Below are 115,343 nucleotides of genomic sequence, written 5' to 3'. Positions count from 1 at the left end.
CCTGCGATCGATCCGGCCGACGCCGCCTACGTGCTCTTCACGTCCGGTTCGACCGGTGAGCCCAAGGGCGTCACGATGCCGCACCGATCGCTGGCCAACCTGGTCAGGTGGCAGAACCAAAAGAGCTCAGGAATGGTCGGAGGCGTCACGCTGCAGTACGCGCCGCTGTCGTTCGACGTGTCGTTCCAGGAGGTCTTCTCGACACTGTGCGGTGGTGGGACGCTACGACTGGTCGCGGAACCGAATCGTCGAGACCTGCCTGCTCTGGTGCGGCTGGTCGCCGAGGATGCGGTCGAACGAGTCTTTCTGCCGTTCGTAGCACTGCAGGCATTCGTCGAGGCCGCGCTCATCGCCGAACTGCCGATGCCTGCCCTGCGGGTCGTGGTGTCGTCGGGAGAGCAGTTGAGGATCACCCCTGAGATCCGAAAGTGGTGTTGCGCCAACCCGCAGCTGTTGTTGGAGAACCAATACGGCCCCACCGAGACTCACGTCGTGACCAGCTACACGCTGTTCGGGCCACCGCAGGACTATCCAACACTGCCACCGATCGGCCGGCCCATCGATGGCGTAACGGTGCAGCTGCTCGACCAAGACGGCCGTCCGGTCTCAGGGGGCGCCACGGGCGAGATCTGGCTCGGTGGAACATGTCTGGCACACGGCTACGAGCAACGTGCCGACCTGACCGCGGAGCGCTTCAGCACTGTGAACGGGATTCGGATGTACCGCACCGGCGACCTGGGCACACAGCTACCTAGCGGCGAGATCGTATATCTCGGTCGCACGGACCGTCAGGTGAAGGTGCGCGGCTTCCGGGTCGAGTGCGCCGAGGTGGAGAACGCCATTCTGGCGGTGGCAGACAATGTGCTCCGATCGGTCGCAGTGGTCGCACACCGGCTAGCGGAGATCGACAGTGTGCTCGTCTGCTACTTGGTTGGCGAAGAAGGCAAACTGTCGACGGACACTCTGCGGGCGCAGCTTCGCGAGGTGCTGCCTGCCCACATGGTTCCCCACCACTTCGTGTGGCTGTGGGAGATGCCACTGACCCCAAGCGGCAAGCGTGACGACCGGGCGCTGATGGAGCGTCCACTGCCGTTGGCGCCTACGCCGAGCACCGGGTGTTCGGCGGGCAGTCAGGGCGAACAGGCGATCGCGGAAATCATGGCCGAGTACGCGAAAAGTGATGCGGTCACGGCGGGCGCGGACTTCTTCGCCGCGGGCGGGACATCCATCGGTGCGTTGCGAGTCGTGATGGCGATCGAGCGCCGCTGGGGTGTTCAGGTGCCCCTGAGCACGTTCGTCGCCTCACCAGATGCGGCCGCACTGGCCGCGCTGGTGGGCAGCGGTGAGGTCCATGAGTTTGATCCGGTCGTGGTGTTGCGTGCCGACGGCGAGGATCCGCCACTGGTGTTGGTGCACCCGATCGGCGGAAATGTGTTGTGCTACCTCGATCTGGTCAAGCAGTTACAGCCCGGACGGCCGGTCTATGCACTCCAGGCGCCAGGCGCCGAGCCGGGTATTTCACCGCTTCGCACCGTCGACGAGCTCGCCGCGACGTACCTGGCGGCGATTCGACGGGTACATCCCGATGGTCCGTACGTGCTCGCCGGCTGGTCCTTCGGCGGATACGTCGCGGTGGAAATGGCTCGTCAACTCGACGAGGCGGATATCGCAGCGCTCGTCTTGCTGGACACCGTCACGATCGGTGACGGCCCCCGCAAGGCGGCCAGCGAGGAGGAACTCGTCACATGGTTCTTCATGGAACTTATGTGGGGCGTCCACGGAGAGCGAGTGACGGAGCTGACGCTGGTCGGTGAGGGACGAGATGATATGTTCAAAGCTGGTCTGAAACATGCAATTACGGCGGGAATCCTGCCGGCAGGCACATCGCCGCAAGCGATTCGCCGGCTCTACGACATGTTCTTTGCGCACTACGAGGCCACGCTGAATTACCACCATGACCCGCTCGACCGCGACGTAACTCTATTGCGATGCCGGGAAGAGTTGCCTCGGTCGTGGCGGGATGTCCATCTAGCCGTTGGTAGCAACTTCGACAGCAGCACAAACGGCTGGGAGAGAGTTGCGCCACGCAGCCTCATCGTTCTTGACATCGAGGGAAATCACATGACGATGATGGGGCAGCCACACGTTGTTGACGTGGCAGCCAAGCTCGCGTCAGCCATCAATGGGGTGCGGCGATGAGCCGGCCAAGCGTGTTGATCGTCGGGGCGGGAATCGGCGGATTGACCGCCGCAATAGCGTTGCGGGCGAGGGGAATACCGGTTGAGATCTGCGAGGCGGCGCCGGCTGCCCGCATGAGCGGTACAGGCCTGGGAATAGCCAACAACGCCACGCCGGTACTTCGTGCACTCGGCATCGACCTCGGTGACGGACGTTGTGGTCAGGTCACCGAGCGACTCGAAATGCGCACCGCAGCCGGAAAATTGCTGCGCGCGTTGCCAGTCCAGTCCGTCACTACCGACCTCGGCGACCCGATCGTCTGCATCGGTCGTGACGACCTGATGGCCATTCTGAAAGACGCCTGCGGGGACACACCCATTCACTACGGTACGGAGGCCGTCGGCGTGGACGCTGGAGGCGGGCGTCCCGCAATCCGCTGCGCGGACGGCCGAGTGCTATCGGCGGATGTATTGGTCGGCGCAGATGGAATCGGCTCGGCGGTGCGAGCAGCCATCGCCGGCCAGTCCGCGCCGATCGACGGTGGATATGTGTGCTGGCTGGCGACGGTCCCCTTCAGTCATCCCCAAATGGTAAGGGGATACACCGGGCAGTACTGGGGCCACGGCCAGCGGTTCGGGCTTTCCGACATCGGCGGAGGCACGGCCTACTGGTGGGGCACGAAGAACATGGCACCGCGCCAGGATCGCCGCGCCAAGGCTGCCAAGAGCGACATCGTCGAGGCTTACCACGGTTGGGCTCCCGAGGTCGTCGAGGTCATCAGCGCGACGCCCGAGGCAGCGATCGTCACCACCCGGCCACTGGACCGGCCGTTTCTATCGAAATGGGGACGAGGGGCAGTCACGTTGGTTGGAGACGCCGCTCACCCGATGCTCGACGCATTGGGACAGGGCGCAAGCTCGGCGATCGAAGACGGCTACGTGCTCGCCGGAGCCCTGGACAGAGGAAGCGATCCCGTTGCGGCACTCCGGGAGTACGAGGATCTCCGGCGAAAGCGAACGAGGATGCTGGTCCGGACCGCTCGCCGGCTGGCAACGCTCGAGCAGTCCGAGAATCGCGCAGTGCAACGCGCGCGCAACTACGTACTGACACACATGCCGAGCCGAATACTGACCATTCAGGCAAAAGCCCTGCGCTTCGATATGGAGGCGGTTGTATGACGACCAAAGCGAAAGGCATCCAGCGGATCAAGATGTCCATGCCGGACCGGATATTCCTGTCCTCCGATACCGAGGTCGTGCACACCCACATATCGGGTGTGCCCCTGTTACGGATATCGGGCAGCGCATCGGCATTCGTCGAGGATTTGATAGCGTGGGCGCACGCGACCACAACCGTCACCGCGCCGTTCAGCTACCGCGTGCCTGGCCGACGGCCGCGTGGACGATGGGAAGTCATCGACGTCAGCGCCGTCGATTTCTCGCAGCACGTGGTGCGCGCGACGCTGCCGTCGCCCGGCAGCATGCGCGACCTCGAATGCGCGGTCGCGCGTATCCACTCGCGGCCGCTGGACCGAACCAAGCCGTTGTGGGAATTCCACATCATCGACGGGCTGAGCGATGGCCGGATTGCGCTGTGCCTGAAGATCCATCATGCGCTGATGGATGCCGCGACCCTGGTCAAGTTCATGGCGCGTACGTTTTCGTCAGACCCCAATGACCTCGACGCGCAGCTGATCTGGTCCCAACCCCAGCGCTCATCGAGTGGCAAGCCGGGCCGTCGGCGGCTCGGCTTCGCGCGCACGTTGGGCGTGATGCGCGAACTGGCCTGGTCGGTGTGGAGAATCTTCGTCGAGGCGTGGCGGCGGACCGACCCGGCAATCGCCATTCCGCTCCGCTGCGCGTATTCGCGCCTACTGAACGGCCAACTGAGTGGTGACCGGGGCTGGGCGGCACTCGAGTTCGACAGCGCACGGCTGTGGGAGTTGGCGCGCCGTGCTGACGCAACACTCAATGAGCTCATCCTCGCGGCGCTCTCCACGGTGTTGCGCGAGTACCACAGCGAGAAGGGTGAACTGCTTCATCGCAGTCTGACTGCAGGCGTTCCGGTCTCCAACCGGGGACCAGATGTCGATCCTCGCCACGATGCGAGTGGACTGATCTTGGTGAACCTATTCACCGATCTAGCTGACCCAGCCGAACGGCTGGGTAACATCGTCCGCTCCAGCCGCCTGGCCAAAGAGCACCTCGCATCGCTGTCCCAGGAGGCCGCCGATGTGCACACATTGCTGGCAATGGCGCCGACGCTGTTGCAATCGGTGACCGGGTTGAGTGGGCGTGTGCGGCCGTCATTCAACGTCACGGTCTCGAATGTGGCCGGCCCAAGCTCGCCCCAATATCTGCTCGGGGGCGCGCTGGACGGGCTGTTCGCAGCGGCCCCTATCTTTCCCGGACAACTCCTCAACTTGACAGTGGTGTCGACGTGCGGACGCATCGGCGTAGCTTTCACAACCTGCGCAGAGGCGATTGGCGACACGAACCGGCTCACGGAATTGTTCGAGGACGCCATCGCTGAACTCGAATCCGTAATGCGGGTGACAGCGGCATAGCCGGCGCAAATCAACCTCTCGGCCTCCTCTCGCGCCCGCTGTTTTGCGGAGTAGCGGGCTACTGATGAACACGCCGGTGGTCAGAGCGAACGAGCATGCCGCGATGACCAGTTCACGGATCGTCGGCCCGGCGCCGTGGTGAGTCTGACCGAGGTTGAGCGGTATTAATTTCGCAACTGATGGGCTCAGTAACTTCGCGATCGCAGACAAGCTGGACGTGCACATTTCCAGTGCCCGTAAGTGGCAGAGGCGGTTCGGCGTGCAGCGCCTCGCCAGCTTGCTCTACGGGCCCCGGCCCAGCCGTGCGCGCACGGTAGCAGATGAACAACGGTCGAGGCGGTGCTCATTGCACGGCGTCCCGGACCTGACGGCGGTCGGATTGGCTCTGCAAAAGCGGGATTCGTGGAGGTGGCCCTCGAAGCGTTCTTAGTGGCGAAGATGCGTGGCATCGTCTGGTCGTACATGAAGCCCGAGCGCGCCCTAATGCCCTGAGCGGCGGTGAGAAGACTCGGATTCAAGCACTCGACCGGACTCTACCTCGGTGCGTTGTGTCGGCAGGTCGAGGCTTGCGCAGCGGGGGATCACTTGCTCGGCCGTCTCATTCGAGATACCCGTCGGTGGAAGGCTGGCTTCCACGACTTGACCCGATCCCACTCATTGGCAAGAAGCCGGTTGCGCGACACATCGGTTGCAGGAGCGGTTCTCGGCTTCGAAGGCCACCAGTTCGCTCGTCCGACGAGAACGGCCATCGCGGGCACAGTCACGGTGCGCACGATGAAGGTATCGAGCAGGATGCCAACCCCCACGATGAATCCGGCCTGGACCATCGTGCTGACGCTACCGAAGAGCAGTCCGAACATTGACGCGGCGAAGATGAGCCCCGCGGAGGTTATGACGCTCCCGGTCGAGCGAATGGTGCGCATGATCGCCAAGCGGATACCGTCGGAGGACTCGTCGCGGATTCGGGAAACCAGCAGCATGTTGTAATCGGCGCCTACTGCCACCAATACGAGGAAGCTCAGCGCTGGAACACTCCACGAGAGCGGCTGGCCTCCAATGAACTGAAAGGCGATGACACCGATGCCCAGTGCAGCCATATAGGAAATAATAACGGAGGCAACAAGATACAGAGGAGCGACGATAGCACGCAGCAGCAGTATGAGGATGAGCATCACCACCGCGACGGTGATGATGATGATCAAACGGAGATCGTCGTTGAAGTCGGCCCGCATGTCGTGGTACAGAGCGGTTATTCCAGCCGCCGATATCGTGGCGTCAGAAAGTGAGGTGTTTGGTTGTGCCTTGCCGGCGGTGTCGAGTATTGCGTCGAGCTGATCCATTGCAGCTGTCGAGAAGGGGTTGAGCTTTGACTGCACTAGATAGCGAGCGGTGTGTCCGTCTGGTGAAATGAAGAATCCTGCGACCTGTTTGAACTGTTCAATGCCGAAGTATTGTGGGGGCACGAAGAACCCGGCCATCGAGGGCTGAGACGCGCCGTCTCGCATGGACAGGAGGAAGGCTGAAGCCTCAGACAGGCCCGAACCTATGTCCTTTGTCTTGTCGACCAGTGTTTGGACGGCGTCCGTGAGTTGCTTGCTGCCATCGGCGATCTCATTGGCGCCCTGCCGCAGACTGCTCAGTTGCCTGGTGACAGCCTGAGGGCTGGTCAGACCCATACTGCGGAGGCTTTTCATCACGGTGTTCAACGATGCGCGAAGCCGTTCGATCGATTGATCGTCTGCCATGCCCTGGAGTTGACGTGCGAGTTCGGAGAGCTGGTTGAAGGTGCCGTTCGCCCGAGCGGTGTCGACGATCTGCAACTGGGTGCGCGCGGCGGTGCAGGACGGGTCGGCGTCGCAAACTGGGCTGGAGTTCAACGCGTTCATCACCGGTCCTGTCCAGCCGAGTAGCTGGTCGATGTCGAACATGTTGACACCGATGGTTTTACCAGCGGACCGCAAGTTCGACACGAGCCTTGCCAAATCGTCGAGGTGTGCGAGGTTCGCCGTCCCACCATAACGGTTTTCGACATCCGTTAGCGTGCCCACGAGGGTGGTGATGATGGTCGTCGATTGACTGACCGCGCCGCGGACGCGGGCAAGAGTATCCGAAAGTTGCTTGGCTCCGTCCGTGAGCTTGTCGAGATTATGCGAATTGCTGTTGATCTGGGCAGACGTGTCGCCGAGCCTGGTGCCGACTTCTCCGGCTTGGTAAGACAGTGTCGCCTGCTGGAGGGTTTGCCCGGTAGGTCGGGTTATTCCTTGTAGCAAGGCTATGTTTGGTAATTGGCTAACCCGAGAAGCCATCTCTTCGAGGTCGGCGAGCGCTTCGGGGGTGCGCAGATCGTGAGGCGATTGAACGAGCAGATATTGCGGGATGAGGGAGTTGACGGCGAAGTGGCGCTCCATGACGGCGTAACCGACGTTGCTCTGTGCTGATGCCGGCAATGTGGTGCGATCGTCGTAGTTGTAGCGAACCAGAGTTGCACAGCCGGCCAGAATGAGAAGCACGACGAGGCTAAAAACCAAGTGCCGCTGCGGCCGACGTACGATGCGCACGGCGGAGAGCCGCCAGAAGCGGCTCATGAGTTTCTTTCTGGGCGCTATCCATCCACGCCGTCCAGTGATCACGAGAATTGCGGGCAGCAGGGTAATAGCGGCGAGGAACGCGACCGCGATCGCCATGGCGAGTGCCGGACCGATCGTCGAAAGCAGCGGAAGCCTCGTGAAACTCATGCCGAGGAAGGCCAACCCAACCGTACCTGCCGAGGCAGCTATCACCTTTCCGATGGCGGCCAGCGCTCCGACGACAGCATCGTCTGAGGCTGCTCCCCGTTCCATATACTCGTGGTAGCGGCTGATCAGAAACACCGCGTAATCCGTGCCGGCGCCCATCATCATTCCGCTGAGCAAAACGACGGTCTGGCTGGTAACACCCCAGCCTAGGACCCCCAGCAAGACGACCAGGCTCTGGGCGACGACTAGGGCGACCCCGATCATGGCCAGCGGCACCACCATCGTCACCGGCCGTCGATACACAACGAGCAGGATGGCGAGAACCATGAGCCCGGTTGCAATCTCAACCACCCGTACGTCTCGTTCCGACACCACCACCTGATCGATGAACGTAACCTCAGGTCCAGTTACGTGAGCGGTGAGGGATGTGCCCGCCGTACTGTCGGCAACGGTCTTGGTGACCCACTCAGAAGAGTCTTGCCCGGTGGGGGTGCCGAGATCACCGACCAGACTTACAGGCAGTACCCAGGCCTTATGATCTCCGCTCTCGAGGGCTTGACGCAACGGTGGCGTAGTGATGAAGTCTTGAACAGTGCTGACGGCGCCGGGATTTCGCCGCAGATTGTCAGCAACGCCGTGATAGGTGTCTTCGTCCGCTCGCCCGAGCCCCTGCTCATCGGTGAGCACAACCAACAGGGCGTTTTCGCCCTCGTGGAAAGCAGAAGCCATCTGAGTCGCGGCGACGGTTGCAGGATCGTGAGCGGGCAACAAGTTCACGGGCCGATCGCGAACGATCTGAGCTAACGATGGCAGAAGCGCCGGGAGAATCGCTGCCATCGCGACCCAAATCAGGATCACAATGACCGGATGGCGAACCAGAACCCCACCGAGCCAACGAAACCCGCTCTGTCTTGACGGCGCGGCGTTTTCGCTCGGTTCTGACACGATCGCGAGACTACACGCCCGGCCGATGTGTCGAGGCAGAGTCACCTTCGCTCAGGCCCACACTTTGCTCGACACCCGACAACGTCCAGAAGGTGCAACAGCATGTGGCCCGCCGGGGGTCTTAAGGCGACCCTTCGAGACCGCATAAGGCGTGACTTACCTTGCAATGCAACGCGGTTGGCAACCTCTACGTCCGCGGCCACAGAAGTGGCCTTCTGAAATGTTCGGTGAATGAGAACACACTCGAGCTTCCGGCTCGTTCTCGATATCTGGCTTGAGGCGGGATAAACCAAGGGTCGTCGGGGATGGGAATGGGTCGTAGAAGAGGCGGTGAAGAAACTGAATGATTTCCGTTTCCGTGGCGTTGAAGTTGAGGGGGGGTCATTTACCGAGGAGGCGTGCATGGGACAGAAGGCTGGATGCGCCGCAGCGTCGCGTTCATTCGTGCTTGGGGAGTTCGGATCGTCCAAAGACGTTCCGGCCGAACGCCCGCGGTCGAGGGCCAGCTGATCGCCATCGGGCACTGCGGATCGGATGATGGCGATAACCGCATAGGACACCAGTGTGGCACTGCCACCTCGACCGGATGGAGGCCTGATCCGACGACGCGCCATGAAGGTCGATACTTCGTCACCGACCGTCCGACCAACAGGGTGCGCAACGGCAAGGCCGAGACGACCGACCCCGTCGGCGGCCGGATGCTCCGGCGATACATCGAGATACCCGCGCCAGGCCCTCAAAGCATCCGATCGACCTGGCTGGGCACGACCGCCATGACAGCCATCGTCGGGCTGATCACCGCAGCCGTCTGGTGTATCCAACATCCCCTCCGCCCGCCACCAGCCTCGCCCGAGACCGCCTATCTCTCCGATCTGCGCGACTCCAATCTGGCCGGCGCGTTCACCTCCGACGCCGAGGCGCTCGCCCACGGCAGGCAGGTATGCCGACAGCTCAGCGACGGCGGCCCGCAGCAAGGTACAAAGGCCGACAAAATCGCCATGGGCGTTTTCTGTCCGCAGTTTTCCACGGATTTCCGCGTCCTTGAAACTGCCTCGGTGTCGGGCACTTTCGTGCTTACCGACTCGATGGCGAGTATGGGTGTCAGCTCGATCGCCTCGGATGGCACACGGTGCGAGGGAATCAAGGGTTTCTCTGATATCGGCCGCGATACCCAGCTAACCGTGAAGAACGGCACGGGCGAAGTGTTGGCCACCACGGCATTGGGAGAGGGCCGTGGCAACCCCGCGACGTGCACGTTCGCCTTTAGCCTGTCTATCACTGGGGGCCAAGACCGCTATGTCATATCCGTGAACCGGCGCGGCGAACTCAGCTACACCTTCGACCAGCTTCAGCGAGCGGGCAGCATACAGATCCGGCTTGGCCACTGACGTAGGGCACCCGCATGAATCCGGAAGCCGACTTCAGCGTCACACACGACACCAAACAGCAAATCTAGGCACCGTCGCCTCACCGTTCCGTTCGCAAATCGCAAGGAATGCGTTGGCCTTGACCTCGATTCGTGTCAGCAGCACGCTTCACGTGCCGTGATAAAACTTACCGATGAGTCATGTTGTTTGACCGTGAACGACGTCGGATCCATGCGATAGCGGACGGTCCACCGTTGCAGGACCGTTGAGTCAGTACCCGCGCAGGAGGCCGTCGGGTCGGAGGGAAATCTCTGCACCGGGTTGTCCTGCCTTGCGGTGCGCCGGCCAATCGAAAGCTTGGTTGGTGACGTATCAAGCCATTGCGAGGCGGGCGGTCTGCGAGGCGCGCGTGGGAACCACGTAGCCTCGGCCGAGCACCAGGCGCTGCACAGCAGCATCAGCACGATCGCGGCAAGCACCCACAGCCCGTACTGGATGCCCGCCATCGCGCCAGGGGAGATCCAGTGTGATGAGGTGCCGGGGGCAGTCACATAACGCCCGATCGCTGCTGGGGACAGGGCGTGGCCGTACGAGATGCGGGCATGTGCAGGCCCTTTGCCGCGGGCAATCACGCCGGCGAGCTGAAGGTACGACGCCACCAAAAAGAAAGCGCCGGCGCTGGCGAGCAACAGGGCGAACTTGTGCTCCAGTACCGCGCAGCCGGAGTCGTCCACCAGTCGCTGGGACAGCACGGGCCGCAGGACCACTAGATATAAGAAGGTGCCACCGACCACACCGATCAGCCCGATGAAGTAACCAGCCTTGGACAGTACCCGCCACACCCCGGGTGGGATTCGCGATGGCGGCCGGAATCGTTTGTGCCAATGGGGAACCCATGGAACTCCTCCATCGCTGTCGGGATCTCGGTGGTCGGAACCCGCTTCCATAAGGTAATCAACATCAGCGGCGGCCGACTGGTTCACGCGGCGCATGCAAAGAGATGTACGACACATCACCGCGTGTGGCGTCGATGCGCTCGCGATCACAGACCTGCCGGGTCCGCAACACCCGCCAACTCTTCTGCACCGCTGGCCCACGGCGGAGATGCGCCAGCAGTAAACTGCCGCAGGCTAACTCGTTAGTATTGCCAAACGACCCGAACACATGGCGCTTCGCGCGATGCCCCACACCGAACCGCGGTTCTCGACAACGGATTCCGAGACACGACGTCGGCCACTACGTTCTCGGCGCACGGCGCACCAGCGCGATCACCACCGCGGCGGTGGCGCACGGCCCGGCGAAGACTCTGTTGACGATCAGTGTTTACCGGTTTCCGAGAATGGTGACCAGCCGCGTAGCGAGCCCGGCATAGCTACTCACCACCACGATATCTGTTGTGACAAAGGTCAATCCAATCACTGCGTACCGCCTCAACAGTGAAGCCGCTGGGGTGACAAACTGCGGCAGCACAGCCAGATAGAAAACTAGCGCCTGGGGATTGGTTGCGTTGACCATGAATCCGCGCCCATTGAGGTTGCGGCTCGGCACTGGGGTCATCTGCCCCACGCATCGCTACCACCCGGTAGTCATCGCACAGGCGCCCGCGTCCATGAGCATCCTGGTCGACGGCCGGTTCTTCTGGGAATCGGCTCGGGCGACGGCTCAACGAACACATCGTGGGCAACGGTTGGCGCAGTACACCCGTGCGCCACGAGATGCTCCGCTGGAGCAAGGCCAGCGCCGCCGCGACGCGGTCGCCGACCTCGCCGCGTTGTCGCCTCCCCGGCCGGTGTGGACGTTACGGGTCAGCTGGTCGAGGTCGGCGCCGAACGAGCTTGAACGAAAACCAGTCCGAAAAGCGTTTCGATGAAGACGGTGTCGGTGGCGCGCCGTTTGTCACACGATCTTGGGAGGAGTGCGCGGTGCAGGTTGGCTTGACGGTTTTCGCTGAAGCGTATGCACGGCAGGCACAGGCAGGTCGTGCCGGTATAGCGTGGCTGGCTCAACCTGGTGACCTCGGCGTGCGCGCGAGAACCGCACGCCGGACAACGAATACCATTGGGGTAGAATGGCGTCCGTGCGGACGCCATGGTTCGCTCGCGCAGTGGACCCCTATCGGGCAGGCGGAGTCGTTCGGAAGGGGCGGGAGCCGTACCCGGCGCGGGCGTACGAATTACCGTAGCTGAGTACAGCGTTATAAACTCAGGATTCGCAGCATCACCGCTGACGAAAGGCATGAATATGACGACCGAAATCCCCGGTGACGTCGGGACCCTACGCCTGACGGAGCTCTACGCGACCGATTCTCAGCTGCAGGCGGCACGGCCGTCGATGGCCGTCATGGAGGCCGCGCGTCGCCCCGGCATCCGGCTTGCTGAGGTGCTTCGTCGGTTCATGGAGGGCTACGCGGATCGGCCAGCCCTGGGGACGCGCGCCACATCCATCGTCCGTGACCCGGCCACCGGCCGCGCTGAGCAGAAGTTGCTGCCCGCGTTCGACACCATCACCTACGGTCAGCTGTGGTCGAATGTGACGGCGATCGCCGCCGCCTGGACCGCCGACGGCGAGCCGGTTCAGCCGGGGGACTTCGTCGCCAGCATCGGTTTTGCCAGTGCCGATTACCTGACCGTCGATCTGGTCTGCAACTATCTCGGATTGGTCGGCGTTCCGCTGCAGCATAATTCGCCGGCGTCGCGCCTGCAGCCGATCTTCGCCGAGACCGAACCTCGGGTCCTGGCGGTTAGCGCCGACTATCTGGATCTGGCCGTGGAGTGCGCATTGAGCACCTCGTCGGTGCGCCGGATGATGGTCTTCGACTACAACGCCGAAGTCGACTCGCAGCGAGAGGCCCTGGAGGAGGCCCGCATTCGGTTCTCTGACACTCCGGTGAGCATCGAGATCCTCTCCGATGTCATCGCGCAGGGGCGCACGCTGCCGGTGCCGCCCGGCTTCGACGGCGACGACGACCAGCGGCTGGCAATGATCGTGTACACATCGGGTAGCACCGGCCTACCCAAGGGTGCCATGTGGACCGAGCGCATGTTGTGCATGATGTGGACCAGCGACATGGTCACCGGCACCCCGGTCCTCAACGTCAACTTCATGCCGCTGAACCACCTGGGCGGGCGCATCCCGTTGATGGCATCCTTTCAGTCCGGCGGCACAAGCTATTTCGTTCCCGAAAGCGATCTGTCTACTCTGTTCGAGGACTGGGCGCTGGTTCGTCCCACCCAGCTGGTCGTGGTTCCGCGAGTGGTGGACATGCTGTTTCAGCGTTACCAGACCCGCGTTGACCGATTGCGCGGCGCGGGAGAGGGCGCCGAGGCGGCTGACGCCATCGCGAAGGCCGAACTGCGCGAGGATCTGCTCGGTGACCGGGTGCTGGGTGGGTTCGTCGGCACCGCCCCGCTGGCCGAGGAGACGCGGGCATTCCTCGAAAGCTGCGTCCACGCGCAACTGGCGGACATCTACGGGCTGACCGAGGTAGGCGGCGTGACCCGCGATGGCGCAATCATGCGCCCGCCGGTGATGGACTACAAGCTGGTCGACGTTGCCGAGCTGGGCTACTTCAGCACCGACCGTCCTTATCCCCGCGGGGAGCTGCTGGTCAAGACGGCAGCAGCGATGCCGGGCTACTACAAGCGGCCCGATGTCACCGCCGAGGTCTTCGACGCTGAGGGCTACTACCGCACCGGCGACGTGATGGCCGAGGTTGCGCCTGACCAGCTGGTCTACGTCGACCGCCGCAACAACGTGCTCAAGCTCGCGCAGGGAGAGTTCGTCGCAGTGGCCAACCTGGAGGCGGTCTACGCTGGCGCGCCGCTGGTCCGGCAGATCTTCGTCTACGGCAACAGCGGGCGCTCCTCGCTGCTGGCGGTGATCGTGCCGACTGACGAAGCTCTCACGCGCTGTCCCGACCACCATGACCTGAAGAGTGAGTTGCGCGATTCGCTGCGGGCTACCGCGCGCGCCGCCGAGCTGCAGTCCTACGAGGTGCCCGTCGACTTCCTCATCGAAACCGATCCGTTCACCGCCGCCAACGGCCTGCTCTCCGGTGTCGGAAAGCTGCTGCGGCCCAAACTCAAAGAACACTACGGCCAGCGGCTCGAGCTGCTCTACGCCGAGCTGGCGCAGGCCCGCTCCGATGAACTCCGCGCACTACGGGACGTGGCGCACACCCAACCGGTGACCGAGACCGTGATCCAGGCCGCGCAGGCGCTGCTCGGACTGCCGGGTGCCGCGCCCGCACCCGATGCGCACTTCATCGACCTGGGTGGGGATTCGTTGTCGGCGCTGAGCTTTTCCAACTTGCTCGGCGAAGTGTTCGGCGTCGAGGTGCCAGTCGGTGTCATCATCGGCCCGTCGACCGACCTTTCCGCGCTGGCTATCTACGTGGAATCCGAGCGCGCATCCGGCGGCCAGCGTCCCACCGCCACGACTGTGCACGGCGCCGGCGTCACGTCGATCGCAGCAGCAGATCTGACCCTGAACAAGTTCATCGGCCTGACCACCTTGAACGCGGCCAAATCGCTACCGGCTGCGACCGACCACGTCCAGACCGTGCTATTGACCGGCGCCAACGGCTACCTCGGCCGCTTCCTCACCCTGGAGTGGCTGCAGCGGCTGTCGAACACCGGCGGCCGACTGATCACGCTGCTGCGCGGCGATGACGCCGACTCGGCACGACGCCGACTTGAGCGGGTGTTCGACTCCGACCCCGCGATGTCGATCCAGTTCCGCGAGTTGGCCGCCGAGCACCTTGAGGTGATCCCGGGTGACATCGGCGAACCCAACCTCGGCCTCGATGAGGCGACCTGGCAGCGAGTGGCGCGCGACGTCGACCTCGTCGTGCATCCGGCGGCCCTGGTCAACCACGTGCTGCCGTACGGGCAGTTGTTCGGCCCCAACGTCGTTGGCACCGCCGAGGTGATCCGGCTGGCCATCAGCGAGCGGATCAAGCCGGTGACCTACTTGTCTACGGTCGCCGTGGCCATGGGGGTGCCCGACTTCATCGAGGACGGCGACATCCGCACGGTCAGCGCACACCGGCCGATCGACGACAACTACGCCAACGGCTACGCCAACAGCAAGTGGGCCGGAGAAGTGCTGCTGCGTGAGGCGCACGATCTGTGCGGGCTGCCGGTCAGCGTCTTCCGATCCGACATGATCCTCGCGCACAGTCGGTTCGCCGGTCAGCTCAACGTCCCCGACGCGTTCACCCGCCTGCTGATCAGCCTGCTGTCGACGGGGCTTGCGCCGCGCACCTTCTACGCCGAGGACGGTTCCGGCGCGCGCCCGCGAGCACATTACGACGGGCTGCCTGCCGACTTCGTCGCCGAGGCCATCACCACTATCGGTGCTAACGGTCTCGACGGGTTCCGGTCCTACGACGTGATGAACCCGCATGACGACGGCATCTCCTTGGACGTCGTCGTGGACTGGCTCATCGACGAGGGCGCCGCGATCACCCGCGTGGACGATCACGCCGAGTGGATAGCGCGCTTCGAGGGCGCGCTACGGGCCCTGCCCGAACAGCAGCGCCAACGCTCAGCCCTGCTGCTACTCGACGCCTACCGGGTCCCCGAACAGCCGCTGCGCGGCGCACTGGCCCCGACGGCGGTGTTCCGCGAGGCGGTGCAGGCCGCCAAAGTGGGCCCGACACACGACATCCCACATATCAGTGTCGACCTCATCCGCAAGTATCTGGCCGATCTGAAGGAGCTGGACTTGATGTGACGGCGATCCGGCGTCCGGCTCATTCACCTACAACAGGGCACATCGGAGTGCCCTCGTAGGCAGGTCCCATCGCCGCCGCCCGGTTCGGCCTGCAGTGGCTGTGTGGCAGTGGTCGCTGCCTCGGGCACAGGAATAGATCGGGTCGCCGCCGGCGTCTAATACATCGTGGACGAGAAGAATCGAGACCCTCGTCCCGACGGTCGCGCAGTCATCGGAACGGCTTTCGCGCTGCTGGATTACGTGCAAGACCTGGAGCCTGTCCGGCTAGTGGACCTGGCGGCTGCAACCGGGATTCCGCGTCCCACCGTGTACCGGTTACTGCAGCAACTAGTCACTGTGGGCGCTATCCGCCGCGATGGCACACGCTACCGGCTGGGCGCCACACCGTTGGGCCTGGGCGCGCGCGCCATGTCCGAGCGCCGGCTTCGTGTCGTTGCGCGGCGGCCGCTGGCCGAACTGTCCGCGGCTACCGGCGCCGCGGTATGCCTGTCGGCCACGATTGAAGGTGGCGGCGTGTTCCTCGACATGGTCGATGCTCGCGTCCCGCTGGGTTACAGCGTCGAGCCGGGCGATCGTGTGCCGCCCGGAACCGCGCAGGACCTCGCCCACAGCGAAACATCGGACGCCACACCGATAATCGATGCCAGCAAGGTGATCGAAGGCATCAGCTGTGTGGCGGTCCCCATTCCGCTGGGCGGCGGCGCCGTGGCGGCGGTCTCGACAATCGTCGCAGCCATCGAACCGCCATCGGCGCTGTTGTCGGCGACGCGGCTGACCGCAGCACGGATCAGCGGTCTGCTCATGACGGCGAAGAGTTTACTCAGCGGACGATAAATGGGGGGCTATCGCGGGTCCTTCTAGCGTCACACACATGAGCAGGTCATCCGAGTTCGACTTCGTTTTCGTTGGCGCCGGACACAATGCCCTCATCGCAGCCTGCTATCTGGTTAAACAGGGTCGCAGCGTATGCCTGCTCGACCGTGGTCCGACGCCGGGCGGCTGGGTCCGCAGCGAGGAGTTGACGCGTCAAACTCGCACGGCCACAGCAGGTGGTTGTCAACATCATCGGCGACGGAGCATGGCACTACAGCCCGACGCCGGCCGCCCTCGGGTTCTCGCAGGAGTACGGTGTCCCGCTGCTCATCGTGCTGTGCAACAACCGGCAATACGCATCCCAAACGTGGAATGTGCTCAAGTACTTCCCCGACGGCGCCGCGGTAACCACACAGAATATTGCCGGCGACCTCATTGAACCCGCCCCCGACTACGTGAAGCAGGCCGAAGCCTACGGTGGGCGGGGGCAGCGGGTCCAGACACTCAGTGAGCTCACACCAGCGCTGCAGCGAGCCGTAGACGTCGTAGCGTCGGGTCGGACCTTCCTGCTCGACGTGGCTGTCAACCCGTGACGTCGATCACCGGGCAGGCGCGCGCATTGCAGGAAGGACAAAAGCCAGCTCGGTTCGGACGGTTTGGTCGACTGCCATCTCGTGCACTCGGTGCCGTCGCCAGCAAGACCTGTCGCGGCCGTCATTGCCGGCTGAGCGCAAGACTAACCCAGCTGCGTTCTGCAGGCGGGATGCGGTTTTGACGACGCGATGCGCTGACTTCCGATAGCGCTGAACGTGTCGGCAGTTGTTGACCGTTGTGAAGAGCGAACTGCCGTTGTCGCTCAACGCAATTGACACGGGTGGATGTCGGTAGAAGTCGCGCGGTGAGCTCAGTCCTGCCTGTCGCTCAATGTCGTGCACTGGTGAAGTGACGAGAGAAGAGGCCGATATCCATCAATGACGGCACCGACGGTCATGAACCGGCCGGCGAAATGTCGGAGACACGGTACAAGGCGTTTGACAGGTTCGATGAAAACACGCATGCCAAGGCTTGGTTGCTGACCATCATGCGAAATACGTGGATCTCCAGGCACCGCGCCGCAGTGCGCCGGCCAAGTGAGAGCCTGGTTGGTAACGCACAGGCTGTGCGTTGTCCTAGGCGCGCACATCACGGAGTCACGAAACATATAGCAGCACATTGCAACAGCGAACGCTCCGCGCTTTACCGGCAAGACTGCGTATTCGCTTTCGTCGCATTCGCCGCGTCGGTGCGTTTTGACGGGGGAGGTCATTGACACTGTTGCCGGCTCGGGTGTGGCGAACTCTCAGTCGCGCACCCGCCCGGGCCTGCTGCAACACCAATGAGATTGCGCTCGACGGGCCGGAGGGGGTACCGGTGGGTGTATTCGGCGGCTTGATGTGCCGGCATCGGCGTTGGCCCCAACTGACCGAGGTCCGGTCTGTCCCCGGTCACCGAGCTTTCCCCGCCGGGTTGCGTGGCGCGTATCCTCTGTCACCGGAAGCAGGTTCGTGGACGCGACGATCTACAACGCGAATTCGGCGATACCGGACTCGGCTCGGTCCACTGCTGGGACGTGGCCGAACAGGCCGGGCAATCCGCCGGTGTGAAGGAACGTTGTCACCTCGCCGGCGACGATGTCGCCGTCTTCCACTGCTGCGATGAGCCCGGCCATCGCGCGTCCGGTGTAGATCGGGTCAAGAATGATTCCCTCGGTTCGAGCGACCAGCGACATCGCCGCAGCCACCGGTTCGGTCAGATCGCTGTACCCGCTGCCCACGACATCACGGCGACATCGCAGTTCGGATTCGGTGATGGCAGAACCGCCGGCGTCAGTCGCGAAACTCGCCGCCGCGCGGAGCGGGTCGCTCATCGCTCCCGTATCGATACCAAGTACGGCGTGTGGTCCCAGTTCGGCAACCAGGCCCGCCATGGTGGCGCCGGAACCCAGAGCAACCACGACCGTGCTCAGGTCGGGTGTCTGCAGTCGCAATTCTCGGGCACATTCGATGTAACCCTGCGCGGCGATCGCGCTGGATCCCCCGAAGGGAATAGGTGCGGGATGGGCACCCTCATGGCGCAGTTGTTCAACGACTGCATCGACCGTGTCGTTCAGTCCCGCCTCATCGACATCGCCGGCCCAGGCGATTTGGGCGCCAAGTAGACCGTCGAGAACCAGATTTCCTGATCGAGAAGATCCGGGTGAGCCGGGGAAGACCAGGATCACCTTCAGCCCCAATTTGGCACCGGCGGCCGCAGTCAGACGTGCGTGGTTGCTTTGCGGCGCCCCGCTGGTAACGAGGGTGTCCGCTCCGTCAGCGATCGTGGCACCCACGGTCCATTCCAGTTTCCGGATCTTATTACCGCCTCCAGCGAGGCCAGTAAGGTCGTCGCGCTTGATCCATAGATCGTCGGGGCCAAGTCCAAGTGCTTGTGCCAGCCGAGGCGCTGGTTCGATCGGCGTAGGCCAGCTGCCCAAGGACACATGCCGGTTGCGGTGGCCGGGATCTTCGATGCTGGCCATGACGGTTCCTTCCCAATTGATCGTCGAGGTGTGGTCAGAAGAATGCGTAGCGACTCCGGTTCGGCGGTGAAACACCCACTCATCCACGGTGATTCAGGCGGGCCAGAAAGTTTCGGCTCTGGCTGAGCGAATCCGATGTAGCCGGATGGCGTGATAGCCCCCGACCAGGAGTATCGCCCAGAACGGAAGTGCGAAGATGGCGACTCGCTGTCCGTCGTCGAACCAGAGCAGGACGGTGACGAACGGGAGGAAGCCAAGCGACGCCCAACACAGGGGAGTGGCGAACGGCAGCCTGAAGCTGCTGGCGCGCGCCTGCGCGCAGTTCAACGCGGCGCCGGTACACAAGGTGGCAGGACACAAGGTGGCAGGACACGATGACACCCCATGCCCAGATGGCGCCGATCGCCGCCACCGACGTGACGTAGGAGAAGGCCTGCTCGGGCACGAGCGCATTGATCGGCACACCGACGGCCATCCCGGCGGCGGAGGCGATGATCGCCGCAGCAGGGACATGTTCACCGTTTGTCGTGCGGAAGTAGGGGGGAGCCAGACCGTCGTCGGCGAGCTTCTTGAGTAACCGGCCGTTGCTGTACCGCCCGCCGCTACACGATGACAGCGCCGATGCGAGTACAACGAAGTTCATCACGCTGGCGGCAGCCGGGATTCCGATCTGACCAAAGCCCTTCACGAAAGGGCTTTGGCCCGGTCCAAATTGGTCCCACGAGAACAGCGACAGCAACACCACAAGGGTGCCGATGTAGAAGATTGCGATGCGCCAGGGGATCGAGTAATCGCTCGGGGGATGACCTCGCCGCGGTTCTTGGTTTCCGCGGCCGTCATGCCGATCAGTTCGACGCCCCGGTAGGAGAAGATGACGATCTGGAAGGCAAGCAGCACAACGATCATCCCCTGCGGAGCGATGCCACCCTGCTGCCAAAGGTTGGCGATCCCGCCGGTCCTGCCGGCGTTGCCGATTCTGAAGACGAGGACTGCCGTTCCGCCAATGATCAGACTGAGGATAGTGGCGATCTTGATGCATGCGAACCAGACCTTGGCTTCGCGAAAGCATCCGACCTCCGCGAGATTGAGAATGAGGATTGCGGCTAGCGCCTGCGGCCGCCGCAGCAGCGATCAGCACGCCGGTGCCGTAAGTCGTCGCAGCTTCGGCGTTGGCCGGCGTCGGCGGACTCATGTGCAATCCGGTCGCGGTTGCGGTCTCCACCACCGCGATGCTGCCGTCCTCGGACAGGAGAAACGATCCCTCCATCGCCTGACCCAGGGGCCGGTCGTGGGAATCGTCATAATCCTGGCGGCCAAGACTTTAGGGACCACGTCGGCAGTACCCTCGCCGCCGTCCGCGAGTGCCACGATCAATGGATTCCCGCCGGCATCGCGCACACCGGCAGCAAGAGCATCAGCCACAACGTCGGCAGACATCGTGCCCTTGAATGAGTCTGGCGCCCCCACGACCGTCGGCAGGGCGGTCACGGTCGGGTTCGAGTCGTGAGTGGGAACGCCGATGAGTTTGCCATCGGGGCAGGGGCACACGCCGGAAAAGGCCGACTCCGACTTCGTCGAGGCTGCCGCGGCGGCGATCGCAAGCCTTGGGTTCTCGTCTTCGACCAAATTGCCAGTGCTGAAGCGATCAGCGCGGCGATGCCCGCAGCCGTTGCAATGAATTCCCAGCCGTGGCGGATCGCGGTCATGTCGATGCCAGCTTGGTAGATCATGGTCAGGACAGGAGGAATTGTCAAGACCTGTAGATGAGTGGCGCTCGCTGTAGCCGCGTTCACCCCTGCGGCCGTATCCCGACGGCAGCATTCTCTTCGGCTGTGCCCAGCGTGTAGCCGTATCTGGCTGCGGCGGCAACGAATTGGGCGAGCTCGTCAGCCGTTGGCGGCTGCAACGGTGCGCTGGTCGGGCGGCCGACTTCCTGGAAGAACCGTCCGAGCCGAACGGTGGTGATCACCAGCTCGATCGCCGGCTCGCCGGACACATTGCGGTGGGCGTGTGGGGTGCCGCCCGGTATGTGTACGTAATCACCGGCGTGGACGTCACGCCACTGCAGTCCCTGATCATCTTTGATCAGCACCTGCTGCGTGCCGGCAAGGAAGAAGAAGTCCTCGGGGTCGTCGTGGCTGTGCACCGGCACCGTCACCCCGGGCGGGACCACACCCCGCATGACGCAGAAGTGCGCGTCGGGATCGTCTGGTGGGATAAGGAATTCGACCGTTGGACCCAGGACGTCCCACACCTTGCGCGACGTTCCGTCTACGAGGCGGTCAAAAGTGATGCTGTTGTCACCCGCGATCTGCATGTACCCGTCCTTTTCCTTCACATAGGTCTAAACTTCCTTCACATAGGTGTAAACCGATGTGACGCTCGATTCATTCACTCTTTCCTTCACGTAGGTGTAAACCGATGTGACGCGCTGTCGATCTTCCGAGGTCGGACGGGATGCCCATCAATGCCTTAGCGCTCCCCGTAGGTGGTCGCCAGATCGGCCAGTTGCTCGGGGCGGCGAGCGGTCGCAGCGACCGCGTCACCTGTGTCGAGCGCAGCTCGGACCAGTTCGCGGCCCAACCCTCGCGACGACCCTGTGATGAACCAAACCTTGAGATATTGTCAATACTTGTCGATCAGCGATTTTCAGGCGACCTCCGATCCAGCGTTTGACGGCTCGATGTTTGATGTTTCGGGTGTGATGTCGATGGGACGTTCGAGTAGCTTGCCTTTGTGGAACGTCGCGCCGGCACGGACGAGGGCGACGAGGTGGGGTGCGTTGACGGCACGCCAGCGGGCTTGTGCGGCGTCGATCAGCTTGTAGGCCATGGCAATTCCGGCGGCGCGTGAACCCGGACCTTTGGTGACCTTGGTTCTCAAACGAACGGTGGCAAAAGTGCTCTCGATCGGATTTATCGTGCGCAGATGCACCCAATGCTCGGCCGGATACTTGTAGAACTCCAGCAGCACGTCGGCGTCGTCGACGATCTTCGTGACCGCCTTGGGGTACTTCGCACCATAGTCGAGTTCGAACGCCTTGATCGCGATCTGTGCCTTGTCGATGTCCTCGGCGTTGTAGATCTCCCGCATCGCCGCCAGCGCGCCGGGTTGCGCCGACTTCGGTAGCGCAGCAAGCACATTGGATTGCTTGTGCCACCAGCAGCGTTGCTCACGAGTGTTCGGGAACACCTCGCGCAGCGCCTTCCAGAACCCCAGCGCGCCGTCGCCGACTGCCAGCACCGGGGCGGTCATCCCGCGGCGGCGGCAACCGCGCAGCAGATCGGCCCACGACTCCGTGGACTCCCGATACCCATCGGTCAACGCGACCAGCTCCTTGCGGCCGTCGGCGCGGACACCGATCATCACCAGCAAGCAGAGTTTCTCCTGCTCGAGGCGAACCTTCAGGTGGATGCCGTCGACCCACAGGTACACGAAGTCGGTGCCCGAGAGGTCTCGCTCCTGAAATGACTTGGCCTCGTCTTGCCACTGGGCGGTCAGCCGGGTGATCGAGGCCGCCGACAGACCCGCCCCCGAGCCGAGGAACTGCTCCAGCGCCGCATCGAAGTCGCCGGTCGACAGGCCGTGCAGGTACAGCAGCGGCAGCACCTCGGTCATCTGCGGCGACTTACGCGCCCACGCCGGCAGGATCGCCGAGGAGAATCGTTGCCGTTCACCGGAATCCGGATCGACTCGCTTGTCGTTGATCCGCGGCGCCGCCACCCTCACGGCCCCCGCCGCGGTCAACACGTCGCGCTCGTGGTGGTAGCCGTTGGGGACCACCAGCCGCCGCCCGTTCTCGTCGACCTGATCGACGAACTGGTCGATGTAGGCGGCGACCTCGGCATGCAACGCCGCCGCCAACATCTGCCGGGCACCGTCGCGGACGATCTCGTCGAGCAACGACCCACCCGCCGTGCCGTTGTCGTTGGATGATTCCTGATCGTGAACTACCGTGAGCAAGGGCGTACCTTCCCGAACCAGCGCGTCAACGCCGGCTCTTGATCAGACCTACTAGGACTTTCAGATCATTCCCGGGAAGGTGCGCCCACTCACGTCACCTCGCCGAGAACCATCCACAGGTTCTGATCATTGCTCTCAGGACAGTGGTGCCCAAGACCGTGCCCAACTGGCGGGCGGTGTTGATCAGTGCGGATCCTGCGCCCCATTGGTGGGAGGGCAAGGCCAGGCCGGTAACAGCAGAAAGGCTGGGAAAGACCAATCCCACTCCGGCTCCAGTCAACAACTGACCCGGAAGAAAATCAGCGAGGTAGTCGGACTCTGGGCCCATCCGGCATAGCCAGACGACGATACCGACCACAAATAGGGAGGTTCCTGCCGCGGCAACCGCGCCGACACCAACCTTGCCGATCAGTCGACCCGCCACCGTCAGCGAGACAATCACCACGACAACGGGACCCGGCGACAGATGCAACCCGGCGACAGCCGGTGTATCGCCCCACACAGTGGTGAGAAACATGACGTTGCCCAGCAGCATCGCACCAAACGCCGCGGCGAAGAGCAACAGCGCAGCGCAACTGGACCACATCGGCACCACGCGGATAGCGGCGAGGTCGATTGCCGGCGACGGATGCCGCCGTGACCGCCATACCGCCAATGCCATCGCGCCTGCGGCGCTGAGAGCAGCGACGGTGACCCTCGCAGCGCTCCATCCGGCCCCGGGAAGTTCGATCAGTGCCCACACCAACGCTCCGACGCCAACCACAAGGCTCACGGCGCCGAACAGATCGGGAACCCCGGCGCCGACAGAAGTCGTCTTGGTCAGCACCCAAGGGCCGACGGCGAGGGCCAGCAGTCCCACCGGCATGTTGACGAAAAATATCCACCGCCAGGACAATTCGACCAGTAGTCCGCCCAGTGGTGGCCCTAGCGCCGCAGCCATCGCACCCACGGCCGACCAGGTGCCGACGGCCACAGCGCGCCGCGATGCGGGTACCGCGGCCATCAACAGCGCAAGCGAACTCGGCATGAGCATCGCGGCGCCGACTGCCTGAGCCACGCGTGAGGCGACCAACATAGGAAATGAGGTCGAAAGCCCGCAGGCCGCTGACCCGATCGTGAACACCGCCAGACCCCACAGGAACATTCGGCGGTGCCCGTACCGGTCGCCGAGCCGGCCAGCCGGATTGAGGAAGGCCGCGAATACAACGGTGTAGCCGTTGAGAATCCACGACATCGCACTGAGGTCAGCGCCACCGAACGCTCGGCGGATGTCGGGGAAGGCGATGTTGACGATGAACAGGTCCAAGCTGGCTAGAAATGCCGCCGCGGACACGACGAACACCGTCGCCGTCGAGGGCGTCCTCGATTCCTGCGTGGTCGCTACCACTTCATGCCTCGCGGTTGAGTTCGATGACCGGCCGACGGGGACATCACGGTCCGATGCTGAGTATCTCATACTATACTCAGATACATTCAGACGCCGAAGGCGCCAGACATGAGGTCATCGCACCGCGCACATCCCGTTGGCCAGTTTGAGCGCCTGAAATCAGTCCGTAAGCTCTCACGCGGTGAGGGAAGCCGCGAATTCTGGATGGCCGAAAAGGCCGGGTGCTCCGCCCGTGTTGATGAAGACCGTTGGATCGCCCGCGCTGATCAGGCCGTCGCGCACTTCGGCGATCAGGCCGACTAGACATCCCAGGGTCGCAACGTGTCAAGCCGCTGTGGCGGGTGTCGATGCGTTCAGCAAGCGCTCGTTGACCGACACCGACTACGTGTACGTGTGGGTCGACGGGATCCACCTCGAGGTCCATCTGGAGCAGGACAAGGTGTGCCTACTGGGTGATGATCGGGGTGCGCGCCGACGGCCGCAAGGAGCTCGTCGCTCTTGCCGACGGGTTTCGCGAGACATCGCAGTCGTGGGTTGATCTGCTGCAGTCGTGCCGCTGGCGCGACCGGTCGAATGTCCAGGCGAATTCGCCGCGCTGATAAGGCGCGCGCAGACCGCCGATTGAAAGCACCCGATCCACAAGTATTGACAATCGCTCCGAAGGACACCCGGCGGCGATCTGATATGGGAGGAATTTGTCAAGTGGGCAGGGTGAAGCGGCACCGCGGCCGTCGTCGTGGCCGCCGCTTCGTTGTCCGGATGAGTCCTCGGGGGCGTCGAGCGTGTCATGGCGGCGGGTGTCAAATCGGATATGCGCGGGTTGGTTACCGCAGGACGGGACTTCGAGTCGGAGTGGTCCGCTTGTCTAAAGGGCGAGCGTCATCAGTTGTCTAGCAACATGATTGCTCAAAGGTCGCACGCGGGTCACTCCCAGACGCTTGCCGTCACCACCGAGTTCTCATCCGGACAGTCATGGGGTACTACTCATCGAGGATGGCCAACGACCAGCACCAGCCAGCAAGTTCGCGGGCGATGGCCGCGTTGGCCACTCACTGCGCGTTTCTTGCGTACATCGAAACCAGCCCAGCGAGCATTCAAAGGTCGGTTGGCTGCCTGGCCCCGTGCCCGGGCTGCCGGGGACGCCGTCTCCCACCGCTTCCGCAGCTCGCGCCCTGGCCGGTACCGGGGTCGGTGCTGCCAGGCCGCTTCGACCAGCAGGCGACGGCCATTGCTGTTGCCGGCGTTGGTGACCCCGCCCTGGGAACGGGTCGCCCCCGAGGAATTCTCGGTGGGCACCACCCAAGGTAAGCGCCGATCGAGCGCCCGTTGAGGCGCTGCCAGTCTCCGATTTCGACGGCCAACCCGAACGCGGTCAGCGTGGAGACCCCGCGCACGCACCCCAGCCGAGTGACCACCGGGGTGAACGCTGAGTTGGCGGCCATGGCGGTGATCGCGGTATCGAGGCGCTCCCGCCGGTCCATGCATGCCAGCATGGCATCGAACGCGGCGTCGTAGGCTAGCTGCGGCCCGACGTGTCGTTCGTGATTTGTCTCACCGACGACAAAGCAATTGGGCGCGAGATCGGTCACGGGAGCGCAAAGGTGTCCGTGTTGGAACGGCGTGGTTTCGCCATCGTCGTCTCGAATCGCCGGCACGATCTCGATCGTCGCGGCCATATCGGGGTTCTGTGCGAAGTGGATCGTGGCGACCAGTATTTGCGGCCGGTCCAATGGGAACAACGCTACCGCGCACGCGATACTGCGGCCTCGGGGGCGGCTACGATCATCGCCGTGATCAGCCAACGGCCGATGATATCGTCGGAACCATGGCGCGCGTGTCGGCACCGTTGACCACGTCGGAGAAATTGCTCGATGCGGCCGCCGATCTGTTGCGCAAGGGTGGCGTGCACGCGCTCTCGACGCGCGCCGTTGCGGCCGCCGCCGGGATGCAACCGCCGGCACTCTATCGCCAATTCGGCGACAAGGACGGCCTAATCGAAGCCGTCACGCTGCACGTACTGGAGCGATATCTGTCGCAGAAGCGAGCCATACTCCAGCAATCCGACGATCCGGTCGCAGACCTTAGGCGCCTGTGGGACCTGTATGTGGCGTTCGGGTTCACGCACCCCGAATGCTTCGTGTTGATCTACGGGCAGGTGCGTGTTGCCAAGTCGTTGTCGACGGCTACCGACGCGACGATTGCCCTCTTGCAGGATGCGATTGCGCGAGTTGGCGATTACGGCAAGCTGCGGATGAATCTGGAGCGTGCCACCGCCCTCTTCCACTCTTGCGGTGTGGGTTTCGTGCTTACACAGCTCAGCATGCCGAAGGCTCATCGTGATCCTGAACTGTCGGACATCGCCCGAGAGAGCGCGCTGTCTGCCATCCTGATCACCGCCGGTTCGACGCGGCGGCGTTTCGCGGCGGCCCTGTCTGGGCGGGCGTCTGGGCTGCGAGCGGCTCTGCAAGACAACGGTTACGAGCCTTTGACCCCGGCCGAGGGTCAACTGATGGTGGAGTGGCTGAACCGGATAGCGAACAACGCGAAATGACGTCGATTCGGGTAATTGATCGGCTGCGACGTGCTGTCGGGTGAGCTGACGGCTGGCTGGGTCCGAACCAGAACGATATGCGCATCCCCTCGTCTACGGCTATTGGTTAGCCGGTGATGACAGAGGAAGCGTCTGAGGCGAAAACGTAAGGACCGAGCTGTTCTCGTTGGTTGCTCCAACGGCGCAGGCAGATTCGTGCCTTCACCCATTCGGTGATCGTCGGATTGTTGACCCGCCGGCCAACGCCGTCCTGCCGGTGAGGTCAACCAATGGCGGACATTTGGATCCCGTGGGGTCTTCCCAGTCCATCCTGCGGGATAGCTCGGCTGCTGGCACGCGCGGAGGCGGCCTCATGCCATCCTGTGCGGGCTCGGCCTTGGCGTCATCCGGTGAGCCTGATTCGACCGCCTCGGCCGATGTCTCGGGAGGCGAACCTGGGGCTGCGTCGAGCGGAATCGCGTTAGCCTCCCGCAGTAGCAGCTGCGTGATCAACGTCAATATCGCTGTGGCGATCAGATACAGACCCACGTAGGTGATGCCGTGATGGGCTGTGAGCCGCGCCGCGATGGAGAGTGCCACCGCGTGGCGCGGAGAATACCGCCGAGGCCGAAGCAGACCCCTGAGCCGGTCCACCGCCCCCGCCCAACCCCGCCGCGCCACCCACGATCGGGCCGGTCCGCTGACGCCGTAGCGGCTTGGGCTGCGTAACAAGTCGCCGCATTCCAACCATCTCAATTTCCCCGGTCAACCGCGGGTCCGTCCTTGTCGAGTGCGGGGCAATGGGGGAAGGTTGGCGCGCCCGGGTCCTAACGTGGCCGTGCGACCGGTCGGCGAGGCCAGCCAGACCCTGCTGTAGGCCCTCGCGTTGTCCGCGTCGAAATGGAATCGCAGTCGCTGGGTTCACATTGCAAATCCACTAGCCTGTGCATAACCTCGGAGGAATGAGAACGCCGCGGATTCCGGACCCCAGGGTTTGTTCGATCGATGCCGCGCTCAAGGTCATCGGTGAGAAATGGGCGCTGCTCGCGCTACGGGAACTGCTATTCGGAGCAACGAAGTTCGACGAGATCGTCTTCAACACCGGCGCACCCCGCGACGTGCTAGCCACCCGTCTGCGCTCGCTGGAGGAGGCCGGCGTGGTCGACAAGGACCAGTATCAGGAGAAGCCGGTGCGGTACGCCTACCGCCTGACAGAGTCCGGCCGAAAATTGTTCGACCTGCTTCATGTCATTCGAGACTGGGGGGACCAGCACGTGCGCGTCGACCCCGAGAATGTCGTCACATTCCACCATAGTTGCGGCGCGAAATTCACGCCTGAAATGCATTGCGCCGCTTGCGGAAAAGCGGTGGAGCCGGGTTCGATCACCTCCGAGCGCGACGTACACCGCTCCGATATCGCGATCGGCTAGTCCCTCCACGAGATGCCCGCTTGCCATGGCTCGGGCACCGTCGGCCAAGATGTGGGTTGCGTTTTCCAATCCACTATCTTATGCTCGTCTCAGGCGGCACCATCTGCCGCACCGGACAAGGGAGATAGCCATGACCGCATCCGACACTCCTCGAGTCGCACTCGTAACGGGCGCTGGGCAAGGAATCGGACGGGCCGTCGCCCTCCGCTTGGCCGGCGACGGCTTCGATGTCGTAGTCAACGACATCGCAGGTTCCGCAGAAAAGGCGCAGGCAGTTGGCGCGCAAATCGAGGAGTTGGGCCGGCGCAGCGTAGTTGCGCTCGGCGACGTCACCGAAACAGACGACGTCAAGGCACTGGTCGAGACCGCGGCAACGCGTCTGGGACGGCTCGACGTTGCAGTTGCCAACGCGGGGATCGCCCGTGTCGAGTCGCTTCTCGACGCGACTGCCGAATCGTGGGATCAAACGTTTGCCATCAACACGAGAGGCGTTTTCCTCACCTGGCAGGCAGCGGCGCGCCAATTCATCGCCCAGGGCACGGGTGGCAAACTGATTGCTGCTGCGTCCCAGGCGGCCCACCGGGCTTCCGGCGATCTGCCGGCGTACTCGGCCAGCAAGTTTGCGGTACGCGGCCTCACGCAGGCAGCGGCACAAGCGCTAGCACCGCATGGGATCACGGCGAACTCCTATGCGCCCGGGATTGTGCGGACGGCGCTCTGGGACGGTGCACAGGAAGCGTTCGATGCGCTGTCCTCGACGATCCCGCTGGGCAGAGCTCAGGAACCGGAGGACGTCGCGGCACTGGTGTCGTTCTTGGCTTCGCGGGACTCCGACTACATGACCGGGCAAACCGTGATCAGCGACGGCGGCATGATCTTCGCTTAAGTCACGGCCCTGCAACCCTTTTACGATCCCGCGGAGGAGACATGACTTCCCTCGAACACCGTCTGCCGAAGAGGCCGTCATGAGCGGGCAAGCATCGGCATTCAGAGTCGGGACGGTGAGTACCGGTGGCCACGTCACCGCCTATCTGGAGCGGGGCCCACAGGAAGGACAGCCGGTGATCCTGGTGCACGGCTGGCCTGAGACGTCGTGGTCGTGGCGCCATCAGATCACGTCACTCGCGGCACGCGGGTACCGGGTTATCGCCCCCGACCTGCGTGGCACGGGCCAGTCGACCGTTTATACCCGACATCAGGATTACGCGTTGCGCCATCACGTGGGCGACATGATCGCGTTGGCCGACGGGCTCGGGATCGAGCGTGCGAGCTGGATAGGCCACGACTGGGGTGCTCCCATCGTGTGGACGACAGCGCGTCGTCACCCCGAGCGATTTGTTGCCGTCGGCGCGCTCAGCACGCCCTACGACACGCTCGAGCGTGGATTTGAACGGATGGTCTCCTTCGTGCGTCGTGACGTCTATCCCGAGCACACCTACCCGGCCGGACAACTCGACTACTTCTTGTTCTACCGCGACAACTTCCAGGCGGCGCAAGAGCAGTTCGAAGCCGATCTACCGAGTTTCTTCGCCGCGGTCATGCGCTCCGGAGAGCCAGGCGAGCAGAATGAACCGTTCTTCACGGCGAACGTGCGCGCCTTTGGAGGGTGGTTCGGCGGCGGCCGTGCTCCGCGGGTCCCGATCGACGAGCGCGTCATCGACGAGACGGACCTCAAGCACCTCGTGGACGCCTACGGACGGACCGGTTTCTTCGGCATCAACTCGCTATACATGAATGATGCCGACAACCGCGATCTGGTCGAATCCTCGGGCGCGACGCAGATCGATATGCCGACCCTGTTTATCGGTGGCCGATGGGATTACGTCAACGACGCAACATACTCCCGCCTGGCCGACCCCATGCGGGCGCTGTGCACCAACCTCGACTATCGCCTGTTGGACGCGGGGCACTGGATCCACCACGAGTGTCGTGATGACGTCACAGATGCCATCGACGCCTGGCTAGGAGGGGTCCTCCGGCATCAGATGTCAAAAGTACAGCTAGGCAGGAGAAGTCAATGAGCAACCCACTGGACGGCAAGGTGGCCGTCGTCACGGGCGCCGGCAGCGGAATCGGCCGCGAGACCGCAATCACCCTGGCGCGCGCCGGGGCTGCCGTCGTCGTGTCCGATGTATCGGAGCATGCGGGACAGGAGTCGGTCGACATCATCGGCGACACCGCCTGTTTCATCACCACCGACGTCACGGATCGGGCGTCGGTCCAGCATCTGATCGACGAGACACTGCGCCGCTACGGAAAACTCGACGTCGCGCACAACAATGCCGGCATCTCCGGCGACGTGGGGCGCACGGCCGATCTGAACGCCGAGGACTGGGGTCGCGTGATCGCGGTGAACCTGACCGGAGTATTCAACTGCCTTCAGGCTGAGCTTCGCGTGCTGGTGCCCCAAAAATCTGGCTCGGTCATCAACACCGCCTCGGTGCTGGGCCTCGGCGCGATCCCGGAGCAAGCACACTACATCGCCGCCAAACACGGCGTGATCGGACTGACCAAGGCGGCTGCGATCGACTACGCCACATCCGGGGTGCGGATCAATGCCGTTGCGCCCGCACCTGTTCGCACCACGCTGGTCGAGCGCCTCGATGCGGAGAACCCGGGCTACATAGAACGGCTGTCCTCCTACATTCCGGCCGGGCGCATCGCACTTCCCGCCGAAATCGCTCAAGCCGTTCTCTACCTGGCATCAGACGCCTCCGAATTTGTCAACGGCACAGTGTTGCGCGTCGACGGCGCGCTTGCCGCGCTCTAGCGCGTCAGCTCCCGATTAACACCATCGATAGAAGAAAGAAGGCACCGACATGACAACGACCTACCGCGCCGACAGCGCACAACTTCACAAGGTACCCGGCCAGCTCGCCACGTATGGCTACCGGGAATTCGGACCGCACGGCGACATCCCCATCGTTCTGCTGCAACGGTTCCGGGGCACGGTGGACGATTGGGATCCCAAACTACTCGAGCTGCTCTCCGACGAGCGGCGCGTCATCGCCGTGGACAATGTGGGAGTCGGGTCGACGGACGGCGTGGCCCCATCCTCGATCGCCGACATGGCCGAGGGCATCGTGGATTTTCTCGCGGCACGTGGACTGGGCACGGTGGACCTGATCGGCTGGTCGATGGGAGGTTTCGTCGCCCAGCTGCTTGGACTGGACCACCCGGAGCTGTTCCGGCGGATCGTGATCGCGGGCTCGGGCCCCGGCGAGGCGAGCATCCGTCCGGAGGAAAGTGCTCGCTCGCAACAGATTCGCGCCAAGTCGGAACCCGACGTCGACGACATCCTTTACCTGTTCTTCCCGGACACCGAGGACGGCCGCGCCCAGGGTCTGGAGACGCTCGGCCGGTTCTTCCATCACGAGTCCGGTGAGACGCTAACCGTGAGCGAGGAGTCCTGGCAACGGCAGGGGCAGGCCATCGCCGACTGGAACAACGGACATGGATCCGCCTGGGATCGTCTAGCGACGTTCACGGTGCCGCTGCTGGTGACCGCCGGCGCGTTCGACGTGATGGAAGACGCTGCGCAGGCGTTCGAGACCTCGCGACGCGTGGGTGGCGAGTCGACCACCGCGATCTTCAGTAACTCGGGTCATGCTTTTCTCTTCCAATACCCGGAAAGATTCAGCCGACTGGCTCTGGGCTTTCTAACGCAGACCACATAGCTGGACGCCTGCCCACGATCGGAAGGCTCAATGATGTCGATATTAGCGGACCGAATCGCCCACCGTCTGGCACCGTTGCAGGTCGATGAGGGCTTTGCCAAGAGCGGGGACAACCTGATTCACTACCGCTGCTATGGCAGCGGTAGTGCAATCCTGTTTCAGCACGGCTTCCCGGACAATGAGCTCACGTTCGTACATCAGGTTGAGGAACTCGCCAAGGATCACTTGATCATCACTCCGACCCTGCGCGGCTACCCTCCTAGCTCCATCCCGTCGGGGTTGGACCACTACACCATTCCCGCGCTGGCAGAGGACATCGGGGCCGTCCTGGATCATCTCGCCATCGGCGCTGCTGTATTGGCGGGGCATGACTGGGGTGGCGTACTCTGCCAAGCTTTCGCCTCGGCCTACCCGGACCGTGTCGACGGTCTGATCATCCTCAATTCACCGATCCTGGGGCCGTTTCTGCACCTGGTGAATCACGATGCCGAGCAGCAGAAGCTCTCCGAATACACGCTTGACTACCTCGCCCATGAGGAGGGCGATGTCCTCGACATCGCCTTCGTCACCCGGACGATCCGCGACGACCGGTGGCGCGCGGCGATCAATGAGTACCTTCAATCCGCACCGATTGACGGCATGCTCAACTACTACAAGATGGGCTATCCCGCGCCGCCCTACGGCGCACCGGATCCGCCGGACCGCTCTCCGTTCATCTGTCCGGCGCCGGCGCTGATCGTGTGGGGACTCGAGGACGAATACTTCTCGCTCAAGGTTCTCAACAACCTGTGGGACTGGTTCACCGAGTCCTATCGCCTCGTGACCGTTCCTGGGGCGGGTCATTGGGTGTTTCGCGACGAACCCGAGAAGATCAACGCTGAAATTCGATCGTGGCTCGCCGCTGAGGCAAGAGGGCTAGGTCTCATCCCAGACGAATGATCCGGCGGGGCAGAGGTTTCGGAAGCGAACTCACAGCGTGACGCGACCCGTGTCGGGCGTCGAACGTGCAGCTAGCCTCTTGCTCAGCCTTCTGGTCGAGCTGGCCCTGAACTGACGCGTATTAAACCGGAGCGGCCGGGCGGCGATCACATGTAACCCTCGACCACAACCGCTAAGCCGGCCCACGTCTCGTGTCCGACCAGCCACGCAAGCATCGCCAACAAGGCCGCCAGCGTCACCAGACGAAACCAAATCTTGGCCACAGCATCACCTTCCACACTTGGCGTCTTGTCGACACGCCGACGGCCCAACCTAGACAACAGCAACGCCTGGGTGACTCGTATACAGCCCATCGTTGTTCATCCCTGCCGACGTCGACACCGAGGGCAAGCGATGACCGATAACGGCTGCACCGCCCTGCAAACTCTGCGTACGAATAGGGATCGTCCTGGAAAGCCCTGGCCCGCCCTCCGCTCGCGCGAAGACCCGGCCTCACTGTTCTCGAGGCAGCGCGACTTGACTAGGCGCCGTCCGGTGACGGATTGCCCGATTCCGGTTTGGTTGGCGGCTCCGCGACGACGTTGGTTGGCGTCGCATCGAAGCCCATCAATCGAGTAATCGGGGCGCAATCTGGATTGCGCCACAACGGAACTGGTGTGCGAACGAGCCGATCATCCATGTCAGCAATCATCAACGTCGTAACCAAAAGCAACAAGGCGGCAGTCCTACTGGGACTGGCAGTCCCAGTATCGGTTCGTGTGCAGCGAGTCGACAGGGCGCACAACAGCGACCGCATGCACGACGGCCTCAGCACCTGCGCTCGACTTGAGTGGGTCACGGGCCGAACACTCTCCTGGTTGACGAAGTCAACAGCGCTGAAGCACTCGTGACGGCAGCCGAGCCGACCGGTCTTGCGGCTCGAGGTCCTCGGTAGGTCAGGTGCGCGACGAGAGGGCACGCTCGACGAAGCCGGCGGCCTGGTCGGTCATGCCGTTGACGGGGTATGCGCCGTGCGCTGCTTGGTCATCGCCAGTGGGGGAGCAGATCGGATCTTGGGGGACGCACAACTCGATGGTCTTGGTTCCATACCGCTGCCCGATGGTGATCTGAGGTGCGTCGCGGTCGATCATGCTCAAGAACCCGCTCGATGGCTTGCCGAACAGCACGACGGCGGCGACGTGTTTCGCGGCATCGGCGGGCATCGGGCCCGAGATGCCTGCAGGCAATACGAATTCGGCGGGCACGGTGTCGGTTGTCGTGTAGGCGGCCACCGCCGCGCCCTGCGAGTAGCCGCCGAGCACGATCTTCGTGCTGGGACAACTCGAGGACATCGTGACAACCTTGGTGCTGGCGTCGGCCACCCCGTCGGCTGCTCTCGCGAAGTCCAGCGATGCTGGGTAGTTCACCGGATATACTTCGACGGACTCGCTGGCCAAACGATCGCGCAGAGCATCGATGAAGGCCTGCCCGGTTACTCCGACACCTGGCGCCTCGAATGTGCCTCGGGCGAAGACCACTTCGACATCCGGACACGGAGCGGCGGCCGCATCGGGAACAACCACCTGGGAGACGATGAGTATCACCGCGATGGCGGGTGCAGTTGCGGACCGCGCGAGCCAGCCGATCGTGCCGATCAGCAGCAATGCCACGCGAGATCTCAAGACATTCATGGGCGGACCCTTTTCGTGATGGCACACCTTCGACGTGTGCGGTGATGCGATAACGCGATCGTTGACCGAGGGCCGACGGGTGCTCACTCAGTCTTCGAACACTGAGAGTCGGCCCTACATTCCCGTTATCGCTTTGCGGGACTTGGTGATCGCGGTAGTTAGACTACAACGGCAAAGTCCCGTGCGATCGACCGAAGGACCTACGTCACACCCCAGCCACGCCACGTCCGAAGACATTACTCGTGCAGGTCCCCACTTCGCCTGGCAACACAGGCGTTTCACACGCACATACGGCCGACGGCATGACGGCTGAATACGCTCTATCGTGGTGGGGTCCATGGAAGCTAGGCGTCGAGATCGATGAGAGACGGGGCGGGGAGATGACAAGCGAAGCCAACACACCAGCCCTATTGATCCGAGCGGCACGAGCTGACGATGTCGACGACTGCGGACGCATCTGCCATGACGCATTTGCGGCGATCGCTCATCGCCATCGGTTTGTGCGCGACTTCCCTTCGGTCGCAGCGGCGACCGACGCGGTTTCGGCCCTGATCGGTCATCCGCAGTTCTTCGGCGTCGTCGCAGAACGGGACGGTCGTGTCGTAGGCAGTAACTACCTCGACGAGCGATCGACGATCGCTTCGGTCGGCCCACTCACTGTCGAGCCGGACAGCCAAGATCGTCGAGTCGGAACAGCGCTGCTGGAAACGGTTCTCGATCGGGCCAAGCTACAGGGTGTACCCGGTGTCCGCCTGGTCCAGGCCGCCTACCACAACCGCTCGTTGAGCCTTTACGCCAAATTCGGATTCGAGGTTCGTGAACCGCTGGTCACACTTCAAGGTAATCACCTCGGCGTTGAGGTGGAAGGTTGCGTCGTTCGGCCAGCGACCGAGGACGATATCGGGGCATGCGATGCGTTGTGCGTCATGGCGCACGGACACGATCGGGGTGGTGAACTACGCGAATCGGTCACCCAGCAAGTGGCGAGCGTGGTGGAACACAATGGCCGAATTACGGGTTATACGACGGGCATCGGATTCTTTGCCCACTCAGTAGCTGAAACCAACGATGATCTGTGCGCCCTAATCGGAGCCGCTCCATCCATCGGCGGCCCGGGATTGATTCTGCCGATGCGCAACACGGAGATGTTTCGCTGGTGCCTGGCGCGCGGGCTGAGGGTGGTGCACACGTTGAACCTCATGACCATCGGGCTCTATCATGAACCGCGCGGCGCCTACCTGCCGTCGATCGGGTACTGAGCTTGATCGGTGCAACCTCTAACCGAATAATGTGCCGCAGGAGATTCCGCGGCAATGTCGGCAACATGGTCGCCGTCGTCGTAGCACACCTGCGAGATCGCCGTTTGGCAGCTGATCGGCAGGATGCGTCTCGGCATCAGGCCGATACGGCAGCCGCTCAGGAAGACACGCCGTGTGCCGTGCACGTTGTGAGCATGGAGAAGGGCCTCGGCCTTGCGAATCAGGACTGCGCCGACCACCACCGGTAGAGATCCTCGAGTGTCGAACCATGTTGTGCTGCCTCGGCAACGCTGACGAGCTGCTCGTCATCCCTGGTCCACGCCACCGTCGGCATCCCACCGCGTAGACCGCATACCAGAGTACCGGTGCTGCGGTCTGGGGTCGCGTTCGTGTGCCAGGGGCCTGGCGACTGGACGTTGCCTGGGCAGTTCACGATGCGCAGGCTTTGCACAACCTGATCAAAAGCGGCCGCAAGGGTCGTGCCGTCGCGAAGGGGTGTGAAGGAGGCCGATGTCGGTCCGCCTGCATCAATGCTTTGACCGCAGGCTACCTGCACGAAAGCACCGTCGGGCGTCGCGGCCGGCGCGCAGGTGCTCCCCGCGTAACCAGAGGGGAGGAGAGGCATGAGCCGGTGTTCGGCGCCTCGATCGGCAGTAGGCGCCAGCGATATTGCGCTAGAGCGTGTTTCATGGCCGGTCGGATCGGACACGAGCCAGAGTACGAGGTATGCAACGACGAGGGCGATGACAACAATGACCGTCATGCCGATCGAGTAGCCGACGCGCCCGCGGTTGCGCATGGGCTGCTGCGCACCAGCGAATAGGTTCCACCATTCGCCCTCCGATGACGGCGGTCGCGGAGCCGACCATCGCGGCCGTGCGGTCAGGGTTGCCGAGTCACCGCGACTCGGCGCGCCGTTGGGCAATGGATGTGTAGTCGTATCGGCGGAATCAAATCTGGGTTCGCCGTCGATACCACCGCCGCGCGGGGCGGCGGTGACGCATTCGGATCGGGCCACTTCGGGGGAGTCACGGTTCCACATTATTACCTGCGCGCGTCGAGTTATGCTTGGCATCTTGCGTATTCGCCCGCGCGGTGTGGGATGACGGGCTCTGCCGAATGCTTCCGAGCAGGTGGCAACCCGCCCGGTCGGTCATGGGATGGGAAATGCGGGAATGGGCCCGATGATCGCCGCGCGGCCTCGATCACGCTCGCGCTGACGCAGTCATGGCCGTGAAATGTTCCACACCAAGACTTTTCGAGACTCGGAGCGGATGGGTGGCGCAGATGGGCCTCCACGAGACGCCAAATGTGGTGTGCTCATTGGTCTCCGACGAATCGTGCTGTTTGATCAGTGAGTGAGGTTCAAGTGCGCTGCCAAGCTCTCGGCGGTGGCCACCAGCGTCTCTTCGGCAGATCTGGGTGCAAAGCCCAAGGTCGACTTCGCCTTCTGGTTCGACGGGCGCGGGCTTTCGCCGACGACCGGCGCTTCGGCGGGCTCGGTTGAACCCGTCCACTTCCGTAACATGTATGCGATCTCGCGCATGGTCAGCGGCGGATCGTCACAACTGGCAATGAAGCGTTCCCCGGCAGCTGCGGGGTGCGTCATCGCACGCACGTGGAGATCGGCGACGTCTCGGACGTCGACGATCGGTGATGCCAAGTTCGGGGCCGCCTCAGCACCGTCCTTCATCATCATCGCAATCAACTGGACAGAAGCGGAGAAGTCCTCGCCCAGGACGGGACCGAAGATACCGACCGGGTTGATCACGGTGAGTTCGGTGTCGCCGCCCTCGCGGCCGATGAACTCCCATGCGGCGCGTTCGGCGATGGGCTTTGACCTGATGTAGGTGGTAAGGCCGGTCGCGTCGACGTTGGTCCAGTCGTCCTCGGTGAACTCACGCCCGGTATCAGTGTGGCCGAATCCGACCGCGGCGAACGATGACGTCATGACCACCCTGCGCACCCCAGCATCGCGGGCGGCGCGCACTACCCGTAGCGCGCCGTCCCGCGCGGGAGCGATCACCTCATCGGGGGTCGCCGGTTCATCGCGAGGGAAGGGGGAGGCGGTATGCAAGACGTAGTCGCAACCGTCGACGGCTTCAGCCCATCCGCCGTCGGAGGTCAGATCGGCCTGCACGTTGAGCAGCCGACCGTAGGTCTCGGCCCCACCGGCGGCCACCATTTCTCGAACGTCCTTGTCACGGTGCGGTGATCTGACCGTTGAACGCACGCGGTATCCGGCGTTCAGGAGGGCAACGATGCAATGTGCTCCCAGAAACCCGGAGCCGCCCGTCACCAGGACGCGTTCATTCGTCATGCATTTGACGATCGCACGAACGGCACCGGTGCGCCAGGTACCCGCAGTACTGGGACCGGCAGGGCTACCTTGGCCGAACGAGTCGGCGCTATCGTCGGTTCAAGCCTGATCGCGTCGGACTGGTGACGGTTTTTCGTGCGTCAGGCCAGGTTCAGTTGCGCGGAACGATGCCACCGTCGAGTGTTATCGCCTTGTTGGTCAGATAGCCGTTCCGCAGCATTGCCACTGCCATATCGGCGATCTCGTCGGGACGACCGACGCGGCCAACCGGGATCTGGACTCCAGGCATGCCCGTCTCTGGGTCGGCGGGAAACATCGTCGTGTCCAGATCAACGGGGAACATCATCGTCGCACCGACGAGCGCGGGCGCCAGGCTGTTGACGGTGACGCCGTCGGCCGCCACGCGCGGCGCGAGGTGATGCATCAGGCCGTGCAGGCCTGCCTTGCTTGCCGCGTAATGGGCGCCCACCACGCCCCCGGTGATGGCAGCCACCGATGAGATGAACAGGATGCGGCCGAATTTCTGCTCGATCATGCCGGGAAGTACCTGCTGCGCCAGCAGGAACGGCGCAGTCAAGTTGATCGCGAGGGTGGCATCCCAAGACGCGAGATCGGTGTTCTGCCAGGTTCTTATGTCGGCAGTGCCCGCGTTGGGGATGAGAATGTCGACGTGACCGTGCTCCTCGAGAGCGCGCGCTACCAGTCCCGCGGGCGCCTGTGGATCCGACATGTCGGCAGCGACGACGGTGACCCGCCTGCCCAGTTTGCGGGCGTAGCCCCCGACCGACTGGGCGGCGTCGGCGTGGCGGCCGTAGGACAGGCACAGATCCGTGCCCTCCTCGGCGAGCCGGCGCGCGATCGCGGTGCCGATGCCACCGGATGCACCCGAGAGCAGGGCGACCCGACCCTTGAGATCGTGCTTCGAGGACGAATCGGTTGTCATCTGGATGTCCCTCCGTCAGAACTGGTCTCGCTGAGTTCGATGGCATTGCTTTTGGGAACTTCTCGGATCGTGTGATGCCGCGAGCCCGAAACTCGAAGCCGCCGCCGGACCGCTTCCAGGCCAGCCGCCCGTGCACCTCTTGGCCCGATCGCGGCGCGGAGGTCGGATGTTTCGGGGGGGAGCTACGCGGATGTGAGAGCGTGGATCGGGTCCAGTAGACACTCGCCGGCGAAGGCGACGAATTCATCCATGTTCGGCCCGGCGTTCAACAGCGACAGTCCCGTTACCCCGGCAGCGGCGTACTTCGCGGCGAGAGCCAGGTACGGCTCGGGATCAGGACCGACCGCCACCGACGGGGCCAGGTCTGCGGGCCTGACGAAACGTGACGCTCGGTCGAAGAGTGCGGGACGGGGTATTTCGGCGTCGGTCGCCACGCCCAAACCGCTCCAACGGAACGTCCGCGCCACTGCCTCGAGTCCGGCTCGGGTCGACTCGTCGAAGCCGACTGACATCTCGCCAAGGACCGTCGCGGCGCCACCCGCGCTGCGGAATGTGTCGATGAGCGCGCCGTCGGGCGTTGTCACGAACATGCCATCGCCGTGATCGGCGGCGATTCGGGCTGCCTTGGGACCTGAAGCGGCGATGATGATCTCGGGAAGAGTCTCGGGCAGATCGTAGATGCGGGCATCCTCGAGCCGCAGGTGGTTGCCTTCGAAGGAGTGAAACCCGCCGATCCACAAACGTCGGATGATCTGCAGTGCCTCCCGCAACATCTCGTGACGAACCCGCACGCTGCGCCAGCCGCCGCCGACGATGTGCTCATTCAGACGTTCACCTGATCCAATGCCGAGAAAGAACCGGTCCTCGGAGAGGATGGCCATCGTGGCCGCTGCCTGAGCGATGATCGCCGGGTGATACCGCACCGTGGGGCACGTGACACCGGTGCCCAAACGTATCCGCTCCGTTCGCGCCGCGATCGTGCCGAGGATCGACCAGGCGAACCCGGCGTGCCCTTGCACCGCGCCCCCTTCCGGCGCATCGAGCCACGGATGGAAGTGGTCGCTGATCTCAACGAAGTCGAACCCCGCCTGCTCGGCGAGCACCGCCTGTCGCACCAATTCGCCCGGCGCGAATCCCTCTGCGAAAAGCTTCAACCCCAGTTCCATGTCCGCCTCCCAAGTCTGTCGTGAGTCAATCTGTCGTCAGTTAAGACGATCAGGAGCAGCCGATCATCCGACGTTGTTGCCCTTGTCACACGTCGCGCCGGTGAAATGCATTGGCCAAACCCACCCCTCCTGGCTCGTCATCGCCGCGTGACGGGTTTTACGGAGGCCACTTTCGTGGCGCAACGCAACGACGTTCGGCGATTGGCCGTGGCGTTCTGTCCACAACCGAGGATCGACATTCAAATTTGCGTCTCACCGGCCACGCCGAACCCGAATGATTCGGCGGCCTGACGTCGTGGGTGATGTGGCCATCGGGCTGCACCTAGGCCAGGCGGTCACCGCTGTAAAGCGGTGAGTTTGTCCGCCGACTCGGTCCCGGGCTCAGCATGGTAGGTCTGCAGATACTGACCTGGGGAGTCCGGGATGCTGAATCTGTTTCGCCGCAAAATCAGTTGCCCGACTTGCGGATGACGCAAGTGACTTGAACCTGCCGGCCGGAACCCGACGTCGGCGCGCGACCACAGAATCCGGAACCGCTCGCTCTCGGTTGAGAGTTGATTCACGATCGCGGTGAGGCGCGGGTCCTCCGGGTCAGAACCGGCGCCTTGCCGAAGTCCGCCGACGACTCCCGCCGTGGCGGCATCCCAGTCGACGTGAAGTCGGTGTTCGGCGGGATCGAGGAACAACTGGTACAACAGGTTGTGGCCGATCGTGAAGGTCGGCGAAAGTGCTCGGGCGAGCTCGTTGGCCGCCAGCACGTCCAGGTATCGCCCGGCCACGAATGCCGGAATGGTCAGCTGGTCGACGAGTGTGACGATCCCTTCGCCGACGCGCTCGGGCGCGCTGTGCTGGCGATACTTCCGCCGTGCCAATTCGTGCAGATGCGCGGTCGCCGCCGCATCGAGCCGCAATGCCTTCGCCAGGGCGTCCAGCACCCGAGGGGACGGATTGTCGTTGCGGCCCTGCTCGATACGCAGATAATAGTGGGAGCTGATGCCGGCGAGCGTGGCGAGCTCCTCGCGGCGCAGCCCCGGAACACGGCGCCGCGCGCCGAGCGGCAGTCCAACGTCTTCGGGACGTACCGCGTTTCGCCGCGCCTTGAGATACTCACCGACGGCATTACCGCGGGGCAGGCGTTGTGCCCGCCTCCCGAGGGGTTGCCCACCGCGGGGATCGAGCATGCCATCGCCTTTCCACTCGACCGCGCACGCACCGGGTGCACGAGCGTCGCGTCGATACTCGATGGCGTCGACCTCGATGTGTCGGTGAAGCCCAGCCGGAAAGTCGACGGCCGCAGCGTTCGATCGGTTCACCCGCCTCAGTGACGGTCCGAACGCGCGTTCTCGGGAATCCCAAATGGAATTGAAGGCGCACTGATCCGGGTCACACGAAGCATTGCGACACAACGGTGTTCGGACCGGCAGCCTGCTAGCCAGTCAGGGCCCTCAGTCGGCGTGGCTATCGGGCTGTCATCGGCGGCGGACGGGCCACATCGCAGGTCCGCTGGTTGGTCAGCCTCGCCAGTCGGTGCAGACGTTCTTCAGAACACGTGCCGGCTTCAGCGTCATGAGCGACAAGCACTTGCCCGGTTTCGGGAACGGTGAGTGTCCGATAGATCAGGCTTAGTCGCCCCACCTGAGGGTGGCAGAACACTATCGTGCCGGTTGTCTTTTGTTTTACCTCGTGTCGAGACCAGAGAGTGCGGAACCGCGCACTCGCACTGCACAGTTCGTCGACGATGTCGAGTAGCTCGGGGTCGGCAGTCCCTTCGGCACCGAGGAAGAAGCGCAGCCACGCCACCTGAGCGGCAGTGATGGTCTCCCAATTCTGGATGATCTGTCGCATTTCGGGCTCCAGGAAAGTGGCCCGCGGTAGGTTCACTCCCCGGCTAAAGAAGGGTGTGAGAGCGCGAGCCAACGGGTTAGCGGCGATCACACTCAGCATGGAGCCCTGGACGTATGCCGGTGTCAACGACCATCGGTCGATCATGCTTTGCAGAATGGGTTCCACGTGTTGCGAGGGAATTTGGCGCCGCTGAGACTCCGGCCGGGCCAGATCGCATATGTATTGGGCGGCATCGCCGTTGAGTTGCAACGCGCGTGCCAGACTGCCAAGCACCCGCTCCGATGGCCGACGCTCTCTGCCCTGCTCGAGCCGAAGGTAATACTCGGTACTGATGCCGGAAAGCATGGCGACCTCCTCGCGGCGTAGCCCAGGGACGCGCCGGTTGTTCCCGTCGCGGATGCCGACATCCGCGGGCCGCACGAGACTGCGACGGACGCGAAGGAACTCGCCCAAAGCATTTGAATCCTCTGGCATCACTGGAAGGTAGCGCTGAAACCTCAATCCCGGGTGGGTGCGGCACTCCTAGTAGTGATACTCCAAGGCGCCTGACCGCGGTGCGCGCGTGCCGGTCGGCGTGTGTTCAAGTTCGTACCCCGGTGGGGAAATGTGTCACCGATCCTGGACGTCAACCCGGCTGCGCCACAGCCACATATCGCGGCGCGGTGGGTGCGGTCAGGAATGCTGCAGTCCCGCGTGTGGGTCCTCGCACCTTCTGGTTCACCCGCGCAGAGTCTCAGAACGGGAAGCGGGCCCGCGTGGCGTATCGGCCGGCTCCCTGTGGGCATGCACCGCGGGGTTATCGGAATGGGCCGGGGTCGGTGATGGAGTGCCTGCCATGCGCCGTGTGGCGGTCGCGATCGGCTTCGTTTGAGTGACGATTACGTTGCTAGATCTCGCGCTCAGCCTGTGTCTGGCAATGCCACCATATGCAGAGCCGTCGAGAAGAGCGGTCTGGGGCCATTGAATAGCAACAGAACGCGCCGCCGTCCCGCGGTGTGAGGTGCGATACTGACGTTGTGCGACAACGGGTTTGATGCGATATAAATGAAACGCGATACCGCCCGACATGGAGGTGTACGAGATGGTTCTGTCAGTCGATCCGCCTGGGCTCGGCGCGTTTTCGTCCGCCAACGCTGCCGCGGCAGAGCTGATCTCGTCGGCGGGTTCGGCGGATTCGGCCGGCATGCTGGGTGCCGCGGCGGCGGCTCTGGGACCGATCGGGGCGTCTTATCTGGCCGCCTACGGCCCGGCGCAGGACGGAAACCTGACCGGCACGCTGCTGGTGTCCGGTGTGCATTCGGCGATCGCTGGGGCGACCGAGGTTTCACGCACGTCCTTCATCGCCGCCGACAACGGATGACGTCGGGCGACGACGGTGGTACTAACGCAGACCGGCACCGCGGGTCCAATGACCCCCACATCCTCGACCGGACCCGTCAGTCCTGCGGGCCAGTCGGCACATGGTCTGAATGGATCCGAAGCGACGTCGGTGCTCGACGCGCAAGAGGCAAATCTCGCCGACTACCTCAATAGGCCGGTCCACGAGATCCTTTCACGGTTGGGAGTGCCGTCTGCCGGGCAGGCCGCATCTCCTGCATCGGGTCCGGGCGGCGAAACACCGTCCGGACCAGTCAATCCGATGGATCCTACGCAACTGATCCGGCCGGTGACCGATGCGCTGGGAACGTTGGGCCCCGGTCAGTTCGGGAATACCGACCCCACGCAGATATTCAGCGGAATCTCGCAGGCGCTGGAGTCGGCGGGCCAGTCGGTGAGCCAAGCGGTGTCCTCGCTGGGTGGTGTGTGGCAGGGGCTGGCCGCGACGTCGGCGGGTGCCAAGACCAGCGCCACGTTGGCTGATGGGGCGCAGCTAGCCGGTCAGGCCACTGACTTGGGTCAGAGTCTGACCACGGCGGCCGCCAGCGTCGCGCAGGCTCAGACGCGACTGATCGCGATCGTCGACGAGTTCGCGGCGATGATCGCGGCCATCGGCCCCAACATCGTCTTTCCGTGGGGTATCGCGGCGGTCATCGAAGCCGCCAACGAGGCCGTCACCGAGGCCACCGAGGCCATCACCGAGACGCAAACCACGCTGGCCGCTCAGGCCGCCCACGTCAGCGCGGTCGGCGCCCCGGTCGATGTGACATCTGCACCCGAACTTAGCGGTGGCGCCGCAGCATTCAGTGCTCCGGTGGCCGCGACGCCTCTTGCGGGACTCGGTGCGCAGGCGATCGGCCCGCTGGTGCAACTGGCGTCGAGCGTTGCGTCGCCGGTGATGGAGGGCGTAAGTGCGGTGACTGGCGCGGTGCAGGCCGGAGCGACCCGCCAACCTCCTGCCTCTGATGGTTCTGGCCCCAATGATCAACCGGCGGGTGCCGCGGGCCCCACCAAGGGGGCGCTCGCCGGGGCAGGGAGCAAACCGGCTGGCGGCGGGCTCAATGCAGGAACTCAGACACGCTTGGCTGCGACGTCGACGGCTCCGGCAACAGATCCGGCTTCCGCGAGCGCGCGCGGTGTTGTCGGCGAGGGCGCACCCGTCGCGATGAGCGCAGGACCGATGACCGGCGGTGCCCCTATGGGGGCCGGCGCGAGGGCTGGTGCCGACCGCGGTCACAACGCCGCAGCGTTCCTGCACACCTCCGACCACGGTGATGAGGTGCTCGGCGATCTCGGCACGGTCGCCCCGCCGGTGATCGGCGAGCGGGACACCGCCGACGCCTCAGACCTCGAATTGGGAATCTAGAAAAGGGAGTTTCGGCGTGACACGCAATGATGGTTACCGGATTGAGCCGCTCGCGGTAGCGGATGCGACCAACCAACTCGACGAGTTGGCCAGTCGCATCGAACGGCTGATGCAAACCGAGGCGCCCAACCTCACGGTCGCTGCCCCCGCTCGCGACGAAGTCTCCCAGCGGGTCGCCTCGACCCTCAACGACGTACAGGCCGGGTTCGCAAGGTCCACCGATCAAGGCACCCACGAGATGCGTGCGGTCGCTGCGACGTTACGGGCGCACACCAACAATGTCGCGGCGGCCGAGCAGGACTTCACCGTCTGATCCGTCAACACCGCTGACCCCGCAGGCCCTCTAACGGAAAGGAGGTCAGGGCATGAGCTTTACCAACGTGGCATGGGAGTCGCGCAGCACCGAGCAGCTTGCCGGTGACCTCACCGACGGGCCAGGGCCGATGTCGGTCGGCCAGGCGGGCGCCGCCTGGGTACGCATGGCCAACGAATTGGCCAGCGTATCCGAGGAATACGACAAAGTCGTCGACAGGATCAAGAGTGCGTTCGCCAGCCAGGGCGCGGACGCAGCGGTGCGCAAACTCGACGAGTTCGGCCGGTGGCTGCAGAATGTCAGCCTCAACGCGGTCGGCAACGGCCAGCGCGCCGAGGAGGTCGCCGTCGCCTACAGCGTCGCCGTGCTGGCGATGCCGAGTGTGTCCGAGGCCATCGAGGCCCGCGCGGCCCACGACGTGATGGCATCGCTGGCGGCCTACAACGGTGCGATCCTGCACGGGCAGTTCGCCGAATTCGACGAGGCAGCTACCGCCGATCAGGCCAACGCGGCGGCAGTGATGTATCAATACGAACAAGCATGCGACGGGGTCGCCCTACCGTGGGATCAGCCCCCGCCGCCTGAGGTGTCCAACGGTGCAGCACTGGCCGCGGAGCGAACCGCGATCACCGCGAAGCAGGAAGCAGCTGCAGGTGGCGGTCATGACCGCGGCGGTGCGGTAGGCATGCCGCCCGCTCCGCTGGCACCGTTTCGGGCTCGCGAGGTCAGCTCCAGCCGCGCCTCCAAACAGTTGCAGACGGCCGGGTCTGCCGGCGGCGGATCGGCTGCTGCCGGTGCGGGTCCCACCGGCAGCGGGTACGGCCCGATGGCCGCGTTGGGCCGTGCGGGCGCCAGCCGCGAACACCAATCGTCCATGCAGCCGGCAACCCTCGACGGTGGCGGTGAGCCGGGGGCATACCCGTCCCCGTCCGGTGGGTCGTGGTTACCGGCGGCGGGGCCCGGCGATGCGCCGTTCGTGGTGTCCGATGTCAGTTGGGGCCCGAGTACCTCGGTCTTCGATGACCTCGTCGGGCCCGACCAGCCCGAAGCGGCTCCATATGCCGAGGACCCGGAACGCACCCTGCAGCAGGTGTCTGATCGGTGGGTGTCCCCGCCGGTGATCGGCGCCGACAAGGGCCTGACGCTGTGACGGCCGCGCTGACCGACCAGTTCGCCCTCACCGTCGAGCAGTTGCGGGCGGCGGCGTTGCGTGTGGGTGTTGTTGACTTTCCGATCGTTTTGGCGGTGCGCTCGGCGCACGCCACCATCGGCGGGCGTGAGGCGGGGTTGGCCGCCGCGACCCGAGAGTTGGTGTCTGCCAACCTGATCGTCGATGGCGTTGTGCATCCGGATCTGGTGGCGATATTGCAGGGACTGGCGCGTCCCGATCGTGAGCTGGCCATGCGGTTGGTCACGCCGCAGGGCATGGCGCGGGTCGCGGTGATGCGCTGCGGGCAGCTGTGCGTGCTCGCCCGCCGGGTGGGCGATGACGTCCTGTTGCGAATCATCGGGCAGAGCGTCGAATTACGGAGCGTGGCTTCGGTGTTGATGGCTGAACTCCCGCGCTGTCGGCCCGCTGATATCACGCCAGTCGGAGCCCCGCTGCACGAGATCGTCGACAGCCTGTGCGGCACCCATGACGCCACCGGCCTGGCCGATCGTGTTCGGGCCCTGGGAGCCGAACCCCGCGCAGCGATGCTGCTCGGCACTGCGCTGGCGTCGCGGCAGGCTTTCGCCGAGATCGTCTACTACCGGCTTTCCGCCGGAGAGGGCAGGATCTGGCGCGGTCCGGGCGCGACCGCGGTGTTCTACACCGGTCGTGGGCGCATCATCGGGGTGCCCAGTGTGTCGCCGTCGGGGCAGCTATGGACCACCCTGAAGGCGGGCTCCGATCACGCCCTAGGCCAGGCGATCGGTCAGCTCGTCGAGATCTCCAACCAAAGATGGGAGAACTCCTAGCAGATATCGCAGTCATGAGCCGAATAACCCTGTCCTGCAACACCAGATAACTCGTCTCAACAACTCGTCTAGATAGTCAATGAATCAGAAAGGGAAACGGTGCGAGTCCAATGACACTGTCACTGACCAAGGATCAGGCCGATGCCAAGATCGCGCAGATCAATGCCGCCCGCGATGCTGCGGTCGCCAAGCTGACCCAAATCCGCGACAGCCAGGACGCCATGCTGGCGTCGTCCTGGCACGGCCAGAGCGCCACCACCTACGCCAAGACCTCTGCGCAACAGCACGAGGACTTCGATCAGATCATCAGCACGTTGAACAACATCGTCGAAACGGGCTCCGAGCACGTCCGCTCGGTGGCCAACCTCGACAACGGCTAAAGGGAGCACGACCCATGAGCGAAATTCTGTACAACTTCGGTGCCAACCACGCCTCGATCGGTGACGTGCAGGGAGCCCTTAACGGGATTCAGGAGGCACGGGCCGACATCGACAACGTGTTCAAAGCGCTGATGACCGTTTACGAAGGTCAAGGCGCACAGGCATTGGATGCCGCGCACGCCAAGTTGAGCGCGATGCTCGACGACGCAGTCAACAACGCCGCCAACACTCAGCGGTCGGCCGCCGATCAACAAGAAGCCATGCAAGCCATGGACCGGGCGAACGCCTCAGCGTTCTGATGACCGGGGTGGAGCCCGGGCACTGTCGAGACCGCAGGCCCGGGCCCCACCCACCGAAAGCCACACAGATGGGAAATAGATGGCGATCTCTGATTTGACGGACAACATGAACACGATCAAGGACAACGGAAAAGCCGATCTCAAGTTGTCCGAGGCCACACGCGACAAATACCTCCAACTCATCAACGACCACCGCGCCGACATGGATTTCGCGGTTCGCGAGATCCGCCAGACGCTGGAGTCGTTCGGCAATGTCGGCTCATTCCAATCCGCGCACCAAGTCAAGGACAATCTGATACTCGACGTCAAGGGTCCCCTGGGTGTTGAGGCCACGATCGACAACTACAACAACTACCTCGACACCCTCGCGGAAACCGTGAAAAAAGCCGCCAATCGCCTGATCAACTCCGGATAACACGAAACCCTCCTAGTCATGACGGAGATATATCAGGCCCCTCAGGACCCCCAGGTCCCAGATGCTCCTGCATACAAAAACCCTCTGGATAATGGGGGCGTCAAGTCGCCCAATACCGACGGGCAGCTCCTCAACAGCAACACCGAGGTGAAGGGCCCGTTTTCCATTACTCTTGAAGATTTGCGCAACGTGTCCTATAACGATGCCCTTGCGGCCATGCAGGGTGCGGACGACGATGCTCTTCCCGGCCATCGCGACGGGTGGCGGAACATCGCCGGTACGATCACCGCCAACCTGAACAAATTCCAGCTAGCGCTCGCCGCGCAGGAACAACTCGGCGATTGGCAGGGCAAGACCCACGATGCCGTCATGGAGAATGTCAATAAGTCATTCATCGAGCCGCAAACGGTGGCCAATGGCGCATTGATCATGTCCTACCTGAGCGACGTGTTCGCCAAGACCCTGTCCGCGACCAAGCACTACCTCACCGACGTCGAGGACACGTACCGCAACAACCTGAATACATACCCGGAATTGGCCGACCAAATCCACCACGACTTCGATTCCTACGCACAAGCGGTGCTGAACAATGTTTACGGCGGAGGCGTCAAATACGTCAGCGAGAACAACCCGGCGTTCAGTTCCGGACAAACAACGAACCTCAAAGACGTCCCCGCCCCTCCACCGGCGCCGCCCGACCTGTCGAAGGCAAGTGGGCCCGGTACCCCGCCGGGGGGACCCAACGATCCAACGGGTCCCCCCTCCAATTTGCTGGAAGGGCCTAGTGGGGGACCGTTCAGCCCTGGCGCGGGGCCATCGGGTGCATCGCTGTTCAACAATCCCGGCATCTCGCCGTCAGGGGGTCCCGGCCTGGCGCCGTTGAATGACACGCTGAACGCGCCCGGGGCCGGCGGGCTCGATCCAAACCTTGGGACCCAACCACTTTCGGCTCCACCCGGTGCGCCCGGTGACCCGTTCACCGGCCCCGGCAGTTCCTTGACCACGCCAGCTGGATCGCCCAATGACCCCAGCAGCCTGCTCAATAATCCGGGCAGCCTGCTCAATGATCCCAGCAGCTTGTTGAATAATCCGGGTGGTCTGTTGAACACGCCTGCTGGGGGCTTGGGTGGGTCCACCGGCCCCGCCTCGGGGCTGAGCAATCTGGCCGCCACACCGAACTCTGGTGGTGGTCCCGCTGCTGCGGCCGCGGCCCTGGGTCCCGCGTTGCAAAGCGCACAAAGCGCGCTGGGTCCCGCTGGTGAGGCGCTGCAACGGGCAGCCGGCGCTGCGCAAAATCGCCCGGCCGGTGCGATGCCGCCCGAGGGGGCGCTCGGCCTCGGCCCAAAGGGGCTCAACGCCCTGACGCCAGCTGGGGGCCCCCACGGCGGGGGCGGCGGGGGCGGCGCCGGGCTCGGTCCGCGCGGGGGGGACCTGTCGGCACCACCGGGCTCAGGGGTCGCGCCCTCCAGGGGATTTGACACCCCTGCTGCCGGCCAGTCAGCCACGGGTGCTCCGTTGGGGGGGATGCCCGGCGGCGGGGGGCCCGGTGCCGGCGCAGGTCCGGGCGGCGGCGGTCCCAGCGGCGGGCAGCGGGGAGCACCGGGTAAGGAACACAAGCCGAACAAGGAGTTGCGCCGCAAGAAGAACGGGAGGGTTGTCTTGGGCGACGTCGACGCGGTGGTCGCCGTGATCGGCGACGATGGTCACAACAACACCCAGCGCCCAAGCGCCGAGCGCGCAGGTTCGCAGCGCCCAAGCTCTGAGCGCGCAGGTGCTGAGCGGCCCGACACCGAGCAGCCCAGCACCAATCCGCTGCGACCGGCGCCGTGGACTCTGGAGCTATGACCGCGCAGCGGTGGTCGCCGCCCCCAGCCTCAACGCCGGTGCTGATCGCCGCCGGTCAATCCGCACGGGATCGCCATCGGCGGCGGGGCTTTTCGGGGGCAGCCCCAATGGTGATGGTGCAGAGGTGAACTCGGTGTCGCTCAGAAGTGTCGGGGCCATCGATCTGGTGGACTTCGACGCCATCTGCGAGTATTACGGTCGCGACGTTTTGCCGTATCCGTTCCGGTTCACCCAGCCCACGCGTTTCGCCAGTGACGACGCGGCGCGCGCCTACCGCACGACGGTGCCGGATCGGCTCCATCACGGGGACCTGAGCGTCTTCGGTGAGTGTGTGGCCGCGTACTTCGGCGCCGATATCCGGGTCGAGTACCACGTCCAGCACATTCCGTCCGACACTGCCAGCGGACGTGTGATCGCTTGTCGTCAAGGGCAATTCGGGTTTGTGCTGGAGCAGCGGCCCGATTCCGACGTGATCGATGTCTCGGCGGTTTCACCGTTCGATTTGGGTGCGGCGGTCAGTGACGCAGTCCCGCTGACCCAACCCGGCCGCTACCAGCGGATCGTCGTTCCGAAATACCGGCCGCGGCCGCAGCCGGACTTCGACACCAACGACATCCAAATCTTTCAGCCGATGGACACACCGTCGGAGGTCATGATCACCGAACAGGAGGTATCGGCCTACGCAACGGTGCAAAGTCATTGGCGCCCAGCGCGCAACTGGGGGCTGGAGCGGACCAAACAATCGGTATTGTGGATCCGCGTCATCGACGACGGTGAGTACGTCTTCACACCAGATGCCCCCTACGCCGTACCGATGACCCAGCCGGCGCTACGTGAACGCATCGACCGACTCATCTGCGATGACATCGCGGTCCTGCGGCAGCTGCGTAGTGACCGAATCATTCAATTCTGCGCGTCGCGATGACTGGAGACATCCGCGCATGGGCGCACACAGCGCAGGCATGAGAACACACGGTGGGGAGATGGGTAGAGGAGGTAGTGGTGGATAACGACGCTTTGCGCCACGAAGTCGAGGACCTGGGGGCGCTCGTCGCCGACCAGATGCGAGAACTGGCGAAGTTCAACGAGAAACGGTCCGCGCTGGCGGCAAAGGCGGCGGTGGCCGATGGCATGGTCGAGGTCAGCGTCGACGCGCAGCATGTCCTCACCGGGGTTGTCATCAACGACTCCTACCTCAACGACTTCGAATTGGCCGATCTGGCCGACTACATCACCCGCGCGGCACAGGCCGCCGCCCACGAGGTCGACCGCCGGTCGGCGGCGCTGGTGATGCCGGTGACTCAACGGCGCGAAACGATTACCCGGCTATCCGCAGCTCTGGTAGACGTGCCCGAGTTCGGGGACATCCTCGCTGGGCTGAGTGCGTTCACCGGACCCCCGGGTGAGTCGCGGTCCAGCGATGCGCTCGACGATCCCCGGGAGCCAGCTGTGGTGTATCCGATTGTGAAGGAGAGAACTGATGACTGAACCGTTTCACGTCACACCCGACGAACTGCGTTCCACCGCTACAGACCTCGCGAACGTCAGTTCACGGATCAGCCAGGTGATGTCGACACTGCGCGCCAGTCTCGACGGTGAGGGTGCGCCGTGGGGTGATGATTCGGTGGGTCATAACTTCGCCAACGGTGGTGGTGGATACCTTGCGCAGATGGCGTGGGTGAATGATTCGGTGAACGCCAAGATTGGTTTGTTGACTAGTTATTCGGAGTCGTTGCGGACTGCGGCGGACACTTTGGAATCCCAGGATCACCATTAGCCCAGTGGTGGGTGTGGTGGGTGTGGTGTTGAGCCTCGTGGGTAGTCGTCTGTGAGTATTGAGTTGCCGGCGGGTTTGCGCTGGGTGGCGGTGTTGACCGGCACCAAGTGGCCCGATGGCGATGAGGACGCGATGTTTCGCATCGCAGAGTACTGGTATCGCGCGGCCAAGAACGTGCAGGGCACCATCGCCGATATGGCCAGGGTGCGCGCGGAGACGATGGCGGTGCTCTCGGGGGATACCGCGGTGGCCGCCGAGCAGCAGCTCCGCATGCTTTTCGATGGCGATTACTCGATGGACAAACTCGCCGATGCGATGCACGCGTTGGGTGATCTGGTGCATGCCGCGGGTGCGCAGTTGGAGAACACCAAACTGCAGATCGTGTCCACGCTGGCGATCACCGGGGCCGAGATTGCGTGGGCGTTGGTGTCGGCGTCGTGGACTCTTGGGGCGACGCTGAGTTGGGTGGCGTTCTTCGAAGCGTTGGCCAACCTCTCGGTGAGGAAGCTCTTGGAGATCTTGGCGGAGCGGCTGCGCACGGCGCTGGCCTCGGTGTCCACCCGCACCGGAGTCAAGCAGTTGATCAAGCACGGGGGCCAGGAGGCGATCGAGGAGGCCCTCACCTCGCTGGGCCAGGAGCTGGGCATCGAGAAATATCAGGCCGGCCAACACCACATCACCGGGGTCAACGCGAAACAAGTCATCATCAGCGGTGGTAGCGGCGCGTTGGGCGGGGGGGCGGCCGGCGGCGCGCACCGACCCGTGTCCGAAGTGCTGGGCGAGTCCAACACCCTCGTGGGTAAGGCCCTCAAGGGGGCGTTGAGCCATTACGGGCTGGGGGTGATCGGCAACCTGGCCGGCTCGGTGACCGGCGGGCAGATCACCGGTCTGTCGCTGTTCGGGGGTGCCTCCAGCGGTGCGATCAGCGGATCGATCCACGGCACCGGCGGGCACGGCGCAACCCATCCCGCAGACCATCCCGCCACCGCCGGCACCGCACCCGACATCCACCCGACCGGGCCATCGACAGCACCCGACAGCGACATCAAAACCACCGGCCCCGACCCCACCACCGGCACACCCGGCGGCCCACCACCACCACACACCACCAACACGCCACCACCATCACCGGCACCATCACCGGCACCATCACCGGCACCGGCACCGGTGATCAACGGTGCAGCGCCGAGACCGCACCCACCCGGCGGACACACCGATACCGCGGTGATCACCACCCCCAGCCCCACCCCCGCCGGGCCGGCAACAACCACCACCACCACCAACACCACACCCACCAACACCACACCCACCACCACCGCACCCACCGGCACCGGCAACCGCCCGGCCACCACCCACCAAGCCGACCCCAACAACCCCACCGCAACCCCGGCTTCATCGGTCACCCACGATGGCCCACAGGCACACCCGCCAGCCACGACACCGTCGACCACCACCAAGGCCTCGCCCACCCAGTCCAGCGCAGCGGGTACCCACGGCACCGCCACCGCCGACAACCAGCCCACACCAGTCGACCAGCCAACCGCAGCATCACCAACGCCCACCGCGCCGACAACGCCCACGGCATCGGCAGGTAGTGGGCCGCACGGTGATACGGTCACCAGCCCGCCCACCCACACGTCTGGGACCCAGACCACCCACCCGACATCGGCGCCGCAGCCGCCGACCGGTACCCCGGGCACCGATACCGCCGACGCCGCGCCCCAGTGGGCCACCGATACCGCGGCGGTCCCGCCGGGATCACCCGAAACCGCCGTGAGCGCCCCAGCCCAGCACGACGGTGCCGAATGGTCGAACTGGCCGCCGCCGATCTACACAGAGACCGACCCGATGCTGCCCCCTACCAATGGTTCAAACCCGTCGCCCACCCTGTCGCCGGACCAGCGGTTTAAGCCACCCCCGCCCTACGCCCCACGCCCGCTGGACAATTCAGCGAAAACGTTCTCCTGGCGTGAGCAGCCCCCGCCCTACCCCGCACCCGATACCCGCGGCTCACAAGAATCCGGTGATGACAACCACGCCCCGGCGCCACAACCGGGCGCGGAGCTCTCGTCGCAGCCTGTCCGCAGAGTGGTGCGTGGTGTGCCGGTCGCTGCGCCGGCCGGCCCGCCGCCCAGCGGGGAAGACCGACTGTCACCAGCCGAGGATCGGGTGCAGGCGCTCGATGGTGACCTAGGCCCATCGGGTCCGTCCCCCACGCCGGGGGTAACTCGACCACTACCCACACCACCTACCGACAAGCCGGTGCTGGCCGCTATACCGCACGCCCACACCACCATCGAACAGATCAATACCTGGATCGGCGATATCAACCACGACGGCGACCCCACCACACCTGTGCGCGGTCAGCGGCTGGTCAACTGCGGACCCACCACCATGGCGGTGTTTCACCGACTGTCGGGCACCCCCACCACCACCAGAGCCCACCTGGGCGAGATGACGCCCGACGACCTCGGCGAAGCCACCGGCCTGGCCCTGACGCCCACCACCTCCAACGGCATTCAGGCACGCCTCAAAGACGAGGGACTCGGCGCCCACACCATCGTCGTGGCCCGCTACCGCGATGGCACCCAACACGCCTTCAACGCCTACTACGACCGCCACCACGACCAGGTCTACGCCCTCGACGGACAACTCGGAAAAGCCACGGACTGGCCACCCACCATCGACCGCCCCGACAACCCCGTCGACACCTGGTTCATGGGCACCCCAATCCACGCCGACCCCACCATCTTCCAGCGCGCCCACCCCACCCCCACCCCGCAACGCTCACAACTACACGCATCGCCGACATCGCCAGAGTCTGATGACGACACCACCCCACCATCCGTGCACGCACACGACCACGCCTCCCGATCGCCGGACTCGCTGAATTCACTGCGGGCGTTGCCAGGCAGTCCGGTCACGCCTCTCGGTGAAATCGACGGTTCTGGCGCTTTCCCGTCGACACTTGGGGAACGCGGGCCGCAGTCACCGCCGATTCACGATGACCGCGACCACGTCTCGGTCATCGCCCCGATCGACCGGCCTGCACCCGACCCAAATACCTTCGGGGCCACAGGACGTATCGTCGACCCCCACGACGTCCACGTTCATCAGACCTCGGTTGTCTCGCAGCCGGACGCGTCGTCCCATGGCGACGGCGACGGCGACGGCCATGTAAAGGCCGATGACGGCGCCGTGTACTGGGGTCGGTACGGCGCGGCCGGATTGTTGCTGCGCGCGCCGGGACCCGACGGTCGCCCAACGGTGCTGCTGCAGCTCCGGGCGGAGTGGACTGATGACGGTGGCACGTGGGGGCTTCCCGGCGGTGCACGCAACAGCCATGAAACCGCCGAGGAGGCGGCCGCTCGTGAGGCGCGCGAGGAGACTGGGCTGCACGCGGATCAGTTCACCGTCCGCGACGCCGCCGTGACCGCCACCGCCAGCGGCATTGACTGGACTTACACCACCGTGATCGCCGATGCGCCGTGGCTTCTGCCGACGGTTAGCAATGACGAGAGTTCGCAGTTGCGCTGGGTCGCGTTGGACGAGGTGGTCGACCTGCCTCTGCACCCGGGGTTGGCCGCGAGCTGGGACCGGTTACGGGAAGTGATGGACAGGACCCCGCTCCCGCCGACGCGGCCGAGCGCCCAACTCGACCCCAGCGTCGATCTCGCCGACGTCATCGACGTCTATCCCAGCGGTAGTCCTACCGGCGGTCCAATCTTCCGCAGTGACAATGATGTCCTCTACCGCGATGACACTCGTCCGCCGGAGATCATCTTCGAGCAGGGATTCGCTCCGGTGGAGCCAGCTGGACTTCTCAACCCGGAGAGCGCTTTCGTCTCCACCACCCGCAAACCCGATCTGAATTTCCTTGGGCCGTCTGAACCCGGTGCGCCGGTTTACCGCTACACCATCGATGCGCCCGGTGGCGTGGATGTCAACGCGACGGGAGGACTTGGCCGCCTTGATTACCAGCAGGAGATTGCGTTCCCGGGTGGGATCAGGCGGGAGAACATCGTCGCAGCTGAAGAGGTTCTGCCCCCGCAGGGCGAACTCGACGGAGATGGTCAGCCCGCTCCGCTTACTTTCGGAGACTTCCATGAGAACCCGAATTTCGACCCGCAAATGCCCAATGCCGCCCGGGGTCCGTCGCGGCCTCCCGTCGATGACTCGGGTGCTTCCTCGTGGCGGCCTGGCAGCCCCATCACGTTCTCGCCGCTTGGCGGCGGTGGTTCGCGGCCTGCCGATGGTGAGTCAAGTCGGTCTGAGCCTGGGCGTGGTGGCGGTCAGCCGAAGGGTTCGGAGAGTAACGACCGTTTCGGATCGCCATCAACCGCCGCGCTATCTTCTGCAGCAGAGTCTGGGGCGCTTGGGTTCCGGAGTCCTGGCGGCGGGGCCGGTGGAACCGAGCCGGCTCCGGTGGTGGCGCCGGCCAGTGGTCGCGCTACCACGGGTGACGACGATGGTCATCATTTCCCGCCCCGGGCGGCACATGCCGAGGTGTCACGGACGGTGGGTCTTGCGCATACCCATATCGCCGTCAACCCCGTGACTCAGGACTCAGGGCCGACCACGAACGACCGACAGTCGATGGACGCCGCCGAAGACATTGCTGCACAGGGTTTGTCGGTCGGTGATGGGTCTGTTCGGCTCGGTGCTGGGTTGAATGTCGTTGCGACACCGAAGGCTTTGGCTGGGGTTATCGATGAGATCGCGGGTCTGCGGCAGGTGGTGGCTGGTGAGGATGTGGGTCTTGATCCGGCTGCGTGCACGGTGCTGCTCGGTAAGGCGGTGCGGGCGTTGCATCCGGGTCGGTTCGCCGCGATGGCGGGCGCTAGTGGCACGGTGGATGATTCGGTGCTCGATGGGCGTGCGGTCAGTGCGCTGATCGGTGGCGCCACGCCGGTGGGGGTGACGTCGTGGGCGGAGGTGCAGCATCGGTTGCATGAGGCGGCCGCCAAGCCCGAGGCCGCCGGGTCGCAGCGGGGTCATACCGCGTTGGTGTTGGTTCATCGGGCCAACGGGTTGGGGCATGCTCTGGGGGCGCATCGTTTCACCAGTGGGGAGATCGCCTACTTCGATTTGCATGCTGCGCCGGAGCAGCGAGTGCTCACCCGGCCGCCGGACGTGAACCTGGCGCGGGCGTCGGTGGTCATCGTCGACGGCGCTGGTCGCGAAGTGGTCCAACCCCCGGCGGCGGGAACGTCGATAGTGGATGCGCTCATCGACCCACCCGAGGATCGGCGCTACGGTCGAGGCGGCCTTGAAGCCGAATACCACGGCGGCTACCTACAATTCCCTCCACACCTATTCGATCCGGACCGGGGCGACTCGCCGGAGGTCCTTGGTCAACGCGTGCCGTGGGTGGCGAAAAATGAGGGGTATGGGCTCACGGTGGTGCTCGACCACGGGCCCTTCCATCTGCAACACGACGGCCGTGTGGCGACGTTGGGGCAGGCGACCGGCCCCGTCAAGCAGAGGATTGGCCGCCCGATCCTGGAGTTCAAGACCGAACAGCCGGTGGCAGAGTTGCGCAACGACCCGCGCACGAACACTACCGAGGCGTTAAACGTCATTCAGCGCACCACCAGTGCCCTTGACAGGATCGACCGCCTAGTGGGCGGTGGCGGAAGTTTCACTCAGGGTCGCAAGCTCGCAGAAATCCTCCCAGCAGCCGACGGATGGACACTGCACCCCAACGCAACTGACGTGTGGTTCGTTCCGGCCATGTTTGGGGAGTCCGGGACGTTGTCGCTGCATCACACCAAGGGGGTACCACTCGGGGCAGTCGCGCAGTTCATGCGCGATATCGACGCGCGCATCTGGGTTCCCTCGCACCAGGGATCTCACCGCGACGGCCAGGAATTCGCGGAGCAGGTCGTTAGTCGGTTCAGATCCAGCGGAGGGAGCGCCCATGACCCGGTACACCCAGACGAGCCACCCTCCGAAGCTGAGCTACGTGATCTGTTGGGAGCGATGTGGTTGACCTATATGCATGTCGCCGGGCTGGCGATGGCCACAACGGAGGCGATCTCGGTCGGCGGTAAGAAGTACAGCGCGGTGGCGATGCGACAGAGTCTGCGCAGCCTGCGCGGCGAGTTGTCGCCGCGGACCCGGGACTTCCTGCACAGCAATGCCGAGTGGATCCGGGGAGCTTTCGAAGATCGCTATCTGTCCCAGGCCATTTTTTTCAGCGCGTCTTACGTCGAAGCGCGCAACTTCGCCGCTGCAATCCATGAGTCGACGGCGCCGTTTTACTCCATGCCGCCACGGCTGCCCGAGGACGACGAGATCCGGCCGTTGCAGGCAGTGCGTTACGCGGCCCGGAATGAGTCCCACGGCCGCCACACTCTCAAGGTCGGGGACTACCTGGACACGATGCTGCTGAACGAACCCGCGGTCACCGTCAATCAGCAGGAGGCGTTCGGTGTGCGCACGTATTTCGACGATTTGGATCGTGACCGGGGGCCCGATGAGCGGGGCCTGCTGTTGTTGGAGCTGCGCACCGTCGGGCAGCGTCTCATCCCGCCCGAGCAGATCGGACCGCAGTACGCCGAGCTGACCAGCGTCGTACAGGCGGCGGTGACCGAGGTCGAGCCGGCTACGGTGTCGGGATCGGGTGGGCCGTCGGGCAATCGGGTGTTCGTGGCCGATGGGCGAATGTCGGCGCCGCCGGTGGATCCAACGTCGGCCGCTGGTATTGATCGTGACGCGGAGAGATCGACGGGTGACAGATCGCGTTCTGATTCCGATGTGAACCATGGTCTGTGGCGACCGGGTGAGGCCGGGTCACCGTTGTCGGCTTCGCAAAGTGTTCCAACGGGATCGCGGTCGTCGGCCGATGAGGTCACCCAGTTTGGGGCCGATGGGGTGCCGAGTCCTGGCGGCGGGGCCGGTGCAACCGAGGCTCGACGCGGTGGCGAGGGGCAGCCGGGTCAAGGCACGGTGGTGGTGGAGGCTGTGGCGCAGCATTCGGCGCCCGGTGTGGGGTTGTTGCCGCCGCCGCACGGTCTTATGCAGTTTCTTGCTGGATTGCGCGGTGCGGGTGCGGGGCCGGTGCGCGCCGGGTCGGGTCAGGTGCCGGTTGGGGAATCGTCTGGTCGGCACCCTGCGGTTTCGGGGCCGCCCCGGATAGAGATCGACAGGTCTGAAGTGCCGATCACCCAGACCACGATCGCCGAGATCAAGGGCTGGATCAAGGGGGTCAACCGCGGCCACGACACACACCGTCAATGGTTGAGGGCCTTGACTGGATCACGATCGTCGGACCAGGCCGATGAGCGGTCCGCCAACTGTTTGTACTGCACGTTGGCGGTGTTTGACCGGTTGTCGGGTCGGGCGACGTTCCGGGTGGCCCCACCGTTGGCGGTGACAGACGGCGGTCAGCCGGCCGACATCTCGCAGGCGCTGGGTCTGTCGTTTTACGACCTCTCCGCGAAGGACATTGAGAATGTTTTGATCCAGCAGGGGCGGGGTGCCTTCACGGTGGTCGCCGGTTATCGTCGCGCCGATGCATCCGACCCGCATGGGTTCACGTCGGGCCATGTTCTGGTCGTGTTCTACGACGACACGGGGGTGCACTCCCTGGACGGGCAAGAAGGAACGGTGTCGCCCTGGCCGCCCATCGGCCGTGATGACGGTTCAGTGGTCTGGACCATGTTCGGGGTGTCCCCGCAGACACCGGCACTGCCGTCCCCCAACATCGGCCACGCACAAAACCAGCAGAACCCAAATGACTTGTGGCCGCCGCTGAATCGGTTTGTTTTTCCGGCGCCGGGTCCATATCCCGGTGCCGCGTCGAGCGGTGCAGCAGCCGGGCCGTCTGCTGCACCGCCCGCGGATCAGAGCGGGTCAGCGTCGTCGGCTCGGTCTTCGCGGGCCCAAAGTGGGTTGCCGGTGAGTACGGCTAGTCGGTCTGGTGATGTGGGATCGCCGCACGACGATGGTGAGTCCGACCGGACCGAGCGTGGGCCGGGTCACGAGCAGCGGGATGCAGACTCATTGTGGGTAGAGGCAGTACCGCAGTATTCAGCGTCCCAGCTCACACCACCGACCGGTCTGAAGAACCTGAGGGAACCGCTCAGCGATGTCGGCCACAGCGCTGCCGATCAGGCACCGACCGCATCATCCGGCAGGTCGGCCGTTGCCCCGCCGGTCATGCTCGGCGATTCGAATAGCGCGTCCGATATGTCGGCCCACAACCGTGCTGTCGCAGATTGGTTGGACGACATCGGTCATGAAGAGCGTCCGAATGTCTCACGCGGTCATGCGATTCCACTCAACGAAGCTCTGGACGAGGAACACTGGTGGAGGCTCTACATCGACCCGCGTCATCACGCTGATGCGATCGCGCGGAGCCAATGGGGCGCCTTGTACGACACTCAGAGATCTCCTGGGTACCAGCAGGACATGCTCAACGCGTTTCAGTCGGTGTTGAATGATCCAGCTGCGCTGCGCAAGCCAGTGGACTGGAACGAGTACCTCCGCATGCATGAGTTGGTGACGGACATCGCGCGTCAGTCACCGGGAGAGAGCGATTTCGCCATTTCTGGCACCGCGGGAACACACACCGGTCATGAACTAGCCAGTATGTGGCCAGCACATGACCTACTGGCTGAAGACGTCAACGGGCATCCGCTAGTGACGGAGCGTCAGCTCGAAGATGTTCCAGCCGACCTTCGTGACAACGCAATCGTGACGCTACCCCCGCCAGGGTCTCACCAAATATTGAGAACTGAGTACAGCGCCGACCGCGTACCGGCCATGGTGGGTGCGGCATTTGCTCGGTACTACGACGAGCAAAACCAGGCACAAAACGAGCGCGCGCGGCTACGAGCAATCGCCCGAGTCGTGCGCACGCTACACGTGATGCACCCGTTCGTCGACGGAAATCAACGCCGCAACGTTTGGTTGCTTCTGCCGAGACTATTGCTGGCCAACGGATTCAAACCGGTCCTCGTGCCGGCGATGTCCCACATGTTCTCTGGTGGCTTCTCGCTCGACCAGATTGCGACGGCATTGCGATGGGGTCAGGACCGTGACCCGACGATCGGGTTGGACGATGCTCAGGAACACGGCGGCGGCCTCACGGACTCTGACGACTCCGACTACGGCGAAATGTTGGCCTTTGCGCGCCCGGATTCAGACGACGACGCGGAAACACAGGCGGCCCGGTTAAGCGAGGAATCGAACTCCGGTGGTACGCCTGACCGGGCGGTACATGAGCCGTTACATGATGCCGAGGGCGGCCCGAGCCAGCCGGGTCGGCTTGACGGGTCGAAACCGGACACATTGGTGGTGGACGCTATAGCGCAGCACTCGACGTCCCAACTCCCCGCGCCGACCGGCCCGAAGAAATCGCTCAGCGATGTCGGCCAGAGCGCCACCGATCACACACCGACCGCATCGCGGCCGAGGCGCGGGGGAATGGGCAGCGATGCACTGCTCCAAAGGCTGACAAACCAAGCACAAATGATCCAGCACGCTCGTGAGCAGTCCGGTCGGCACGCGGTGGCCGAGGAGCGGTTTGGTCCAGATCCGTTCGGGCTACGGGATCTCGCTCCGGCTCCGACTCTTCTGCGTGACGTGCGCCTAGCCGAGCTTCCCACCGAGCTGCTCGGGAGCTACTTCCGTGCGCTGGACCTGGCCGGGACGGAGGCGAACGCAGCCCACGCGACGGAGGAGATTTGGGCCGAGCTGGCACCCTCTCAACGGGACTGGTGGTGGCCAGGCAGCCGACCCAGCGGTTCTCAGCCTCTGCCGGCTCTGCCGACGCGGTTCGAGATGCCGAAGATCTTCCACACCATCTGGCTGGGCGGCCCCATAACCGATCACCGGCCGGAGACCGACCTGGTTCGCCGCAACCTGGAGGCGCTCAGCAGGAAAGCGCAAGCGGAACGGATGCGGGTAGTCCTCTGGACCGACGTCCCCCGCGACCAGTTCCGGCAGACCACCGGTGATGCCGCCGAAATGCGCGCATGGGCGCGCGAGCACAGCATCATCCTGCTCAATCCCGATGAGGTGTTTCACGCCGATGAACCGATGAGCCTGGCCGTGGAGTACCGGTTGGAGACTTCCAAAGGAAATGCCGTCGGCTACACCGCGGCCAGCGACATCCTGCGCTTGGAGGTTCTGCACCGCTTCGGTGGCATCTACACCGATCATGACAACATGGTGCACAGCCTGGATGGCTTGCGGGATCTGCTGCGCGCGCCTGGTTTCGCCGTGCACGCCGATCTTCCCGACCTGGCCAATTCCGGTCTGCTTGGGGCGCGAAACCACCCCTTCATCAAGCAGTACCTCGAAACAATTGCGTCCAACTACCTGCTCCGGCAGGACCAGCTCGACCCCAGCACCCACATTGTCGGCAATTCACTGGAAGAGCACCACGCCCATTACATCCAGGACGGTGAACGGTCCTACCGGCGTCGTTCGATCATGGAGCGCAGCGGCCCGGTCAACCTCGGTTCGGTTGCCGAGGCGCTGGGTCTGCCTAACCAGCTGATACCACGTATCCCATCGGATCGACTGGGAGTGGGAACCGCAGGCACCTGGCTGAGTACCACGCCTCGGCGATACGCGCCGGAGCAGACGATAAGTGTGCTGCAGCATGCCATCAGCGGCCTGATCCGGGACCTGCGCAACCGACACGGTGATCTCAATCTGGCTGCAGTGGCGCCGCTCATCGAGGGCCTGCCCGATCCCGCCGCCGGCTGGGAAGCCGTGGTCCGCTACATCCACAGCGTGCCGGCGCTTCGCCTGCAGGTGCAGACGGTTACCTATTCGTACCTGCAGCGCCCCGATGAACCGGGTCTGTTCGCTCCCGTCCAGCTCCATGAGGTTGTGCTGCCCCAATCCGTGCTGGACGTGTTCGGACTTCCGCCCCACGGACATGCGCAGGAGGTGCCGGGGGTCTGGCGCCGGGCATCGTTCGGCGCACAAGTTCAATCCGGCAACTGGTCGTATTTGACCGTCGACTTCGACTCCCGCCAGCGCAGCCTGGCTTCTGTAACGCCGGGCCTGAAAGCGGTAGCCGAGCACCTTTCCGGCCTCGGAAACGCCTGGAGCCACGTCGAAGTGTGGGTAGAGGGTGGTGGCGCCCGGCCTTGGAGCAGCGCCGGCAGGGACAGGGCCGCCTCGGTGCGGCAGCACCTCATCAACCTGACCCGTGATTCTACGGTGACATGGAATGAGCCGACCAACCGTCGGACCGGTGCGACCGCCGCGCCCGTGCCGGGGGGAAACGAGCGACCTCAGCAGGTCATGATCTGGTGGAGAGCCACGCCGACGCCCGCAGCGTTGGAAGACACTGTGTCCGAGATGTCATTCGGCGCGAACCCCGATGTGCACAGTGTGGTACCTGCGCAGCTCGAGGCGGTGGATCAGGGCCCTGAGCGGGGGGAGCGACGGCCGGGACTGGCTAGGTCGGCGCGTGGTTATTCCGGTGAGTCGTCCGTGGCTACTGGTAGCTCGATCGACGAGTTGTCGGCGGCCGGCCTCGGAAATCAGGGATCGGAACCGTCGGCGGAGTCCGGGTCGCCCGAACCGGAGTCACAGTCGGACCCGACCGGATCGCGGGGGTCGGAACACATCGTCGCCGACAGTGGACGGACCTTCCCAACCGAGCCGCTGCCGCCGCGTGCGGTGCCGGAACATGTCTCCCCCGGCATGGATCCCAGCGCGGGGAAGTCGACGGGTGCGCAGACGCTCCCTACGGATGAGCCGGTCAGCCAGCTGGTTTCGGATGGCGACGCTGACGGGCCGACGCCAGCACCGCGGTCTCAGCCGATCCCCGACGATGCGGCGTCCGCACCGCCCGAGCCGCACCACTCGGAGGACTCGGCTCCGACTCGGTCTGATGGCACGGTGCCTCTTCGGGTGCCCGCCGATGGGTGGTGCTTGTTGTATTCGGTTTTGGCGAGTACCCCACCGGATCATTGGCCTGCCGGCCTGGGCGAACCGGTGGTGGACGCGCGCGCCACGCACACCGCGGTCCTGGAGCAGCTCCGGCAGCCTCGTGAACCTGGTCCCATCGATGAGGAAACCCCGCTGTATCGGTCTGCGGATGCGCTGCGTCGGATGGTCCTGCGGATGGTGAGCGACGCCGCGCCCGAGGCCCTGCCCTTGGGTGTGAGGGAGCACTACCGGCGCAGCGCAGGCCGGATGCGGCGGCTGCTGGGCACTGACCTGGACCGAGCGTCTGACGATGAGCTGCGTGTGCGGCTGAGCAGTCTCGGGGTCGAAACCGTGCAGTCGTCGCATTGGCTGCAACCGGAGGTGTTACGCGCGCAGTACATCCAGGCACGTACCCGACACCTCGTGAATCCGCCGGATGGGCCGGGCATCTCCGAGGTGGCCGCGCGGGCACGGGCGGTATCCGAGGTGGAACAGAGAGTCAATGAACGAACGGGCGCCCTGGTGCTCACGGACGACGCACTCGGGATACAGGGGCAGTTCGATTACTTGCGTGGCCGTGACGTGAACCTGCCACTGAACCTCATCGAGACCCAGGGCCTGCGGGACGCCTACGCCGAGACGATGGCTGAGCGAGAGCTGGACTGGGACGAATGCCGGGAGCTGGCTGATGGGCTGGCCGAGCGGCTGAGCACGTGGCGGCCGGGCACCGCCGCCTGGAACACCGAGGAGGGGGAGATGTTCCCTGCCTTGGTGGCACACGCCCTGGACTTGGAGCTGCGGCTGCGGAGCCCCAATTTTGACGCTGCCACTGTCGTCGGACCGGCGGGCACCGGCCGCTCGGTCGATGTGCTCTACAACGGTAACGACCACTACGACGCCATTCAGGTGCGGGAACAAGAACACCAGCATGGCCAACCGGTCGGGTTGGATGCTGGGCAGTTGGATGACAGGTTCGGCGATGCGGTCGCGCCGAAGACCGTGAAGACGACCGAAAAAGACGACCAAGACCAGGTGCGGCTGGCCTTGCACCCCTCCGATGCCAGTGTCGCCCTAACAACGCCCCACACAGGCGACGCGCGACACAGGGTTGACAACGAAAGTGTCTCGCACACAACAGATGCCGATGGCAGCCGACCCGAGCCGGAACACGTGGATCTCGGCTCGGCGAGCCGCCAATCTATAGACCAAGATTCCAGACGTGTCGACGGTGGCGACATCAATGTCCGTGACATCTCAGATCGTGTTGCGGTGGAGTCTGTGCGGGCGAATGTCTCGACTGATTCGTTCGAGACCGGTGACTTTCACTCCGTTGAGAGCGGGCATTCCGGCCGTGGGGCTGACAACACGCGACCTGAGACTCCAGACCAGACAACGCAGGTGGCACCAGCATCGGCTTCTGATCTCGGGCGCGCCGAGGCCCAGGCGCCGGAATCGATTGCGCGGTTCCCGGGCACTCTCGCCGGAATGGCCGAGGTGGCCAAGGTGTCGCGTGAACGCAAAATCGACACGGCGGCTATCGCGGCGCTGGTCAATAAGCGCCGCTATGGGCCCCGTGCTGTGCAAGCCGGTCAGGGAGCCACCAGTCACGCCGAGGTGGTCAAGGCCTTCAACGACGACGACCTCACGAGCTTTATGCGGGCTGCGGGTCTAAACCAACACGACATCGACCAATTGGAATCGACCAGCTACAAGTCCGGCTCGGTCTACCCGAGCGCAACGTTGCTGGGTACCGTCCTGCAATACCTCGCCGCGCCCCTCATCGGTCTCACGCACGGTTCGTCTGCCACGTTTTGGGCCAGCCTGGGATTCGTGAGCGCCCAGATCGCCAGCGCCGCAGGACTTCAGCCGGCGGTGATCACACTCTCGGAGCACCTCGCCAAAGGTAACGGCCCGTTCATCGAGGTCGACAAGGGCAAGATCAACTACAAGGTGCGGTTGACCCAGGCCACGCAGGAAGCGCGCGAGGCCAGCACGAGCTACACCGAGCGCGTGGAGGCCTTCAAGCAACTAACCGACGGGTTCGCGGGCCTGACTGCAGACCAGCTGAAGGCTGTCTTGGCGGACATGCAGGCGCCGCAGCGTGATCATCTGCGGCAGGCCAGTACCGCTGTCACTGACGGCAGAGCAATAGTCCACGCCAAGCAGGAGGTGCTCTTCACCGCACAAGGCGGGCTGCAGCGACAGCAGGAAGGCGCATTCTGGCAGATGCCGGTACGAGTGCTCCGATCCCCGATCTCCACGCTGCTGGGTTTACTGTCTGGCGTTTCGCCACAGCTGGCGTCCGCTGCCGGGATGCGGGCACAGACTTTGACGCCCCCTCAGCTGTTCGGGCTGCAAGCCGGGGTCAACATGGCACTGCAGGGCCTCGGTCACGGTGGGGCGGCGCGCGACGAATACAACAAGGTGAAGTTCAAGGCTCAGCTGAACATCATGTATGCCGACCTGCTCAACGAAGCCGGCCACCGGCAATGGTCCAACGGTGAGGAGGTGACCGCTGCCGGTATCGACGAGTCCAAGGTGCGCAAGTTGTTCTCCTCGCCGCCGGAGGCCATCGGCAAGGTGGTGTCCAATCTCTACCGATCCGACCTTAAAAATCTGCGCGGTCCGGAGGCTGACGCCTTGCAGACGGACTTGAACCTGCTCAATGACGGCGCGTTCGACCAGCTGGACCCGAGTCGGCCCATAGCGCAGACCATGCTCGGCGCCAGCGGCCCCTGGGGATGGCTGGACCTGGTCAGGCGCGAAGCGATCAGCAAGTATCAGTGGCCCGAGTTGAAGGCACAATTCGTGCAGCGCTTCAACCAGACTTTTCATGGCGGGGCTTTGGGATCGGGGGTGGCCACCGTGCTGCCCCGCGGGGTGGGCGCCCTCTTCGGCGGAAGCTCGCATCTCGCCAGTCCTGCGATTGGTGGGCTGGCCGCCGCGTCAACAGTCATGGCCGCCGTTGGCGCAGTCTCCCAAGCCAAGAGCACTGTGCAAAAGAACAACAACAAAGAAGTCGAGCCTCCCTATAGCATGAGCAAACAGATCATCGAGGGCACCAGCGCGGGGTACCTCCTGATCAAAGAGAACTTCGAGGCGGCACACGCAGGCCACTCCGCCGCCACAGCCTTGGCCGATCATCAGGGAACAGCCCAACGGGCCCAAAACCTGCTCGACACCCTCAACCAAATCGAGGAAACCAGCCAGCTGTCCCAGCGGCCTCCCCACGAAAATGCCGAGCAGCTCGCCACTCCCACCCCGCCTGCGGAACCGACCGACCCACCGCTATCGAGCGCCGAGCCGCCCACGCACCAGCCCGAACAGACCACCATCGGACAGCACCACGACACGACGTCACCACATACCCCTGCCCAGCCCGACCCGTCCAACGTTGGCACTCCGCCGCCCACGCCAACACCCACCAACGTCCAACCGACCGCCCATGTCGAAGCGGACGTCATCGAACCCTCGCCAACACACCCTGAGCCACCACACGATCAGCCCGCAAAGTCGATAACCACCGCCCCGACATCCGAGCCCACCCAGGACCACCAGCCCCAACGAACCGACACAACACCCCAGCCATCTCCGCAACAATCACCCACCCCGGGCAGCGCCCCGATATCGGTGCAAGACAACATCACGAATGCGGCACCGCCAGGACACCACCCTGCCCTACCCGACCAGCGATCCGACCTATCAACCAGCAACCACAACCCCGACAGAGTCTTCACCAACCTGTCGATGAAGTATGGGACTTCGCAGACGCTCCCGTCGCGCACCGCCCAGGTACTGCCGGAGCCGACACCGCTGACCCCCAGTGATTCTCTTGGTGCGCGACCGTCCGGACCGCAGCCGCGTGGAGACGAACCGGGTTCGGTGCCGTCGGTGTCGTCGCGACCGAATTCGGCTTCGCACCCGTCGGATTCGGGTGTCTCCTCAACGGCGCCTCACGCTGACGATGTGGGTGCTGGGCAGTTGGACCAGGCCGCGCACGCCGTGACGTCGGCGACGACAGCACCGGATGCAGACGCTGATGCCACACCCCGCGCCAGGCAACCGCATGGAGACCAGTCCGTATACGGGAGGGAAGACAACGCCACAGCCCAGGAGGCTGGCCAGCCCCAAGACGACCACCGCGTCGCTGCTGAGGCGGTAGCGCAGATCAACGCTCTCGAACCACCGGCGCCGACCACGCTTGCGGATAGGGGGGAGTCGGAGTCCGGTTTCGGGGCGGATCGACCGTTGCCGCGACGGCTTGACAGTGCACTGGCGGGCGGGACGGTGTTGGGCGACGGAAACCGGACACAGGAGGAACCGCACCCGGCTGCGCCGCCCCGGGGAGTGCAGGCGCAGCGGTCGCGGGAACACCAGGCTGGTCCCGAAGCCGCGGAGACGGCGGCGGTTGGCGTTGCGTTCAACCTCGGCCACGCGGAGTCCAGCTTCGGCTCACGGCACCTTCTGCCCTTCGATGAAGGCGCAAAGTCACTCAATGAGCAGCAGAACGCGCAGGTCTCACGGGTCGCGGCCGACGTCGCCGAACACGCAGCTACCCTCTACCGGCAAGGGCGGCGCAGCGGCCTGGTCCTCCACGCCGAGGGCGGCGGTAACGGCGGGTTGTTCAGCAGAGGGCCGGACGCCGTCGGCGTGTTACGCGCCAATGCCGTCCTGGCCGCCTTAGGCCCGCAGATCAACCGCCAACTTGAGGCACGCGGGATATCCGAGGAGATGGTGACGATCTCCGCGCCAACTTCGCGGGGTTCCAGACTCACGAACGGAATTCCCCAGTCGGGCAAAGCGGCGCGACGCGTCGTCGTGGTCCACATCGAGGACCCGCTCCCAGCCGAGACCTCTCAGCCACTGGACGATGACCCCACCCCAACCGCACCGCCCGTGGTGGAGTCCGAGCCGGTCGATCCGGTGCAGAGGCCCGAGCATGCCACCACTTTCCGCCACGCTGAAGCAGGGCCGCCGGGACCATCTTTGACGGCTCCAAGACGAAATACCGGTACGGCCGGTCTACCCGTCGCGCGGAGCCAGCTCAGTCGGCCGCCCGGCCATGCAGCACAAAGTGAGCAGTTGCGGGAGGCCTTCCGGCACCTCGGCCGCAACGAAACCGCAAGCGTTTTGCCCGAGCCGGGTGCCCATCACGTCGAGGAGATGACCGCTGAACAACTGCACGACCAGTGGGATGACCTCGATCCAGGGCAGCTGAACTCCATGTTGAGCCAGCGGCAGGCACTGCCGCACGGGCCGACGCCAGCACCGCGGTCTCAGCCGATCCCCGACGATGCGGCGTCCGCACCGCCCGAGCCGCACCACTCGGAGGACTCGGCTCCGACTCGGTCTGATGGCACGGTGCCTCTTCGGGTGCCCGCCGATGGGTGGTGCTTGTTGTATTCGGTTTTGGCGAGTACCCCACCGGATCATTGGCCTGCCGGCCTGGGCGAACCGGTGGTGGACGCGCGCGCCACGCACACCGCGGTCCTGGAGCAGCTCCGGCAGCCTCGTGAACCTGGTCCCATCGATGAGGAAACCCCGCTGTATCGGTCTGCGGATGCGCTGCGTCGGATGGTCCTGCGGATGGTGAGCGACGCCGCGCCCGAGGCCCTGCCCTTGGGTGTGAGGGAGCACTACCGGCGCAGCGCAGGCCGGATGCGGCGGCTGCTGGGCACTGACCTGGACCGAGCGTCTGACGATGAGCTGCGTGTGCGGCTGAGCAGTCTCGGGGTCGAAACCGTGCAGTCGTCGCATTGGCTGCAACCGGAGGTGTTACGCGCGCAGTACATCCAGGCACGTACCCGACACCTCGTGAATCCGCCGGATGGGCCGGGCATCTCCGAGGTGGCCGCGCGGGCACGGGCGGTATCCGAGGTGGAACAGAGAGTCAATGAACGAACGGGCGCCCTGGTGCTCACGGACGACGCACTCGGGATACAGGGGCAGTTCGATTACTTGCGTGGCCGTGACGTGAACCTGCCACTGAACCTCATCGAGACCCAGGGCCTGCGGGACGCCTACGCCGAGACGATGGCTGAGCGAGAGCTGGACTGGGACGAATGCCGGGAGCTGGCTGATGGGCTGGCCGAGCGGCTGAGCACGTGGCGGCCGGGCACCGCCGCCTGGAACACCGAGGAGGGGGAGATGTTCCCTGCCTTGGTGGCACACGCCCTGGACTTGGAGCTGCGGCTGCGGAGCCCCAATTTTGACGCTGCCACTGTCGTCGGACCGGCGGGCACCGGCCGCTCGGTCGATGTGCTCTACAACGGTAACGACCACTACGACGCCATTCAGGTGCGGGAACAAGAACACCAGCATGGCCAACCGGTCGGGTTGGATGCTGGGCAGTTGGATGACAGGTTCGGCGATGCGGTCGCGCCGAAGACCGTGAAGACGACCGAAAAAGACGACCAAGACCAGGTGCGGCTCAATCCGCTGTGGTATCGGCTGGAGGATTTCAAGCTGGCCCTACTGGAACGCGAAGGTGTGTGGCTCTACGCGATCGACGAGCGAGGTCAGATCTTCATTGGTAGTGAAGGTGTCTGGTCCCTTGCCGATGCAGGAGAGCGTGATGCCCTCCTCGGGGGGATGCGGCAGCACGACCCCGAACTGACGATGGAGAAGTTGAAGGCCGCGATCAACGATCAGGGCGTTCCCACGGTGGCGGCCGGGTTCGACGAGCGTGGGGCGACCCTGATCGCCCAGGCTCGAGTCGGCGGGGAACTGTTCAAGGATCCGGTGACCGGCCGGTGGACCATCGATGCCTCCAGCCGCTACACCGGACCCGTCGTGCGCCCCGGGGTGGAACCGGCAAAGGTCACCGGGTGGGTGACCAACGCCGCCCAGCAGATGAGCGCGGTGCTCGGGATCGGCATCGACGCTCACGACGCCGAGCATCCCCGGGTAGCCCACGGCGCGTTCGTTGCGGGCACCGCTCACCCGACAACCGATCAGGAATTCGGTCCGCTCGCAGGTCCCAAGAAGGTCAGGGATCAAGAGTTCGACGACACCAACCAGGTACGGCTGAACCCGCTGTGGTACCGGTTGGAGGATTTCAAGCGGGCCCTGCTGCAACACACCGACGCGGTCTGGCATTACACCGTCGACGAGGACGGCCAGATCCTGCTGGGCAGCGACCAGCTCCTGACCATCGCAAAAGAAGACGAACTGCAGAACCTCTTGGCAAACATGCAGGGCAAGCACCGCGGGTTGACCATGGACCAACTCAAGGGATACCTCGACAACCAGGGCCACCCCACGGTCGCGGCCGGATTCGACCAGACCGGGGCCACCCGTCTGCGCCCCGCACGAATCAGCGGGGATCTGTCCTACCGGAACGGCCGCTGGCAGGTCACCGACAAATCCGGCCGCTACATGAGCAACAAGGTCCGCCCCGGCCTCAAGCCCGAGGACGCGCAACGCTGGCTCACCCGGGTAGCCCAGGACATGAGCCGCCAGTTCGGAGTGGACGTCGCGGCCGTGCTCTTCAAGAACGCCGCAACACCCCACCCCGCACCCTCACCCGCCGAACCCCAAGCACCCCAACCACACCAGACCCTCGAGGACAACCCCGCCACTACAGCGGCCCACCAGCATGGCCAACCGGTCGAAGCCGCGCCACGCGAGAACACCACCCGTGCCGGGCGCCGACGACCCGAGGACGGAGTCCGATCCATCCCTCGAGCAGTTGCACCACGCCGGCGCACACCGTGACGCGGGAGCAGATTGGGAGGGTGGCGGATCGATCGTTGCCGGGACGGCTTGACAGTGCACTTGCCGGTGAAAGGGTGTTGGGCGGGGGGCACTGGGCGCAGGACGGTCCACACCCGGCCGCACCAGCCGGGGCAGGGCAGGCGCAGCAGTCGCTGGAACAACGGGCGGGCGCCGGGGCCGCGGGGGCGGCGGCGGACGATGTTGCGTTCAGCCTCGGCCGTGCGGAGCCCAGCTTCGGCTCACCGCTATACCTGCCGCCTTTCGATGAAGGCGCCAAGTCACTCAATGACCGGCAGACTGCACGGGTCTCACGCATCGCGGCCGATGTCGTCGAACACGCAGCCTCCCGGTACGCGCAAGGGCGCAGCGGCCTGGTTCTGCACGCCGAGGGCGGCGGCAACGGCGGGGTGTTCAGCAAGGGGCGGAGGCCGTCGGCCTGATGCGCGCCGACGCCGTCCTCGCCGCCTTGGGGCAGGAGATCAAGCGCCAACTTCGGGCGGGCCAGATACCCGAGGAGATGGTGACGTTCTCCGCACCAACCTCGCGGGGTACCAGGCTCACCAACGGCATTCCCCAGTGGGGCAAGCAGGCCCGACGCGTCGTCGTGTTCACATCGAGGACCCAGCCTCCAGCTGAGACCTCCCAGCCGCTGGACGATGACCCAACTCGCACCTCCCGTGGTGGAGTCCGAGCCGATCGGTCGGGCGTTGGGGGATGACGCGGCGTCGGTCGACCCACCCGATGACAGGCTGCTCGGGCAGGGCGGGGCGATCACATCATCGGTTGGTGATGACGACGTCGAGATGCGCGAAAGACGCCCTAAGCGCGGACGTCCCGTGGTGAGCTGAATCGCCCGAACTTCTCAGACACCGCGCCGGCCAGCTCGAGGTAGGCCTGGACGGTTGCCGGCTTGAGCAAACCGAAGTCGAAATCTGCGCCGGCGGCGAGGTGCCGTTCGTAGGGAATCACGTGAATCGACGCACAGCGCGCCTCGAAGTGTTGGAGGACCTTGTCCAGATTTAGCGTGGCCGAGCCGGGTTGTGCTCCGCTGAGTACCACGTGTGCTTCCCGCGCCAAGTCGGCGCGGCCGTGTCGCACGAGCCAGTCCAGCGTGGCCGAGGCGCTGCGGGCGGCGTCGATGGCCGGTGAGCTCACCAGCACGATCGCGTGAGCCAAATCCAGTACGCCGGCCATTGCCGAGTGCATGATCCCGGTGCCGCAGTCAGTAAGGATGATGTTGTAGTAGTGGTGGAGGATGTCGATGGTGCGCCGATAGTCGGCTTCACCGAAAACCTCCGCCACCGCAGGGTCCTGTTCGCTTGCAATCACTTCCAGCCGGCTGGACGCCATGCGGGTGTGGTTGCGGACATCTGCGTATCGCGCGATGTGCGGATCCCGCAGCAGGTCACGCACGGTAGATGTGGTCGACGTGTCCGGCACGCGTTCGGCGAGGGTGCCTCGGTCCGGATTTGCGTCGACGGCGATTACGCGGTCGGTACGCACCGTCGCGAGTGCGGCGCCCAACCCCAGTGTGGTAGTGGTCTTTCCAACACCGCCCTTGATGGACAGTACCGCGATCCGGAAATCGCCGACGATGGGTCGGCGGATCCGTTCAACCAGCTCGCGGCGTTCACGCTCTTTGCGTGAGACACCTGGGTTAACCCGGCCGCCGGTGACTTTGTACACCATGCGCCGCCATCCGGACTGGGGCGCATGTCGATCGCGGCTCAAGACTTCCGCTTCGTCCAGAGATGGCGTTCCAGGTGTGCGCGGCGCGCTGTAACCGGTCGGCGGTGCTGCCTGCGCCGGCGACCGTGATGACGGTATGAGGTCGCCGCGAGCGAGCTGTTGCGTGGCAACGTGTTCGGGCGGGTGCAGCCACGGCGCGTGGCCCTGCCAGCCCGGCGGTGGCGGCATTCCGGGCGGCCACACCGGAGGCGGCGGTGGGCCTTGCCAACCTGGCATCGGCAGGGGTAACCCGGGCGAGAATCCCGGCGGTGGCCCCGGCGACGGGTCCGCGGGCGGCTCTGCCGGATGGCTTTGTGGTGCTTCATGGTTGGCGGGTGCCGATGCGATGGCCGTCCCCGACTGTTCGGGAACATCCGGCTCCCCGCTGAACACCGTACCCATCGGGGAGGACGGAGCCTGCCACGGCGGCAACGCCATGCGCTGCGCGAAGCGGTGCCGCCCGCCTTTATTGGGTGCTGGATGTTCGTCCGACGCCGCGGGCAGCTGGGGGGCGACGAGCGGTTCCGGGATCTCATCAACGCTGTTCTGGACGGGTTCGCCCCATTGCATCGCAGTGAACTCGATGGTCGCATCGTCGGACGGCCCGTCTGTCTCCGACGTGGATCTCTCATCGCCCGGCGGTGACTGCTGCGCCGGTCGTTGGAACCGTTGCTCAGCCATTAGGGCCATCAGGCGCGCGGCTCTGCCTTCCACCTCGTCGAAGTCGTCGTCCTCATCGAAGTGCGGTGCGCTATGCCGATCTGGACTGTCGATGTCCTCGTCATCCCGCTGTGACGTGAACCGTTGCGTGTTCGACGGATCGGAGGCAGGCCCAGCAGGGAATACCGCCGGAGTCGAATCTTCCCAGAGTCGGTCACTGCCCGTCACGATTGCACCTCAATCTTTCTTGCAGAATGTCGCATTTCGAGCTGCGGTCAACCCGTTCGGGGCGTGCCCGGAGACGCCGGACGCACTGTGCGACGGCTGATCGTGCGCATCCGAGCCTCTGAGGCACGAATTGCACTGCCGCAGTTGGCTTCACTCTCGTTTTCCAGCGGGCTTCTTGGCCAGCACGAGGGCAACAGCCGCCAGCGAAACGCACACACCCACGATGATCAGCACGATATTGCGTGTCCGCGGTCCACCTGGATCCTGCTCGGGCGGGCGGGCAACAGCTTGGCCGCCCACCGAACTCGGCAGCACGTCGGTCGGCGGCAAGTCGTAAGTTAACGCGGCGAGTGGGTCGACGACGCCGAAGCCGGTTGCCGCGTTGGGGCCGGCCTCCGGCGTCCGTGCGGTGCGCATTATCCGTTCCATCACCTCGGCGGCAGACATCTCGGGAAAGCGTGCCCGGACCAGAGCGACGACACCGGAGACGAGGGCGGCGGCAAAGCTGGTGCCGCTGATCGGCACCAAGCCGCGCTGCTGATCCAGCCAGGCGTTGATCAGACCAGGCCCTGTAGAGCTCAGCGAGGTCAGGTCCTCGCCGGGTGCGGCCAGATCCACCCACGGTCCGTGTAGCGAGAAATCAGAGGGCAGCCCGTCGGGCCTCACCGCGCCCACGGTGAGGACATAGTCGGTGAACCACGCGGGGCTGGCGACGGTGCGCACCGAGCTCCAGGCGTCGGCGAGAGGAAGGTTCGGGTCGCGTACGCCGTTCTGGGTGCTGCACAGCCCGCCCGAGCTGATGTTTCCGGCGGCGGCGACGACCACCACATTTCGTTCGAATGCGTAACGTACGGCGTAGCCGACTGCGGCGTCGTCGATGTCGGCGCCCACCGGCGCGCATGCTGCCTCGGAGAGATTGATCACCGTCGCGCCCAGATCGACGGCGTGAACGATGGCCAGCGCCAGGGTCTGAGTGTTGCCGTAACCTGGCGACAAGGCGTTTGGGTCGTTCTGCGGGGGACTGGCTCCTTGTGCCGAGTACGAGCCGCTGTTCTGGCGGATCGACAGGATCGTCGCGTCGGGTGCCACGCCTGCAAAGGCGTCGTCGGGGCTGGAAGTCGCTGCGATCAGACCCGCGACTAGGGTTCCGTGGGCGTCGCAGTCGACCAAGCCGTCCGTCGTTGAGACGTAGTCTCCGCCGCCTTGCAGCGCCAGGAATCTGGGACTGGGCGTCACACCCGTGTCGATCACTGCGACCTTTTGCCCGGCGCCGCGTGAAAACGTCCATGCGCCAGTGTAGTTGAGCATTGCGTCGGCTCCCGGCTGCAACCGGAACTGACTGTTGGGCAACGTCGCACCTACGCCGCAGGCGGATTTCTGTTCGGTTGGGGTGGGCGGGGCGACCGGCCCGGTCGGGGGCGGCCCGGGTGGCACCACGGGCGGCGTGATGGCCACCGCCGGGGCAGGTGCCAGTCCGGCGGCTGCTATGAATGCCAGCACCGTCAGGACCGAGACCCAGCGCATCACTGGACGCCCAATCGCCCGTAGGCGCCGCTCACCCACAGTGCCAACGGAATCACCGCCGCGGTACTGAGGTAGCTCAGATAGGCGAGCCCGGTCCGCACTCGCGCGGGCGGCGGGTCGGCCCAACCGCTTGACCCGATCACCGCGAACAAGACGGTGATCACCAGCAGCGCACCGAAGGCTGCCAAACGTATCGGTTGGACGGCGTCGTACGCTTGCGCGCAACTTGCCGCCCCCACGACGGCAGCCGGCACCCCCAACGCTGCGCGCTCCACTGCGGTGGCGGGCCGCAGCGTGTAGAGACCCAGCGTCGCCGCGCACACAGACGCGAAAGCCAGTTCACTCCACTGCACTTGGGCTGATGAGTGCAGGACGAGCGCCGTCCCCAGCCCGGCGCTGACTGTCAAGCCTGCGTACACACCCGAGCGGGTCACGGTGGCACGTCGCACGCCGGCCCAAACATCATTCGCGGCGGACGGTGAGGAGCTGGGGTCGACCTGTTTGGGCCGAGCGGATCGGACCGGCAGGCAGGGCACGGCCAGACATCCCAAGGTGGCCATCACCGCCAGTCCCGCGCCGACCATGTCGGCGCGGACACCCGCGGTGCGTAGCACTACCGCAATTCCGCTGAGGCCAAAGAACACTCCAGCGGCCAGGTAGCCCCAGTGCCCTGTTCCGATGGCACGGAACAGCGCCGTAGCGACCACCACCATTGCCGCGCACCCGACGGCCAACCCACGGCCGCCCAGACCCGACAGCGCCACCCAGCCGGTCGCGGCAACTATCGGAAGAACCGCCCACCCCAGCGCGGCGCCGATATCGGACTGCCCGTACGAGCGCTGGGCCAGCGCTGCGGCGCCCACGAGAGTCAGCACCACGACCACCGACACCGCCACGAATGTGGCACGATTCGGCGTGAACGCGTCGGCCAACAGGAAGTACGCCCAGGCCGCCGACACCATGGCGACGCCAGCGAATGTCATCCAGCGGGCCGCAGTGGCGTCCCAGCCGGCGAAGCCCGCCTTGTTCAGACGTGCTGCCGCATCGACCACGTCGTCGTAGAGGGTCGGCGCGGACAACGTGCGCTGCGCAGACAGCCGCAACAGCTCGCCATCGACGACACCGGCGTCGCGCAGCGTGATGTCCGGCGGCAACGGCGTGTCGGGGTCAAGGCGGCTCAGCACCCAGATGGCGTGCCTGGCCTCCTTGGTGAACGAGTCGTCGACGGTGCCGGACTCGGCGATCTCGCGCGACCCGACGACCTTGATCAACTGCGGAACCAGACTGGCGATGGGCACGTCGAGCGGCAATGCCAGATCCACCTGAGTTCGCTTGCCCAAGAACGACAATCGCACACGATCAGCCGCGGGCGAATGAGTGGCTGGTTGGGCCGCCCCTGGCCTGGTGGTCACAGGTCGGGCATCCGCGACAGTTGAATCACGTCACTTTTCATGGTGCGGGAGATGAACATGCCACGTCCCGCGGGCATCGGTTGGGCCTTGTACCCGAACAGCGCCCCCTCGTCCTTGGTGCCGCTCATCACCAGCCCGTTGCACGACAGGTCCTTGAGGCGGCCGATGATCGGATCCATCATGGCCCGCGCCGCGCCTCCCATCCGCCGGGCGACGACGACCCGCAGACCGATATCCCGTGCTTGCGGCAGGTATTCGACCAGCGCCGCGAGCGGGTGACTGAGCGAACCGCCCGCAATCAGGTCGTAGTCGTCGATCAGCACGTACAGATCCGGACCATGCCACCACGAGCGTTCCTTGAGCTGCTGTTGCGTGATATCGGCCGGTGGGAGGCGTTCCTGCAGGGCTGCCGCCAACGAGGCCATCAGTTCCGCACAGGACTGCGCGGCCGTGGCGTAGCCGCCGAGATAGTCGTTGTCGACAACACCCAGAAGGGTGCGCCGGAAGTCGACCAGGATGATCTTGGTGTCTTGCGACGATGTGTTTTCCATCAGTCCCTCAGCGACATTGCGCAGGAGGCCGGTCTTGCCGCATTGAGTGTCCCCGAGGACGACCATGTGCGGTTGCTCGTCGAAATCGACGACGACGGGCGCCAACTCGGCCTCGTCGATGCCGATGGCGATCTTCCCCTTGCCCAGCGCACCCACTTGGCGGGCAGCATCGACGATCGCGGCGCGGTCGATACTGTGCGGCAGCATCCGTACCCGCGGGGCTTGCCGGTCGCCATAGAACTGGCGGACCGCCTCACAGGCATCGGCGACCCCGGTGGGCAGGTCCTCGAGATCAGAACTGGAATCCAGCCGCGGCAACCCGATCAGGATGTGCAGCCGCTCTGCGCTCATTCCGCGGCCGGGCCGGCTCACCGGGACGAGCTCGGCCCATTTGCGGCCGATGTCGCTGTCGACCGGGTCGCCCATGCGTAACTCGACGCGGGTACCCAGCATGTCTTTGACCGCCGGGCGGATCTCCATCCAGCGGCTGGCGGTGATCGCCAAGTGGATGCCGTAGGAAAGACCGCCGATTGCGATGGTCTGCAACGCCTGTTCAAGCGTGTCGAAGTCGCTTCGGATGGTCGCCCACCCGTCGACTACCAGCACCACGTCGCCGAACTTGTCGTTGCTGAGGGGGTCTCGCGCCGCGGCTTCCGGCGCCATCTCGGCCAATCGCGCTTTGCGTTGCCGGAAGTCGCGCATCGACTCGATTCCGAGATCTCGGAATCGCAACTCGCGCTCACGCATGAGCCCGGTGATCTCGGCGACGGTACGGCGAATGCGGTCGGAGTCCATGCGCCCGGCCACGCTGCCGACATGGGGCAGATTCGTCAGGCTGCCCAGGGTGCCGCCGCCGAAGTCCAGGCAAAGGAACTGCAGTTGCTCGGGGGTGTGGGTGGCCGCCGCCGCCATGATCAGGGTGCGGATGGCGGTGGACTTGCCCGACTGTGGACCACCGACCACTGCGATGTTGCCTCGGGCTCCAGACAGGTCGATCACCAGTGCGTCTCGACGCTGGTCGTAGGGTCTGTCGACCACGCCGACCGGCAACAGCAACCGCGCGTTGAGGTTGTGCGGGGCGTTCCACGTCGCGTCGGGCAGCAGGTCGTTGACGGCGGGGCTGGCGTCCAGCGGAGGTAGCCACACTTCGTGGGCGGGGCGGCCGTGTCCGCGCAGCCTGCCGACCACGACATCGAGGAGGGTGGCCGTGGTCGGCGACGAGTCGGGTTGGGGCTCGTCGGCCGCGGCGTCCGCCGGGGTCAGGGGAGCGGGGTCTCTCTCGGCCGGAGTGGCGGTGAACAGCTTGGGGGCGCGCGGGCCGAGTTGTGAGATCCGGCCCCGGGGTGAGGACATCCTGGGTTTGACGTACTCGCCGGAGACGTAGCACGTGTTGAAGCGAAGGGGCTCGTCGGCATCGCACTTCAAGAAGGCAGAGCCCGGGACGCTGGGCAGGTGGTAGGCATCCGGGACGCCCAGCACACTGCGCGACTCGCCGGCCGAGAACGTCTTGAGTCCGATCCGGTAGGACAGGTGCGAGTCCAGGCCGCGTAGCTTGCCTTCCTCCAGTCGTTGGGAGGCCAGCAGAAGATGGATGTGCAGCGAACGGCCGAGCCGACCGATCATCACGAACAACTCGGCGAAATCCGGTTTTTGCGAGAGCAATTCGGAGAATTCGTCGACCACGATGAATAGCGCCGGCAGCGGATCCAACGGCGCGCCGTTGGCACGGGCGCGTTCGTACTCGCTGACGTTGGGGAAGTTGCCAGCCGAGCGCAGCAACTCCTGACGGCGGTTCATCTCCCCGGCGAGGGCATCACGCATCCGGTCGACCATCGTCAGTTCGTCTTCGAGGTTGGTGATGACTGCTGCGATGTGCGGCGCGCCGTCGAGGCCCAGAAACGTTGCCCCACCCTTGAAGTCCACCAGGACCAGGTTCAGCGCTTCCGGCGAGTGCGACGTGATCATCGCCAACACCAACGTGCGCAGGAACTCGGACTTACCGGAGCCAGTCGCGCCAATGCACAACCCGTGCGGGCCCATGCCACCTTCGGCGGACTCCTTGATGTCCAACTCCATCGGTCGACCCGACGGGGTGAAGCCGACCGGCACCCGAAGACGCTCGCGTGGCGTGCGCGGCCGCCATACTTCCTCGGCCACGATCTCGGCGGCATCTGGAATCTTCAGCAACGCCATCAGGCCAGGATCGGTGGCGCGGGATGCCGCCTCGAGGTTGACGAGATGTACGGCGCCGCCGGGCCGGTACGGACTGAAGGCGCGCGCGGTGGCCTCGGCTTCGGTAAGCGTGAGTCGATCGGGGGTGGCGAAGCGTTCGGTGCCTGCCGCGGTGCGAGCGGCAACGTCGTCGCCTTCCACCACGAGTTGCAGACCGCCTCGGGATTCGGGGCCCTCCCGGGGGCCGTTGAGATCGAGCACCGTGACACTGTCCAGTCCGGCATCGGTGACGAGTCGTTCGTCGCCGTTGACGTAGCCATCATCGATCACGACGACCAGCTGTTTGACGCCCTCTGTCGGCTGGGCGGTGCGACTGAACCGACCGCGCTCTGCGAGTTCGGATTCCAGCGAATTCTCCAGGAGTTGAAGCGACGGGAAGAGCATCCGCATCGTGCCGCAGCCGTCGCGAGCCGACGCGTGTTGTGTCTGCGGCAGCCATTTCACCCAGGACCACTTCTGGTTGTCCGGATTTGCCGTCACCAGTGCGATCTGCAGGTTGTCGGGCCCGTGAAATGCGCACAGCTCCAGTATCATCGAGCGAACCAACTGTTCGACGAGTTCCCGGTCGCCGTCGAAGGTGATGTTCGGGAAGGCGCGTAGCGACACCGCTGTGGGCAATGCGTGCACCACGGAATGCGTGGTAACGAACCGGCGTAGCGCAATGGTGGACACCGGTTCCAGGTCCTCTGGTGGTCCCGTTTCCGGTGCCGTCAGCCGGGTGGCCAGCCGGTGGGTGCCCACGCCGACCCGAACGTGGCAGTAGTCGCTGTCAGTCGGGCGACGTTCCCACATCCGGCGGGTACCAGCCACGTCGATCAGAGTCCGCGGGTCGGGGTGGCTCCATTCCAGCGCGGCGCGTTGCCCATCGCCCGTGTCTTCGGTGTCATCGCGCAGATTGGCAAGGTAACTGAAGAAATCCTTGCGTTCCTCGTTGAGTTCTGCCGCCGCCTTGCCCGGTTTGCCGGCCCCACCCATGAACATGCCCGCCATGGACATCAACATCATCACCGGAAAGATCAGGAACATCGGGTTGCTGGTGAGGTCGCGACCGCCCAGGGTGACCATTAGAGCGATGATGCCGATGACTGCGACGAGCATCACGATGGGCATCAGTTTCATCAGCAGGTTGCCCGAAATGATCCGCGGTACCTCCGGAGGCGCCTGTAGGCTGACCTCTCCGCCGGGCATGCGCGGCGGCGCGACCCGCAACCGACGGACAAATCCCTGTCTAGCCAAGGCGCCGTCTCCTGTACTGACTCATGTCGGCAACCACCGTCGCCTCCTCGCGTCGTAACCCACGAACGCGTCGGTAGTACCCGTCGGGGATACCGACGACGTCGCGCATTGCACGAGATGACGACGGATGCGAAGGGGCTCGCCCAGAGCATCCGAATCCGCCGGCACCACTGGAAAATAGCGCCGTATCTCGAATCTCGGGTAGGTGTCGTACTCCTAGTAGTGATGGTCCCAGGTGCCGGGCGGCGCTGCGCGTGCCGCACCGCGTCTGCATCGCCATCGCGCTGGCAACGCCGCCAACCGAACTGCGCTAGCGTCCAAAGGTATTGTCACACCGGGGATCGCGAAACAGGAGGGCTCCATCCGATGGCTTCACCAGTACCTCTGGCGGAACTGGGCCCCGAATCCGAGGAGGATCAAGAGCTGAGTCGGATGGTGATTCTGGTCGGCAGGTCGCTGATCGACGTCGGATTGCCAGCGCGCGTGAGCATCTCGGTACTCATCCACGATGTCATCGAACTAGCCAACGAGCAGGTTCGGATGCGCAACCTCGGCCCCGGCGAGTTCGACAACACCGAAGGCAGGTGGACCTTCGCGCGGTTGACGGGCGGCGCCATCGATGCGGACCGCTCACTGGCCGATGTAGGCGTCCGAGACGGCGACATTCTGGTCGTCTCGAAGATCGGGGCGCCCGCGTCCTCGCTGTTGGTGGACGACATCGAAGGCGCCGACCAATCCCTGGACAATCGCAAGCTCTGGTTCGCCGAGCACGGTTGGCGGGCAACATGGTTCACGGTCGCCATTGCACTCTCGGCTGCTACGTCACTGGTGCTTCCTTCACTGGCCAGCACCCCCGTAGTCGCCGGCGTGCCGATCGCGGCGATCGCCGCGTTGGTGTCTGGAGTCGGATGTGCCGCCGTCGCGAGTCTGATATCGTTGCGGTCCGCAGACCCTGGCAAGTCTGCGTGGCTCGCCGGAGTGGCCCTGCCCTTGATCTTCGGTGGGTCGTTACACGTAGTGCCGGGAGTAACTGGTTGGGCCGCATCACCGATCGCACTGGCGCTGACGGCACTGATCGCCTTGCTTCAGCTGCTGGTGTCTGGGCGCGGCATTGCGCTCTACACGTCCGTGATCGCGCTGGCCCTGTTCGGCGCTCCGGCGGCGATGGCGCAGCCACTGCTCAATCCCGATCCGCGAACTGTGGGAACGATATTGGCGACGGTGGCGGTCATCGTCGTGTACCTCGCGCCCAGGGTGACGATCGTGCTGTCTCGGCTGCCCGTGCCGCGGGTGCCGACTGCGGGTGAACCCCTCGACGACATCGAAACGCACGGCGGTACCGCGGTGGAGGGCGTCAACGCGATCGGTAAGCAGGTGATCCCCACGGAGGAGAGCATGCTCGGCAAGGTTCGACGTGCGACGCAGTATCTGACTGGGATCGTCGCGGCGGCCGCAATCGTCGCTATCGCTGGTTGCTACCCCGCCGTCGACGGCGGCAATGGATTCTTCTGGCAGGGTGCGGCTTTCGCCACAGCCATAGCAACCGTGTTGTGTTTGCGCGGACGCAGCCACCATGACCTCGTCCAATCGGCCGTGTTGATCGGCGCAGGCCTCGTGATCGCGCTGATCGTCATCGTGAAGACAGCCACGTTCGTCGCGAGCTGGCAGGCAAATGCTGCTGTTGCTCTCGTTGTGCTGACCGCGCTGTTGTTGCTCTGTGGGCTAGTGGCGCCAAAGCTGGAGTTCTCTCCGGTGATGCGCCGTTGGGTCGAGATCGCCGAATACGTCGCAATCGGGCTAGTGTTCCCATTGGCGTGCTGGATCATTCGCCTCTATGCGTTCTTTCGCGAGTTGCGGATCTGATCTCAGCTCTTCGGCGGGGCGATGTTCACCCCGGCGGTGTCTGCGGCGAGCCCGTCATGGGCGATCAACGCTGCCTGCTGGGACAATCCGGGCCCGGCCGGGAGCAGTGACAGCACCGGCCACGGTGCACGCTGTGGAAGCGGGGCGGTGCTGCCCGTCTGCTGAACGCCGACGACACCGAGCGCCATCGCCGTCGCAACGTCGTTGATGTGGTAGCGCACCCCCATGTCGCTGACGTAGTACAACTGACCCATCGCGCGACTGGTGGGTTCAGCGCCGGTGTCTTGTACGTATTCGCCGGTGCCCGGCCGGAGGTACACGCTGTCGAGGCGGGGTCCGCTGCCGTCCGCGGTGGCCAGACGCACGGGCTGTGCACCATTGGGCACCGGCAGTCGATTTCCGACGAGTAGGTGAGTCGTCGCCTCGGCAGCGGAGTTGTCGCGCTGCCAGGCCATGCACACCACCCGGTCCGGGTCGGACCGGACGAACCGCGGCGACGTCGCCGGGTAGTGATCTACCTGCAACGCGTGCACGGCGGGGGCAGTGCTGGCCAGTGCGGGTGCGACGCTGATCGGGTCGGACGATGACGGCGACAGCGGGTTGCCGTACCGGATGATGTCGGCAGTCGCCGGCGAGATGGGTTGCAGGCCTTCGCGAAGCACCACGAGCAGTTGGTCCCCCCGTGAGTCGACGATCTTGAGGATCGACCCCACCCGGTAGCTCGACGGGAGATAGTTGGTTGGCTCGCCCGCGCCGGAGATGACAATCGGCACAATCGGGTCGACTAGTGGGAATGCGTTGAGAAGACCGGGGGAGACTTCCCGAATCTCGCTGTTGCGCAGCCGCAATGCTTGGGACAATATCGGATCGTGCGGATCGATTGCGGCCCGCACGCCGTTATAGATCAGGAACGTGGTGTCACCATCAGTGGTGAGGATCATCTGGTCCGGCGATGCTTGGCGGACGTCGTTTCCGAGTACGGGGTCGTTGGCAAGCACCGTGGTTTCAGCCACGGCCGTCCCGACCTGTTCTGTGATCGAAGGGAGTTGCGTGGTGTCGCAAACCGTCCACGACGACGTGGTCATGTCGTCGCCGCCGTTGATACGGGTTGGGGCGCCCACGATGCCGACCGACGGGCCCAATGCGACGCTGTTGAGGAATTTGTCGTCCACTTGCTTGGGGGGGTCGCTCTTGCCTGAGATCAACCGCGCTGACGCGAGGTTCAGCGCGGGGTGCAGTCGATCACCGATCCGTACGAACATCGTGCCATTCGAATTGCTGATCATGATGGTTGAACCACCGAAGTTCGGTGTCGGCCTGATGAAAGCGAGGATGCCGGCGGCACCCGTTATCACGACTGCGGCGACAACCCCGACCAGCAATGCTCGCATCTGTCCCCGCATGGGGTCGTGGATCATTCGCGAATCGCCGCGAATCAGGGCGTGCTCCAAGCGCCGGATGAGAAACCGATATCCGTTCACCTGTGAGCGCGTGGTGACTTGCGCTGGCATAGTGGCCCCTATCAACGTTGCGTCGGAATCCCGAGATCCAGATCAGGAACACGATCAGGCTACCGACTCCAATGCCATCGCGGGCGACGGCCGACCGTCCCGGCGCCGAGAGGCCCACCGTTGATGTCGCGCCGTGGAGCTCGGCACCAGGCGGCGCACCCGCTCTCGCCCACAACGCTTTTCACCGCAGCTGGCATTGCCCCGCAACGCGCATTACCGCTGTCGAACCTGTTACTGATGCAGGCGTTGATAGCCGCGGGGTTTGGCTTGGGCCTGCTACTCGACGGGCCCGCCTGGCGCGGGGCCGTAGCGGGTTTGGTATTGGCATTGGTGCTCGTAGTGCGAAGGCGCGGATTGTCGATACCGGGAGTGATCGCGCGGCGGCTCGGATTCTGGTGGGGTACACGCCCGTGGGTGAACACCCACAACGCACAACTCTGTGAACCGTTCGACACGGACCTGCCCGACGGATCACAGATCGGCCTGGTCTGCGACGGCAGAATCGTGACTTCGGTTTTGCGCATTGAAGTAGATCCACAGGCGATGATCATCATGGAACCCGCGATGACGGTCACCGGTCAGACGGTCTCTGTTCAGATGCTGGCGGATTGCCTGCAGCAGTTCGACATCAGACTGACCTCCATCGATGTGATCAGCCAGGGTGCGCGGTGCCACGGCCACCGCGACCTCGCGGCGATATACGACGCAGTGCTGGGGCCATTGCCGGCGATCGCCAAACGCTCAGTCTGGGTGGTGGTCCGCCTGGATCCCACCATGTGCACGGACGCGGTGCGCCATCGCGGCGGCGGATGGGACGGGACCCTGCGGACGACGGCGACTGCGACCCGGCGGGTCGCCAACCGGCTCGCCGATGCCGGACTGCGACCGCACATCCTGACGGCGGCCGAAATCACGCACGCCACACACGAACTGTCGGCGGGGCCGGACCTTTCCGGCATCGACGATACCTGGCTCGCGTGCCGCCGCGGCCCGCTCTGGCTGCGAAGCTTCTCCATCAAACCGTCGATGTTCACCACCGCCGGCCTCGAACTGCTGTGGACAGTACCGACTCATTCGACGACGGTTTGCGTTTCGCTGCGCCGCGACGAACGCGCCGACGTGCTCAAGGTTCGTGCACTGGCGCGGTTCAACGGCTACGGACGCAAAAGTGGCCCTCTGCGCGGTCTTTCAGATCTGCGCGGCCGGCAGTACGCGGCATTGCTGTGCAGTGTCCCGTCGGCTCGGATCCGGCAGAACATCCGGGCGTGGCTATTCGCCAACGGTGATGACGCAGTGCGGAATCTCACGCTGCCCGCGTCCGGATGTGGCCAAGTGGTCGGGGCTGACCAACGTGGGCGAGCGGTCGCACTGCCCCTGTTCGGGCCAAACATCGCGCGAGTGGAGATCTGCGGCACATTACATCTCGCGCAACAAGTAGTGCTGCGCTCCCTCGCGCTGGGTGCTCGGGTTCTCATCCACACCACGCGGGCCGGTGCGTGGCGGGCGATGGTCGAACAAGTCGGCGATCCGGATGTGTTGCAGGTCAGCAATCCACACCGAGGCACGATGCAGGCGACGTCGGGTCGAAACTACTCAGTCGAGGTGTTGGACGGTGAAATCGAGCCGATGTTTCGGGGGGGCGTGACCACGATGGTCGTGAGGCCCTCACATGCCACGCCGTCTCCCGACGCCGACGCGGCGTTGCAACTTCTCGACCACGATCGTGACATCGTGCGTGTGAGCACCCGGGCCGGATCGGCGGTGGTGACGATGGTGGCCAGCCCCGACGAGATGCGTTACATCAAGTCATCGTTCGACACTGCAGGGCAGTAGTCTGGTTGCAGACCGGTCATCGAGGCGATGCCTATCCACCACCATCAGGAGCGGCCATGACTAACACACCTGCGTACTCCGGGTACGGCGTTCCCGCCGGTGGTGTTGTCCAGGATTCATTGGCAGCCAACGAATCCAATGTCGAAGCACGCTGGCTACGTCGTTCGCTGTGGACGGTCGTCGCTGTCCTCGGCGTGGCGATCTTCGCGGTGAGCTTCGGTTCGCCCGATGTGCCCGCGTTCCCGGCGCGGCTCGCCGTGCTTGCAGCCATCGTCGCCGCGGTGTGCCTGCTACCCGGACAGGGTCGACGCGGTTGGATAATCGTCACGCTGACGCTTGCAGGCTTCCTGGATGCGCTGAGCGCCTGGATCAGGGCCGCCGATCCCAGTTGGGCGCTGACGGTCATCATGGTGTTGAGTGCGCTGCAGTCCGTCGCCGCGATTGGCGCACTGTTGCACGAGGCCAGGATGCTAAGACCGGCTGATTCCAGTGATTCGCAAGGCTATTCGCCGTACCTTCAGATGGCGGAGGCCTACCAGGCAGCGTATCGGGCATATGCCGCCCACTACCAGCAAACCGTACCATCGCAGCACTACGCAACCGGGCAGGGCACGGCGCAAGCAGGGGTTGGGGCAACAGCTTCGGCGCACACCGTGGATGGAGGCACGGCCGCGGGGCAGGAATCGTTTGCCGTGCTGCAGGCGAGATACGAAAGGTTTAGCGAGAACCCCTCGCCACCTCAGCAGCCGCCCGGCTCGACCGAGGGACTGTCACCAGTCCCAGTAGCCGATACCGCGCCCGGCGTGAATCGCGTTGTCCAGCAATGTCAACCATATCGGGCCGAACCCGGGAGCTCCGCGGGGGCATCGGGCTGAGGGGATGGTGCGCTCGTCGCGCGCTGACGCGCCTGGCCGCAGATGACCCGTATCTCAAGCTTTGGTGCGATTCGGGCGACCGAATGCATCTGCCATCGAAGCAGCCAGATTCATGTACTGCCGGCGCGTCAGGGGGTTCATCAGCTCCAGCGCTACCTCACCGCCTTCGGCGAGGTGACGATCGTAGGAGATGGTGAAGACCGACCGCACTCGAGACCGAAAGTGGTGGGTCAGCTGGTCGAGGTTGATTGGCATGTCCCCTGGCCGAGGCGAACTCAACACCACAGTCGCGTCGGGTACCAACCCGGAGTAGCCGTGGTGCAACAGCCAGTCGAGCGTCGCCAACGCGCTGCGGGCCGAGTCGACCGCTGGCGAGGCAACGACGACCAGGGCGTCGGTCGTCTCGAGAACGCCTTGCATCGCCGAATGCGTCAAACCGGTGCCACAGTCGGCGAGGATGATGTTGTAGAAACGGTCCAGAATCTTGTGCACGGCACGATAGTCGCGCTCCGAGAACGCCTCCGATACCTCGGGATCTCGTTCGGAGGACAGGAATTCCAAACGGCTGGAACTCTGCGAGGTATGCCTGCGGATGTCGGAGTAGCGCAGGATATCTCCGTCGGAAAGAAGATCGCGCACCGTCGAACGGGTTTGATTGGGACCGCGCTGGGCCAACGTTCCGAAGTCGGGATTGGCATCGACGGCGATGACTCGATCGCCCCTCAGCGACGCGAACGTCGTGCCCAAACCGACGGTGGTCGTGGTCTTTCCGACGCCGCCCTTGATCGACAAGACTGCGATGCTGTAAGACCCTCGCACGGGTTGGTTGACGCGGTCGGCCAACGCCTGCGCGCTCGCTTCAGCCGCCGAGACACCCGGATTCACCGACCCGCCCGTCGCGCGGTGTACCAACTTTCGCCAGCCTCGCTGGGGAGTTGCCTTCACCGGTGGCACTAGGCCGAGTTGGCTCGCGGTCGGTGCCGAAGAGTGTTGCTGCCCGGCCGGCACGTCGGGCTGGTTGGCGGTGAAGTTCGTGCCGATGGGGCCGGCGATCTCACCCGTCGAGTTGGCGCCGCCGAGTCGGTCACGGTAGGTCATGGTTTCTCCCGGGGACGGGAATGAATTGAGGCGCCACGGGACTCAATCCAGACTCAGGGTTTGCAGGATGCTGTTCAAGGCTGCCTTCATATCGTTGAGCTCGATGTTCATCAAGGCTGCCTCGTCGAGGCCTTGCAAGGTGGCTCCCTGCTCCTCGGTGAGACGGTAGGCGCGTTCCTCCTCCGCGGCTTCGATGACGTTGCGCACGAAGCGGCCGTTACCGGCTAGATCGATGACCTTGCGGACCTGGCCGTCGTTGTCGGCGGATTCCATGGCGCACAGTCTGGTACACACGGAGACCAACTCCTCGTGAGCGGCCGAGGACAATTCGGAGTCCCGTGATTTGGCCATCATCCTGCCGATGTCGCCCAGCTCGGTGGGGGTGTAGGACGGAAATCGGATGCGTTTGGTGAACCGCGACGACAGCCCATCGTTGGAGGCCAGGAAACGGTCGATCTCCGCGTCGTACCCGGCGATGATCACCACCAGGCGGTCACGGTCGTTTTCCATCCGCGCGAGCAACGTGTCGACAGCCTCGCGTCCGAACGCGTCGCCGCCGGAAAGACCAGTCTGGACCAGCGTGTATGCCTCATCGATGAACAGCACCCCCCCCATGGCGGTATCGATCAGTGCGCTGGTCTTGATGGCCGTGCTTCCGAGATGCTGGCCGACGAAATCTTGCCGCTTGGCCTCGACGACCTTCAGGGATTCCAAAAGCCCAAGGCCACAATAGGTCTGCGCCACGACTCGTGCGATCGTCGTCTTGCCCGTTCCGGGTGGACCGGTGAACGCTAGGTGGAGGCTTCGCGGCGCCGTGCTCAGCCCCTTGTCCTCACGCAATTTCGACAATCGCACCCCAGAGCGGAGTTTGGTCACCTGCATTTTGACGCCAGCCAACCCGACCTGGCGGTCCAATTGCTCTTGCGCGGCACGCAGGTGCGTGTTGCTGCGTTCAGTCATGCTTTCCGCGTCGAGGTCGGCCATCGTCGGAGCGCTGGCCGGATCCCACTTATTGGTGCGGGAGTCGATCACTTCCTTGGTGGTGACGACGAGCCGGAACTTGGGGTCCTGCAGGGCGGCGTAGTTGGCCTCGAATCCGGGTTCTTCGCTGTAGGTGCGCTCAAAGATCTTGCGGGCTTCCGGCTCATTGCCCATCTCCCGCAGGGTGAGGCCCTTGCAGAATTCAGCGGCCCGGCGAGCGGCCGGTATTGGACCTTGAATCGCCTGGTCGAGACGGCGAATTCCTTCGCCGAACAGTCCCATCTGCGCGCACGCCGAGCCGACCATGAGGTGGGCTCCCGCCGACAGATATTCGTCGGCAAACGATGCCGAAGTAGCCAGTGCAGTAAGCACATCCGGCCAGCGTTGGGTATTGAAATGCAGGACGCCCAGCACGTAGGCGCAGATCTCATCGCTAGCTTCGTCGCCGCGCGCGGCCACTCGCATCGCCGCGAGTCCATCCAGTGTCAGCCAGGCCTCGTCGTAGTCTTTGCCCTGAATCATGCTAGAGGCATACGCCAGCTTGATCTCGGTCAGAGTACTTAGTGTGTAGTCGAGGTAGAGTCCAGTCTCGAAGCGGGCAGTCAGTGCGCGCGCTGGCAGACCCAACCGTCGCTGCTCACGACCTAATGACTTGCTCGTGCGGTGCAGGTGGTGAATGACCTCGGCCGTGCTCTCGCCTGCAACTGCGCGACCAAGCCACGCGTCGCACATGTCAGGGTCGTGCTCGGTTGCTCGCCTGAATGCCAGTGCTGCGTACTCGATGTCGCGGTCAACTTCCAGGCCGTCGACTGGAATGCCTAGCGACAGCACGCCGGCATCGAAGACACGCTGCGCATCCCTGCTTCCATCACTCATCTGCGGCCACCAAACTTCCTATCACTTCGACCCGTTTTCGCAAATAGCTGACACGGGTATCGCCGGCGTCCGGACAGTGACTGATTCCGGGTCTCCCACGATTATACTAAGTTGTTGGAGCACAGATCATTTCGGTGCCCTGGGTGGGAGGAGGACTACCATGGACGGGTCATTGCGCTCGCCAGAGCGCGGGATCGAGGTCCGGGCTTCCGAACGTGGGCTACCGATCGCGTTGAAGTTGGAGCGGCGTGCGCTATCCACCGCGCCAACGCAGTTGGCCCGCGACATCCTGCTGTTGTGTCAGCTGTGCGCCAAGCGCATGCAGGTTGCGCGACGTCGCGATCTAGTTGCTCGCGGTTTCAGTCCCGCTGAGTTCCGCGGGATGAACCTGAGCACTGAGGAAGAGCTCGCCGGCGCCGAGGCAGTGTTATCCGGCAACGATTCGGACGCCGCGCCCGAGACCTGGATGAAGCCAATATGACCGGTGGGCTGGCGGATTCGCTGATCACGCGCATCGTTGCCCAGCGTGACCTGGTTCAGGCGATGAACGAGCATTGCAAATCGATATCGGCCCGCGTGACGAGTCCGGACGGATCGGTGAGTGTCGAAGTGGACGGGCTCGGGGCGATGACGGGTCTGTGGTTGGGCGAGTTCGCCTACCGCAACGGTGTTGACGCACTTGCCAAACTGATCGTCGAAACCGCCCAAGCGGCGGCGAAGGTAGCGCTGGAACGCCAGAACTACCTGCTCAAGGAGTTCACCGAGCGGCTGGGGCGGCTTCAGACCGCACCGCTGTCCCGCCGCGACGGCAGCACCTTCCACCCGGATCAATAGGTCTGGCCCACGACAACTGATGGACCACATTCCACACCGGGCGCGACATGGCGCGGCGAGACATCTGCAGCGCCATGACCTCCCGCGCCGTCGGCTACCCGATGGGTCCAGTCACGCCGGGGACCCCAGTCGGACCGGGCGGGTGCGCCAACCCCTGGCGACGATGGCTTCGGTCTTGCGGACGGCCGGCTGGGCGCCCGCGGTCAAGCCGGGGTAACGCTGGAGAAGCTTGGAGAAGACGATCTCGCCTTCCATGCGTGCCAGCGGTGCGCCGAGACAGAAATGGATGCCGTGGACGAAGCTGAGATGCGGGTTGGTATCCCGATTGATTCGGAAGGTGCCCGCATTCGGGAAGATGCGGGGATCGCGGTTGGCGGAGCTGAGGAGTCCCCAGCACAGTTGGCCCGGTTCGAGTTGATGGCCTCCCATGGTGGTCGATTTGGTCACTCTGCGGGGTACCAGATGAAACGGCGGGTCGAGGCGCAGCATCTCTTCAATCGCTGCGCCTACTAGCCCTGGGTCCTCGCGCAGGCGTTGCTGCGCCCGCGGGTTCTCGATGAGCATCGTCATGCCGCTGCCGATGAGGTTGGCCATAGTCTCGTTGCCAGCAGCCAGTAGCAACGCCAGTTGGGCGACTGCCTTCGAGACCGTCAGTGGCCCATCGTCTTCTACTGACGCGGTGGCCACCAGCGTGATGAGGTCGCCAGCGGGGTGCACTCTGCGGTGCTCGACTAGGTCCTCGAGGTATTCGAATAGTGCGAGGCTCTCCGAGACGATCCGATCGCGCTCGTCGCCGGCGATGCGGGGGTTGAAGGTACCGACGAAAGCGTCAGTCCAGACGCGGAAGCGTGCCGTGTCCTCGGGCGGTATGCCGAGCATCGCCGCGATCACCTGAATCGGTACGCGAGGGGCGAAGTCGGCCATGACGTCTATGTCGGCGCCCGGGTTGACTTCCTCGAGCAGTTCGTCGGTGATCTGGGCGATCATCTGCGGCCAGCGCGTCAGCGCGCGGGGAGTGAAAGCGCCCCGCAGGAGCGAGCGGATCTGCGTATGAGCCGGGGGATCGGTCAGCATGAACTGCTGTAGGAAAATGGCCATGAACCGCTCGTGTTCGCCTTCGGGTACCCCGTGCACGTTCTCGATGAGACTCGAATAGAAATCGCTGGAAAAGACTTCGGGATCGGTGTAGATCGAGCGGACATCGTCGTAACGCGTGCACAGCCAGCCGCCGAGTTCCTCGGCCCAGTGCACGCCGTCATTGACTTCGCGCAGCTCGTCATATAGTGGATACGGGTCCTGGACGTTCCCGTGGGTGAGAGCCGAGATCAGTTCGGCCGGAGTACCGGTGCGGTGGATTTCGGCAGTCAATTCGTCGGTTCCTTCTAGTTTTCGTGCGTGGTTCGGCGGTTCGTTGCTGGCTGGGTCAGCAGGCGCACCTGATCGCGAAGTCGCGCTCGTTGCCGACGAGATTGTCGCGGTGTAGGGCGTTGTTTGTTAGTACGGTGCCCTGGATCTCGTTATCGATGCGGTAGATGTCGACGACTAAGTCTTCCCAGTCGCGAAGGCCGCTTTCATCCCAGGTGAAGGGCAGCCGCGGCAACTGCCACGCCGCGTTTTTGGTTGTGCGAGCACCTGTTTGGATTGCCTCGCGAATGACATCCCGCTGCTCGTCGGTAACGTTGGGTCGTCCTCCGGGGCAGCCGAGGGGGAAGTCGAGGAATGTCGCGCGTGGCGGCTTGACCGATCGAGCCTGCTTGTACAGCGTCGTCAGGCTGGTCGTGGGCAGGCCCCGCCGCTCGATCGCCCGGGCGACCACACCGGCCGCCACATGGCATTGAGGACAGTACGGTAGCACCAGCAGCAGGTCCACGCCGAGCTGCCGGCATTCGTCGACGATGGCCGGCGCCATGATGGTGGCCAGTTCGTCGAACATGCTGATGGAGCCGACAATGGAGATCGCCCTGTCTGCGTATCGACCGATCACACCGGCCCGCTCGAGGTCAATCATGGTGTCCCGCGGGTACGCGACATTCGGATCGGCGAGTGCGAAGGCGCGAATTGGAGTCCGGTGTGCAAATAACACTTCAGACAGGTCACGCTCGCGTGGCAGCATCCGGACGGACAGATCGTTGTGACGCCCCATAGGCGGTTGATCGGGATAGTAGGCGCCGCTGGTCACGAGCAATCCGACGGTCGCATTCTCAGGTGCGACGGTCAACTCGGCGAGTTGCGGGTCGTCGAAGACAGGGATGTCGGGTTCACCGATGTTCAAAACCGCTGCTGCAACCCTGCTTTCCCAGTCGAAGTACGGTTCATGATGCGATTCGGAGGCGGTGTTCATCTCGCTAGCTTTCGGTCGTCGTGCGTGTCATCGCCCACGCTAGGGCGCGATTTGGTTTGCAGCCAGATGCCGTGGTCGATGGGTCTCATCGATGCGATCGATGATGATCGGTCAGACGGTGGCAGCGAGGGAGGCGATGCGGTCTCGCAGCCAGCGGTGCGCTGGATCGCGGTGCAAGGCGGGGTGCCAGTACATCTGTTGAAGGATTGGCTCAATGGAGAGGGTCGTGCGCAGGGGCCGCAGTTCCCGTCGAAGATGCGGCTGCTGCAGGAGGCGTTGCTGTACAAAGCCAAAGGACTGTGTGCCGGGGAGAAGTAGTGGGACCAGCGCAATACTGCGTGTCGTCAACATAACCCGCGGGGTGATACCCAACCTGGCCAGTGTTCGGTCGATGAGTGCGGGTCCGCAGCTCTCGTCGCAAGACGCGATGTACGAAAGCCGCTGCAGTGCAGATTCATCCAGTGTGTCCCCGACCTCGTGGTTGTTGGTCCATACCACTGGGACGTAGTGTTCGGTGAACAATTCGAGACGCTGGAGGTGTGAGGTTCGCGAGGTCATGGTCCGCTGTGGAACGATGGCCATGTCGATCTGAATCCGATCCACCGCGGTCGGCGTCGACACCGTGTCGACCGGCACTACGTCGACAGCGATGCCGGGAGAGTCCCGCTCGAGTTGCTCCAGGAGCGGGCGCAGTAGGACGAGCGTGACGTAATCGCTAGCGGCGATGGTGAATGACCGGCTATCTAGCTTGGGATCGAAAGCCGGTGCGACCGTGAGCAACTGCTCGAGGCCGGCAAGAACGTTGTGCACCGGGTCGAGCAGTGCACGACCCATCGGAGTCAACTCCATGACGCGACCGTTGCGCACCAGCAGCGGGTCGTCGAACAGTCGCCGGAGTCGCGCCAGCGCCGAGCTCATCGCTGGCTGGCCGATCCCGAGAGTTTCGGCGGCGCGTGTCACATGCCGTTGGTCCAGCAACGCGGCTAGCGCGGGTACGAGGTTGAGGTCGGCGCGACGCAGAATGGTGGAGGCGTCCATGTCAGCTTCAACCAGTGGTAAGCCTGACGAATTCTGTCTCGGTGGGCGCGCGGGCCGAGGCAGAATTCGGGCCACCAAGGCCAACGACAGTGAACCGAGGCTCCTCTTTCTGGCAACTGCTCGATGATGCTCTTGACGGCATACGCTCACCGACGATCATCTTGGCCCCTGCTTTGGCAACACCACACGAACATCAACGCTCCTGGCTTGCGATAGCCGCAAGATCGGGGTCGTGACCTTCGCCACGCGGCGATCGCGTTGCAACCGCGGTCACCGCCTGGCATGACCGGACATCGGCTCGAATCGTCCGCACCCCGTGGTGGTCGCTAACACGACCACTCGCCAGCCCGGACGTGGCGAACGGTACTGTGCGGTCGCAACTGTCGAGTCGCACCGTTGCGGGGGAGCCGGCTAGAAGGTGGCGGAGACGGCGGGTTTCGGATTTGGCATTTGTGCCTGTTGTGTTCGGTAGTGGGGGTGGCTGCCGTTGAGGGCGGCTTTGATTTGGATGGCGAAGTGGCGGGAGTAGGGGCGGCAGCAGGCGAAGCGGCGCGAAACGCTACGCCGATGGCTGCGCGAGGCTAGAGAGCAGCCGCAGACTTTCTTCCGATGCAGATCCAGGTTCGGCCACGTAGGTGACGAGCATCTGGCGTCTACTGGGAAGGATGAAGGTGTGGTACTGCAACACCAGCCGGCCTACCTGCGGGTGGTCGAACAGCGCAGGACCGCTGGTCTTCTGCTGAACGTCCTGACGTGCCCATAGAGTGCGGAACCGCGGGCTGGCGATGCTCAGCTCGCCGACCAGCGCCTGCATATCGGGATCGTTATTACTGTCCTCGGCAAGCAGAAACCGCGCCCAAGACACCAGTGTCGCGGTGACCGCGTCCCAGTTTCCCACCCACTCACGCAGTTTGGGCTCCAGGAACACCGCCCGCAAGATGTTCACCTGTGGAGCAAAGTACGGCATCATGGCCTGGGCCAATGGGTTGGCAGCCAGAATCGTCATTCGGCGCCCCTGGACATACGCCGGAGTCAGCGGCCAACCTTCGATCAGCGTCAAGATGCCGGGATCGAGCCGGTCAGCAGTAACGCGCTTGCGGCGACCGGGCACGGGCCGCGCCACATTGCGCATGTACTGCACCGCATCGTCGTCGAGTTGCAGGGCCCGGGCGAGGCCTTCGAGTACCTGATCTGATGGTTGGCGTTCGCGGCCTTGTTCTAACCGCAGGTAGTACTCGGTGCTGATGCCGGCCAACATCGCGACTTCTTCGCGGCGCAGGCCGGCAACTCGCCGATATTCGCTCTGAGGCAAGCCGATATCAGCGGGCTTAACGAGGTCGCGCCGACTGCGAAGGAACGTCGCCAAACCATCTGGACTAGCCATAATGCCACGGTAACGCGGTCTCGTCGGATGAAGGTAGCCCTGCTGCTACTAGGACGAGACGCATGTGGCCCTATGAACTGATCCGCAACACCTTCTCGGCGTTGCGGTGGGCGATCGCGTTTCGTTGGTCATCGGTGAGTTCGGCCTGCTTGAGGAAGTCGGAGACGTTGTCACGGACGATGTAGGGGAAGTCCTCGGAGTAGATGATCCGCTCGGCGCCGATTTCGGCCAGAATGAACTTCAGTTGATTTTGGCTGTACATGCCCGACGGCGTCGCCCACACTTGCTCGCGGTAGTACTCGCTTGGTGTGCGGCCAAGGCGCGCGTTCCCGCCGATCAGCTCGTCGAGTCGGTCGAGCCAGCCCGCGACGAACTCGCCCCAATGACCGCTGAGGAGTTTCAGGCCCGGGTGACGATCCAACGCCCCCGACAGAATGATGCGCACAACGTGGATGCCGGCCTCGGCGTGCCAGCCGATCGCGGGTCCCGAGAACAGGAAATGCACCGCTGCCGGCCAATTGCCCGCGTAATAGGCCCTCGACACCGGGGCTTCCGGGGGTCCCGGGTGAACGTAGATGGGCAAGTCAACCGCTTCGGCTGCGGCCAGAACCGGATCGAACCGCTCGTCGTCGAGAAACAACCCACCGCAGCTTCCCATGATGAGGGTTCCCACGAAGCCCAGTTCGTTGACGCATCGCCTCATTTCGTCCGCTGCCGCGGCAGGGTCGTGCAATGGGATGGTCGCGAATCCCCGGAACCGGGTGGGATGTTCCGCAATCTGTTGTGCAAGAGAGTCGTTCACCCTTCGGCACAGCTCGATGGCTTCTGGGTGGTTCAGTCTGCTGGGACTGTTTGCGCCGTGTGACACCACCTGGATGTCGATTCCGACCCGATCCATGTGCGCCAATCGGTCTCCGCCTAGCCGCTCGGCAGAATCCTTGTCCGGCATGAAGTCCTGAAGGAATCTGTCGAAGCCTTCGTCGGGAACGACGGGCGCCCTGGCCAGTTCCAGGACCCGGGCAACGACCTCGGGTTGATGAAAATGCTCTTCAACGGTAATGACTCGCAACGAAATCCCTTCACGTCTCGGACAAATGTCAGACGCTCCCCGATGGTGCCCGCCGTTCTTACTACCCCGGGAGTGCCGTGCACGACAATGGTGGCGCCGCGACCAGGCGCTGACGGGCTCGCGATCCACCCGGCCAGCTCCCCCCATCGCGGCGGACGGGTGGGCCTGGCTACGTGACGACGGTATCGGAGGGCGTCGTCAAAACCGGAATCGCTGATCGAGCAACCCCGCACGTCGACGTCAACGAACTGATCGCCCGTCCGGGACGCCAAAGCACAGGCGCCGATGTCGGCACTCACGCGCGCTGAGCCCCACCCCCTCGGAAGTAGAATCGACGAAGTCAATGACCGCTTCGGCCCAATAGGCCATCTTCGCGCCGATGCGATAGCGATCCTCGTCGCGTTCCAGGAATCCCTCGGCGACCAGATTGGCCACCAACCGCTGCACTGTCGACGTCGGAAAGCCAGTGGCGTAGCGTAATTCGCTCAACGTCAGCACCGGCCTGGCCAGTGAGAAGGCATCGAGGATCCCGGAAATCTTGCTCAATACCAGCAGCGGTTTGATACCCGGTGAAAGCTGACGCGGGCGAGGTGAGGACGCCGCGGCGCCGACGTTGGTCGTCGCGGTTTCCTCAGAAGCATCCGCCATGATGCCGTCATCCTAGTCGCCGCACGGGTAGCGCGGCGCGGGCTTCGAGTAGGCCGTCTTCATCGCCGAACCAACGGTAGATCGTCCGTGGGTGAACGCCCGCAGCCGCGGCCACCGCCCCAGCATCCGAACCGCGGGCGGCGCTGTCCGTTCGGGAGTCTCAGCGATGTTTCCAATGATAACAATGTCACAGTACCGACGGAAGCGCTTGGTGTTTGCGTTTAAGTAGCTGTCACTAGAAGTATTGAGGAGTAACCGCATGTCAAGAGACTCGTATGACGTCATCGTCGTTGGCGCCGGAACCGCCGGTTCCGTGTTGGCAGCGAGGCTGTCCGTGGATGCCGACGTCCGTGTACTGGTGGTCGAGGCCGGGGCCGCGACGCAACCGCTGGCCAGCGCGAATCCACCGGAGTGGCAGACGCTGCTCCGCAGCCCGGCTGACCTAGGCCACCTCACCACCGTGCAGGCGGGTACGGGAACCGCCATCCATCTGGCCCGCGGTCGCGGTGTCGGAGGATCCTCGGCGATCAACGCGATGATGTTCGCGCGCGGGCATCGGGACAGTTATGCCGACTGGGACCAGTTCGGCGCGAAGGGATGGGCATTCGACGACCTTCTGCCGTACTTCAAACGCAGCGAGACGGCCGCTCACGGCGAACCCGCACTCCGAGGTGCGGACGGTCCGTTGGTGGTCGCACCGGCGAATCCGGTCAACGAAGTGCTCGCCGCCGCGCTGGTTGCTGCCGTTCAGTTGGGCCACCGCCGCGCCAAGGATGTCAGCGGCGGACTCGAGACCGGGTTCGCGCCTGCGGATCTGACCATCGCCGACGGAAAGCGTCAGAGCGCCGCGGACGCCTATCTGTTGCCTGCGCTGCTACGGCCCAACCTCGACTTGGTCGCCGATGCGGTGGTACATCGCGTCCTCGTCGACGCTGGACGCTGCACCGGGATCGAATACCACACCGGTGGTGGGGAAGTGGTCACCGCACGCGCGAGTGAAGTCATCGTCGCCGCTGGCGGCATCGGATCGCCGCATCTGCTGATGCTGTCGGGCATCGGACCCGGAGCAGAGCTTCACGCGGCCGGGGTCAGCGTCGTGCACGACTTGCCCGCGGTCGGGTCGAATCTGCAGGATCACCCGATGACCGGGGTCATCTACCGCGCCGCGAGGTCGGTCCCTGCGGCCCGGAACAACCACGGCGAGGTGATGGGAGTCCTCCGCACAGCCGCCAACAGCGGTGCACCAGACCTGCAGATCCTGTTCGTCGATTCCGCTGCGGTCATCGGACTCGACGTGCCGGACACCTATTTGATCGGCGTCTGCGCGCTGCAGCCACACAGCCGCGGCACCGTCCGGCTCGCCGGGCGCGGCCCCGAGTTGGCGCCGATCGTCGACCCGAACTTTCTCGGCGACGACCGCGACATGCACACCATGCTCGAGGGATTCAGGATCGCCCGCGAGATCGGCAATGCACCCGCGCTCGACTCGTGGCGAGCCGAGGAGTTCGCTCCGGGTCCTTCGGTCAACGACGAACAGTCGCTTCGCGGCTTCGTGCGCGCGACGACGGCGTCGTATTACCATCCGGTGGGGACTTGCGCGATGGGTGAGACCGACGAGTCCGTGGTGGACAGTGCGCTGCGTGTGCACGGCCTCGACGGGCTGCGGGTGGTGGACGCGTCGGTGATGCCCTCGCTGCCGTCGAACAACACGGTGGCCACCGTGTATGCCATCGCCGAACGCGGCGCCGAGCTGATCCGCCGAGGGTAACGGGCTTCCCGCCAGCGACCGCATCTGTACGTACGTGCACGGCGTGCCGGTGGACAGAGGCGGTCGCTTTCGGGGGTGCAACTAGCGCCAGGTACAGCGGCTGTCGGTCGGCGCTACCGTAGTCGGTCCCCGCCGCGACACCCTTGGGCGCCGCGGATCTGTCTGAGCCGACACGTAATTCGGTCAGCACGCGGTCGACCTCGGTCTGGCTGGCCGCGTCGGTCCGAGCCGGCAGCGCCTGCCGGTAGCGGCGACCAGTGCTCGGGCCGGTCCCGGAACGCCGCGAAGGTGAACGGCTTGAGGAGATATACACCATCTCCAGTTCACGTTCGGAGGTGACCGCATGATGTCGGGGCCGTCCGCAGTCCCCGGCAGGTCCGCCGCCGGCGCCATACCGTTCGCGTCGGGCAGCCCGGTGTCGAGCACCACTGGGTCGGCCGGCGCGTCACCTGCCTCCGCATCCGATGCGGCACGCATCGCGTCGCGGGCGATGTGCGCGACGGCTGCCACCGAAGCGCCCCGCAGCCGGCCGCGATATGTGCCGTGCGCCTCGGCGATCAGCGGCTCGTCCTCGGTGATCGGCACACTGATCACGATTTCACCGCCACCACCGACCCATAGGTCACATCAGCGGTCAACGTGCCCCGTGCCCCTTCACCACCTGGCCCACCACGCCAACCCCAGCCCGAAGTGGCCAGGGTCACCCTTCGTCGAATAACCCTGCCGCATAACCTTTACCGAACGTCGTCCCGGTGATCGTGGACACCACGGTCACGTTGTCGCTGGAATGCTCACGACATCGAAAGATGCAAGGCCAAACCGGAGCGATCCGGCCGGTCCGCTCATTGTCCGATACCACGAAAAAGGTTGTCCACCAATGCATCAACGAAGTCACGCGTCAGCGGCTGATCAGGCAGCAGCAGCCGGTGGTAGCAGGCGCCCCACAACTGATCCACCACCGTCTCTGGGTCCAGGCTCTCGCGCAGCTGCCCGCGTTCCTTCGCCCTTTCGATGGCAGCACAGGCCAATGCGCGGCGCGGCGACGAATACCGTTGCAGATATGCAGCCTTCAGCTCGGGATCGGACTGAGCCTGTCCGATCAGCTCGGCGATCAGCTGGCCCGCTGGGCTGTCACAGATCACGCGCAGGAAGGTGTTCATCTGCGCGCGCAGGTAGGCCTCGATGTCGCCAGAGTCCGCAAACGCGAGCTCGGGTGCGACTTTGTGGAAATAGCTGTCGAGCGCCAGTGCGCCCCTGGACGGCCACCACTTGTAGATCGTCATCTTGCTGGCACCGGAGCGGTTCGCGACCTTCTCGATCGTGAATGCACCCATTCCCTCGGCGAACAGCAGTTCGGCCGCGGCCTCGAGGATCTCCTCGCGCACCTCGGGGGCAGGCCGCCGCCCACGCCCGCGCCGGGGCCGATCTGTGGTCATGCACGTCCTCTCCGGGGAATATATGGACGAATCGTACATTTAGTGGTTATATGGACGCAACATACGCAATCAAGGAGACTGAGATGACTGACCGTGTTGCCATCGTCACCGGAGCCTCGGGCGGCATCGGCCACGCCGTCGCCGCCCGCCTAGCCCACGCGGGCATGGCCGTGGCCGTGCACTACGCGGATAACCGGGACCGAGCCAGGGCGGTCGCCGACGAGATCGTCGCCGCAGGGGGCCGCGCCATGGTGGTCGGCGCCGATGTCGCGGATGAAACCCAGGTCGCCGCCCTGTTCGATCAGGTCGAAGCGGAGTTCGGTGGTGTCGACGTGGTGGTCAACACCGCAGGCATCATGCTTCTCTCGCCGCTGGCCGAATTGAACCTCGACGACTTCGATCGGATGCACCGCACCAATGTGCGGGGCACGTTCGTCGTCAGCCAGCAGGCCGCAAAGCGGGTCCGAAGAGGCGGGGCCATCATTAACTTCTCGAGCTCGGTCACCAAGCTGGCGTTGACGACATATACGGCCTATGCGGCGACGAAGGGCGCCGTCGACGCGATGACCCTGATCCTGGCAAAGGAGTTGCGGGGCCGCGATGTGACCGTCAACGCCGTCGCGCCAGGGCCGACCGCTACACCGCTGTTCCTCGACGGAAAGCCGCAGCAGGCCATCGACAACCTGCGCAGCATGTCCCCGCTGGAGCGCCTGGGCGAGCCGGCCGACGTCGCCGAAACCGTCGCCTTTATCGCCGGACCCGCGCGCTGGATCAACGGCCAAGTCATCTATGCCAACGGAGGAGTGATCTGAGATGAGCACACCGAACGTCATTCGCCTGGATACCTGCCCTGCGCTGGCTCTGCTCAAGCCTCTGACCTCGCCTGACGGTGATGCGTGAAAGTCGCCAACGCGACTTGTATACGACCAGCGGGCCGCCTCAGCGTTGTTGGCAAGCGCCCCAAGGAAAACGCGCGTAGCCGGCAGGCGCGGATCGACTTGAGAGGTGATGCCACGATGGCGCAGGCAAACGCTCCGTCTTGGGCGTCCGTGCGACTTCCTCATCGACGGGCCGTCATGAGAATGCGGCACCCCCTTCTTACGGTCGCTACGATTGGAGGGACCCGTGTTCTCGTCAGGGTCCTTCGGCTGAAAATCGTTTCCGCAACTCGGTTTTCAATACCTTGCCACTGGGGTTGCGCGGTAGTGCTGCGACGATCTCCAACCCTTTCGGGTGCTTGTAGCTGGCGAGTCGTGCGGTCAGGAGCTCGTCGAGGTCGGCGAGTTGCAGAGAATGGTTCACCACTGCGACGACCGCTATCGGAACCTCGCCCCATTTCTCGTGGGGACGACCGATGACCGCTACTTCGGCGATAGCGGGATGGCTGGCGAGGACGTTCTCCACCTCGGCGCAGTAGATGTTCTCACCGCCCGAGATGATCATGTCCTTCTTGCGGTCGACGACCCAGACGTAGCCTTCGTCGTCGAGCCGTACCAGGTCGCCGGAGTGGAACCAGCCGCCGGCGAGCGCCTCTGCGGTGGCCTGTGGATCGTTCCAGTACCCGGCCATCAGCGTGGGAGCCCGGTAGACGATCTCACCGACGTCGCCGATCGGGACGTCGTTCATGTTCTCGTCCACCACTCTCGCGGCGACGGTGGGTATCACCTTGCCCACGGAACCGCGTTTCCGCAGCGCGTCCTGGCCCAGTAGGACGCAGGTGACGGCTGACATCTCGGTTTGACCGAACATCGCCAGGATCTGGGCTCCGGGGAACCTCTCCGACATCTGCCTCAGCAGAGTGTCCGATGCCGGCGCCGCACCCCACAAGAGCGCGCGAAGGCTGACGTTCCGCGGTCCGGCCCGTTGTACCGCACACACCGCCTGCCACTGTGCGGGCACCAGGAAGATCACGGTGACCTTCTCGGCCGCGAGCACGTCCAACAGGTGACCCGGGTCGAACGCGCCGAGTGGATAGATCACCGTCGGGGTGCCCAACATCAGACCGCCCAGCGTGGCGCCGATGCCGGCGATGTGAAACAGGGGTACGCCGACGAACCCGACGTCGCCGTTGATGTCCGCCCCGATGGCATACATCGCCGTCATTGCCTGCCCGGTGAGATTCGTGTGAGTCAGCACCGCGCCCTTGGGAGACCCGGTGGTCCCCGAGGTGTACATGATCAACGCCGCGCTGTCATTGGGAACGTCCACGACGACATGGGCTTTCCCATGCTCGGCGATCAAATCCTCGTACCCGATCACCTCGTCTCCCGTGGCCGACCCCACCACGACGACGGTCGTCAGTGCCGGCACGGCGGAACGCACATCGGTGGCCACCGAGGCGAGCGAAGGCTCCGTGACGACGACCTGCGCGCCGCAATCTCGTGCCAGAAACGTGATTTCCGGCGAGGTTAGCCGGAAGTTGACGGGCACGGCGATCGCCCCGAGCGTATTGGCCGCCAGCATGGATTCGACGAATTCTGGGCGGTTCAGCATCAGGATCATCACCCGGTCTCCGAAACCCACCCCGCGCCGGCTCAGGGCGTCGGCGAGCGCATTCACCCGACGATCCAGCTCGGCCCAGGTCGACGTGTGCCCGAGGTATCGCAGCGCCGTAGCGTTCGGCTGCATCAGTGCGTGCCGAACGAGTTGATTCGCCCAGTTCTGGCTGCGCGCAAAATCTGGTCGTTCAGAGTCGATTTGGTGACGGCCCATCACCGACGAACCGCCCGGCCGGGTTGCCATTTCATGAGATGCCCCGTTTCCCGTGGTGATGATTCGGAGTGGTTGCCGACTTTGGGCGGTCTTATGTCCAGTGTCAGTTAGGGGGCGCGGTTCCAAACAGTCCCCAGGACTCCTAGTACGAGTACTACCATTCACGCCGCCCAGTCCAATCAATGAAGGTGCGCCGCCCCGCGCCCGGCTCTCTCACCCACGCGCCCGGGCGTGTATGCGACAGCGGACTCTTAGCCAAGAATTCCTCCGTTGCAGTGCTTCCGGCGATGCGTCCCACGGACGCCGATGCCGGTCGTTGTCTTGCCGTTGTCAACGGCAACCGAAAACTGATCAGTTGTCGCCGCGCAGTGGTCAGTATTCAGTTGCCGCCCACAGCCGTTGAACTTGTCGAGGTCGTGATCAGCTCACCACAGCCCAGCCCACCAGGTATCTGCGTTGGTTGTTGGTTGTTGGTGTTGGTGGGTTGGGTGGGGTTGTGGTGCTACTAGGAGTGTTTGGGAGTGGTTGGTGTTGTTGTGCGGGTGCAGGGTTGTAGGGGATCACCGGATGTGGTGGTCGTCAATGTGTTGGTGTTGTGCCTGTTTGACTGGTGTCCCTGGTGGGCGCGGTTGGGGGGCTTTTCGAGTGAGGTGATTGAGATGGTCGGGATGCGTTCGGTGGAGCCGTCGACGGTTGTTGCCCGGTGGTTGGGTGTATTCAACGAGGCGTTGGCCGCCCAGGATGTGCAGGCGGTCGCGGCGTTGTTCACCCAAGACTGCTATTGGCGTGACATCGTGGCGTTGTCCTGGGATGTGGGCTGGGTTCATGGTCGCACCGAGGTGGCAGAGGTGATGTTGAGCGATGTCGCCGATATCGACCCGAAGAATTTCACGGTGTCGGGCAACAACAGTGCCCCGGTGCGTGTCGAGCGTCTGGGTCGCGAGGTCATCGAGGCGTTTCACACCTTTTCCACCGAGTATGGGTTGGGCAAGGGTGTGGTGCGGCTGGTCGCCGATGACTCCAGTCCGGTGGGGGTGTCGGCCTGGACGATGCTGACGACGCTGTCCTGCCTGCACGGCGATCAGCCCGCACCGGCCGGTGTGCGCCCAGCCGGTATCGGCTTCGACCGCACCGCCACCACCCAGACCTGGGCGCAACGACGCGCGCAGCGTTTCGCGTTCGCCGACCGCGACCCCGACGTGTTGGTGGTCGGTGGCGGGCATTCCGGTGTGATGGTCGCTGCTGAGCTGGGCCAGATGGGGGTCGACACCTTGGTCATCGACCGCCATCCCCGGGTGGGCGACAACTGGCGGCGACGCTATGACTTTCTGGCCCTGCACAACAAGACCGACGTGGTGCACTTCCCGGTGCTGCCATTTCCCGACGTGTTTCCCGAATACCTGCCCAAGGACAGACTGGCCGCCTGGTTCGAGCATTACGTCGAGGCACTGGACATCCCGTTTTGGACCAGCACCGAGTTCGTCTCGGCCCGCTACGACGACCACGACCGGCGCTGGGCGGTCACGGTGCGCGTGGACGGTGCGGAAAAGCAGCTGCGGCCCCGACACATCGTGCAGGCCACCGGCGCCGACGCCGGCACCCCCAACCGGCCCGCCCTACCTGGGCTGGACAGCTTCACCGGGCCGGTGCTGCACACCTCGCAGTTCCGCACCGGCACCGACTTCACCGGCCAACGCGTGCTGATCATCGGGGTGGGCACCAGCGCCCACGACGTGGCCTACGACATGCACCGCCACGGCGCCGAGGTGACCATGGCGCAGCGCGATTCGACCACGATCGTCAACCTCGACAGCGCCAACATCCCGTTCGCCGAATACAGCAACGGGCGCCCGATCGAGGAATGCGACCTGCTCTCCGCCCAGGACTTCACCAACCCGCTGCTGATCCAACTGTGCATGAACCTGACCAAGAAGACCAACGAGCTCGACGGCGAGCTGCTCCAGCAGCTACGCGCAGCCGGCATGCAGATCGACTCCGGGGAAGACGAAACCGGCTACGTCATGAAACTGCACCGCTACCGCGGCGGCTACTACATCAACGTCGGTGCCTCCGAACTGATCGCCAACCACCACATCGGGCTCATGCAATACGACGACATCGACACCTTCGTGCCCTCCGGGCTCAAACTGCACGACGGCACCCTGATCGACTTCGACGCGGTCATCCTGGCCACCGGCTACCTCAACCAACAAGCCAACGTAGCCAACTACTTCGGACCCGACACCGCCGCCAAGATCGGCGGCATCATCGGACTCGACGAACGCGGCGAATACGCCAACACCTTCCGCCCCACCGCCCAACGAGCACTCTGGTTCAGCGGCGGCGGCTTCGCCTCCTGCCGCCCCTACTCCCGCCACCTCGCCATCCAAATCAAAGCCGCCCTCAACGGCACCCACCCCCACTACCGAACACAACAGGCACAAATGCCAAACCCGAAACCCGCCGTCTCCGCCACCTTCTGATGAGACGAGACCGCATCCACTGAGTCCGGTCATCACGGAAAGGAAGTCCATTGGTACGAAGGTTCGCCCGACACGATGCCTTGTACTTCGTTGTAGCGGACTTGTGGCACTGGCCGGCATCAGCCAAGGGCGAACGGTTTCGCACGCTGTGGTCACGCCGAGACACGGGACTTCGGCCAGCGAGCTCGAGTCACATGCCGCATCGGCAAGCCGAGGTGCCGGTGTTGCGGCCACGGATTCGACATCCGCGACCACGGAGAAGTCCATAAGGACGCTCACGGGTGCCCAGCTCGAAAATCGGTCGGCCGAATGGCTTTTGGGGGCCGTACGTTCCGGAGCTGCGGTTGGGCAAGCGGGAGCCCGGTTGCGGCCATCCTGGTAATAGCACACCTACTTATCGTGGGTCGTTCGGCGCTACCATCCGATTATCGGCGGTCGTCAATGTCGGCAACATTCCTTCGGCCCGCCGCGGGCTGACCGGTTTAGGCAGGCGCTCGGGAACGGTCGATGACCGGACCGAGTGTCGGGGTGGCGATTGGCAATCCCAGTAGAACGCCGTTCTGAATGGGGTCAGCCGTCGCCGGAATTGTGGGCGGCTGAAGGACAGTCGCCATTACCCGAAGGAAGGAACCCGACGGTGCCCCAATTCCTGGGTCGTACGGCACTTGTCACTGGAGCGGCGCGAGGTGAAGGCCGATCGCACGCCGTCCGGCTGCCGGCGGAGGGCGCAGATGTGGCGGTTCTCGACATCTGCCGCCATCTCGACAGCGCAACCTATCCCGGTCCGTCAGAGACGGATCTGGGTGACACCGTTGCGGCGATCGAACAAGAAGACCGCGCAGCGTTCGCCCGTACCGTCGACGTTCGTGATGAGCAGTCGGTTCAGTGTTACGTCGACGACGCGGTAGCTGCATTGGGGTCGGTCGACATCGTATCGGTGAACGCCGGGATCTTCGGACCCGGTTCTCCCACTTGGGATGTGGAGATCAACCAGTGGCGCGAGGTCATCGACATCAACCTCACCGGGGCGTTCACCACCGCCCGAGCGGTACTGCCGCAGATGATCCGCGCAGGCAACGGCGGCGCGATCGTCTTCACCAGTTCGGCGGTTGCCATCCGGGCGGTCGAGAATTGCGCAGACTACGTCGCTTCCAAGGCTGGAGTGATCGGCCTGATGAAGGCGATGGCTCTCGAATTGGGCCGGCACGAGATCCGCGTCGACGCGTTGTGCCCAACCCTGGTTGATACCCACATGATTCTCAATGAGCCCCTATACCGATTGTTTCGCCCCGATCTGGAACGGCCCGGTCTGGCCGACGTGGAGCCTCTCTTTCGGGCGAACAACGTCCTCGATACGCCGTGGGTCGAGCCGCGCGACGTCAGCGAAGCGGTCGTGTGGCTGGCATCGGAAGCCGCGCGCTACGTGACGGGGGTCGCTTTACCCGTTGACGCGGGCATGAGCCTCAAATGAGTAGGCGTACTGGGGTTGGCGTTCAACCTTTCCCAGCTCGACGCCGAATTGCCGGCTCTGACGCGCAGCGATTCTTCCCACCCAAGACATGGGTGCCGAGACCATCGATTGACGACCCCTACTTTCATCGCCCAGAGCTGAAGGCGATCATGAACGCAGACGCCCATATTGAAGCTCGATCGGCTCGATGGGACCCGAGGCGGCCGCGTCCCGATGGCGGCTCCGGTCGCGGTGTGGGCCATCTGGAATGCCCCGAAAGGTGGTGCACGTCGGGTACGCACTGCTGCCGCGACTAGGTGCGTGTCCAAGCGTTCTTCGACCGTTGGCGCGTCGAAGAACTGGCCTTCAGGGGGCTGTGGTCGACCCGCAGGTGGTTTTGGTTTACGCGAACTATTGAGCGGCAGGGCAATTGAACGCATTACCCATGATGCCTCGTTGACGAAGTCAGACGACGTTTGCACGGCCAACCCCATCGGCGCGGATGATTCCGCAGGGGCGTCGCACTGCGACCACAGTCGCGATTGGCGCTCAACGTCGCGCGCCGGTGAACAGACGAGAGAACAGGATCACGATCGATGTACCATCGCGAAGATGATCACACGCACGCCGCCCAGGAATCTGCGTCACGAAGTGATTCGTACCGAAGTTTCGAGCGAGATGTGCTGCCGCTAACGGCTGATATTCGCCGGGTTGCGTTGCGTTACACCAACAATCGGCACGATGCCGAGGATCTCGTTCAGGAGACGTTACTCAAGGCATTCAAGGCGTTCGACGGGTTGGCTGAGAATTCGTATTACAGGGCGTGGCTGCTGACCATCATGCGCTATACGTGGATCAGCGATTACCGCGCCGCGGCGCGTCGGCCGAGCGAGAGCCTCGTGGCAAACGTTGCAGACCACGAATCGACGATCCCTGCGCGGAGCGCGAGAGACGACTCCGCCTCAGCCGAGCATCAGGTGTTGCGTCACCTGATGGACGACGATGTGCGTGAGGCCGTGCTCGCGCTGTCAGCAGAGATGCGCGAAACGGTGTATCTCGTTGCCATCGAAGGCATGAAACATCGCGAAGCGGCTGAGGTCATGGGCATCTCACCAAGTACCGTGATGTCCCGGATGCATCGCATCAGACATGTTATGCGGCAACGATTGGCTGACATTTGACGACAGCGACGACGGATAGCCGAATAGCGGAAGATCGACGCGGCCTCAGGTACACGACTCACCGATTGTGACGTCGGCGAAGACCATCGGCGATGCGCCCGGCAACATCAGCAGATTGCGTCCACCATCATGGAGCACATCACCACTGAGAGTCGCTCGGTGCAGCGCGCGTTCAACTGACAAGTTTCTCCGGTCCCGGCGTTGGCTTGCCCGGTCGAACCGATCCAGGTAAGCGGCACGCGAAGAGTTCATCACCACAGTCTGCAGACCAACGCCGGGTCGGAACCACGATGAGCGCGCACACGGATAGCCACGGAACCGCCACAGCGCAGCGGGAATCGCGGCAAGACGGCGCCGCCGATGCACGTGCCTGCCCACGATCAGCACACCGTTCGCGAGACGGCAGGCAGCGCCAACGGGCGACCACCACGTGCTGACGTCAGACTGCGGCCCTACGCACTAGCGCGAGCACCACTGCCGCGGTCACGAAGAGGCCCGAGAAGAATCGGTTCAGCACGAGTTGCCGACGCGGGCCCAGCACTCTGTGCAGTCGCGTTGCCAGCGCCGCGTAGATGCTCATCACCACGACGTCCACGGCGACGAAAGTCGAACCGATGATCACATACTGTCGCAGCAACGGGACGGTCGGCTCGACGAACTGCGGTAGCACGGCGAGATAGAAGACCAATGCCTTCGGATTCGTCGCGTTGACTAGGAAGCCGCGGGCCAGAAGCGGCAGCCCGCCTTTCACCGGCGAGGCGCTCAGCTGCTCGCGCAGGTCCCCACCGGAGGCACGCAACTGACGCGCGGCAAGGTAGAAGAGGTACGCCACGCCAATGAACTTGATGATGGTGAAAGCCGCGACGGACTTAGCAACGACCGCACCCAAACCCACAGCGACAAGGATCAACTGGAACATCAGGCCGACCTCTTGGCCAGCGATGCTCCAGTACGACCGCAACAGACCATGAGTCAATCCCGAAGCCATGGACTGGATCGCTCCGGCTCCCGGAAAGAAGGCGATGGCGAACGATGCACCAAGGAAGCCCAGCCACAGGTGCCAATCAGTCGCAACGGTATGTTCCGCTCCGGTCATCTCAGACTCCGCCATCCATGGGTTGAAGACACGTCAAGGGCTTCAGAAATCAGTCATGCATTTCGGTTGTGCGCGTGCCCGTCACTGACGGTGGCCGCCGCGCAACGAGTTCCGGCCATGCTTGTCAAAACGCCGGGACGCGGGAAATCGTGCAACGTCCAAGCGGGCAGCGCACAAATGTGATCAGTGACATCTTCAGTCCGCAGCCGTGGATGCGACCCGAACTTCTCCGAACCGATGGGTCGATCCACTACGGGTGAGTGCGCGCGGCAGCGCAGCCAGTCGACTGCCTGATAACTACGCATTTGCCGTGGGCTTCAATGACGCGCGATTCGGCTACGTGCGTCGAGGTGATTGGTCGGAAAGCATGATCCGGTGGTAGCGCGGTTGCTGATACCGGTTGCTGATACCGGTTGCGGCACCAGCGGTCTGCCAGACGGCCTGGGCCAATGCCGCCTGGAGCCACTCCCTGAAATCGGCTTGGACAGTGGGCCGCAAGCAGCGCCTCCAAGTCGCGACGCTCGACGTAGAAGCAGGGATCGATCAAGGGTGGTCTGCCGGATCGGCGCTACGCAACCGTACCGAGATGCGGCTGGCCGGATCGACGAGTGTCACGACGCCCCGCGTGCACGGTACTTGCGCGTATCCAGTCCCGTCATCCCAGTACGAAGTACCGCCGGCGTCGATCTGATTGTTCGGCGGTTTGCTGGCTCCCGAGGTCGAGAAGAACATCGCGGCTTCACGACATCGGTCCCCGCCCGGTCGCCTTCTGGCACGCTGTAGGTATGAATCGCGGTGAATCGGTCGCATGCGCAAGAGCACCGTACGGCCTCCGCGAATCTCGTCGGACACGTCCTTGAGCACGTTCGTCACCTGGATGGGCACCCAGGCATCTCGGCGTCTCCGGATGCCAGTGCCCCGCCATTCACTAGTCGCGTCCGGCCTCGAGGATCTTGTCGGCCAGACGGACGGGGTTGGTAAACAACAGTTCGTGGCTGCCGGGCATGTACACCAGCCGGTGCACGCCAAGGCGTTTGCGCATCACCGAGGCAATTTCGAACGTCGGTACCGCCGAGTCTTCGGTGCCAGCGAGGTAGCTGCGGGGGATCTGTAGTGTGTAGAACTTCTTCAGATCAAGCTGCTCGACCAGCTGACCGTACGGCGCGGGCGTGAGCTGTTCATAAGAGCGACGGGCCAGTTCGAGATCGGCATCGTTGATGAACGTCTCTCGCCAGATCTCGAAGGGCACCATGAACGTGTTGTCCGGCGACTCGGCGGCCAGGCGGGTGGCCAACTCGCGCAGCGCCGGTGAGCCCGCGTCTGCCATCGATTCGCCGTCGTTGAGGACGAATGCGCTCCAAAACACCAGCCGCCGTATCCGGTCCGGGATCGCTTCGGCGACCTTGCTGATGATCGTGCCGCCATAGCTGTGTCCGACGAGCACAATGTCGGTGAGATCCCGTTCGACGATGAAATCGACAATCGACTGGGTTGATTGGGCATGGTCGACGTGTTTAGTAGCGGCCTTGCCGTGCCCAGCTATGGTGGGCCCGAAGACGGTATGCCCAAGTTCTTCCAAGCGTTCGATGACCCGATCCCACATCGACCCGTCGTGAAACATCCCATGAACCAATACGAACGTCGACATGTTCGACACATCCACACCTTCGGCTGCAGCGTGCACGTCGTTGATTGCCGTCATCGCGGTGGATCCCGCGAGAGCCGTGCTGGGCTGCGGCTGTCGTACAGACATGGAAGATGTCCTCCTGGGTTAAAAGCCAGTCACGTACCGACGCGCCTGGGCCTGCAGGATCATCGTCGCCCCCGACGGCAGCATCGCACCAGGCCGCAGTTCTACCGGGAACGCTGCCCCCCATGCTCGGCCGGATCCATCGCTGACTTGCGCAGCGCTCGTGACGATCGACCAACCGCTCCTGGCCGCGACGGTCACCATCGGCGTGGGCCAGGCCGTGAGCCGACTTCTGGGCCGATCTGGTCGGCGATTTTGGTGTCGTCAGTCTTATCCTCATCGAGTGCGTGCCGTCGCAGTTGGACGCTGAGAAGGTCAACAGCAGACTGTTTTTCACAACGAAGAGGCTTTACCGCGCCGAACGGGTGCGCGTCGCGGGACAGACCGGGAATCTGGTGGCCGGGCCGGATCGCATGGAAGTGGTTGACGGGGTCGCTGGGATCACCAGGCATCAGGTCGACCGACAACAGCACCGCCCCTGTGCTGCCCCGATAGAAGCATGCGGCGTCCCCCACCCGATAGCGCGGATCGCCGTCGAGCGAGAACCGGTGGTGGGCGTCGTCGAACAGTGCTTCAACAACACCAAACGGTGGCGCGGCGAGGTCACCCGCTCCGACAAACTCTCCTGCTCGACCGCGGCGGCGCAGCTACGAGCCATGTCCCTCTGGCTCAAACACTTCGGAGACATGCTCTAGTCCGAACACGAGAGAGCCGAGAGGCCGACTCGGGTCATGGATGAGTCTGGACCGTTCATGTGATTGGTCGAGGGGTTCGTGATGGGCTCTACCGGAGGCGGCGCGCTGGATCGCATGCGATTGGGTTGTGCCAGAGACTCCGCTTGTTCCAGGTGCGGTCGTAGAACGTCGAACGGCACGTTGGGTTACGGCACTGTTTGAGACGTTGCCAGGTGCCGGCGCGCTGGCTCAACAGGACTTCGCCCCATACGGCTGATGCGAGCCACCGCCATCCCGATCCAGTCGGAGTCCAAGCGAGCTCACCCATGACCGAAACGGTCAACACAGCAGAACCGACTGAGCGGTCGTGAGAATCGAAGGGAAAGCCCGCGACCACGGCGTCCAGCGAATCGCGCAAACCCCGCAGTTGTGCCGCGTCGTGGTCCGTCATTGTCGGCGCCAAGCCGTCGGCTCCGCGCTGTGCGCTCCACGCTCGCACCGCTGCGTCGACCCACCGCTGAGCCTGCACGGCATCGAAGAGCATGTCCGGACCGTGATCCGCGTTGTAGCGAGTGTTGAGAAGGTCCTCCACCAACGCAAGTCCGGCTGGCGCCGGACGGACACCGTAGCGTGCGGACGCCATCCAAGTCGGTAGTGGTTCGGACACTGGTAACGCTCGTTCGACGCCGAAGTTCGGACGCCCTTGGATGACTGATACTGGCTCGGTGACCTCCCCGTCCGATCGCGAGGCGATGGCGTGGTGGCGTTGCGCCGCTTCAGCTGTCATTGGTTGGCGGTCCTTACACTCGGGGGCTTTCTACCAGCCTCCCGTGCGCGACCAGCGCCATCCAGGTCGCAGTCATCCTGGTAGGTGCAGGGCCAGGATACGGTGGTCGCGGTGCGCTGAATGATGGTGGCGATACGAGCCGGCAAACCGCAATGCCGATCGGTTCGGTGTTTGCCCTCGCTGCCGCCCGAGTCGAAGCATCCGACTGCGACATCCGGGTGGGATCGTCTCGACTAGTGGACCTTCGGCCTGGGCAGCACCGAAAACCGCTGTGACGCTGGATGTGTGAGCATGTCCATCCGCGGTTCGTGGCTCACCCGATAGCAGCCGATTTCGACACTGGCAGAACACGGCCATGGGATTGCGCCCACGTCGCTGCAGGAAAGTCGGCGCTGGTGACCGGGGGCAGAGGGCTCGGTGTCGCGATCGCCGTTGAACTGTCGAGGGCCGGAGCGAACCTGGCCCTAGTTGGTCGCACCGATGAGACCCTGCGTGCTGCCGCATCTTCCCTGACGGGAGAGGCCAGCGCGGGCCCGCGAGCGGTCAGCGGGATCATGGTCGGGCGGTGGCTGAATCGGTCGTATCCGTCGACGAAGGCGTTCATGAGGAGTCACCTGGGTGCGGGTTTCGATCCGAACCTGTGTCCCGTCAGCGGTCGCGCATGTGCAGGACCCGAATAACCTCCAAGTGTGAGGCGGTACAGCGCTCGACCGAAAAGCCGGTCGCACAAAGCCCGTGGCAGACGCCCGGGCGGATTCTCGTGCTGCTGGAATGATCAGTGCGTGCCGGTCGCGCCGGCTGATCCGTCGGCGCGGGTGCCCCGCGTCTACTCCGACACCGTCTACTCCGACACCGTTGGCCCCGTGTCGTCGTCGAGGCTAGTGGCGGTGGCTTGGCGGGCATTCTGACCCGTAGCTCACTCCAGGATATTCGTACCCACGCGATGCTCGGCGATGAACACGTCTTCACTGCTTGCGAACGGCATTGAGTCGTCCCTGTGCAGAGTCTGCACCTACCGATGGAGCGAAGCGGCCCGTTGCGACAGTTCGACTTCTTGTGCGGCCTATAGAAGCGCACTCCGAGCTGCCGAGCGGAGACCGCCAGGCCCAGCTAGAAGGCGAGGAGCACGATTGCCACGGCGACGAGGAAGGCACGACGCTGCGGGCGGCGGCCTGGGCGCTGATGCCGAACGCCGCTGTGCGGTCGCCGATCCGGGAGCGCGGAGCCGAGCAGGAAGGGCGGCCCAGCGGCATCACTTCGACTGACGACCGGTGCGGGTGTCGCGCGTAGTGACCGTCCAACCACGCCGGGACTCTGGCGTCCACCCGACACCGGGCGATCCCACGGTGCGCACAAGCGCTGCGCCGGGCATCCGCCCGGCCAAGTGGGTGCGCTACCGCTGGCGGCAGTGTCGTGCTCGCAGAACGCCGATTCGAGTGGACCACTGATGCCGACGGCCTGCTCAGCGTCACGCGCGCCGACGCAACCGGGCCGACCCTGGTTCGACCGTATGCGTTGTGGTCGGCGCACTCCTGACCACTGCCCAGCCAGCTGGCATACCTCGCCAGGTCGCGCCGGCCGGCCTCCAAGTTGAGTCAGGAGCAGTCGGTGCAGATGAGCCGACCGTTCAACTCCCTGGCCAGTCGATGGCGATGTTGCACAAGGAAACAGCTCGAGCACGTGAACTCGTTGGCCTGCTTGGGCAGCACCCGCACGGTGAATTCCTGACCGGACAGGTCAGCGCCGGGCAGCTCGAAGGCCTCGAGATCCTCGCCGTCGTCGACGTCGAGCACCGCGTTCGCCGCATCGCTGCGTCGACCGGCGAGTCGCTCGAGCGATTCGCCAACGTCGATGTCGATGTCGGCCTCCGTCCTGCGGGGCGCGTCGTAGTCGATGGCCATCTGCATCCTCTCGGGTTCGGGAATTTGGCATAGCGACAAACGCCGCCGGCCGGACGCAACGTTCCCGATGCGATGGGTTTCACATGTGTTGAATTCGCCGGGAATGGCGCTCCACCGAGGCTACGAAGCCTTTCAGTGGTTCAGTCCTGCATCGCCGCGTTGCAGGTTGACGTAGCCGGAGGAGGGGACTGGCATGAGCGACGCCGACGAGGACGTCACCATCGCCCCGTCAGTTCCGTCGGCTCAGACCCCTGACCGTCGCAGTGAAGCGATTGGTTCAAAGCGGTCGTTGATTGGCAACGTGGGGTCAGGTGGGGTGCAAGTCGCTGTGGTGGTTCGTCTCGTCGTATGGCGCAGGGCGGGGGCTGAAGATCGTGGTAGAACTGCGGTCTGGTTGCTTCTGCTCGCGACAGTGATAATGGCCAGTACGTGCACCTGGCTTGTTCGTGAGGCAGTTCCGTTATGGCGCAATCCCGTTGGGCCCGCTGAGAGAACCTAGTGCTAGCCCTGCTCTTGAACCTGCTTCTCGAAGCGTGCAACACTGATCACCGTATCGGCCCGTGGACAGCACCGCTCACGGGGCGAGTCCCCGGTGACTGAGTTCGCCAGGTCTATGCCCGTGTTGTTGGTTCAGGTTGTAAGAGTTGAGGACGCAGTGATCATCAGGAGGATTCTCAATGACGTTGTCAAGCGGCCGTGACTGTAGTTGCGGGTTGGTTAGACATCCCAGGTTCGTAAGGTGTCAAGCGGCTTTGGCGGGTTGGCGGTGTGCCCAGGCGGTGTGTTCGTCGTAGGTGCTGTGGTGGCGG

74 protein-coding genes and 9 pseudogenes (1 of these 83 running past the window's edge) are annotated in these 115,343 nt (G+C 64.3%); 46 read left to right on the top strand and 37 right to left on the bottom strand.

Translation table 11 applies throughout. From position 1 onward, the window contains the following. The 3 genes in view from HNP02_RS37240 to HNP02_RS37230 are tightly spaced (each overlapping or abutting the next) and all read left to right on the top strand, a layout consistent with a single transcriptional unit that may run on beyond the window. On the top strand, positions 1-2,199 hold the 3' portion of the coding sequence (locus tag HNP02_RS37240) for a non-ribosomal peptide synthetase/type I polyketide synthase (RefSeq protein ID WP_309241831.1). 10,971 nt of this gene lie to the left of the window's left edge; the window shows 2,199 of its 13,170 coding nt (coding positions 10,972-13,170); its start codon lies off the left edge, out of view; the stop codon is at positions 2,197-2,199. Continuing rightward, a complete protein-coding gene (locus tag HNP02_RS37235) occupies positions 2,196-3,356 on the top strand; it encodes an FAD-dependent monooxygenase (protein ID WP_184445672.1) in 1,161 nt (386 codons plus the stop codon). The genes HNP02_RS37240 and HNP02_RS37235 overlap by 4 nt, the downstream gene beginning before the upstream one ends. Next, entirely contained in the window at positions 3,353-4,744 is a 1,392-nt protein-coding gene (locus tag HNP02_RS37230; RefSeq protein ID WP_184445671.1) for a wax ester/triacylglycerol synthase domain-containing protein, read from the top strand. Before HNP02_RS37235 ends, HNP02_RS37230 begins: the two co-directional genes overlap by 4 nt. A 581-nt stretch (positions 4,745-5,325) precedes the next feature. Here HNP02_RS37230 and HNP02_RS37225 read toward each other — a convergent pair. Further along, positions 5,326-8,424 (bottom strand): RND family transporter, encoded by a 3,099-nt coding sequence (locus HNP02_RS37225; RefSeq protein WP_309241830.1) that lies wholly within the window; start codon positions 8,422-8,424, stop codon positions 5,326-5,328. A 419-nt stretch (positions 8,425-8,843) separates the two neighbouring features. On the opposite strand from HNP02_RS37225, the gene HNP02_RS37220 reads away from it, so the two are divergent. Beyond that, on the top strand, positions 8,844-9,812 hold the full coding sequence (locus HNP02_RS37220; RefSeq protein WP_221318441.1) for a DUF732 domain-containing protein: 969 nt from the start codon (positions 8,844-8,846) through the stop codon (positions 9,810-9,812). Positions 9,813-9,946: 134 nt separating this feature from the next. On the opposite strand, the gene HNP02_RS37215 is transcribed toward HNP02_RS37220, so the two are convergent. Next, complete coding sequence (locus HNP02_RS37215) at positions 9,947-10,774, bottom strand: hypothetical protein (protein WP_184445670.1); 828 nt, start codon at positions 10,772-10,774, stop codon at positions 9,947-9,949. A gap of 340 nt (positions 10,775-11,114) precedes the next feature. Continuing rightward, on the bottom strand, positions 11,115-11,306 hold the full coding sequence (locus HNP02_RS43335) for a LysE family transporter (protein ID WP_255507425.1): 192 nt from the start codon (positions 11,304-11,306) through the stop codon (positions 11,115-11,117). A 726-nt stretch (positions 11,307-12,032) separates the two neighbouring features. On the opposite strand from HNP02_RS43335, the gene car reads away from it, so the two are divergent. The 5 genes and pseudogenes from car (at position 12,033) to HNP02_RS37180 (ending at position 17,649) form a co-directional block, all read left to right on the top strand. After that, positions 12,033-15,527, top strand: coding sequence for a carboxylic acid reductase (car, locus tag HNP02_RS37200; RefSeq protein ID WP_184445688.1), 3,495 nt, complete (start codon positions 12,033-12,035; stop codon positions 15,525-15,527). A 165-nt stretch (positions 15,528-15,692) separates the two neighbouring features. After that, positions 15,693-16,361 (top strand): helix-turn-helix domain-containing protein, encoded by a 669-nt coding sequence (locus HNP02_RS37195; RefSeq protein WP_184445669.1) that lies wholly within the window; start codon positions 15,693-15,695, stop codon positions 16,359-16,361. Between the two features lie 37 nt (positions 16,362-16,398). Beyond that, positions 16,399-16,539, top strand: a pseudogene (locus tag HNP02_RS37190) (NAD(P)-binding protein); the annotation flags it as partial. Between the two features lie 25 nt (positions 16,540-16,564). After that, positions 16,565-16,933, top strand: a pseudogene (locus HNP02_RS37185) (thiamine pyrophosphate-dependent enzyme); the annotation flags it as partial. Between the two features lie 413 nt (positions 16,934-17,346). After that, the gene (locus tag HNP02_RS37180) at positions 17,347-17,649 is read left to right on the top strand and encodes a sigma factor (RefSeq protein WP_184445667.1); all 303 of its coding nucleotides are present in this window, start codon (positions 17,347-17,349) and stop codon (positions 17,647-17,649) included. A gap of 249 nt (positions 17,650-17,898) precedes the next feature. Here the strand turns inward: HNP02_RS37180 and HNP02_RS37175 are convergent, their stop codons facing one another. The 7 genes and pseudogenes from HNP02_RS37175 to HNP02_RS37145 all read right to left on the bottom strand — a co-directional run bounded on the left by HNP02_RS37175 (position 17,899) and on the right by HNP02_RS37145 (position 24,247). Continuing rightward, positions 17,899-18,897 carry a D-cysteine desulfhydrase family protein gene (locus HNP02_RS37175; RefSeq protein WP_184445666.1) on the bottom strand — a complete coding sequence of 333 codons (999 nt, stop codon included), beginning with the start codon at positions 18,895-18,897 and terminating at the stop codon, positions 17,899-17,901. Between the two features lie 79 nt (positions 18,898-18,976). Then, positions 18,977-19,989, bottom strand: a pseudogene (locus tag HNP02_RS37170) (hypothetical protein). 70 nt (positions 19,990-20,059) lie between these two features. Then, positions 20,060-20,334: pseudogene (locus tag HNP02_RS43330) on the bottom strand (glycerate kinase); the annotation flags it as partial. A 352-nt stretch (positions 20,335-20,686) separates the two neighbouring features. Further along, positions 20,687-21,214 (bottom strand): cupin domain-containing protein, encoded by a 528-nt coding sequence (locus HNP02_RS37160; protein WP_184445664.1) that lies wholly within the window; start codon positions 21,212-21,214, stop codon positions 20,687-20,689. A gap of 158 nt (positions 21,215-21,372) precedes the next feature. After that, positions 21,373-21,501 (bottom strand): annotated as a pseudogene (locus HNP02_RS37155) (short-chain dehydrogenase/reductase); the annotation flags it as partial. Between the two features lie 45 nt (positions 21,502-21,546). After that, a complete protein-coding gene (locus HNP02_RS37150; RefSeq protein ID WP_184445663.1) occupies positions 21,547-22,860 on the bottom strand; it encodes an IS256 family transposase in 1,314 nt (437 codons plus the stop codon). Positions 22,861-22,954: 94 nt separating this feature from the next. Next, positions 22,955-24,247 (bottom strand): MFS transporter, encoded by a 1,293-nt coding sequence (locus HNP02_RS37145; protein WP_309241829.1) that lies wholly within the window; start codon positions 24,245-24,247, stop codon positions 22,955-22,957. Positions 24,248-24,596: 349 nt separating this feature from the next. Between HNP02_RS37145 and HNP02_RS37140 the strand changes: the two are divergent. Next, a pseudogene (locus tag HNP02_RS37140) lies at positions 24,597-24,810 on the top strand (transposase); the annotation flags it as partial. A gap of 417 nt (positions 24,811-25,227) precedes the next feature. Here the strand turns inward: HNP02_RS37140 and HNP02_RS42335 are convergent. Beyond that, positions 25,228-25,776: pseudogene (locus tag HNP02_RS42335) on the bottom strand (transposase); the annotation flags it as partial. A 317-nt stretch (positions 25,777-26,093) separates the two neighbouring features. On the opposite strand from HNP02_RS42335, the gene HNP02_RS37130 reads away from it, so the two are divergent. The 7 genes from HNP02_RS37130 to HNP02_RS37100 all read left to right on the top strand — a co-directional run bounded on the left by HNP02_RS37130 (position 26,094) and on the right by HNP02_RS37100 (position 32,823). Then, positions 26,094-26,798, top strand: coding sequence for a TetR/AcrR family transcriptional regulator (locus HNP02_RS37130; protein ID WP_221318439.1), 705 nt, complete (start codon positions 26,094-26,096; stop codon positions 26,796-26,798). A 941-nt stretch (positions 26,799-27,739) separates the two neighbouring features. Next, positions 27,740-28,207 carry a helix-turn-helix domain-containing protein gene (locus HNP02_RS37125; RefSeq protein ID WP_184445660.1) on the top strand — a complete coding sequence of 156 codons (468 nt, stop codon included), beginning with the start codon at positions 27,740-27,742 and terminating at the stop codon, positions 28,205-28,207. A 130-nt stretch (positions 28,208-28,337) separates the two neighbouring features. Further along, positions 28,338-29,093, top strand: a complete 756-nt coding sequence (locus HNP02_RS37120) for an SDR family oxidoreductase (RefSeq protein WP_184445686.1) — start codon at positions 28,338-28,340, stop codon at positions 29,091-29,093. Positions 29,094-29,268: 175 nt separating this feature from the next. After that, a complete protein-coding gene (locus HNP02_RS37115) occupies positions 29,269-30,228 on the top strand; it encodes an alpha/beta fold hydrolase (protein WP_184445659.1) in 960 nt (319 codons plus the stop codon). A 20-nt stretch (positions 30,229-30,248) separates the two neighbouring features. Next, entirely contained in the window at positions 30,249-30,977 is a 729-nt protein-coding gene (locus tag HNP02_RS37110; protein WP_221318438.1) for an SDR family oxidoreductase, read from the top strand. 49 nt (positions 30,978-31,026) lie between these two features. After that, positions 31,027-31,884 (top strand): alpha/beta fold hydrolase, encoded by an 858-nt coding sequence (locus HNP02_RS37105; RefSeq protein ID WP_184445657.1) that lies wholly within the window; start codon positions 31,027-31,029, stop codon positions 31,882-31,884. A gap of 30 nt (positions 31,885-31,914) precedes the next feature. Further along, positions 31,915-32,823 (top strand): alpha/beta fold hydrolase, encoded by a 909-nt coding sequence (locus HNP02_RS37100; protein ID WP_184445656.1) that lies wholly within the window; start codon positions 31,915-31,917, stop codon positions 32,821-32,823. 935 nt (positions 32,824-33,758) lie between these two features. On the opposite strand, the gene HNP02_RS37095 is transcribed toward HNP02_RS37100, so the two are convergent. Further along, positions 33,759-34,493, bottom strand: a complete 735-nt coding sequence (locus tag HNP02_RS37095) for a cutinase family protein (RefSeq protein WP_184445655.1) — start codon at positions 34,491-34,493, stop codon at positions 33,759-33,761. A gap of 380 nt (positions 34,494-34,873) precedes the next feature. On the opposite strand from HNP02_RS37095, the gene HNP02_RS37090 reads away from it, so the two are divergent. Then, positions 34,874-35,752 (top strand): GNAT family N-acetyltransferase, encoded by an 879-nt coding sequence (locus tag HNP02_RS37090; RefSeq protein WP_184445654.1) that lies wholly within the window; start codon positions 34,874-34,876, stop codon positions 35,750-35,752. Positions 35,753-35,972: 220 nt separating this feature from the next. Here the strand turns inward: HNP02_RS37090 and HNP02_RS37085 are convergent, their stop codons facing one another. The 6 genes from HNP02_RS37085 to HNP02_RS37060 form a co-directional block, all read right to left on the bottom strand. After that, positions 35,973-36,203 carry a hypothetical protein gene (locus tag HNP02_RS37085; RefSeq protein WP_184445653.1) on the bottom strand — a complete coding sequence of 77 codons (231 nt, stop codon included), beginning with the start codon at positions 36,201-36,203 and terminating at the stop codon, positions 35,973-35,975. 900 nt (positions 36,204-37,103) lie between these two features. Beyond that, positions 37,104-38,072, bottom strand: a complete 969-nt coding sequence (locus HNP02_RS37080; protein ID WP_184445652.1) for an aldehyde reductase — start codon at positions 38,070-38,072, stop codon at positions 37,104-37,106. Positions 38,073-38,223: 151 nt separating this feature from the next. After that, the gene (locus tag HNP02_RS37075) at positions 38,224-39,015 is read right to left on the bottom strand and encodes an SDR family NAD(P)-dependent oxidoreductase (protein ID WP_184445651.1); all 792 of its coding nucleotides are present in this window, start codon (positions 39,013-39,015) and stop codon (positions 38,224-38,226) included. 182 nt (positions 39,016-39,197) lie between these two features. Continuing rightward, positions 39,198-40,181, bottom strand: coding sequence for a TIGR03557 family F420-dependent LLM class oxidoreductase (locus tag HNP02_RS37070; protein ID WP_184445650.1), 984 nt, complete (start codon positions 40,179-40,181; stop codon positions 39,198-39,200). Positions 40,182-40,516: 335 nt separating this feature from the next. Next, a complete protein-coding gene (locus HNP02_RS37065; RefSeq protein WP_309241828.1) occupies positions 40,517-41,494 on the bottom strand; it encodes a helix-turn-helix transcriptional regulator in 978 nt (325 codons plus the stop codon). Between the two features lie 145 nt (positions 41,495-41,639). Beyond that, positions 41,640-42,500, bottom strand: coding sequence for a helix-turn-helix domain-containing protein (locus tag HNP02_RS37060; RefSeq protein WP_184445649.1), 861 nt, complete (start codon positions 42,498-42,500; stop codon positions 41,640-41,642). 607 nt (positions 42,501-43,107) lie between these two features. Here HNP02_RS37060 and HNP02_RS37055 point away from each other — a divergent pair. From HNP02_RS37055 to HNP02_RS36985, 15 genes are all read left to right on the top strand, one after another. Then, on the top strand, positions 43,108-43,386 hold the full coding sequence (locus HNP02_RS37055) for a hypothetical protein (RefSeq protein ID WP_184445648.1): 279 nt from the start codon (positions 43,108-43,110) through the stop codon (positions 43,384-43,386). Positions 43,387-43,434: 48 nt separating this feature from the next. Further along, positions 43,435-44,769 carry a hypothetical protein gene (locus tag HNP02_RS37050; RefSeq protein ID WP_184445647.1) on the top strand — a complete coding sequence of 445 codons (1,335 nt, stop codon included), beginning with the start codon at positions 43,435-43,437 and terminating at the stop codon, positions 44,767-44,769. 16 nt (positions 44,770-44,785) lie between these two features. After that, complete coding sequence (locus tag HNP02_RS37045; RefSeq protein WP_184445646.1) at positions 44,786-45,082, top strand: PE domain-containing protein; 297 nt, start codon at positions 44,786-44,788, stop codon at positions 45,080-45,082. A 52-nt stretch (positions 45,083-45,134) separates the two neighbouring features. Continuing rightward, on the top strand, positions 45,135-46,232 hold the full coding sequence (locus tag HNP02_RS37040) for a PPE domain-containing protein (protein ID WP_184445645.1): 1,098 nt from the start codon (positions 45,135-45,137) through the stop codon (positions 46,230-46,232). Continuing rightward, a complete protein-coding gene (locus HNP02_RS37035; protein WP_184445644.1) occupies positions 46,229-47,041 on the top strand; it encodes an ESX secretion-associated protein EspG in 813 nt (270 codons plus the stop codon). Before HNP02_RS37040 ends, HNP02_RS37035 begins: the two co-directional genes overlap by 4 nt. 110 nt (positions 47,042-47,151) lie before the next feature. Further along, a complete protein-coding gene (locus HNP02_RS37030) occupies positions 47,152-47,421 on the top strand; it encodes a WXG100 family type VII secretion target (RefSeq protein ID WP_184445643.1) in 270 nt (89 codons plus the stop codon). 14 nt (positions 47,422-47,435) lie between these two features. Beyond that, a complete protein-coding gene (locus tag HNP02_RS37025) occupies positions 47,436-47,720 on the top strand; it encodes a hypothetical protein (RefSeq protein WP_184445642.1) in 285 nt (94 codons plus the stop codon). A 79-nt stretch (positions 47,721-47,799) separates the two neighbouring features. Continuing rightward, entirely contained in the window at positions 47,800-48,135 is a 336-nt protein-coding gene (locus HNP02_RS37020; RefSeq protein ID WP_184445641.1) for a hypothetical protein, read from the top strand. A gap of 189 nt (positions 48,136-48,324) precedes the next feature. Continuing rightward, positions 48,325-49,980: a hypothetical protein gene (locus HNP02_RS43915; RefSeq protein WP_184445640.1), complete on the top strand. Its 1,656-nt coding sequence runs from the start codon at positions 48,325-48,327 to the stop codon at positions 49,978-49,980. A 133-nt stretch (positions 49,981-50,113) separates the two neighbouring features. Next, complete coding sequence (locus HNP02_RS37010; protein WP_184445639.1) at positions 50,114-50,905, top strand: ESX secretion-associated protein EspG; 792 nt, start codon at positions 50,114-50,116, stop codon at positions 50,903-50,905. Between the two features lie 77 nt (positions 50,906-50,982). Continuing rightward, positions 50,983-51,468, top strand: a complete 486-nt coding sequence (locus tag HNP02_RS37005) for a YbaB/EbfC family nucleoid-associated protein (protein ID WP_184445638.1) — start codon at positions 50,983-50,985, stop codon at positions 51,466-51,468. After that, the gene (locus tag HNP02_RS37000; RefSeq protein ID WP_184445637.1) at positions 51,461-51,757 is read left to right on the top strand and encodes a WXG100 family type VII secretion target; all 297 of its coding nucleotides are present in this window, start codon (positions 51,461-51,463) and stop codon (positions 51,755-51,757) included. The genes HNP02_RS37005 and HNP02_RS37000 overlap by 8 nt, the downstream gene beginning before the upstream one ends. A 51-nt stretch (positions 51,758-51,808) precedes the next feature. Further along, positions 51,809-71,374 (top strand): NUDIX domain-containing protein, encoded by a 19,566-nt coding sequence (locus tag HNP02_RS43910; protein ID WP_184445636.1) that lies wholly within the window; start codon positions 51,809-51,811, stop codon positions 71,372-71,374. 20 nt (positions 71,375-71,394) lie between these two features. Beyond that, positions 71,395-71,814 carry a hypothetical protein gene (locus HNP02_RS36990; RefSeq protein ID WP_184445635.1) on the top strand — a complete coding sequence of 140 codons (420 nt, stop codon included), beginning with the start codon at positions 71,395-71,397 and terminating at the stop codon, positions 71,812-71,814. Continuing rightward, entirely contained in the window at positions 71,814-72,092 is a 279-nt protein-coding gene (locus HNP02_RS36985; RefSeq protein WP_184445634.1) for a hypothetical protein, read from the top strand. Before HNP02_RS36990 ends, HNP02_RS36985 begins: the two co-directional genes overlap by 1 nt. Before the next feature lie 101 nt (positions 72,093-72,193). Here HNP02_RS36985 and HNP02_RS43905 read toward each other — a convergent pair. From HNP02_RS43905 to eccCa, 4 genes and pseudogenes are all read right to left on the bottom strand, one after another. Next, positions 72,194-73,528 (bottom strand): annotated as a pseudogene (locus HNP02_RS43905) (AAA family ATPase); the annotation flags it as partial. Positions 73,529-74,140: 612 nt separating this feature from the next. Further along, a complete protein-coding gene (gene mycP, locus HNP02_RS36975; RefSeq protein WP_184445633.1) occupies positions 74,141-75,514 on the bottom strand; it encodes a type VII secretion-associated serine protease mycosin in 1,374 nt (457 codons plus the stop codon). Beyond that, positions 75,514-76,869 (bottom strand): type VII secretion integral membrane protein EccD, encoded by a 1,356-nt coding sequence (eccD, locus tag HNP02_RS36970; protein ID WP_309241826.1) that lies wholly within the window; start codon positions 76,867-76,869, stop codon positions 75,514-75,516. The genes mycP and eccD (HNP02_RS36970) overlap by 1 nt, the downstream gene beginning before the upstream one ends. Positions 76,870-76,922: 53 nt before the next feature. Further along, positions 76,923-80,945, bottom strand: coding sequence for a type VII secretion protein EccCa (eccCa, locus tag HNP02_RS36965; protein ID WP_184445631.1), 4,023 nt, complete (start codon positions 80,943-80,945; stop codon positions 76,923-76,925). A gap of 366 nt (positions 80,946-81,311) precedes the next feature. On the opposite strand from eccCa, the gene eccD (HNP02_RS36960) reads away from it, so the two are divergent. After that, positions 81,312-82,808 carry a type VII secretion integral membrane protein EccD gene (gene eccD / locus HNP02_RS36960; RefSeq protein WP_184445630.1) on the top strand — a complete coding sequence of 499 codons (1,497 nt, stop codon included), beginning with the start codon at positions 81,312-81,314 and terminating at the stop codon, positions 82,806-82,808. A 2-nt stretch (positions 82,809-82,810) separates the two neighbouring features. On the opposite strand, the gene eccB is transcribed toward eccD (HNP02_RS36960), so the two are convergent. Continuing rightward, positions 82,811-84,319, bottom strand: a complete 1,509-nt coding sequence (eccB, locus tag HNP02_RS36955) for a type VII secretion protein EccB (protein WP_184445629.1) — start codon at positions 84,317-84,319, stop codon at positions 82,811-82,813. 123 nt (positions 84,320-84,442) lie between these two features. Between eccB and eccE the strand changes: the two genes are divergently transcribed. Together eccE and HNP02_RS36945 are read left to right on the top strand one after the other, a co-directional pair. Beyond that, entirely contained in the window at positions 84,443-86,152 is a 1,710-nt protein-coding gene (gene eccE / locus HNP02_RS36950) for a type VII secretion protein EccE (protein ID WP_184445628.1), read from the top strand. A 56-nt stretch (positions 86,153-86,208) separates the two neighbouring features. Next, the gene (locus tag HNP02_RS36945) at positions 86,209-87,027 is read left to right on the top strand and encodes a DUF5336 domain-containing protein (protein ID WP_184445627.1); all 819 of its coding nucleotides are present in this window, start codon (positions 86,209-86,211) and stop codon (positions 87,025-87,027) included. A gap of 54 nt (positions 87,028-87,081) precedes the next feature. Here HNP02_RS36945 and HNP02_RS36940 read toward each other — a convergent pair whose 3' ends face one another. Together HNP02_RS36940 and eccA are read right to left on the bottom strand one after the other, a co-directional pair. Then, entirely contained in the window at positions 87,082-88,125 is a 1,044-nt protein-coding gene (locus HNP02_RS36940) for a MinD/ParA family protein (protein WP_184445626.1), read from the bottom strand. 42 nt (positions 88,126-88,167) lie between these two features. Beyond that, the gene (eccA, locus tag HNP02_RS36935) at positions 88,168-89,982 is read right to left on the bottom strand and encodes a type VII secretion AAA-ATPase EccA (RefSeq protein ID WP_184445625.1); all 1,815 of its coding nucleotides are present in this window, start codon (positions 89,980-89,982) and stop codon (positions 88,168-88,170) included. A 160-nt stretch (positions 89,983-90,142) separates the two neighbouring features. Here eccA and HNP02_RS36930 point away from each other — a divergent pair, with 160 nt between their 5' ends. Together HNP02_RS36930 and HNP02_RS36925 are read left to right on the top strand one after the other, a co-directional pair. Continuing rightward, positions 90,143-90,463 carry a hypothetical protein gene (locus HNP02_RS36930; protein WP_184445624.1) on the top strand — a complete coding sequence of 107 codons (321 nt, stop codon included), beginning with the start codon at positions 90,143-90,145 and terminating at the stop codon, positions 90,461-90,463. Next, entirely contained in the window at positions 90,460-90,816 is a 357-nt protein-coding gene (locus tag HNP02_RS36925; protein ID WP_184445623.1) for a YbaB/EbfC family nucleoid-associated protein, read from the top strand. The genes HNP02_RS36930 and HNP02_RS36925 overlap by 4 nt, the downstream gene beginning before the upstream one ends. A gap of 111 nt (positions 90,817-90,927) precedes the next feature. Here HNP02_RS36925 and HNP02_RS36920 read toward each other — a convergent pair whose 3' ends face one another. The 6 genes from HNP02_RS36920 to HNP02_RS36895 form a co-directional block, all read right to left on the bottom strand. Beyond that, a complete protein-coding gene (locus HNP02_RS36920; RefSeq protein ID WP_184445622.1) occupies positions 90,928-92,184 on the bottom strand; it encodes a cytochrome P450 in 1,257 nt (418 codons plus the stop codon). 55 nt (positions 92,185-92,239) lie between these two features. After that, positions 92,240-93,157, bottom strand: coding sequence for a hypothetical protein (locus tag HNP02_RS36915; RefSeq protein WP_184445621.1), 918 nt, complete (start codon positions 93,155-93,157; stop codon positions 92,240-92,242). 111 nt (positions 93,158-93,268) lie between these two features. Then, positions 93,269-94,195, bottom strand: a complete 927-nt coding sequence (locus HNP02_RS36910) for a LysR substrate-binding domain-containing protein (RefSeq protein ID WP_184445620.1) — start codon at positions 94,193-94,195, stop codon at positions 93,269-93,271. Between the two features lie 559 nt (positions 94,196-94,754). Next, positions 94,755-95,561, bottom strand: a complete 807-nt coding sequence (locus HNP02_RS36905; RefSeq protein ID WP_255507411.1) for a helix-turn-helix domain-containing protein — start codon at positions 95,559-95,561, stop codon at positions 94,755-94,757. Between the two features lie 88 nt (positions 95,562-95,649). Then, positions 95,650-96,648 (bottom strand): amidohydrolase family protein, encoded by a 999-nt coding sequence (locus HNP02_RS36900; RefSeq protein ID WP_255507410.1) that lies wholly within the window; start codon positions 96,646-96,648, stop codon positions 95,650-95,652. Between the two features lie 240 nt (positions 96,649-96,888). Then, entirely contained in the window at positions 96,889-97,296 is a 408-nt protein-coding gene (locus tag HNP02_RS36895; RefSeq protein ID WP_184445617.1) for a helix-turn-helix domain-containing protein, read from the bottom strand. 259 nt (positions 97,297-97,555) lie between these two features. Here HNP02_RS36895 and HNP02_RS36885 point away from each other — a divergent pair, with 259 nt between their 5' ends. Then, complete coding sequence (locus HNP02_RS36885) at positions 97,556-99,064, top strand: GMC family oxidoreductase (protein ID WP_184445615.1); 1,509 nt, start codon at positions 97,556-97,558, stop codon at positions 99,062-99,064. Between the two features lie 121 nt (positions 99,065-99,185). Here HNP02_RS36885 and HNP02_RS36880 read toward each other — a convergent pair. Together HNP02_RS36880 and HNP02_RS36875 are read right to left on the bottom strand one after the other, a co-directional pair. After that, positions 99,186-99,658, bottom strand: a pseudogene (locus tag HNP02_RS36880) (hypothetical protein); the annotation flags it as partial. A gap of 248 nt (positions 99,659-99,906) precedes the next feature. Then, complete coding sequence (locus HNP02_RS36875; protein ID WP_184445613.1) at positions 99,907-100,500, bottom strand: TetR/AcrR family transcriptional regulator; 594 nt, start codon at positions 100,498-100,500, stop codon at positions 99,907-99,909. An 83-nt stretch (positions 100,501-100,583) separates the two neighbouring features. On the opposite strand from HNP02_RS36875, the gene HNP02_RS36870 reads away from it, so the two are divergent. Continuing rightward, positions 100,584-101,312, top strand: a complete 729-nt coding sequence (locus HNP02_RS36870) for an SDR family oxidoreductase (RefSeq protein ID WP_184445612.1) — start codon at positions 100,584-100,586, stop codon at positions 101,310-101,312. A 322-nt stretch (positions 101,313-101,634) separates the two neighbouring features. Here HNP02_RS36870 and fadD5 read toward each other — a convergent pair whose 3' ends face one another. Beyond that, positions 101,635-103,212: a fatty-acid--CoA ligase FadD5 gene (gene fadD5 / locus HNP02_RS36865; protein ID WP_184445683.1), complete on the bottom strand. Its 1,578-nt coding sequence runs from the start codon at positions 103,210-103,212 to the stop codon at positions 101,635-101,637. A gap of 659 nt (positions 103,213-103,871) precedes the next feature. On the opposite strand from fadD5, the gene HNP02_RS36860 reads away from it, so the two are divergent. From HNP02_RS36860 to HNP02_RS36850, 3 genes are all read left to right on the top strand, one after another. Next, positions 103,872-105,695, top strand: coding sequence for an NAD(P)/FAD-dependent oxidoreductase (locus HNP02_RS36860; protein ID WP_184445611.1), 1,824 nt, complete (start codon positions 103,872-103,874; stop codon positions 105,693-105,695). A gap of 637 nt (positions 105,696-106,332) precedes the next feature. Then, on the top strand, positions 106,333-107,166 hold the full coding sequence (locus HNP02_RS36855) for a mycofactocin-coupled SDR family oxidoreductase (protein ID WP_184445610.1): 834 nt from the start codon (positions 106,333-106,335) through the stop codon (positions 107,164-107,166). Between the two features lie 575 nt (positions 107,167-107,741). After that, on the top strand, positions 107,742-108,326 hold the full coding sequence (locus HNP02_RS36850; protein ID WP_184445609.1) for a sigma-70 family RNA polymerase sigma factor: 585 nt from the start codon (positions 107,742-107,744) through the stop codon (positions 108,324-108,326). 439 nt (positions 108,327-108,765) lie between these two features. Here HNP02_RS36850 and HNP02_RS36845 read toward each other — a convergent pair whose 3' ends face one another. Together HNP02_RS36845 and HNP02_RS36840 are read right to left on the bottom strand one after the other, a co-directional pair. Next, positions 108,766-109,422 (bottom strand): LysE family transporter, encoded by a 657-nt coding sequence (locus HNP02_RS36845; RefSeq protein WP_184445608.1) that lies wholly within the window; start codon positions 109,420-109,422, stop codon positions 108,766-108,768. Between the two features lie 928 nt (positions 109,423-110,350). Continuing rightward, the gene (locus HNP02_RS36840) at positions 110,351-111,175 is read right to left on the bottom strand and encodes an alpha/beta fold hydrolase (protein WP_255507409.1); all 825 of its coding nucleotides are present in this window, start codon (positions 111,173-111,175) and stop codon (positions 110,351-110,353) included. A gap of 284 nt (positions 111,176-111,459) precedes the next feature. Here HNP02_RS36840 and HNP02_RS36835 point away from each other — a divergent pair, with 284 nt between their 5' ends. The 3 genes from HNP02_RS36835 (at position 111,460) to HNP02_RS43305 (ending at position 113,541) form a co-directional block, all read left to right on the top strand. Further along, positions 111,460-111,867: a hypothetical protein gene (locus HNP02_RS36835; protein WP_184445607.1), complete on the top strand. Its 408-nt coding sequence runs from the start codon at positions 111,460-111,462 to the stop codon at positions 111,865-111,867. A 1,047-nt stretch (positions 111,868-112,914) separates the two neighbouring features. Next, entirely contained in the window at positions 112,915-113,313 is a 399-nt protein-coding gene (locus HNP02_RS36825; RefSeq protein ID WP_184445605.1) for an SDR family NAD(P)-dependent oxidoreductase, read from the top strand. Between the two features lie 102 nt (positions 113,314-113,415). Next, on the top strand, positions 113,416-113,541 hold the full coding sequence (locus HNP02_RS43305) for a hypothetical protein (protein WP_255507408.1): 126 nt from the start codon (positions 113,416-113,418) through the stop codon (positions 113,539-113,541). A gap of 687 nt (positions 113,542-114,228) precedes the next feature. Here the strand turns inward: HNP02_RS43305 and HNP02_RS36820 are convergent. Further along, positions 114,229-114,534: a DUF4193 domain-containing protein gene (locus tag HNP02_RS36820; protein WP_184445604.1), complete on the bottom strand. Its 306-nt coding sequence runs from the start codon at positions 114,532-114,534 to the stop codon at positions 114,229-114,231. Positions 114,535-115,343: the final 809 nt, after the last annotated feature.

This window comes from Mycobacterium sp. AZCC_0083, from assembly GCF_014202335.1.
GTDB lineage: Bacteria > Actinomycetota > Actinomycetes > Mycobacteriales > Mycobacteriaceae > Mycobacterium.
The sequence above is the reverse complement of the archived record's forward strand: the minus strand, read 5'-3'. Positions and strand labels throughout refer to the sequence as shown.

Excerpts from the sequence above, each read along its gene's own strand:
- HNP02_RS37235 (WP_184445672.1), top strand. The coding sequence starts at position 2,196 with ATGAGCCGGCCAAGCGTGTTGATCGTCGGGGCGGGAATCGGCGGATTG.
- HNP02_RS37230 (WP_184445671.1), top strand. The coding sequence starts at position 3,353 with ATGACGACCAAAGCGAAAGGCATCCAGCGGATCAAGATGTCCATGCCG.
- HNP02_RS37220 (WP_221318441.1), top strand. The coding sequence starts at position 8,844 with ATGCGCCGCAGCGTCGCGTTCATTCGTGCTTGGGGAGTTCGGATCGTC.
- HNP02_RS43335 (WP_255507425.1), bottom strand. The coding sequence starts at position 11,306 with ATGGTCAACGCAACCAATCCCCAGGCGCTAGTTTTCTATCTGGCTGTG.
- car (WP_184445688.1), top strand. The coding sequence starts at position 12,033 with ATGACGACCGAAATCCCCGGTGACGTCGGGACCCTACGCCTGACGGAG.
- HNP02_RS37180 (WP_184445667.1), top strand. The coding sequence starts at position 17,347 with ATGTCGGAGACACGGTACAAGGCGTTTGACAGGTTCGATGAAAACACG.
- HNP02_RS37175 (WP_184445666.1), bottom strand. The coding sequence starts at position 18,897 with ATGGCCAGCATCGAAGATCCCGGCCACCGCAACCGGCATGTGTCCTTG.
- HNP02_RS37160 (WP_184445664.1), bottom strand. The coding sequence starts at position 21,214 with ATGCAGATCGCGGGTGACAACAGCATCACTTTTGACCGCCTCGTAGAC.
- HNP02_RS37125 (WP_184445660.1), top strand. The coding sequence starts at position 27,740 with ATGAGAACGCCGCGGATTCCGGACCCCAGGGTTTGTTCGATCGATGCC.
- HNP02_RS37120 (WP_184445686.1), top strand. The coding sequence starts at position 28,338 with ATGACCGCATCCGACACTCCTCGAGTCGCACTCGTAACGGGCGCTGGG.
- HNP02_RS37105 (WP_184445657.1), top strand. The coding sequence starts at position 31,027 with ATGACAACGACCTACCGCGCCGACAGCGCACAACTTCACAAGGTACCC.
- HNP02_RS37100 (WP_184445656.1), top strand. The coding sequence starts at position 31,915 with ATGATGTCGATATTAGCGGACCGAATCGCCCACCGTCTGGCACCGTTG.
- HNP02_RS37095 (WP_184445655.1), bottom strand. The coding sequence starts at position 34,493 with ATGAATGTCTTGAGATCTCGCGTGGCATTGCTGCTGATCGGCACGATC.
- HNP02_RS37090 (WP_184445654.1), top strand. The coding sequence starts at position 34,874 with ATGACAAGCGAAGCCAACACACCAGCCCTATTGATCCGAGCGGCACGA.
- HNP02_RS37080 (WP_184445652.1), bottom strand. The coding sequence starts at position 38,072 with ATGACGAATGAACGCGTCCTGGTGACGGGCGGCTCCGGGTTTCTGGGA.
- HNP02_RS37075 (WP_184445651.1), bottom strand. The coding sequence starts at position 39,015 with ATGACAACCGATTCGTCCTCGAAGCACGATCTCAAGGGTCGGGTCGCC.
- HNP02_RS37070 (WP_184445650.1), bottom strand. The coding sequence starts at position 40,181 with ATGGAACTGGGGTTGAAGCTTTTCGCAGAGGGATTCGCGCCGGGCGAA.
- HNP02_RS37060 (WP_184445649.1), bottom strand. The coding sequence starts at position 42,500 with ATGCCAGAGGATTCAAATGCTTTGGGCGAGTTCCTTCGCGTCCGTCGC.
- HNP02_RS37055 (WP_184445648.1), top strand. The coding sequence starts at position 43,108 with ATGGTTCTGTCAGTCGATCCGCCTGGGCTCGGCGCGTTTTCGTCCGCC.
- HNP02_RS37050 (WP_184445647.1), top strand. The coding sequence starts at position 43,435 with ATGACCCCCACATCCTCGACCGGACCCGTCAGTCCTGCGGGCCAGTCG.
- HNP02_RS37040 (WP_184445645.1), top strand. The coding sequence starts at position 45,135 with ATGAGCTTTACCAACGTGGCATGGGAGTCGCGCAGCACCGAGCAGCTT.
- HNP02_RS37030 (WP_184445643.1), top strand. The coding sequence starts at position 47,152 with ATGACACTGTCACTGACCAAGGATCAGGCCGATGCCAAGATCGCGCAG.
- HNP02_RS37025 (WP_184445642.1), top strand. The coding sequence starts at position 47,436 with ATGAGCGAAATTCTGTACAACTTCGGTGCCAACCACGCCTCGATCGGT.
- HNP02_RS37020 (WP_184445641.1), top strand. The coding sequence starts at position 47,800 with ATGGCGATCTCTGATTTGACGGACAACATGAACACGATCAAGGACAAC.
- HNP02_RS37000 (WP_184445637.1), top strand. The coding sequence starts at position 51,461 with ATGACTGAACCGTTTCACGTCACACCCGACGAACTGCGTTCCACCGCT.
- HNP02_RS36985 (WP_184445634.1), top strand. The coding sequence starts at position 71,814 with ATGCGCGCCGACGCCGTCCTCGCCGCCTTGGGGCAGGAGATCAAGCGC.
- mycP (WP_184445633.1), bottom strand. The coding sequence starts at position 75,514 with ATGCGCTGGGTCTCGGTCCTGACGGTGCTGGCATTCATAGCAGCCGCC.
- eccD (WP_184445630.1), top strand. The coding sequence starts at position 81,312 with ATGGCTTCACCAGTACCTCTGGCGGAACTGGGCCCCGAATCCGAGGAG.
- eccB (WP_184445629.1), bottom strand. The coding sequence starts at position 84,319 with ATGCCAGCGCAAGTCACCACGCGCTCACAGGTGAACGGATATCGGTTT.
- eccE (WP_184445628.1), top strand. The coding sequence starts at position 84,443 with ATGTCGCGCCGTGGAGCTCGGCACCAGGCGGCGCACCCGCTCTCGCCC.
- HNP02_RS36945 (WP_184445627.1), top strand. The coding sequence starts at position 86,209 with ATGACTAACACACCTGCGTACTCCGGGTACGGCGTTCCCGCCGGTGGT.
- HNP02_RS36940 (WP_184445626.1), bottom strand. The coding sequence starts at position 88,125 with ATGACCTACCGTGACCGACTCGGCGGCGCCAACTCGACGGGTGAGATC.
- eccA (WP_184445625.1), bottom strand. The coding sequence starts at position 89,982 with ATGAGTGATGGAAGCAGGGATGCGCAGCGTGTCTTCGATGCCGGCGTG.
- HNP02_RS36930 (WP_184445624.1), top strand. The coding sequence starts at position 90,143 with ATGGACGGGTCATTGCGCTCGCCAGAGCGCGGGATCGAGGTCCGGGCT.
- HNP02_RS36925 (WP_184445623.1), top strand. The coding sequence starts at position 90,460 with ATGACCGGTGGGCTGGCGGATTCGCTGATCACGCGCATCGTTGCCCAG.
- HNP02_RS36915 (WP_184445621.1), bottom strand. The coding sequence starts at position 93,157 with ATGAACACCGCCTCCGAATCGCATCATGAACCGTACTTCGACTGGGAA.
- HNP02_RS36910 (WP_184445620.1), bottom strand. The coding sequence starts at position 94,195 with ATGGACGCCTCCACCATTCTGCGTCGCGCCGACCTCAACCTCGTACCC.
- HNP02_RS36895 (WP_184445617.1), bottom strand. The coding sequence starts at position 97,296 with ATGGCGGATGCTTCTGAGGAAACCGCGACGACCAACGTCGGCGCCGCG.
- HNP02_RS36885 (WP_184445615.1), top strand. The coding sequence starts at position 97,556 with ATGTCAAGAGACTCGTATGACGTCATCGTCGTTGGCGCCGGAACCGCC.
- HNP02_RS36875 (WP_184445613.1), bottom strand. The coding sequence starts at position 100,500 with ATGACCACAGATCGGCCCCGGCGCGGGCGTGGGCGGCGGCCTGCCCCC.
- HNP02_RS36870 (WP_184445612.1), top strand. The coding sequence starts at position 100,584 with ATGACTGACCGTGTTGCCATCGTCACCGGAGCCTCGGGCGGCATCGGC.
- fadD5 (WP_184445683.1), bottom strand. The coding sequence starts at position 103,212 with ATGGGCCGTCACCAAATCGACTCTGAACGACCAGATTTTGCGCGCAGC.
- HNP02_RS36860 (WP_184445611.1), top strand. The coding sequence starts at position 103,872 with ATGGTCGGGATGCGTTCGGTGGAGCCGTCGACGGTTGTTGCCCGGTGG.
- HNP02_RS36850 (WP_184445609.1), top strand. The coding sequence starts at position 107,742 with ATGTACCATCGCGAAGATGATCACACGCACGCCGCCCAGGAATCTGCG.
- HNP02_RS36845 (WP_184445608.1), bottom strand. The coding sequence starts at position 109,422 with ATGACCGGAGCGGAACATACCGTTGCGACTGATTGGCACCTGTGGCTG.
- HNP02_RS36840 (WP_255507409.1), bottom strand. The coding sequence starts at position 111,175 with ATGTCTGTACGACAGCCGCAGCCCAGCACGGCTCTCGCGGGATCCACC.
- HNP02_RS36825 (WP_184445605.1), top strand. The coding sequence starts at position 112,915 with ATGTGTGAGCATGTCCATCCGCGGTTCGTGGCTCACCCGATAGCAGCC.
- HNP02_RS36820 (WP_184445604.1), bottom strand. The coding sequence starts at position 114,534 with ATGGCCATCGACTACGACGCGCCCCGCAGGACGGAGGCCGACATCGAC.